The sequence below is a fragment of the Enterobacter sp. WPR_3_1 genome (assembly GCF_003635055.1).
GTDB lineage: Bacteria > Pseudomonadota > Gammaproteobacteria > Enterobacterales > Enterobacteriaceae > Enterobacter > Enterobacter ludwigii.
The window spans coordinates 115,344-229,990 of the sequence record NZ_RBXU01000014.1; the positions used below are offsets into that span (position 1 = coordinate 115,344).

General features: G+C 55.9%; 107 protein-coding genes, 1 tRNA gene, 2 pseudogenes and 1 other annotated feature (2 of these 111 cut by a window edge). Of the genes and pseudogenes, 46 read left to right on the top strand and 64 right to left on the bottom strand.

The genetic code is table 11. The annotated features are described in order from the left end of the window. The 5 genes in view from gmk to recG are tightly spaced (at most 54 nt apart) and all read left to right on the top strand, a layout consistent with a single transcriptional unit that may run on beyond the window. On the top strand, positions 1–280 hold the end of the coding sequence (gene gmk, locus BJ887_RS20180; RefSeq protein ID WP_014168044.1) for a guanylate kinase. 344 nt of this gene lie to the left of the window's left edge; only the last 280 of its 624 coding nucleotides appear in the window; its start codon lies off the left edge, out of view; it ends in the stop codon at positions 278–280. Positions 281–334: 54 nt separating this feature from the next. Continuing rightward, positions 335–610 (top strand): DNA-directed RNA polymerase subunit omega, encoded by a 276-nt coding sequence (gene rpoZ / locus BJ887_RS20185; protein WP_000135058.1) that lies wholly within the window; start codon positions 335–337, stop codon positions 608–610. Positions 611–629: 19 nt separating this feature from the next. Beyond that, the gene (gene spoT, locus BJ887_RS20190; protein ID WP_014168043.1) at positions 630–2,744 is read left to right on the top strand and encodes a bifunctional GTP diphosphokinase/guanosine-3',5'-bis pyrophosphate 3'-pyrophosphohydrolase; all 2,115 of its coding nucleotides are present in this window, start codon (positions 630–632) and stop codon (positions 2,742–2,744) included. 4 nt (positions 2,745–2,748) lie between these two features. Next, positions 2,749–3,438, top strand: coding sequence for a tRNA (guanosine(18)-2'-O)-methyltransferase TrmH (gene trmH / locus BJ887_RS20195; RefSeq protein ID WP_014168042.1), 690 nt, complete (start codon positions 2,749–2,751; stop codon positions 3,436–3,438). A 3-nt stretch (positions 3,439–3,441) separates the two neighbouring features. Beyond that, on the top strand, positions 3,442–5,523 hold the full coding sequence (gene recG / locus BJ887_RS20200) for an ATP-dependent DNA helicase RecG (protein ID WP_020882696.1): 2,082 nt from the start codon (positions 3,442–3,444) through the stop codon (positions 5,521–5,523). A 2-nt stretch (positions 5,524–5,525) separates the two neighbouring features. Here the strand turns inward: recG and gltS are convergent, their stop codons facing one another. Next, on the bottom strand, positions 5,526–6,728 hold the full coding sequence (gene gltS, locus BJ887_RS20205) for a sodium/glutamate symporter (RefSeq protein WP_014168040.1): 1,203 nt from the start codon (positions 6,726–6,728) through the stop codon (positions 5,526–5,528). A gap of 225 nt (positions 6,729–6,953) precedes the next feature. Here gltS and xanP point away from each other — a divergent pair, with 225 nt between their 5' ends. Next, positions 6,954–8,345, top strand: a complete 1,392-nt coding sequence (gene xanP / locus BJ887_RS20210; protein ID WP_032679316.1) for a xanthine/proton symporter XanP — start codon at positions 6,954–6,956, stop codon at positions 8,343–8,345. A gap of 119 nt (positions 8,346–8,464) precedes the next feature. Further along, positions 8,465–10,168: an AsmA family protein gene (locus tag BJ887_RS20215; protein WP_121340340.1), complete on the top strand. Its 1,704-nt coding sequence runs from the start codon at positions 8,465–8,467 to the stop codon at positions 10,166–10,168. Between the two features lie 60 nt (positions 10,169–10,228). On the opposite strand, the gene yicI is transcribed toward BJ887_RS20215, so the two are convergent. After that, positions 10,229–12,547 carry an alpha-xylosidase gene (gene yicI, locus BJ887_RS20220; RefSeq protein ID WP_121340341.1) on the bottom strand — a complete coding sequence of 773 codons (2,319 nt, stop codon included), beginning with the start codon at positions 12,545–12,547 and terminating at the stop codon, positions 10,229–10,231. A 12-nt stretch (positions 12,548–12,559) separates the two neighbouring features. Continuing rightward, entirely contained in the window at positions 12,560–13,951 is a 1,392-nt protein-coding gene (locus BJ887_RS20225) for a glycoside-pentoside-hexuronide family transporter (protein WP_020882700.1), read from the bottom strand. Positions 13,952–14,238: 287 nt separating this feature from the next. Between BJ887_RS20225 and BJ887_RS20230 the strand changes: the two genes are divergently transcribed. Further along, positions 14,239–14,333, top strand: a tRNA-Sec gene (locus tag BJ887_RS20230). 321 nt (positions 14,334–14,654) lie between these two features. Here the strand turns inward: BJ887_RS20230 and BJ887_RS20235 are convergent. Further along, positions 14,655–15,092, bottom strand: a complete 438-nt coding sequence (locus tag BJ887_RS20235) for a GNAT family N-acetyltransferase (protein ID WP_078775083.1) — start codon at positions 15,090–15,092, stop codon at positions 14,655–14,657. A 62-nt stretch (positions 15,093–15,154) separates the two neighbouring features. On the opposite strand from BJ887_RS20235, the gene BJ887_RS23205 reads away from it, so the two are divergent. Further along, positions 15,155–15,310 (top strand): hypothetical protein, encoded by a 156-nt coding sequence (locus BJ887_RS23205; RefSeq protein ID WP_153852750.1) that lies wholly within the window; start codon positions 15,155–15,157, stop codon positions 15,308–15,310. Between the two features lie 76 nt (positions 15,311–15,386). Here BJ887_RS23205 and BJ887_RS20240 read toward each other — a convergent pair whose 3' ends face one another. After that, positions 15,387–16,433 (bottom strand): class I SAM-dependent methyltransferase, encoded by a 1,047-nt coding sequence (locus BJ887_RS20240; RefSeq protein ID WP_040018368.1) that lies wholly within the window; start codon positions 16,431–16,433, stop codon positions 15,387–15,389. 77 nt (positions 16,434–16,510) lie between these two features. Beyond that, positions 16,511–17,035, bottom strand: coding sequence for a lipocalin family protein (locus BJ887_RS20245; RefSeq protein ID WP_020882704.1), 525 nt, complete (start codon positions 17,033–17,035; stop codon positions 16,511–16,513). 117 nt (positions 17,036–17,152) lie between these two features. On the opposite strand from BJ887_RS20245, the gene BJ887_RS20250 reads away from it, so the two are divergent. The 4 genes from BJ887_RS20250 to BJ887_RS20265 all read left to right on the top strand — a co-directional run bounded on the left by BJ887_RS20250 (position 17,153) and on the right by BJ887_RS20265 (position 20,690). Then, positions 17,153–17,878, top strand: a complete 726-nt coding sequence (locus tag BJ887_RS20250; RefSeq protein WP_014168030.1) for a MerR family transcriptional regulator — start codon at positions 17,153–17,155, stop codon at positions 17,876–17,878. Between the two features lie 99 nt (positions 17,879–17,977). Then, complete coding sequence (uraH, locus tag BJ887_RS20255) at positions 17,978–18,391, top strand: hydroxyisourate hydrolase (protein ID WP_121340342.1); 414 nt, start codon at positions 17,978–17,980, stop codon at positions 18,389–18,391. Positions 18,392–18,493: 102 nt separating this feature from the next. Next, the gene (locus BJ887_RS20260; RefSeq protein ID WP_020882705.1) at positions 18,494–19,453 is read left to right on the top strand and encodes a DUF523 and DUF1722 domain-containing protein; all 960 of its coding nucleotides are present in this window, start codon (positions 18,494–18,496) and stop codon (positions 19,451–19,453) included. 148 nt (positions 19,454–19,601) lie between these two features. Then, on the top strand, positions 19,602–20,690 hold the full coding sequence (locus BJ887_RS20265) for an AAA family ATPase (protein ID WP_025206503.1): 1,089 nt from the start codon (positions 19,602–19,604) through the stop codon (positions 20,688–20,690). Between the two features lie 528 nt (positions 20,691–21,218). Here the strand turns inward: BJ887_RS20265 and BJ887_RS23375 are convergent. From BJ887_RS23375 to BJ887_RS20295, 5 genes and pseudogenes are all read right to left on the bottom strand, one after another. Beyond that, positions 21,219–22,089 (bottom strand): annotated as a pseudogene (locus BJ887_RS23375) (VENN motif pre-toxin domain-containing protein); the annotation flags it as partial. After that, a pseudogene (locus tag BJ887_RS20280) lies at positions 22,079–22,435 on the bottom strand (hypothetical protein); the annotation flags it as partial. The pseudogenes BJ887_RS20280 and BJ887_RS23375, both read right to left, overlap by 11 nt. 5 nt (positions 22,436–22,440) lie before the next feature. After that, positions 22,441–23,394: a GlxA family transcriptional regulator gene (locus tag BJ887_RS20285; RefSeq protein ID WP_121340343.1), complete on the bottom strand. Its 954-nt coding sequence runs from the start codon at positions 23,392–23,394 to the stop codon at positions 22,441–22,443. A gap of 26 nt (positions 23,395–23,420) precedes the next feature. Next, a complete protein-coding gene (locus tag BJ887_RS20290) occupies positions 23,421–24,200 on the bottom strand; it encodes an MBL fold metallo-hydrolase (protein WP_121340344.1) in 780 nt (259 codons plus the stop codon). A 94-nt stretch (positions 24,201–24,294) separates the two neighbouring features. Beyond that, entirely contained in the window at positions 24,295–25,182 is an 888-nt protein-coding gene (locus BJ887_RS20295) for a LysR family transcriptional regulator (RefSeq protein ID WP_020882709.1), read from the bottom strand. A 198-nt stretch (positions 25,183–25,380) separates the two neighbouring features. On the opposite strand from BJ887_RS20295, the gene BJ887_RS20300 reads away from it, so the two are divergent. Together BJ887_RS20300 and BJ887_RS20305 are read left to right on the top strand one after the other, a co-directional pair. Then, positions 25,381–26,577, top strand: coding sequence for an MFS transporter (locus BJ887_RS20300; protein ID WP_032679307.1), 1,197 nt, complete (start codon positions 25,381–25,383; stop codon positions 26,575–26,577). 2 nt (positions 26,578–26,579) lie between these two features. After that, a complete protein-coding gene (locus BJ887_RS20305) occupies positions 26,580–27,608 on the top strand; it encodes an alpha/beta hydrolase (RefSeq protein ID WP_025206508.1) in 1,029 nt (342 codons plus the stop codon). Positions 27,609–27,651: 43 nt separating this feature from the next. Here BJ887_RS20305 and nlpA read toward each other — a convergent pair whose 3' ends face one another. Together nlpA and BJ887_RS20315 are read right to left on the bottom strand one after the other, a co-directional pair. Then, entirely contained in the window at positions 27,652–28,452 is an 801-nt protein-coding gene (gene nlpA / locus BJ887_RS20310; protein WP_121340345.1) for a lipoprotein NlpA, read from the bottom strand. Positions 28,453–28,560: 108 nt separating this feature from the next. Next, the gene (locus BJ887_RS20315) at positions 28,561–30,078 is read right to left on the bottom strand and encodes an MDR family MFS transporter (RefSeq protein ID WP_121340346.1); all 1,518 of its coding nucleotides are present in this window, start codon (positions 30,076–30,078) and stop codon (positions 28,561–28,563) included. A gap of 78 nt (positions 30,079–30,156) precedes the next feature. Here BJ887_RS20315 and BJ887_RS20320 point away from each other — a divergent pair, with 78 nt between their 5' ends. Further along, positions 30,157–30,804, top strand: a complete 648-nt coding sequence (locus BJ887_RS20320) for a TetR/AcrR family transcriptional regulator (RefSeq protein WP_025206509.1) — start codon at positions 30,157–30,159, stop codon at positions 30,802–30,804. Here the strand turns inward: BJ887_RS20320 and BJ887_RS20325 are convergent. After that, complete coding sequence (locus BJ887_RS20325; RefSeq protein ID WP_014168016.1) at positions 30,801–31,220, bottom strand: GNAT family N-acetyltransferase; 420 nt, start codon at positions 31,218–31,220, stop codon at positions 30,801–30,803. The genes BJ887_RS20320 and BJ887_RS20325 overlap by 4 nt on opposite strands. Positions 31,221–31,406: 186 nt before the next feature. Here BJ887_RS20325 and BJ887_RS20330 point away from each other — a divergent pair, with 186 nt between their 5' ends. The 5 genes from BJ887_RS20330 (at position 31,407) to BJ887_RS20350 (ending at position 38,164) form a co-directional block, all read left to right on the top strand. Further along, the gene (locus tag BJ887_RS20330) at positions 31,407–31,976 is read left to right on the top strand and encodes a TetR/AcrR family transcriptional regulator (protein ID WP_014168015.1); all 570 of its coding nucleotides are present in this window, start codon (positions 31,407–31,409) and stop codon (positions 31,974–31,976) included. A gap of 146 nt (positions 31,977–32,122) precedes the next feature. Then, entirely contained in the window at positions 32,123–33,244 is a 1,122-nt protein-coding gene (locus tag BJ887_RS20335) for an efflux RND transporter periplasmic adaptor subunit (protein ID WP_032679304.1), read from the top strand. Next, entirely contained in the window at positions 33,244–36,354 is a 3,111-nt protein-coding gene (locus BJ887_RS20340) for an efflux RND transporter permease subunit (protein WP_121340347.1), read from the top strand. Before BJ887_RS20335 ends, BJ887_RS20340 begins: the two co-directional genes overlap by 1 nt. Next, entirely contained in the window at positions 36,354–37,718 is a 1,365-nt protein-coding gene (locus BJ887_RS20345) for an efflux transporter outer membrane subunit (protein WP_121340348.1), read from the top strand. The genes BJ887_RS20340 and BJ887_RS20345 overlap by 1 nt, the downstream gene beginning before the upstream one ends. Before the next feature lie 149 nt (positions 37,719–37,867). Continuing rightward, positions 37,868–38,164 carry a YicS family protein gene (locus BJ887_RS20350; protein WP_020882719.1) on the top strand — a complete coding sequence of 99 codons (297 nt, stop codon included), beginning with the start codon at positions 37,868–37,870 and terminating at the stop codon, positions 38,162–38,164. 27 nt (positions 38,165–38,191) lie between these two features. On the opposite strand, the gene BJ887_RS20355 is transcribed toward BJ887_RS20350, so the two are convergent. Further along, positions 38,192–39,142, bottom strand: coding sequence for a LacI family DNA-binding transcriptional regulator (locus tag BJ887_RS20355; protein WP_014168010.1), 951 nt, complete (start codon positions 39,140–39,142; stop codon positions 38,192–38,194). A 293-nt stretch (positions 39,143–39,435) separates the two neighbouring features. Between BJ887_RS20355 and BJ887_RS20360 the strand changes: the two genes are divergently transcribed. The 6 genes from BJ887_RS20360 (at position 39,436) to BJ887_RS20385 (ending at position 45,364) form a co-directional block, all read left to right on the top strand. After that, positions 39,436–39,750 (top strand): PTS sugar transporter subunit IIB, encoded by a 315-nt coding sequence (locus BJ887_RS20360; protein WP_014830072.1) that lies wholly within the window; start codon positions 39,436–39,438, stop codon positions 39,748–39,750. Between the two features lie 11 nt (positions 39,751–39,761). Next, a complete protein-coding gene (locus BJ887_RS20365) occupies positions 39,762–41,087 on the top strand; it encodes a PTS cellobiose transporter subunit IIC (RefSeq protein WP_014168008.1) in 1,326 nt (441 codons plus the stop codon). A 17-nt stretch (positions 41,088–41,104) separates the two neighbouring features. Further along, positions 41,105–42,487, top strand: a complete 1,383-nt coding sequence (locus BJ887_RS20370) for a glycoside hydrolase family 1 protein (RefSeq protein WP_121340349.1) — start codon at positions 41,105–41,107, stop codon at positions 42,485–42,487. Continuing rightward, positions 42,487–42,789 (top strand): PTS lactose/cellobiose transporter subunit IIA, encoded by a 303-nt coding sequence (locus tag BJ887_RS20375; RefSeq protein ID WP_014168006.1) that lies wholly within the window; start codon positions 42,487–42,489, stop codon positions 42,787–42,789. Before BJ887_RS20370 ends, BJ887_RS20375 begins: the two co-directional genes overlap by 1 nt. Positions 42,790–42,927: 138 nt before the next feature. Beyond that, positions 42,928–44,307 (top strand): carbohydrate porin, encoded by a 1,380-nt coding sequence (locus BJ887_RS20380; protein WP_121340350.1) that lies wholly within the window; start codon positions 42,928–42,930, stop codon positions 44,305–44,307. 151 nt (positions 44,308–44,458) lie between these two features. After that, positions 44,459–45,364 (top strand): DMT family transporter, encoded by a 906-nt coding sequence (locus BJ887_RS20385; RefSeq protein ID WP_020882723.1) that lies wholly within the window; start codon positions 44,459–44,461, stop codon positions 45,362–45,364. A 39-nt stretch (positions 45,365–45,403) separates the two neighbouring features. On the opposite strand, the gene nepI is transcribed toward BJ887_RS20385, so the two are convergent. The 10 genes from nepI to ivbL form a co-directional block, all read right to left on the bottom strand. Beyond that, entirely contained in the window at positions 45,404–46,594 is a 1,191-nt protein-coding gene (gene nepI / locus BJ887_RS20390; RefSeq protein WP_121340351.1) for a purine ribonucleoside efflux pump NepI, read from the bottom strand. Positions 46,595–46,761: 167 nt separating this feature from the next. Beyond that, positions 46,762–47,214 carry a DUF1198 domain-containing protein gene (locus BJ887_RS20395; RefSeq protein WP_014167992.1) on the bottom strand — a complete coding sequence of 151 codons (453 nt, stop codon included), beginning with the start codon at positions 47,212–47,214 and terminating at the stop codon, positions 46,762–46,764. Positions 47,215–47,400: 186 nt separating this feature from the next. Continuing rightward, the gene (locus tag BJ887_RS20400; RefSeq protein WP_121340352.1) at positions 47,401–48,405 is read right to left on the bottom strand and encodes an alpha/beta fold hydrolase; all 1,005 of its coding nucleotides are present in this window, start codon (positions 48,403–48,405) and stop codon (positions 47,401–47,403) included. Between the two features lie 153 nt (positions 48,406–48,558). After that, positions 48,559–49,950: a hexose-6-phosphate:phosphate antiporter gene (gene uhpT / locus BJ887_RS20405; RefSeq protein WP_020882733.1), complete on the bottom strand. Its 1,392-nt coding sequence runs from the start codon at positions 49,948–49,950 to the stop codon at positions 48,559–48,561. Positions 49,951–50,082: 132 nt separating this feature from the next. After that, entirely contained in the window at positions 50,083–51,402 is a 1,320-nt protein-coding gene (locus BJ887_RS20410; RefSeq protein ID WP_014167989.1) for an MFS transporter, read from the bottom strand. Beyond that, positions 51,395–52,900 carry a signal transduction histidine-protein kinase/phosphatase UhpB gene (gene uhpB / locus BJ887_RS20415; RefSeq protein ID WP_025206526.1) on the bottom strand — a complete coding sequence of 502 codons (1,506 nt, stop codon included), beginning with the start codon at positions 52,898–52,900 and terminating at the stop codon, positions 51,395–51,397. The genes BJ887_RS20410 and uhpB overlap by 8 nt, the downstream gene beginning before the upstream one ends. Continuing rightward, complete coding sequence (gene uhpA, locus BJ887_RS20420) at positions 52,897–53,490, bottom strand: transcriptional regulator UhpA (protein WP_014167987.1); 594 nt, start codon at positions 53,488–53,490, stop codon at positions 52,897–52,899. The genes uhpB and uhpA overlap by 4 nt, the downstream gene beginning before the upstream one ends. A gap of 73 nt (positions 53,491–53,563) precedes the next feature. Beyond that, the gene (gene ilvN / locus BJ887_RS20425) at positions 53,564–53,851 is read right to left on the bottom strand and encodes an acetolactate synthase small subunit (RefSeq protein WP_014167986.1); all 288 of its coding nucleotides are present in this window, start codon (positions 53,849–53,851) and stop codon (positions 53,564–53,566) included. A gap of 3 nt (positions 53,852–53,854) precedes the next feature. Beyond that, positions 53,855–55,543 carry an acetolactate synthase large subunit gene (gene ilvB, locus BJ887_RS20430; RefSeq protein WP_020882735.1) on the bottom strand — a complete coding sequence of 563 codons (1,689 nt, stop codon included), beginning with the start codon at positions 55,541–55,543 and terminating at the stop codon, positions 53,855–53,857. A 107-nt stretch (positions 55,544–55,650) separates the two neighbouring features. Further along, positions 55,651–55,749, bottom strand: a complete 99-nt coding sequence (ivbL, locus tag BJ887_RS20435) for an ilvB operon leader peptide IvbL (RefSeq protein WP_071605430.1) — start codon at positions 55,747–55,749, stop codon at positions 55,651–55,653. A gap of 524 nt (positions 55,750–56,273) precedes the next feature. On the opposite strand from ivbL, the gene tisB reads away from it, so the two are divergent. From tisB to emrD, 4 genes are all read left to right on the top strand, one after another. Continuing rightward, positions 56,274–56,363: a type I toxin-antitoxin system toxin TisB gene (gene tisB / locus BJ887_RS20440; protein ID WP_020684667.1), complete on the top strand. Its 90-nt coding sequence runs from the start codon at positions 56,274–56,276 to the stop codon at positions 56,361–56,363. A 64-nt stretch (positions 56,364–56,427) separates the two neighbouring features. Beyond that, complete coding sequence (locus BJ887_RS20445) at positions 56,428–56,874, top strand: GNAT family N-acetyltransferase (protein WP_014167984.1); 447 nt, start codon at positions 56,428–56,430, stop codon at positions 56,872–56,874. Positions 56,875–56,936: 62 nt separating this feature from the next. After that, positions 56,937–57,770: an EamA family transporter gene (locus BJ887_RS20450; RefSeq protein ID WP_025206528.1), complete on the top strand. Its 834-nt coding sequence runs from the start codon at positions 56,937–56,939 to the stop codon at positions 57,768–57,770. 175 nt (positions 57,771–57,945) lie between these two features. After that, a complete protein-coding gene (gene emrD / locus BJ887_RS20455) occupies positions 57,946–59,130 on the top strand; it encodes a multidrug efflux MFS transporter EmrD (RefSeq protein ID WP_020882737.1) in 1,185 nt (394 codons plus the stop codon). On the opposite strand, the gene BJ887_RS20460 is transcribed toward emrD, so the two are convergent. Both BJ887_RS20460 and dsdC read right to left on the bottom strand, forming a co-directional pair. Further along, positions 59,033–60,121 carry a cellulase family glycosylhydrolase gene (locus BJ887_RS20460; RefSeq protein WP_121340353.1) on the bottom strand — a complete coding sequence of 363 codons (1,089 nt, stop codon included), beginning with the start codon at positions 60,119–60,121 and terminating at the stop codon, positions 59,033–59,035. The two genes, emrD and BJ887_RS20460, sit on opposite strands and share 98 nt — an antisense overlap. 85 nt (positions 60,122–60,206) lie before the next feature. Continuing rightward, positions 60,207–61,133 (bottom strand): DNA-binding transcriptional regulator DsdC, encoded by a 927-nt coding sequence (gene dsdC / locus BJ887_RS20465; RefSeq protein ID WP_025206531.1) that lies wholly within the window; start codon positions 61,131–61,133, stop codon positions 60,207–60,209. A gap of 203 nt (positions 61,134–61,336) precedes the next feature. Between dsdC and dsdX the strand changes: the two genes are divergently transcribed. Continuing rightward, positions 61,337–62,674: a D-serine transporter DsdX gene (dsdX, locus tag BJ887_RS20470; protein WP_014167979.1), complete on the top strand. Its 1,338-nt coding sequence runs from the start codon at positions 61,337–61,339 to the stop codon at positions 62,672–62,674. Positions 62,675–62,691: 17 nt separating this feature from the next. Beyond that, positions 62,692–63,984: a D-serine ammonia-lyase gene (dsdA, locus tag BJ887_RS20475; RefSeq protein WP_032680040.1), complete on the top strand. Its 1,293-nt coding sequence runs from the start codon at positions 62,692–62,694 to the stop codon at positions 63,982–63,984. Here dsdA and BJ887_RS20480 read toward each other — a convergent pair. The 4 genes from BJ887_RS20480 to BJ887_RS20495 form a co-directional block, all read right to left on the bottom strand. Beyond that, a complete protein-coding gene (locus BJ887_RS20480; protein ID WP_014167977.1) occupies positions 63,968–64,315 on the bottom strand; it encodes a DUF202 domain-containing protein in 348 nt (115 codons plus the stop codon). The genes dsdA and BJ887_RS20480 overlap by 17 nt on opposite strands. Then, positions 64,305–64,652: a YidH family protein gene (locus BJ887_RS20485; protein WP_020882741.1), complete on the bottom strand. Its 348-nt coding sequence runs from the start codon at positions 64,650–64,652 to the stop codon at positions 64,305–64,307. The genes BJ887_RS20480 and BJ887_RS20485 overlap by 11 nt, the downstream gene beginning before the upstream one ends. A 91-nt stretch (positions 64,653–64,743) precedes the next feature. Continuing rightward, on the bottom strand, positions 64,744–66,066 hold the full coding sequence (locus BJ887_RS20490) for a 6-phospho-alpha-glucosidase (protein ID WP_014167975.1): 1,323 nt from the start codon (positions 66,064–66,066) through the stop codon (positions 64,744–64,746). Next, positions 66,063–67,685, bottom strand: a complete 1,623-nt coding sequence (locus tag BJ887_RS20495) for an alpha-glucoside-specific PTS transporter subunit IIBC (protein WP_020882743.1) — start codon at positions 67,683–67,685, stop codon at positions 66,063–66,065. Before BJ887_RS20495 ends, BJ887_RS20490 begins: the two co-directional genes overlap by 4 nt. 223 nt (positions 67,686–67,908) lie before the next feature. On the opposite strand from BJ887_RS20495, the gene BJ887_RS20500 reads away from it, so the two are divergent. After that, a complete protein-coding gene (locus tag BJ887_RS20500; RefSeq protein ID WP_014167973.1) occupies positions 67,909–68,655 on the top strand; it encodes a GntR family transcriptional regulator in 747 nt (248 codons plus the stop codon). Here the strand turns inward: BJ887_RS20500 and BJ887_RS20505 are convergent. The 3 genes from BJ887_RS20505 to ibpA all read right to left on the bottom strand — a co-directional run bounded on the left by BJ887_RS20505 (position 68,623) and on the right by ibpA (position 71,412). Further along, positions 68,623–70,284, bottom strand: a complete 1,662-nt coding sequence (locus tag BJ887_RS20505; protein WP_020882744.1) for a putative transporter — start codon at positions 70,282–70,284, stop codon at positions 68,623–68,625. The genes BJ887_RS20500 and BJ887_RS20505 overlap by 33 nt on opposite strands. A gap of 152 nt (positions 70,285–70,436) precedes the next feature. Beyond that, positions 70,437–70,865, bottom strand: coding sequence for a small heat shock chaperone IbpB (ibpB, locus tag BJ887_RS20510; protein WP_121340354.1), 429 nt, complete (start codon positions 70,863–70,865; stop codon positions 70,437–70,439). A 136-nt stretch (positions 70,866–71,001) separates the two neighbouring features. After that, positions 71,002–71,412, bottom strand: a complete 411-nt coding sequence (gene ibpA, locus BJ887_RS20515; protein ID WP_008500162.1) for a small heat shock chaperone IbpA — start codon at positions 71,410–71,412, stop codon at positions 71,002–71,004. Beyond that, positions 71,406–71,478 (bottom strand) — a sequence feature (ROSE (Repression Of Heat Shock gene Expression) occurs in the 5'-region of heat shock genes and acts as an RNA thermometer to modulate expression.). It overlaps the preceding gene by 7 nt. Before the next feature lie 248 nt (positions 71,479–71,726). Here ibpA and BJ887_RS20520 point away from each other — a divergent pair. Further along, the gene (locus tag BJ887_RS20520; RefSeq protein ID WP_025202651.1) at positions 71,727–72,044 is read left to right on the top strand and encodes a YceK/YidQ family lipoprotein; all 318 of its coding nucleotides are present in this window, start codon (positions 71,727–71,729) and stop codon (positions 72,042–72,044) included. Between the two features lie 10 nt (positions 72,045–72,054). Here the strand turns inward: BJ887_RS20520 and BJ887_RS20525 are convergent, their stop codons facing one another. The 8 genes from BJ887_RS20525 to BJ887_RS20560 form a co-directional block, all read right to left on the bottom strand. Continuing rightward, the gene (locus BJ887_RS20525; RefSeq protein WP_229216861.1) at positions 72,055–73,284 is read right to left on the bottom strand and encodes a DUF3748 domain-containing protein; all 1,230 of its coding nucleotides are present in this window, start codon (positions 73,282–73,284) and stop codon (positions 72,055–72,057) included. 51 nt (positions 73,285–73,335) lie between these two features. Continuing rightward, positions 73,336–74,673 carry an MFS transporter gene (locus tag BJ887_RS20530; protein ID WP_078775102.1) on the bottom strand — a complete coding sequence of 446 codons (1,338 nt, stop codon included), beginning with the start codon at positions 74,671–74,673 and terminating at the stop codon, positions 73,336–73,338. A 72-nt stretch (positions 74,674–74,745) separates the two neighbouring features. Further along, the gene (gene dgoD, locus BJ887_RS20535) at positions 74,746–75,894 is read right to left on the bottom strand and encodes a galactonate dehydratase (RefSeq protein WP_014167964.1); all 1,149 of its coding nucleotides are present in this window, start codon (positions 75,892–75,894) and stop codon (positions 74,746–74,748) included. Then, positions 75,891–76,508, bottom strand: a complete 618-nt coding sequence (locus BJ887_RS20540) for a 2-dehydro-3-deoxy-6-phosphogalactonate aldolase (RefSeq protein WP_014167963.1) — start codon at positions 76,506–76,508, stop codon at positions 75,891–75,893. Before BJ887_RS20540 ends, dgoD begins: the two co-directional genes overlap by 4 nt. After that, positions 76,492–77,370: a 2-dehydro-3-deoxygalactonokinase gene (locus tag BJ887_RS20545; RefSeq protein WP_025202647.1), complete on the bottom strand. Its 879-nt coding sequence runs from the start codon at positions 77,368–77,370 to the stop codon at positions 76,492–76,494. The genes BJ887_RS20540 and BJ887_RS20545 overlap by 17 nt, the downstream gene beginning before the upstream one ends. After that, a complete protein-coding gene (dgoR, locus tag BJ887_RS20550; RefSeq protein ID WP_006177594.1) occupies positions 77,367–78,056 on the bottom strand; it encodes a D-galactonate utilization transcriptional regulator DgoR in 690 nt (229 codons plus the stop codon). Before dgoR ends, BJ887_RS20545 begins: the two co-directional genes overlap by 4 nt. Before the next feature lie 226 nt (positions 78,057–78,282). Further along, positions 78,283–79,095 (bottom strand): sugar-phosphatase, encoded by an 813-nt coding sequence (gene yidA, locus BJ887_RS20555; RefSeq protein WP_032679289.1) that lies wholly within the window; start codon positions 79,093–79,095, stop codon positions 78,283–78,285. Between the two features lie 113 nt (positions 79,096–79,208). Next, a complete protein-coding gene (locus BJ887_RS20560) occupies positions 79,209–80,234 on the bottom strand; it encodes an NAD(P)-dependent alcohol dehydrogenase (protein ID WP_044865921.1) in 1,026 nt (341 codons plus the stop codon). Between the two features lie 109 nt (positions 80,235–80,343). Between BJ887_RS20560 and BJ887_RS20565 the strand changes: the two genes are divergently transcribed. After that, on the top strand, positions 80,344–81,291 hold the full coding sequence (locus BJ887_RS20565; RefSeq protein WP_121340356.1) for a LysR family transcriptional regulator: 948 nt from the start codon (positions 80,344–80,346) through the stop codon (positions 81,289–81,291). A gap of 34 nt (positions 81,292–81,325) precedes the next feature. On the opposite strand, the gene gyrB is transcribed toward BJ887_RS20565, so the two are convergent. From gyrB to dnaA, 4 genes are all read right to left on the bottom strand, one after another. Next, positions 81,326–83,737 (bottom strand): DNA topoisomerase (ATP-hydrolyzing) subunit B, encoded by a 2,412-nt coding sequence (gene gyrB / locus BJ887_RS20570; RefSeq protein ID WP_020882753.1) that lies wholly within the window; start codon positions 83,735–83,737, stop codon positions 81,326–81,328. A 28-nt stretch (positions 83,738–83,765) separates the two neighbouring features. After that, entirely contained in the window at positions 83,766–84,839 is a 1,074-nt protein-coding gene (gene recF / locus BJ887_RS20575; protein WP_025202644.1) for a DNA replication/repair protein RecF, read from the bottom strand. A gap of 147 nt (positions 84,840–84,986) precedes the next feature. Then, positions 84,987–86,087 carry a DNA polymerase III subunit beta gene (gene dnaN, locus BJ887_RS20580; protein WP_014167956.1) on the bottom strand — a complete coding sequence of 367 codons (1,101 nt, stop codon included), beginning with the start codon at positions 86,085–86,087 and terminating at the stop codon, positions 84,987–84,989. A 4-nt stretch (positions 86,088–86,091) separates the two neighbouring features. Then, positions 86,092–87,489 (bottom strand): chromosomal replication initiator protein DnaA, encoded by a 1,398-nt coding sequence (gene dnaA / locus BJ887_RS20585; protein ID WP_020882755.1) that lies wholly within the window; start codon positions 87,487–87,489, stop codon positions 86,092–86,094. 600 nt (positions 87,490–88,089) lie between these two features. Between dnaA and rpmH the strand changes: the two genes are divergently transcribed. The 9 genes from rpmH to BJ887_RS20635 all read left to right on the top strand — a co-directional run bounded on the left by rpmH (position 88,090) and on the right by BJ887_RS20635 (position 95,609). Then, a complete protein-coding gene (rpmH, locus tag BJ887_RS20595) occupies positions 88,090–88,230 on the top strand; it encodes a 50S ribosomal protein L34 (protein ID WP_000831330.1) in 141 nt (46 codons plus the stop codon). 16 nt (positions 88,231–88,246) lie between these two features. Further along, positions 88,247–88,606, top strand: a complete 360-nt coding sequence (gene rnpA, locus BJ887_RS20600; RefSeq protein WP_014172301.1) for a ribonuclease P protein component — start codon at positions 88,247–88,249, stop codon at positions 88,604–88,606. Then, positions 88,570–88,827, top strand: coding sequence for a membrane protein insertion efficiency factor YidD (gene yidD / locus BJ887_RS20605; protein ID WP_001307474.1), 258 nt, complete (start codon positions 88,570–88,572; stop codon positions 88,825–88,827). Before rnpA ends, yidD begins: the two co-directional genes overlap by 37 nt. A 2-nt stretch (positions 88,828–88,829) precedes the next feature. Beyond that, positions 88,830–90,473 carry a membrane protein insertase YidC gene (yidC, locus tag BJ887_RS20610; protein ID WP_014172300.1) on the top strand — a complete coding sequence of 548 codons (1,644 nt, stop codon included), beginning with the start codon at positions 88,830–88,832 and terminating at the stop codon, positions 90,471–90,473. A 72-nt stretch (positions 90,474–90,545) separates the two neighbouring features. Continuing rightward, the gene (mnmE, locus tag BJ887_RS20615) at positions 90,546–91,910 is read left to right on the top strand and encodes a tRNA uridine-5-carboxymethylaminomethyl(34) synthesis GTPase MnmE (protein WP_014172299.1); all 1,365 of its coding nucleotides are present in this window, start codon (positions 90,546–90,548) and stop codon (positions 91,908–91,910) included. 111 nt (positions 91,911–92,021) lie between these two features. Continuing rightward, positions 92,022–93,197: an MFS transporter gene (locus BJ887_RS20620; protein WP_020882757.1), complete on the top strand. Its 1,176-nt coding sequence runs from the start codon at positions 92,022–92,024 to the stop codon at positions 93,195–93,197. Continuing rightward, a complete protein-coding gene (yidZ, locus tag BJ887_RS20625) occupies positions 93,166–94,137 on the top strand; it encodes an HTH-type transcriptional regulator YidZ (RefSeq protein WP_020882758.1) in 972 nt (323 codons plus the stop codon). The genes BJ887_RS20620 and yidZ overlap by 32 nt, the downstream gene beginning before the upstream one ends. Before the next feature lie 122 nt (positions 94,138–94,259). Next, the gene (locus tag BJ887_RS20630) at positions 94,260–95,006 is read left to right on the top strand and encodes a 4'-phosphopantetheinyl transferase superfamily protein (RefSeq protein WP_014172296.1); all 747 of its coding nucleotides are present in this window, start codon (positions 94,260–94,262) and stop codon (positions 95,004–95,006) included. Positions 95,007–95,042: 36 nt separating this feature from the next. Beyond that, on the top strand, positions 95,043–95,609 hold the full coding sequence (locus BJ887_RS20635; protein ID WP_020882759.1) for an NADPH-dependent FMN reductase: 567 nt from the start codon (positions 95,043–95,045) through the stop codon (positions 95,607–95,609). Between the two features lie 87 nt (positions 95,610–95,696). On the opposite strand, the gene adeP is transcribed toward BJ887_RS20635, so the two are convergent. Beyond that, positions 95,697–97,034: an adenine permease AdeP gene (gene adeP, locus BJ887_RS20640; RefSeq protein ID WP_025202716.1), complete on the bottom strand. Its 1,338-nt coding sequence runs from the start codon at positions 97,032–97,034 to the stop codon at positions 95,697–95,699. A 166-nt stretch (positions 97,035–97,200) separates the two neighbouring features. Between adeP and yieH the strand changes: the two genes are divergently transcribed. Then, positions 97,201–97,866: a 6-phosphogluconate phosphatase gene (yieH, locus tag BJ887_RS20645; protein WP_014172293.1), complete on the top strand. Its 666-nt coding sequence runs from the start codon at positions 97,201–97,203 to the stop codon at positions 97,864–97,866. A gap of 85 nt (positions 97,867–97,951) precedes the next feature. Here the strand turns inward: yieH and phoU are convergent, their stop codons facing one another. The 17 genes from phoU to rsmG form a co-directional block, all read right to left on the bottom strand. Continuing rightward, entirely contained in the window at positions 97,952–98,677 is a 726-nt protein-coding gene (gene phoU / locus BJ887_RS20650; protein ID WP_008500182.1) for a phosphate signaling complex protein PhoU, read from the bottom strand. A 14-nt stretch (positions 98,678–98,691) separates the two neighbouring features. Continuing rightward, entirely contained in the window at positions 98,692–99,465 is a 774-nt protein-coding gene (pstB, locus tag BJ887_RS20655; RefSeq protein ID WP_014172291.1) for a phosphate ABC transporter ATP-binding protein PstB, read from the bottom strand. Positions 99,466–99,512: 47 nt separating this feature from the next. Continuing rightward, positions 99,513–100,403: a phosphate ABC transporter permease PstA gene (gene pstA / locus BJ887_RS20660; RefSeq protein ID WP_014172289.1), complete on the bottom strand. Its 891-nt coding sequence runs from the start codon at positions 100,401–100,403 to the stop codon at positions 99,513–99,515. Beyond that, entirely contained in the window at positions 100,403–101,362 is a 960-nt protein-coding gene (pstC, locus tag BJ887_RS20665; protein WP_014172288.1) for a phosphate ABC transporter permease PstC, read from the bottom strand. The genes pstA and pstC overlap by 1 nt, the downstream gene beginning before the upstream one ends. A gap of 80 nt (positions 101,363–101,442) precedes the next feature. Beyond that, positions 101,443–102,483 (bottom strand): phosphate ABC transporter substrate-binding protein PstS, encoded by a 1,041-nt coding sequence (gene pstS / locus BJ887_RS20670; RefSeq protein ID WP_014172287.1) that lies wholly within the window; start codon positions 102,481–102,483, stop codon positions 101,443–101,445. Positions 102,484–102,804: 321 nt separating this feature from the next. Continuing rightward, positions 102,805–104,634, bottom strand: a complete 1,830-nt coding sequence (glmS, locus tag BJ887_RS20675; protein WP_121340357.1) for a glutamine--fructose-6-phosphate transaminase (isomerizing) — start codon at positions 104,632–104,634, stop codon at positions 102,805–102,807. A gap of 228 nt (positions 104,635–104,862) precedes the next feature. Then, positions 104,863–106,233, bottom strand: coding sequence for a bifunctional UDP-N-acetylglucosamine diphosphorylase/glucosamine-1-phosphate N-acetyltransferase GlmU (glmU, locus tag BJ887_RS20680; protein WP_032679280.1), 1,371 nt, complete (start codon positions 106,231–106,233; stop codon positions 104,863–104,865). A gap of 305 nt (positions 106,234–106,538) precedes the next feature. Continuing rightward, positions 106,539–106,958: a F0F1 ATP synthase subunit epsilon gene (locus tag BJ887_RS20685; RefSeq protein WP_006177560.1), complete on the bottom strand. Its 420-nt coding sequence runs from the start codon at positions 106,956–106,958 to the stop codon at positions 106,539–106,541. A 20-nt stretch (positions 106,959–106,978) separates the two neighbouring features. Next, positions 106,979–108,361 carry a F0F1 ATP synthase subunit beta gene (gene atpD, locus BJ887_RS20690; RefSeq protein WP_006177559.1) on the bottom strand — a complete coding sequence of 461 codons (1,383 nt, stop codon included), beginning with the start codon at positions 108,359–108,361 and terminating at the stop codon, positions 106,979–106,981. Between the two features lie 31 nt (positions 108,362–108,392). Further along, entirely contained in the window at positions 108,393–109,256 is an 864-nt protein-coding gene (gene atpG, locus BJ887_RS20695; RefSeq protein WP_020882764.1) for a F0F1 ATP synthase subunit gamma, read from the bottom strand. A 51-nt stretch (positions 109,257–109,307) separates the two neighbouring features. After that, positions 109,308–110,849, bottom strand: a complete 1,542-nt coding sequence (atpA, locus tag BJ887_RS20700; RefSeq protein WP_006808751.1) for a F0F1 ATP synthase subunit alpha — start codon at positions 110,847–110,849, stop codon at positions 109,308–109,310. Between the two features lie 12 nt (positions 110,850–110,861). Further along, positions 110,862–111,395 carry a F0F1 ATP synthase subunit delta gene (atpH, locus tag BJ887_RS20705; RefSeq protein WP_014172281.1) on the bottom strand — a complete coding sequence of 178 codons (534 nt, stop codon included), beginning with the start codon at positions 111,393–111,395 and terminating at the stop codon, positions 110,862–110,864. A 14-nt stretch (positions 111,396–111,409) separates the two neighbouring features. After that, the gene (gene atpF, locus BJ887_RS20710; RefSeq protein WP_003862370.1) at positions 111,410–111,880 is read right to left on the bottom strand and encodes a F0F1 ATP synthase subunit B; all 471 of its coding nucleotides are present in this window, start codon (positions 111,878–111,880) and stop codon (positions 111,410–111,412) included. Positions 111,881–111,928: 48 nt separating this feature from the next. Further along, on the bottom strand, positions 111,929–112,168 hold the full coding sequence (gene atpE / locus BJ887_RS20715; RefSeq protein ID WP_000429386.1) for a F0F1 ATP synthase subunit C: 240 nt from the start codon (positions 112,166–112,168) through the stop codon (positions 111,929–111,931). Positions 112,169–112,217: 49 nt separating this feature from the next. Continuing rightward, positions 112,218–113,033: a F0F1 ATP synthase subunit A gene (gene atpB, locus BJ887_RS20720; RefSeq protein WP_121340358.1), complete on the bottom strand. Its 816-nt coding sequence runs from the start codon at positions 113,031–113,033 to the stop codon at positions 112,218–112,220. 8 nt (positions 113,034–113,041) lie between these two features. After that, complete coding sequence (gene atpI / locus BJ887_RS20725; RefSeq protein WP_008500194.1) at positions 113,042–113,422, bottom strand: F0F1 ATP synthase subunit I; 381 nt, start codon at positions 113,420–113,422, stop codon at positions 113,042–113,044. 616 nt (positions 113,423–114,038) lie between these two features. Then, positions 114,039–114,647, bottom strand: partial view of a 16S rRNA (guanine(527)-N(7))-methyltransferase RsmG gene (gene rsmG / locus BJ887_RS20730; protein ID WP_121340359.1) — the 3' portion only. The gene runs 15 nt beyond the window's last position; only the last 609 of its 624 coding nucleotides appear in the window; its start codon lies beyond the right edge, outside the window; the stop codon is at positions 114,039–114,041.

The following is a 114,647-nucleotide window of genomic DNA, read 5'->3' on the forward strand; positions in this document are numbered from 1 at the left end:
GCCTGATTCACGCAGTATCTTTATTTTACCGCCATCGAAAGATGAGCTGGATCGCCGACTGCGTGGCCGCGGTCAGGACAGCGAGGAAGTGATCGCCCGGCGTATGGAGCAGGCAGTTGCAGAAATGAGCCATTACGCGGAATATGATTACCTTATTGTGAATGATGATTTTGATGCCGCGCTGAGCGATCTCAAAACCATTCTTCGCGCAGAACGCTTGCGTATGAGCCGCCAGAAGCAGCGACATGACGCATTAATCACCAAACTGTTGGCAGACTGAACCCACTTTCAGTATCATGCCCAGTCATTTCTTCACCTGTGGAGCATTTTAAGTATGGCACGCGTAACTGTTCAGGACGCTGTAGAGAAAATTGGTAACCGTTTTGACCTGGTGCTGGTCGCCGCGCGTCGCGCTCGTCAGATGCAGGTAGGCGGTAAAGATCCGCTGGTACCGGAAGAAAACGATAAAACTACCGTTATTGCACTTCGCGAAATCGAAGAAGGTCTGATCAACAATCAGATCCTCGACGTACGTGAGCGCCAGGAGCAGCAAGAGCAGGAAGCCGCAGAACTGCAGGCCGTAACCGCCATTGCTGAAGGTCGTCGTTAATTAAACCTGCGGGTCGCCCTTGTATCTGTTTGAAAGCCTGAATCAACTGATTCAAACTTACCTGCCTGAAGACCAGATTAAGCGTCTTCAGCAGGCGTATCTCGTTGCACGTGACGCTCACGAGGGCCAGGCACGTTCAAGCGGTGAACCCTATATCACGCACCCGGTAGCGGTGGCCTGTATTCTGGCCGAGATGAAACTCGACTACGAAACGCTGATGGCTGCCCTGCTGCATGATGTGATCGAAGATACCCCTGCCACCTACCAGGATATGGAACAGCTGTTTGGCAAAAGCGTTGCCGAGCTGGTGGAAGGGGTCTCTAAGCTTGATAAGCTGAAATTCCGCGACAAGAAAGAGGCGCAAGCCGAAAACTTTCGCAAGATGATTATGGCGATGGTGCAGGATATCCGCGTCATTCTTATCAAACTTGCTGACCGTACCCACAATATGCGCACGCTGGGCTCACTTCGCCCGGACAAACGTCGCCGCATTGCCCGTGAAACCCTCGAAATCTACAGTCCGCTGGCGCACCGTTTAGGTATCCACCACATTAAAACCGAGCTGGAAGAGCTGGGTTTTGAAGCGTTATACCCGAACCGCTATCGCGTGATTAAAGAGGTGGTGAAAGCCGCACGCGGCAACCGTAAAGAGATGATTCAAAAGATCCTCTCTGAAATTGAAGGACGTTTACAGGAAGCGGGAATTCCGTGCCGCGTCAGCGGTCGCGAAAAACATCTGTACTCCATCTACTGCAAAATGGTGCTCAAAGAGCAGCGTTTTCATTCGATCATGGATATCTACGCGTTCCGCGTGATCGTCCACGACTCTGATACCTGCTACCGCGTGCTGGGCCAGATGCACAGCCTGTACAAACCGCGTCCAGGGCGCATGAAAGATTACATCGCCATTCCAAAAGCGAACGGCTATCAATCTTTGCACACCTCGATGATCGGTCCACACGGCGTGCCTGTTGAAGTGCAGATCCGCACCGAAGACATGGACCAGATGGCGGAGATGGGTGTGGCTGCACACTGGGCTTATAAAGAGCACGGTGGTGAAAGCAGTACAACCGCACAAATCCGCGCCCAGCGCTGGATGCAAAGCCTGCTGGAGCTGCAGCAGAGTGCAGGTAGCTCGTTTGAATTTATCGAGAGCGTTAAATCCGATCTCTTCCCGGATGAGATTTACGTTTTCACCCCAGAAGGCCGCATTGTCGAACTGCCTGCAGGCGCTACGCCGGTCGACTTTGCTTACGCCGTGCATACCGATATCGGCCACGCCTGCGTGGGCGCGCGCGTCGACAGGCAGCCTTATCCGCTCTCTCAGCCGCTTTCCAGCGGCCAGACGGTGGAAATTATTACCGCACCGGGCGCACGTCCGAACGCGGCCTGGCTGAACTTTGTCGTGAGTTCCAAAGCACGCGCCAAAATCCGCCAGTTGCTTAAAAACCTCAAGCGCGATGATTCTGTCAGCCTGGGGCGTCGTCTGCTCAACCATGCGTTGGGTGGTAGCCGTAAGCTGGCTGAGATCCCGAAAGAGAACATTCAGCGTGAGCTGGAGCGCATGAAGCTCGCCTCGCTTGATGACCTGCTGGCAGAAATCGGCCTCGGCAACGCCATGAGCGTGGTCGTGGCGAAGAACCTGCAGCAGGGTGATACCACGGCGATCCCGACGACGACGCAAAGCCACGGTCATCTGCCGATCAAAGGCGCGGACGGCGTACTTATCACCTTCGCGAAATGTTGCCGTCCTATCCCGGGTGACCCGATTATTGCGCACGTCAGTCCGGGTAAAGGGCTGGTTATCCACCACGAATCCTGTCGTAACATCCGCGGCTATCAAAAAGAGGCGGAGAAGTTCATGGCAGTCGAGTGGGATAAAGAGACGGCACAGGAATTTATCACCGAAATTAAGGTGGATATGTTCAACCACCAGGGCGCCCTGGCGAACCTGACGGCAGCAATCAATACGGCCTCTTCCAACATTCAGAGCCTGAATACGGAAGAGAAAGATGGCCGCGTCTACAGCGCCTTTATTCGTCTGACCGCCCGTGACCGCGTGCATCTGGCGAACATTATGCGCAAGATCCGCGTGATGCCGGACGTGATTAAAGTCACCCGTAACCGAAACTAGACTTATGAATTCAAAACGTTACGAGCGTATCTGCGAAATGCTCGCCAGGCGTCAGCCTGACCTGACGGTCTGCATGGAGCAGGTCCACAAACCTCATAACGTCTCTGCAATTGTCCGTACCGCAGACGCCGTAGGCGTGCATGAAGTACACGCCGTCTGGCCGGGTGCCCGCATGCGAACCATGGCTTCAACTGCCGCAGGCAGCAACAGCTGGGTGTCCGTCAAAACCCACCAGACTATTGGCGAAGCCGTATCGCACCTGAAAGGTCGCGGTATGCAGGTCCTGGCCACTAACCTGTCCGCAAAAGCCGTCGATTTTCGTGAGATCGACTACACCCGCCCGACCTGTATTTTGATGGGTCAGGAGAAAACCGGGATCACCCAGGAAGCGCTGGATCTGGCGGATCAGGATATCATCATCCCCATGATCGGCATGGTGCAGTCTCTCAATGTCTCCGTGGCCTCTGCGCTCATTCTCTATGAAGCGCAGCGCCAGCGTCAGAACGCGGGCATGTACAAGCGCAGCAACAGCATGCTGCCGGAAGAGGAGCAGCAGCGCCTGCTGTTCGAAGGTGGTTACCCGGTGCTGGCTCGCGTCGCGAAACAGAAAAAACTGCCTTACCCCCACGTCAACGCGCAGGGCGAAATTGAAGCCGATGCCGAGTGGTGGGCCACCATGCAGTACGCAGGATAACCGATGAAAGGCCGTCTGCTGGATGCCATACCGCTCAATAGCCTGACGGGCGTAGGTGCGGCGCAAAGCAGTAAACTGGCAAAAATTGGCCTGCACACCGTGCAGGATCTCCTGCTCCATCTCCCCCTGCGTTATGAAGACCGCACCCAACTCTATAAGATTGGCGATCTGCTGCCTGCCATTTACGCCACCGTTGAAGGCGAAGTACTGAACTGCAATATCACCTTTGGCGGACGCCGGATGATGACCTGTCAGATCAGCGACGGCACCGGCATTCTCACTATGCGCTTTTTCAACTTCAATGCGGCCATGAAAAACAGCCTTGCGACCGGTCGCAGGGTGCTGGCCTATGGTGAAGCCAAACGCGGGAAATATGGCGCAGAGATGATCCACCCGGAGTATCGCGTTCAGGGAGATCTGAGCACGCCGGAGCTGCAGGAGACCCTAACCCCGGTTTATCCGACGACCGAAGGCATCAAGCAGGCAACGCTGCGTAAACTCACTGACCAGGCGCTGGAACTGCTGGATACCTGCGCCATTACCGAGCTACTGCCGCCTGAGCTGGCTCAGGGCATGATGAGTCTGCCCGAGGCGCTGCGCACCCTGCACCGCCCGCCGCCAACCCTGCAGCTTAGCGACCTGGAAAGCGGCAAACACCCCGCTCAACGGCGTCTTATCCTTGAGGAATTACTGGCCCATAACCTGAGCATGCTGGCGGTACGGGCGGGCGCGCAGCGTTTTCATGCCCAGCCCTTAAGCCCGCGAGATGAACTCAAAGATAAGCTGCTGGCCTCCCTGCCGTTTAAACCTACCGGTGCACAGGCACGCGTCACGGCCGAGATTGAACGCGATATGGCGCTTGATGTGCCCATGATGCGCCTGGTTCAGGGGGATGTGGGGTCCGGTAAAACGCTGGTTGCAGCCCTGGCTGCCCTGCGCGCGATTGCCCACGGAAGGCAGGTGGCGTTAATGGCCCCCACCGAACTGCTGGCTGAACAGCACGCTAATAACTTCCGCGCGTGGTTTGCCCCGCTTGGGATTGAAGTGGGCTGGCTTGCCGGGAAGCAAAAAGGTAAAGCGCGTCAGGCACAACAGGACGCCATTGCCAGCGGTCAGGTACAGATGATTGTCGGCACGCACGCGATTTTCCAGGAGCAGGTGCAGTTTAATGGTCTTGCCCTGGTGATTATCGACGAACAACACCGCTTCGGTGTACACCAGCGTCTGGCGCTGTGGGAGAAAGGGCTGCAGCAGGGCTTCCACCCGCATCAGCTGATCATGACTGCCACACCTATCCCGCGCACCCTGGCAATGACCGCCTACGCCGATCTCGATACATCGACCATCGACGAACTGCCGCCGGGCCGTACACCGGTCACCACGGTCGCCATTCCGGACACACGCCGCAGCGATATCATCGACCGCGTGCGCAACGCCTGCACTCACGAAGGCCGTCAGGCCTACTGGGTCTGCACGTTAATTGAAGAGTCTGAACTGCTTGAAGCGCAGGCCGCGGAAGCGACGTGGGAAGAGCTGAAGCTGGCGCTGCCCGAGCTGAACGTGGGTCTGGTTCACGGGCGGATGAAGCCTACTGAGAAACAGGCGGTGATGCAGTCGTTCAAACAGGGTGAACTGCATTTGCTGGTTGCCACAACGGTGATTGAAGTGGGCGTAGACGTGCCCAATTCCAGCCTGATGATCATCGAAAATCCGGAGCGTCTTGGCCTTGCGCAACTCCATCAGCTGCGCGGCCGCGTTGGCCGCGGTGCTGTCGCCTCTCACTGCGTGCTGCTCTACAAAGCACCGCTCTCGAAAACCGCACAGATGCGTTTGCAGGTGCTGCGCGACAGTAACGACGGTTTTGTGATTGCACAAAAAGACCTGGAGATCCGCGGCCCAGGCGAACTGCTGGGCACGCGTCAAACGGGTAATGCCGAATTCAAAGTGGCGGATTTATTGCGCGATCAGGCCATGATCCCCGAAGTTCAGCGCCTCGCACGCCATATTCATGAGCGCTACCCCGAACAGGCGGCAGCGTTAATTGAGCGCTGGATGCCGGAAACCGAACGCTATTCCAACGCCTGATCTCAGGCAAACATCGGCAGCATCAGGTAAAGCTTGATCACCAGCGCGTTGACGATATCAATGAAGAACGCCCCGACCATCGGGACCACCAGAAACGCCATATGCGAAGGCCCAAAACGTTCGGTGATCGCCTGCATGTTGGCGATAGCCGTCGGCGTTGCCCCCAGACCAAACCCACAATGCCCCGCCGCCAGCACTGCTGCATCGTAGTTTTTGCCCATCATGCGCCAGGTCACAAACATGGCGTAGAACGCCATAAACAGCGCCTGAACGGCCAGAATAGCCACCATCGGCAGCGCCAGCGAGGCCAGCTCCCAGAGCTTGAGGCTCATCAGGGCCATCGCCAGGAACAGCGACAGGCAGACGTTGCCAAGCACCGATACGGCACGTTCAAATACGCGGTAGAAGCCCATCAGCGCCAGACCGTTACTCAGCAGCACCCCAACAAACAGCACGCACACAAACGTCGGGAGCTCGAACGCTGAACCTGCCAGCCATTGCGCAACCACTTTGCCCACCGTCAGGCAAATGGCAATCATCGCGATAGTTTCAATCAACACCAGCGAAGTGATGGTGCGTCCGACGTCGGGTTTTTCAAAGGCAGTGGGCACCAGCTCATCGTCCGGTCTTCCGTCTGGCGTACCAGAGTGCTTCACCAGATACCGCGCCACCGGCCCGCCGATCAGGCCGCCCAGCACCAGACCGAAGGTGGCGCAGGCCATCGCCACTTCGGTGGCGTTTTCAAAGCCGTAGCGCTCAGTAAACAGCTTGCTCCACGCCGCCCCGGTACCGTGGCCACCAGAGAGGGTGATTGATCCGGCCAGCAGCCCCATCAGCGGATCCAGCCCCAGCAGCGTAGCCATCCCGATACCAATGGCGTTTTGCATCACTAGCAGCCCTACCACCACGATCAGAAATACGCCGAGCACTTTGCCACCCGTCCGCAGGCTCGCCAGGTTGGCATTCAGGCCAATGGTGGCAAAGAAGGCCAGCATCAGCGGATCTTTCAGGGACATATCAAAATCAATTTCCCAGCCCATGCTTTTCTTCAGCACCAGCAGGGCCAGCGCCACCAGCAGTCCGCCGGCAACAGGTTCAGGAATGGTGTATTTCTTCAGAAGGGAAACGCTGTGTACGAGCTTACGGCCAAGCAGTAAGACCAGCGTTGCGGCAACAAGGGTCGACAACGTATCGAGATGAATCATAAAAGGCTCCTGTTATGCGCGTGTTCCATACACACGCGGCGTTATCCTGGGCCGGCTTGCGCTCGTCATGAGCCGCCGGCGCAAAAAGTGTAATTTTTTTTCCCCATGGGTTGTAGAAAACCTGCTCACAGCGGCAGATTTTCTTGTCTTTTTTTGTTGGCAATCGTTTGCTTTTACCAGGTGGTCAGATAAAATGCCCGCTTTTCCACCGTGGGATTGCCGCCGATGTCCGTTAACACCCTTGAGTCTCCCGATGCGCAACCGATTGCGCAGAAGCAAAATAGCGAACTGATTTACCGCCTTGAAGACCGTCCGCCTCTTCCTCAGACGCTCTTTGCCGCCTGCCAACACCTGCTGGCTATGTTCGTTGCGGTGATCACCCCGGCGCTGCTCATCTGCCAGGCGCTTGGTTTACCGGCTCAGGATACACAGCACATCATCAGTATGTCCCTCTTTGCCTCCGGCGTGGCGTCCATTATTCAAATTAAAGCGTGGGGCCCGGTGGGGTCTGGATTGTTGTCGATCCAGGGCACCAGTTTTAACTTTGTCGCACCGCTGATCATGGGCGGTACAGCCCTCAAAACCGGCGGCGCGGATGTTCCGACCATGATGGCGGCGCTGTTTGGCACGCTGATGCTGGCCAGCTGCACCGAGATGGTGATCTCCCGGGTACTGCACCTGGCGCGTCGCGTGATCACACCGCTGGTATCTGGCGTGGTGGTGATGATCATTGGCCTGTCGCTGATTCAGGTTGGCCTGACCTCCATCGGTGGTGGTTATGCGGCAATGAGCGACCACACTTTTGGTGCACCGAAAAACCTGCTGCTGGCCGGCGTGGTGCTGGCAATCATTATTCTGCTAAACCGTCAGCGTAACCCGTATCTGCGCGTGGCATCGCTGGTGATCGCCATGGCGGCCGGTTATCTGCTGGCCTGGGCGCTGGGTATGCTACCGGAGAACACCCCGCAGACCAACAGTGCGCTGATCACCATTCCAACGCCGCTGTACTACGGCCTGGGCATTGACTGGGGTCTGCTGCTGCCGCTGATGCTGGTCTTTATGATCACCTCGCTGGAGACGATTGGCGATATCACCGCCACGTCTGATGTCTCCGAGCAGCCGGTCTCCGGCCCGCTGTATATGAAACGCCTGAAAGGCGGCGTGCTGGCGAACGGCCTGAACTCGTTTGTCTCTGCGGTCTTCAACACCTTCCCGAACTCCTGCTTCGGCCAGAACAACGGCGTGATCCAGCTGACTGGCGTTGCCAGCCGCTACGTCGGTTTTGTGGTGGCACTGATGCTGATCGTCCTCGGCCTGTTCCCTGCGGTAAGCGGTTTTGTGCAGCATATACCTGAACCGGTGCTGGGCGGCGCAACGCTGGTGATGTTCGGGACCATCGCGGCTTCCGGTGTACGTATCGTCTCCCGCGAACCGCTGAACCGCCGCGCCATCATGATCATTGCCCTGTCGCTGGCCGTGGGTCTGGGTGTTTCACAGCAACCGCTAATCCTGCAGTTTGCCCCGGACTGGGTGAAAAACCTGCTCTCTTCCGGCATTGCGGCAGGCGGTATCACCGCGATTGTTCTGAACCTCGTTTTCCCGCCTGAGAAAAATTGATCGCCCTTACGGCAGGCTGTCAACGCCTGCCGTGACATCTCTTTACACCATTCCCGCCTTGAGCATTGCGCATAAATCGTGCATAACTCCCTTATGTGCGTTTCGCGGGATGGAAGACCATGAAATTTATTGGAAAGGTACTCGTCTATCTTCTGGTGGCCCTGCTCATTGTGGTGCTGGCGCTCTATATTCTGCTCCAGACCCACTGGGGAGCATCTCAGGCCAGCAACTGGATAACGGTGAATACCGATTACGAACTCAATTTCGACCTGATGGATCACCGCTTTTCGTCACCTTCCCACATCATTCTGGAAAACGTCACGTTTGGCCGCGACGGTAAACCCGCCACGCTGGTGGCCAGGAAAGTCGATATTGGTCTGAGTAGCCGACAGGTCACCGATCCGCTGCACATGGACACCATTACCCTGTTCGATGGCACGCTTAATCTTTCTCCTCAGACGGCACCGCTCCCGTTCCAGGCGGACCGTTTGCAGTTGAACAACATGGCCTTTAACAGCCCCAATACGGAATGGGATCTCAGCGCACAGAAAGTGACGGGCGGCGTCAGCCCGTGGCAGCCAGAAGCAGGCAATGTGCTGGGTAAAAACGCACAGATCCAGGTGAGCGCAGGCTCGCTTACCCTGAACGGCGTGCCGGCCACCAACGTGCTGATCCAGGGACAACTCAACGGCAAAGAGGTGGTGCTGAACACCATTGGTGCCGATATGGCGCGCGGTTCGCTCACCGGGTCCGCCCTGCGCAACGCTGACGGCAGCTGGATTATCGACACCATGCGTCTGAATGAGATCCGCCTGCAAAGCGATAAGTCACTGGTGGATTTCTTCGCGCCTCTGACCACCATTCCCTCGCTGCAGATTGGCCGTCTGGAAGTGACTGACGCACGCCTGCAGGGGCCGGACTGGGCGGTGACCGATCTCGATTTAAGCCTGCGCAACCTGACACTCAGCAAAGGCGACTGGCAAAGTCAGGAGGGGCGTTTGTCCATGAACGCCAGCGAGTTTATTTATGGCTCTCTGCATCTGTTCGACCCGATCATGAATGCGGAGTTCTCCCCGCAAGGCGTGGCGCTGCGCCAGTTTACCTCCCGCTGGGAGGGCGGCATGGTTCGCGCTTCCGGCAACTGGCTGCGCGAAGGTAACGCGCTGGTGCTGGACGATGTCGCTATCGCCGGGCTGGAATACACCCTGCCGCAGAACTGGAAAACGCTGTGGATGGAGCCGTTACCGGAATGGCTGAACAGCCTGACGCTGAAAAAATTCGGCCTGAGCCGCAACCTGGTTATCGATATCGACCCGGCCTTCCCGTGGCAAATCACCTCTCTTGATGGCTATGGTGCGAACCTGCAGCTGGCGAAAGATCGCCAGTGGGGCGTATGGGGTGGCAGCGCAACGCTGAACGGCGCGGCGGCGACCTTTAACCGCGTGGACGTGCGTCGTCCGTCGCTGGCGCTGAACGCTAACGCCTCAACGGTAAACATTACCGACCTGAGCGCTTTCACCGAAAAAGGCATTCTGGAAGCCACGGCGACGGTATCACAGCTTCCGCCACGGCAGACCACAATCAGCCTGAACGGACGCGGCGTGCCGCTCAACGTGCTGCAGGCGTGGGGCTGGCCGGCGCTGCCCATTGGCGGTGATGGCAATATCCAGCTAACCGCCAGCGGCAGCGTGCAGGCCAACGCACCGCTGAAGCCGACGGTTAACGGGAAACTGAACGCGGTAAATATGGATAAACAGCAGGTGCAACAGACGATGACGGGGGGAGAGGTGTCGACACTATCCTCGCCCCTGCCCTCTCCCTGAAAGGAAGAAGAAGCAAACCCTTCCCTCCCCCCGTTGGGGAGAGGGTCAGGGTGAGGAAAATTAAAGGTGTACCACCACCTCATTACCCTCCGCTTTCACCACCACGCCCCACTCACTCCCGGCCTCTGAGCCGCCTTTTACGCCACTCAGTTTCTGCACGTTGCGCAAGCAGACCGACCAGGTTCGCGCGTCACCTGTGCCGGTAATGGTCACGGTGTCGCCACTGCGTGTGGCTTTCAGCGTAAATGCCACAGAACCGTCCGCCGCGGGCACTTCGCTCACCGCCATCGCGCCATCGCCCAGGTTAAACAGCTGGAAAGCTGTTCCCTCGTTCCAGGCGTAGTCCGGTTTCTGTTGATTGTTGCCCAACGCCAGCAGGGTGTTATCGCGCACATAGACCGGCAGGCTGCGGAAATCATGCTGCTGTTTATGCCAGCGGCTACCCTTGATTTCATCGTTATGCCAGAGATGGGTCCAGCGCCCTTCCGGCAGATAAAACTGCACGTCACCGGCCTCAGAAAACACCGGGGCTACCATCACCGACTCCCCCAACATGTACTGACGGTCGAGGTAATCGCATGCCGGATCGTCCGGGAACTCCAGCATCATCGCCCGCAGCATCGGTGTGCCATACTCGCGAGCCAGGGCAGCCTGGCGATAGAGATACGGCATCATCTGACATTTCAGCTGAGTGAAGTGACGCACCACGTCACAGGACTCATCATCGTACGCCCACGGTACGCGGTAAGATTTGCTGCCATGCAGGCGGCTGTGGCTGGATAACAGCCCAAACGCGCACCAGCGTTTGTAGACGTGTGCCGGCGCGGTGTTCTCAAATCCACCGATGTCATGGCTCCAGAAGCCAAAGCCGGACAGACCAATCGACAGCCCGCCGCGCAGGCTTTCCGCCATCGACTCGTAGTTGGCGTAACAGTCTCCACCCCAGTGCACCGGGAACTGTTGCGCACCTACCGACGCCGAGCGGGCAAACAGCACCGCCTCATCCGCGCCCACCGTTTCTTTCAGTACGTTCCACACCAGTTCGTTATAAAGGTATGCGTAGTGGTTGTGCATCTTCTGCGGATCGGAACCGTCAAACCACTGGACGTCCGTCGGGATGCGCTCGCCAAAGTCGGTCTTAAAGCAGTCGACGCCAATATCCACCAGGCCTTTCAGCTTGTCGGCATACCACCGACACGCGTCCGGGTTAGTGAAGTCATAAATCGCCAGGCCCGGCTGCCATTTGTCCCACTGCCACAGGGAGCCGTCCGGGCGCTTGAGCAGGTAGCCCTTCTCTTTCAGTTTGCGAAATACCGGCGACTTCTGGCCGATGTACGGGTTAATCCACACGCAAACCTTCAGCCCTTTCTCCTTCAGGCGGCGGATCATCCCTTCCGGATCCGGGAAGGTCACCGGGTCCCACTCAAAATCACACCACTGGAAGGCCTTCATCCAGAAGCAGTCGAAGTGGAAGACGTGCAGCGGCAGATCGCGCTCGGCCATGCCGTCGATAAAGCTGTTCACCGTGGCTTCATCGTAGTTGGTGGTGAACGACGTGGTCAGCCACAGGCCGAATGACCACGCGGGCGGCAGCGCCGGGCGTCCGGTGAATCGCGTATAACGGTTGAGCACCTCTTTTGGCGTCGGGCCGTCGATCATGAAGTACTCGAGATATTCACCTTCCACGCTGAACTGCACTTTGGAGACCTTCTCGGAGCCAATTTCAAACGACACGTTTTCCGGGTGGTTCACCAGTACCCCGTAGCCGCGGTTGGTCAGATAGAACGGGATATTTTTGTATGACTGCTCGGTACTGGTGCCGCCGTCGCGGTTCCAGGTCTCGACCGTCTGGCCGTTACGCACCAGCGCGGTAAAGCGCTCACCGAGGCCGTAGACCGTTTCACCTACGCCCAGATCCAGACGCTCAAAAACATAATGACGATCGGTACGGGTATCCTGCACGTAACCGTTGTTTTTCAGCTGACTGCCGGTAATACGCTGTCCGTTGCGCAGAAAATCTAGCGCCCAGCACTCGCCTTTGGTGACGCGCACGCTGAGGTGACCGCTTTTCAGCTCAGCAAATTCGGCATTGTTTTCAATCTCAACGTTCACCTCTTTGATGACATTCAAAGGATAGTGCGGACCGTTGTTCAGCGCGCCCTGGAAGTGCTCGATGCGCACGCCAACAATCCCTTCCTGCGGGGAGAAAAGACGGACGGTGAACATCAGGGTATCAAGCTGCCAGGTACGTTCTCGTACATCACGCGGCGCCACGTACACCACAAGGTCATTGCCCTGCTGCTCTACATCGAACACCTGAACCGGGCAGGTGACGTTCAGGCCCGGTTGAATGAGCCAGTTTCCATCACTGATTTTCATACTCTCGTCCTCTTAGTTCTGTAATTCTTTACTCACCGGCAGGTTGTCAAACTCCTGCTGATTGCGGCGCGCGCCGTGTGCCAGCTCGCTCATGATTTTGGTCAGGAAAGGCGTTTTCAGGGTGTAGTAGCGTTTGGCGATGATGGCGCTCAGCACGTAGCAGACCGCCGGGGCCAGGGTGAACAGGCCGATAATGATGCTGATGGTCGCGCTGTTCTGGGTTTTAGCTGCGGCGTCATAACCCCCCCCTGCCAGCATCCAGCCGATCATTGCCCCGCCCAGCGCCAGGCCGAGTTTCAGCACAAACAGCGTGCCCGCGAAGCTGATGCCGGTAAGACGTTTGCCGTTGGTCCATTCGCCGTAGTCGACGGTATCGGACATCATGACCCACTGGATCGGCGTCACCAGCTGATGCAACACCCCAATCACAAAGATGAAGGTGAACATCACCACCGTGGCATGCATGGGAACGAAGAACATCGCCACGCTGACCACTGCCAGGGCGGCGTTGGTCCACCAGAAGATGCTGACCTTGCATTTCCAGTCGGTGAGCGGTTTCGCCAGCGCAGAGCCAATCAGGTTGCCGACACAGTAGGTGGTGAGGAACGCGACAAAGATTTCCGGCGAGCCCATGATCCAGGTGCAGTAGTACATCATCGCGCCGCCACGCACGCAGACGGCGAGGATATTAAGAATGGTCAGCACACCAACAATACGCCACTGGTCGTTGTGCCAGATATCTCGCAGGTCTTCGCGCATGGAAGTGGTGCTGGGCGGCACCTGGATGCGCTCTTTGGTGGTGAAGAAGCAGAACGCCAGCATCAGGAACGCGACCACCGACAGCACGGCGATCCCGCCCTGGAAACCGAACGCTTTGTCATCGCCACCAATCAGGTTAACCAGCGGCATCATCAGTACCGTCGAGAGCATGCCGCCCGCGGTCGCCAGCACAAAGCGCCAGGACTGCAGGGAGATACGCTGCGTCGGGTCGTTGGTGATCACACCGCCCAGGGCGCAATAAGGGATGTTAACCACGGTATAGAGCAGCGTCAGCAGCGTGTAGGTAATGGCGGCATAGATCATTTTGCCGTTGAGGCTGAGGTCCGGCGTGGTGTAGGCCAGCACGCAGACAATGCCGAACGGGATAGCACCGAACAGTATCCACGGCCGGAATTTACCCCAGCGGCTGCGGGTGCGGTCAGCGATCAGGCCCATGCACGGGTCCGAAATCGCATCCAGCGCACGTGCCAGCAGGAACATCGTGCCGACAAACCCGGCAGGAATGCCGAAGATATCGGTATAGAAAAACATCATGTACAACATAACGTTATCGAAGATGATGTGGCTGGCGGCGTCACCCATGCCGTAGCCAATCTTCTCTTTTACTGACAATACGTCGCTCATTTTTTTATCCTTCACGCTGTAGGGGGCGCTGAGACCGGTTACAGATTTTTAAACCATTGTTTCAGGAGCGGGTATTGCGTTTTCTGGTTAGCTGGTTACGTTTCTTGTTTTTTGTGATCGCGGTAAATATTGACGAGCACGAAATGCTAACCTGAGGATTTTCTTAGGAATTAACTGAAACAGGGGTGTTAAGGTCAAAAGAGAGGTGAAAAAAGTGTGCCGGGGTATGTGGTAAATGCCTGAAAGTAGCTATAATGCGCCCCGCCTCCATGTAGCAATGCAGGCGCGGAAGATCGTCATCTCCGGTGAGGTGGCTGGACTTCAAATCCAGTTGGGGACGCCAGCGTTCCCGGGCAGGTTCGACTCCTGTGATCTTCCGCCAAAATTTTTGAATGGATTATTCTCATATTTGTTCCACCATTAAGCCCCAATAATAATTAAATCTATTCACTAAAATTTTTCATGTGACTCTTCTGCTTTTCAGTAATTTTTAAGTCATCCTTTTTCGTTTTTTCACCCACAAATATTCAGGCATTAAACTTTACCCATGTGTTTCAACTAATTAATTACGTTGATATTTATCTGTTCGATTCTATTACGGATATCATAATAGCCAAACTTTAATCGTAAGGTATAATTCCTGAACGGCAAAACGCGTTTCATTTCATATCTAACGAGTAGGATATCTGCGTTAAGTTAGCATTCACTCACCCAACCGCATATGCAACAACGGGAATGCATTCCCCTGTCCGTCCCGTTCTGAGCGCCCGACCTCCACAAACCCCATATGCTGATAAAACGCAACGCCCTGCGGGTTTTGCTCGTTTACATCCACTTCATTCGCACCAAAATGCGCAATGGCATAGTTCAGCAGCAATTTCCCTACGCCTTTTCCCCGGCTCGCATCATCCACAAACAGCATTTCAATGCGGTTTTCATCGACGCCTAAAAAGCCATGAATAACACCCGCTTCATCACGGGCAATCATAACCTTGAGATTGGGCAGATAGGCATTGAGCAATAACGGGCGCAGCGCCGCAATATCACTTTCCTGTAAAAAGTGATGGGTGGCACGAACGGAAGACTCCCAGACTGTGACGAGACGTTCGAAGTGTGAGGGGTGTGCAGATTCGATTTTCATGAGGGGGATCATTATAGAGCGCAGCGATTAAATCAAGTATCCAGAAGCATGGAGGCAATAAAATGAAGACCTTAAATGAAGTAATAAACTCTCGAACCTGTGAAAGTCGAGAGCGTATCAAGGAAATGGCCCGGAAGTTGGTGCAGGAAACTGGTCAGCAGATAGAGCATGAAAAGCAAGAATCCCCAACAGACATTGAGAATAAAGAAACCAGCTAATCCTTCATGGTAGTTGTTCGGGTAAACCGAACAACTGAGGAACGGTAAATATTGTAGCGCCCTGTCCCCCCTCACCCTAGCCCTCTCCCTCAGGGAGAGGGAACTGACCGTGCGGTTTGTCATCCCCCACCTTAATCTCCATCACCGCATACACCCCGTCTTTCGGGACCACCACGGTGACATTTTCCACCGGCACGCCTGCCGCGATATGAATATCCTGCAGCTGCCGGAGCGTCCGCGGATAAATATCCTCCCAGCCGATACAGCGCAAAATAAAATCGATTTGTGGGCTGCTGGCCAGCATATTCGAGACAATCACCGCCCCGCCGGGCTTTATCAGCCGCAGCGCACGCTGGAGAAAAATCACCGCATCGGCATCGTTGAAATAGTCGAAAATTCCCAGCGCATCCACCAGTTCGGCCTGATGCTCGCCCAGCTCATGCAATAAATCTTCGTTACGCACCAGCGTATGGAGCAAGTTGCGCCTGAGCAGGGTCAGCTGTTCACCCACGATAATACCTTCCTGCGCCGCCATGGTTTCGGCCCAACTGAGCGCCACAGGGTCTTTATCCACCAGCGTCAGATACACCTGCTGGCCGTCGAGCTTCGCCTCGCGCAGCGCCTCCAGCACGGGAATTGCAGCCCCGCTCGCCAGGCTCACCCAATTGTTATCGTTCCCGTTGCGGATGTATTTATCCACCATCGCAGCCAGTACTTTTGCACGGGAGCGCACACCAATGGCATCGTTCGCATGGATAAACCACTGGCGGCTGTCGCTGTCCATTCGGGTTCCGTCTGGCAGGCGCTCCTCCAGCGGGTTTTGCACCACAAAAAGCGCCAGCGCAGAGGGAACCAGCCGGGTACGCCACGCGGTGAGCGCCGGACGATTGCGGTAGGCTTGCCCGGAATAACGGTTCTGTGGGACAAGCACGGCCTGTCCCCCCTCTTCGTATTCAATCAACGGAGGACGAAGCGCCGGGTCGGCTTTCAACGCCCGATTAATCGAATTGATCTCACGGGCAGTGTCGTCCTTCATCGGCCACTGGTCGCTAATATCCGGAAATGACGCACTGAAAATGGTCATATTTTCCGGTGCGTCGCCGCGAAAAGGCTGCCAGTTCATGTCGTCGTCTCCCGTTGAGCTTTTAACGGAAGTCTATCCAGGCGAGCCAGTAAAACCCTACGAAGAAAGCACGATCTTCACTGCTTAACCCACACCAGCTGATCAACCTTGAAGCCCAGACTGCGTGCGGTATTCAGGTAGTCCTGTTTCACGGCATCCGGAATCGTCGGCGTGCGAGACAGGATCCACAGATAGTCGCGGTTCGGGCCGCTCACCAGCGCATACTGGTACTTATCGTCCAGCTTGATCACGTTATAGCCGCCGTAGAAGGGGCCGAAGAACGACACCTTCAGCGCTGCCGTCGTCGGTTCGCCGGTAAAGTACGCTTTGCCTTCACTCTCATTCCACTTGTTTTTGACCGGGTCGAAACCCCGGTTAAGCACGCTGATGCCACCGTCGCTGCGCTCGCCATAGGTGGCGGTCACCTGCTCCAGACCTCGTTCGAAGCGGTTTTCCAGGCGGGCGACTTCATACCACTTGCCGAGATAGCGGCTGGCTTCAAAATTTGAAATGGGCTTTACGCCTTTCGGTGGCGTAGGGGATTTGCAGGCCACCAGAGTCAGGGCAATGGCGACACCCGTCACAACAGGCCATAGTTTCATGAGAATTCCTTTCATTTGCACGGTTGGAAGTAAAGTGTAGTGCACCGTTACGGCGCTTCATCCCGTGAGGGAAAATTCGTAGTATATTGAGAGTATTCCTCCACTCTGGACACGGACATGGCTTACTCCATCGGCGAATTCGCCAGACTCAGCGGGATCACCGCCACGACGCTGCGGGCATGGCAACGTCGCTATGGTTTACTCAAGCCACAGCGCACGGAGGGCGGCCATCGCCAGTACAGTGATGAGGACGTCCAGCAGGCACTGAAAATCCTCGACTGGGTGAAAAAAGGCGTGCCCATCGGCCAGGTCAAACCGCTACTGGAACGCCCCGTCCCGCGCCGGACCAACAACTGGCAAACGTTGCTTGAGACCATGCTGCAACGCCTGCAGGACGGGAAAATTGAGTCCCTGCGCCAGATGATTTACGACGCTGGCCGCGAATACCCCAGGCCAGAGCTGGTTGCAAATGTGCTGCGTCCGTTGCGCAGCCAGATGTCAGCCAACATCCCTGCCGCCATGACCCTGCGCGAGATCCTCGACGGTATTATCATCGCCTACGCCTCGTTCTGCCTTGAAGGCGACAAAAAAGCGCCGGGTGATAACATCCTGCTTAGTGGCTGGTACCTGAATGACCCATGTGAAATCTGGCTCGAGGCCCTGACGCGTACCGGACAAGGACACCGTATCGATATTTTGCCTACCCCCTCCACGTCACTGGCGCCTGAGATTTTCCCCGAGCGCAAATGGCTTCTGGTGACCAGCGGTAAACTGACCGCCGCACGGAAAAAGCAGGTGGCACAGTGGCAGCAGCAGGTATCCCTTGAAGTGATTATCCTCTGATTATTTTCTCCTGCGGTAAACTTCACGAAAAGTTGAATATTTTTCCGTCCCGCAAATGCTAACGTTTTCCTGTGACTGACAACCCCACAGGAAAACACAATGAAAAAAACAACCCCTCTGCTGATGCTGGCCGCCATGGCCTTTACTCCTGCCGCGTTTAGCGCCCCTGCCGGCACCCTGAGCGTACATATTCTCGACCAGCAAACCGGGATGCCGCCATCTGACGTTACCGTCACGCTGGAGAAGCAGCAGCAGCAGAACACATGGACCCAGATTGCCAGCGGCAAAACCGACCACGACGGACGTATCAAATCACTCTATCCGCAGGATCAGGACATGCAGCCAGGCGTGTATAAAGTGACCTTTAAAACCGCTGATTACTTCCACGGCAAAAAGCTGGACACCTTCTTCCCGGAGATCCCAGTGCTATTTACCGTGACCCGAACCAACGAGAAACTTCACATCCCGCTTCTGCTGAGCCAGTACGGCTACTCGACCTACAAGGGCAGTTAAGCCGCATTGATTTTAAAGGATAATAAAAAATAACTCCGCCAATACTTGGACAAATTACTAATGTTGTGTAAGTTTTAGATATACGAACTGGAGACACACACCATGACAATGAAACCTGTAATCGGTATTAGCGGATGTTTGACCGGTTCCGCCGTTCGCTTCGACGGCGGACATAAGCGTATGGGCTTTGTCATGGACGAACTGGCCCAGTGGGTGAATTTCAGGCCCGTCTGCCCTGAGATGGCCATCGGCTTGCCGACGCCACGCCCTGCACTGCGTCTTATCGTGACGGACAGCGGTGAAACCCAGATGCGTTTTAGCCACGCCCCGCACGAAGACGTTACGCAAAAGATGGCTGACTTTACGGCAGATTATCTGCCTAAAATCGGCGATCTGGCGGGATTTATCGTCTGTGCAAAATCCCCCAGCTGCGGCATGGAACGCGTGCGGCTGTATGATGAAAACGGCAACCGGGGCCGCAAGGAGGGTGTCGGGCTGTTCACTGCCACCCTCCTTGAAACCCTGCCGTGGTTACCCGTGGAAGAAGATGGCCGCCTGCACGATCCGGTGTTGCGGGAAAACTTTGTTGAGCGTGTTTTCGCGCTTCATGAACTGAACACACTGCGCGCCCAGGGTCTGACGCGCCGTGCGCTATTAGATTTCCACAGCCGCTACAAACTTCAGCTGCTGGCGCACCATCAGGCGGGTTATCGTGAAATCGGCCCGTTCGTTGCCACGCTGCACGAGTGGGAAGATCTGGACGCCTTCTTTGTGGCGTACCGCGAAAAGCTGATGACCATCCTGAAAAAACCTGCCTCGCGGAAAAATCACACCAACGTGTTGATGCATATTCAGGGGTATTTCCGTAACCAGCTCAACAGCCGCCAGCGCGGCGAACTTCGCGACGTGATCCTGCACTACCGTAACGGGCAGTTGCCCATCCTCGCGCCGATCACGCTGCTGAAGCACTACCTGGCCGAATACCCTGACCGGTATCTGATGACGCAAAACTACTTTGATCCCTATCCTGATGATTTGGGTCTGCGTCTGGCAGTCAAGTGATCATAAAAATGCGAAGGCCCCATTGACCCTCAGAGGCCCAAAGCAGTACCCCGTTTAGACGACACCCTCACTGTCGTCTCTTTTTTTGCATTTAACCTTAAAGACTGTAATTATATACAGGCCTACAGTGCAAAAAAGGAGCCTGCCTGTGATCAAAAGCCTGCATATCCAAAACTACCGCTCGATTCGCGACATGTCGCTGGAACTGGAAGCGCTCAATATCGTCTTCGGCCCCAACGGTACCGGGAAATCGAATATCTACAAGGCGATATACCTGATGCACAGCGCGGCGCAGGGGCAGTTCTCCCAGGCGCTGGCAAATGAAGGCGGTATTCTGAAGGTGTTCTGGGCAGGTAAGACCCGTAGCGACCAGCTCCGGCGGATGAACCTCGCGGTGGAAACGGACACTTACGAGTACGAGCTGCAGGTGGGCTTTGTCGAGCAACTGCCCTATCCCTCCCAGTTTCAGCTCGATCCAGTCATTAAAGAAGAGTCCATCTGGCTTACCGGTCAGCGCCGTCGCCCTTCATCACAGCTGATGAAGCGCAGGAATCAGGCGGTGTTTCTCAACAACGTGCACCACGAAAAAGTGACTCACAGCGGCACGCTGTATGAAAACGAATCGGTGTTCGGGCAGCTCGGTGAACCGCATCTCTACCCGGAAGTGTCGCAGATGCGCGAGTCCCTGCGTAACTGGCGCTTTTATCATGAATTTTCCGTCTCATCCGGCTCGGCGATGCGTGCCCCGCAGGTCGGTTTCCGCTCCCCGGTACTGGCCAGCGACGGCGCCAACCTGGCGGCCGCATTTCAGACCATTGTCGAGATTGGCGATGAAATGTTGCTGATGCGCATTCTCGACCAGGCCTTCCCCGGCTGCGAGTTTTACAGCGACAACACCGGCGGACGTTTTCGCATGATGATGCAGCGCGAGGGGCTGAGCAGGCCGCTGGAACCGGCGGAGTTTTCCGACGGGACGCTGCGCTTCCTGTGCCTGGCGGTAGCGCTGTTAAGCCCACGCCCACCGGCCTTTATCGCGTTGAACGAACCGGAAAACAGCCTGCACCCGCAGATGCTGCCCGCGCTGGCGAGCTTAATCGCCGAGGCCAGCCACTACTCACAAATTTGGCTCACCAGCCACTCGCCGGAACTGGCGAATTTGATTGAGAAACAGCGGTCGTTTTCGCTGTATCAGCTGTCGATGGTGGAGGGGGAGACGAGGGTGGAGAGGCTGGGGTAGTTTTTTGTCTTCTTGCTTCATTAAATTGAGTGATTAATAAGTGACAACGCCTTCGACCAACCACCAGTGAACTGCGGGGATGCGCTGAAGGGCTGAGCGTCGTCAGTATTGACCAGCCAAAGATATGTGAATGACTAAGATCCCGGTTCAGTAAGCGAGATCTTAGTTTTACTCTTTTCTCAGATATACCATATGTATTTTTATTTTTTATGGGTAGTCAAGACACTGGAATGTTGTATCACAGTAATTATGCCTCAGATCCAGCCCATTATTTTTTGCTACAACTTGCCGATTTTTATCATTTTTTTAGCACGTTAGCGATCAATAACATTACTCCAGCAAAACTACCAATGTATATACTTATTTTACCTAAAAACAAAATAATACTCGGTGAAAAAGATATTGGTATTCCTTTATAAACTAAGAAAAAAACCTCTCCGCATGCATATAAAACGATCCCTGTCAGAAAAATTGAAACCATACTAAATACTATAAAAAAAACCAGAGGAAGAGTATATTTTAGTATTTTCATCTACCATCTCCTACTTGCTTCATTTTATACTCTGTATATTTACCTCCAACTTCTGAAGAAATACTACCACCAATGTCACCAATTGAGCTTGGCACATTGCTTGGTTTCATTTCTTTTGAAAGACCATAATCCCCTTTTACTTCAGTAAACTGTCTTAGGTGAGTGTTAAACTTGGGATCCCAACCACCTTTCCACCAGTTAGCACCAGCGTTAACTCCCCATTTAAGGCCATTGCCAATGCCATAACCCACAACGGAACCTGCACCATTTACTAACGCACCAGATATTGGATCTTTACCTTCAAGCCAGTTTCCTAATGCACCTCCGGCCGCATTCCAGCCAACTGTTCCTCCAATACCATTTCCGGCACTGATCACATTAACCCAGCCACCAATAATAGCTGTTGTTAGGTCTATAGTTCCATCAGCTAGATAGTTGATACCAGCATTAGCACCTGCGCCTAATCCCCATAAGACCTGAGCGCTACCGGGTAAGAGAGCTAAGCGCCACCCCTACGGCATAACGTTCATTCATTGCTTTCTGACATGCGGCCCCACTCGGATTATCGGAACAGGTCGTCATATCGACGCCGTGCTGGCGTATCCACGCTGCCTGAGCCTCTTCACTACCGTCGAATAAATTATTCTCAACACTATTCTTCCCTGCACTGGCCCCGGCCGCCGCACCAGCCGTATTTCCCCCGGCCAGCCCGCCAGCTATGCCCGCTGAAACAGATGCCAGCGTACTCACGGTCTGCTTCTGCCCTTCCGTCAGCGTCGACGGGTCTGTGTCCGGACAGAGCTGTCTGGCAATCGCTGTCGCAATCAGTTCGCCGGATGCCGCCCCCACAGCGCCTGCTGTTGGTGATGCTTCCCCCCTTCAGGGTGACGTTGTTGCCCGCAATCACGCTGCCGTTATTGACGGTAACGTCCTTCGGGGACAGGTAAAGCTTCGGCACCATCACCGTTTCGCCGTTGACGGCGGCCTTCTCCCACCACAGTAAGCTGTGGTCGAGCGCAGCAATCTGATCCGCAGTCAGCGAGACGCCAAACTGCAGGCCCAGCGACTGCTGCGCCGCCGCGGCGTTATCCATCAGATAGCGCATCCGATCCAGATCGGAGCCGATACCGTTCAGGTAGCGGTTATCGGTCTGGTCGAGCACTACGTTGGAAACATAGCGGGTATCGAACGCCGCATCGCCGAGGAAGCCGTAATAAATTAATGACGAAGCCGAAAAGTCTTACGCCATTCTGCCGGACTCACGCCAAAACGCGCCTTAAATTGCTGGCGCCAGGTCACCGCAGAGTTAAACCCTACCAGCTCTGCCACGCTTTCAATGGGCATATTCCCGGCTTCTAACAGTATCTGGCTGCGCCGCAGGCGCTCGGTGGTCAGCCAGTCGGCCACGCTCATTCCGGTGGCTTTTACAAAATGGCGGGTAAGCGTGCGGCGGCTCATCGATACCACCTCTGCCAGCGAGTCCAGATTATGCGGTTCGGCAATGTGCTGCTGGAGATAGTCAATCAGGGAGTTGATTCGTCCGTCACGGGTATCTTTCGGTACCGGCTGGGCAATAAACTGTGCCTGCCCCCCCTCGCGGTGTGGCGGTACGATCATACGGCGGGCAATCTGGTTAGCGACCACGCTGCCAAAGCGCTGGCGGATGATGTACAGGCAGCAGTCAAGCGCGGCAGCGGTACCCGCAGAGGTGATGATATTGCCGTCATCGACGTAGAGCGCATTGATATCCAGCTTTACGTCCGGGAAAAGCGTCTGAAACTGATGTTCAAACTCCCAGTGCGTGGCCGCGCGTTTACCGTCGAGAATGCCCGCATAACCCAGCACAAACGACCCCAGACAAAGCCCGACGATCTCCGCCCCGTTGTCTCTGGCCTGGACCAGGCTGTCGAGAAGCGTCTGGGGCGGGCGTTGCTGGACATGCTGCCAGTAAGGCACCACGACGATATCAGCCTGGCCGATGGCGGAGAAATCGTGAGTCGCGTTAAGCGCAAACCCGTCTGTGGATGTCAGTAATCCCGGTTTTTCGGCGCAGATCAACACACTAAAGCGCTTTTCGCCGGATACCGTATCACCAAACAAAATGCAGGGAACGGAGTAGTGGAACGGGCTGACCCCGTCTACCGCAACAATCGCGACGTTGATTAGCGCCATGTATCTCTCCTTTCCCCTGGTGATGCTCAGAATATAACGGTTTCACCATCCTCGGGAATGCTCACCGCATCACCAATCAGGTTCGCGTCAACGTACTCACGCAGCGCATGGCGGGTCAACAGACAGTGGTTGATGGCCTCCATATGGGTCGCCACAATTTTCGCCTGCGGCAGCAGGAAGTGGACGTTGAGCACATCTTCCTGGCCCATGATAATCGGCCCAAACCCGATGACGTGAGCATAGCCCGCGTTAAGCACCACCACATCCGGCTGATGCTTTTGCAGGTCGGCTGCCACTTCATCACGCCAGATGGTATCCCCGACAATGTAGAGCGTCTTCTCATCAGGATGACGTAAAACCACGCCACAGGCTTCACCCAGCCGTTCCGCCAGCTCCGGCACGGCGTAAGCACGATCGGTACCGTGCTGGCCGCCGCGGGTTTTCGCGATCCGGATATCGCCAAACGCCGTCTCCTCGGTCATTACCGTCAGGTGGGTAAATCCCTGGCTGCGCAGCAGCGCGGCGTCGCTGTCGTTCTGCACAAAGACAGGTTTATCTTTGCCGATCAGTTCCACTGCGGCGCGATCCCAGTGATCGTCATGGATATGGGTGACGATCACCGCATCCGCCTCCAGGAGCGTGCTGACGTCAACGGGAAGCTCGACCATCGGGTTGCGGATCTCCGCATGCGCCGTGCCGGGGAAGCCCGGATAAGCGCCCTTCGGGGCCAGCATTGGGTCGATTAAAAAGCGTTTCCCGGCGTAGGTAATCAGCTGAGTGGCATTACGAATCTGAGTGATGTTCATGGGTATTCTCCTCATAGTGTGAAGAGGAGAATAGCCCGATGCCGCGCGTAACAATGTGGGCCACAGGGCGATGATCGATGAAATCGGGTCAACGTTATCGCATTCGCAGCGCATCTACCACCAGAGAAAAGGCCGGCGACGGCTGCTTTCGGCTCGGGTAGTAGAGATAATACCCCGGGAAGGGCAGACACCAGGGTTCCAGCACGCGGATTAACCGGCCTTCAGCAATATGATCGCCAAACTCGTCTTCGGGCAGGAAAGCAATCCCGAATCCCGCCAGGGCAGCTTCGACAATATGCCAGGAAGTATTGAAGGTCAGTTGGCCATTCACGCGCACGTTCAGATCGCCACCGTCCTGATCAAAATCCCAGACGTAAATCCCGCCGGATTTAATCATCCTCTGGTTAATACACTGGTGCTGCGTCAGCTCATGCGGCGTTTGCGGAACAGGATGACGAGCGAAGTAGTCCGGCGAGGCGACCGCGGCCATACGCAACTGCGGGCCTATCGGCAACGCGATCATGTCTTTATCGATGGTATCTCCCATACGAACGCCCGCATCGAAGCGGTCGGCAACGATATCGCGAAAACCGTGATTGGCGTCGAACTCGATGTGAATGTCGGGGTATTGCCGCAAAAGTGGCGTCAACTTAGGCAACAGAGTGCGCGATAACACATCGGGTCCACAGGTGATCCTCACCGTGCCGGCAGGCTTGTCGCGAAGCTCCGTCAACATGTCCAGCTCCGCTTCGATTTCATCGAAACGGTTGCCAATGGCGTTGAGCAAGCGTTCGCCGGCTGCGGTGGGGGAAACGCTGCGGGTGGTGCGGGTCAGCAGGCGGATCTGCATCCGGTTCTCCAGCCCGGTTATGGCCTGGCTTAACGCGGGCTGGGTCACGCCCAACTGTGCCGCGGCACGGGTAAAACTGCCCTCACGCGCCACGGTGACAAAAGCAAAAAGATCGTTCAGGTTACGCTTCATCACACCCTCATTTATAAGCCACACTTATAAGCTCATTAAGCATTGATTAGCTAGTCAGAATACACCCGCCGTGTAAAATTTTCACTGTGACCTGACGTCAACCACATTCCAACCCTTCATCTGTATGCGTTATTCCCGCGAATAGCGCCCGGCCCCGGCTTGTTCGAATCTGGCCGAACGAATAACAAGGTAAACACGATGTCCGCTATGGTGAACGAAACATCAGCGCGCCAGTCCCGTGCCTGCTGGAGCGGCGTGCTGGCAATGACCCTCTGCGCTTTTACGCTGGTCGCCTCAGAATTTATGCCGGTAAGTCTGCTGACGCCCGTTTCGCGGGATCTCGCCGTCAGTGAAGGCCTGGCGGGCCTCGGGATCGCGATATCCGGCGCGCTGGCCGTATTGACCAGCCTGTTTCTCTCTTCTCTTGCGGGAGGCATTAACCGCAAATCGCTGCTGCTGGGCCTGACGGCGTTGATGGCCGTCTCCGGTCTGATTATCGCCGTGGCTGAGAGCTATCCCCTTTATATGCTGGGACGCGCACTGCTTGGCGTGGCCATTGGCGGCTTCTGGTCGCTCTCTGCGGCGACCGCAATTCGCCTTGTGCCACCGCATCAGGTTCAACGTGCGCTGGCCATTTTTAACGGTGGCAACGCCCTGGCGACCGTCGTTGCGGCTCCGCTCGGCAGCTGGCTGGGGGCGACAATCGGCTGGCGCGGTGCCTTTTACTGCCTGGTGCCCGTGAGCCTGCTCGCGTTTATCTGGCAGTGGTTCAGCCTGCCTTCCATGTCCGTGGAAAAGCGCACCGCGTCGTCCACCAGCGCCTTCGGCCTGCTGAAAAACCCTCTGGTGGCAAAAGGAATGGTCGCGTGCGGCGTCTTTTTCATGGGGCAGTTCGCGCTGTTTACCTACGTGCGTCCGTTCCTGGAAACCGTGACTTTCGCCAGCGCGACGCAGTTATCGTTAATCCTGCTGGTCATTGGCGTGGCGGGTTTTATCGGCACCCTGCTGATCGGCACGTTTCTGCGCCGCGGATTTTACACCACGCTGGTCGCCATTCCCGTGGTGATGGCGCTGATTGCCGCGGCACTGATGGCCTTCGGCCATCACCTTGCCGCCGTCACCGCCCTGCTCGGCCTCTGGGGACTGGTCGCGACGGCCGCCCCCGTCGGCTGGTGGACCTGGGTTGCCAGAACGCTTCCTGAAAATGCCGAAGCGGGTGGCGGACTGATGGTGGCAATGGTGCAGCTCTCCATTGCGCTCGGCTCCACGCTCGGTGGCCTGGCCTTTGACCACAGCGGCTGGCAAAGCACCTTTGCACTCAGCGGTGTACTGCTTATCGCCGCTGCCATGTTCACGTTTTACACCTCACACAACGACACACTTCACAGGAGTTAATCATGAGAAGATTCACCATGGCGCTCGGGCTGTTAGTCAGCGCCTTCGCCGCCAGCGCTGCCGATATGTCCCGGGGCGCAGATAATTTCTATAAAAGCGATAAGGTTACGCAGCAGAAGGTGACCTTTAAAAACCAGTATCAGATGAACGTCGTCGGCAATCTGTATCGGCCAAAAGAGGCGGATAAAAACGCCAGACTGCCGGCGATCGTGGTCGGCCATCCGATGGGCGCGGTGAAAGAGCAAAGCGCCAGTCTCTATGCGCAAAAGCTCGCGGAACAGGGCTTTGTCACCCTGGCGATTGATCTCTCATTCTGGGGGGAAAGCGAAGGTAAACCGGGGCATCTGATCTCACCAGAAATCTATTCCGATGATTTCAGCGCGGCCGTGGATTATCTGAGCACTCAGTCTTTTGTCGATCCACAGCGCATCGGTGCACTGGGCATTTGCGGCAGCGGCAGCTTCGTTATTAGCGCGGCGAAAATTGACCCGCGCATGAAAGCGATCGCCACCGTCAGCATGTATGACATGGGCTCCGCCTTCCGCAACGGCCTCAACCATTCCGTGACGGTTGAACAGCGTAAAGCGATGATTGCCTCTGCCGCTGAGCAGCGTCTGAAAGAGTATCAGGGTGCAGAGACAGCCTACATTCCCGGGACGGTAAATAAGCTGGATGATTCTACGCCGGCTATCCAGCGTGAGTTCTTCGATTTCTATCGCACCGAACGCGGCGGGTACACGCCACAGGGCGAGAAAGAGGCGCTGACGACGAAACCGATGATGAGCAGCATCGGTAAGTTTATGAACTTCTATCCGTTCAACGATATCGAAACCATTTCACCGCGTCCGATGCTGTTTATCACGGGTGATAAAGCGCATTCGAAAGAGTTTAGCGAAGACGCCTATAAACGCGCCGGTGAACCGAAAGAGCTGTATATCGTGCCGAATGCAGGCCACGTTGACCTGTATGACCGCACGGATCTGATCCCGTTTGCAAAACTGGCCTCGTTCTTTAAAGCCAACCTGAAATAACCCGGTAAGGCGTATAACACCCTGTTATACGCCTTTGTCCTGACTACCAGCCCGGCACCGCGCCACCGTTAAAGAGGGTCTCTGCGGCCTTCGCCACTTCCGGCGACTGATACGACTGGATAAATTCCTTCACGTTTTCCGCGTCTTTGTTGTCTTCCCGCGTCACCACGATGTTCACATACGGCGAGTTTTTATCTTCAATAAACACGCTGTCATGCACCGGCGACAGCCCGGTTTGCTGGAGATAGGTGGTGCTGATAATGGCAACATCCACTTTCGGATCATCCAGCACGCGCGGCAGTTGCGCCCCTTCCAGCTCCATAATGTTCAAATGCTTCGGATTGGCAGTGATATCCAGCGCCGTCGGCAGCAGGCCAACGTCCGGCTTCAGGGTAAGCAGCTTCTCTTTTTGCAACAGCAGCAGTGCGCGGCCAAGGTTGGTCGGATCGTTTGGAATGGCGATGGTCGCGCCGTCCTTCAGCTCAGACACGGATTTTATCTTGCGGGAGTAGCCGGCCATCGGGAAAACAAAGGTATTCGCCACAGCAACCAGCTTGTAGTGATGCGCCTTATTATCTTCTGCCAGGAACGGGCGATGCTGGAAGACATTGGCATCAAGATCGCCCTGATTGGTGGCATCATTGGGCAACAGCGAGCCGCTGAACCCCACCAGTTCCACATCCAGACCGTATTTCTCTTTCGCCACTTTTTTAGCGACTTCCGCCACGTCCTGCTCCGCGCCGTTAATCACGCCGACTTTGATGTGTTTGGCATCGCTGCCGCCTTGATCGCAACCTGCCAGCAGCAGGCCCGCGAGAACCAGAGCACCCAATCGAAGTTTCACGAGACATATCCTTTTGATAAACGTTTCAGTGACTATATCGACAACGGTACGGCTGGCTAAAAAACGAAAAAGCATCAATAAGACGGATAAGTTATATGTGCGGGGGCGCTATTGATCCGACCTGAGCATGTCCGCACGGCGTAACGGCGTTTCCCGTAAAAACCACGACAGTACAAACGCCAGCACCATAATGCTTGCCGCCAGCAGGAACACCGCGTGAATGGCTGAGCCAAACGCGTCCAGGTAATCGAGCCGCAGGGCTTCTGGCAGCCGGTGAATGGCCGCTGGATTGAGCTCATGCGGTAACTCCGCCCCTTGCGGTAAACGGTCCATCAGACCCGATTGCAAAACGTGGGTGAAGACCGCGCCAAACAGCGCGACGCCGATGGCCCCGCCAATGGAACGAAACAGCGTGACCCCGGAAGTCGCTACCCCGTATTGATCGGCAGAGACGCTGTTCTGCACGGCCAGCACCAGTACCTGCATGACCAGCCCCAGACCCATCCCCAGCACGCCGGTAAAAATGTACAGCTGCCAGGTCGGCGAGTGGATCGAGATACGCGTCAGCAGCACCATGCCCACCACGCCAAGCAGCGTACCGGCGATCGGAAACAGACGGTATTTTCCGGTACGGCTGATAACCCGCCCGCTGATGATCGAGGTTAGCAGCAGTCCGCCCATCAGCGGGATCAGCTGCAGACCGGCCTGAGTCGGCGTGGCGTCTTTCACAACCTGCAGATAGAGCGGCAGGAAGGTGACCGAGCCAAAGAGCGACATCCCGATAATAAAGCCAATCAGGCTGCAGAGCAGAAAGCTGCGATCGCGGAACAGCGAGAGCGGAATGATTGGCTCCCAGGCCAGACGCTCCTCATAGATAAACCCGGCGATACCCGTCAGGCCAAAGGCCAGAATGCACCACAGCTGCGGGTCGTTCCACTGGCGTATCGTCCCGCCTTCAGTGGTAAACAGGATGATACACAGCAGCGCCATGCTGAGGTAAATCGCCCCCAGATAATCAATCTCGTGCTTGTTGCGCCGTGCGCTGCCGTGGAACACCGCGCCTATCACCAGCAGGGCAAAGAGACCGAGCGGCAGATTGATATAAAAAATCCAGCGCCAGGAGGCGTGCTGCACGATAAACCCGCCGATAAGCGGCCCGATCACCGTCGCCAGACCAAACACGCCGCCAAACAGCCCCTGATAGCGGCCACGCTCCGCAGGCGGAATAACGTCCGCCACGGCGGCCATACTGATGACCATCAGACCGCCGCCGCCCAGCCCTTGCAGGCCGCGCATCAGCACCAGTTGGGTCATGTTTTGCGCCAGACCGCAGAGCACCGACCCCGCCAGAAACAGCACAATAGCGATTTGAAGGACGATTTTACGCCCAAACAGATCGCCGAATTTTCCGTACAGCGGCACCACAATGGTCGAGCTGAGGATATAGGCCGTCACCACCCAGGAGAGCTTATCCAGGCCACCCAGTTCCCCAACGATGGTGGGCAACGCCGTGGAAACAATCGTCTGGTCCAGCGCCGAAAGCAGCATCACCAGCAGCAACGCGCTGAACAACAGCTTTATCGACGGCGCGTTTTGCGCAGGTTGAGTCATTACGTCGGACTCCATAAGAGATCGCTTGAAATTAATTAACTGGATAATTAATATTTAAGTAAGTGATGAATAAGATCAAGAGATCCTGCGACTATGCCAGCACATAAGGACAATTCTGAACCGCGCCGCCCCGGTCGACCACGCGGCGGAAAGCGGGCAACCGCCAGCCGCGAACAGCTGCTGGATATTGCGTTGAGCCTCTTTTCCCGCCAGGGGATCGCTCAAACCTCGCTGAACGCTATCGCCAAAGAAGCGGGCGTAACGCCAGCGATGCTGCATTACTACTTCAATTCACGAGAACAATTGCTCGACGCGATGATTGAGGAGCGCTTCTTGCCCTTACGTAATCGGATCGGCGCAATTTTCGCCGAAAACCCCGACTCGCCGGTCAACGCATTAACGCAAATGGTGAAGGTACTGGCCGAGCTGGCGGAGCAGCACCGCTGGTTTGCCCCGCTGTGGATGCAGGAGGTCATCGGGGAGATGCCTGTACTGCGCACGCATCTGCACGCGCGGTTCGGTGACGACAAATACCAGGCAACGCTCGCCACCCTTAAACGCTGGCAGCAGGAAGGGCAACTGAACCGGGCACTCGCGCCAGAACTGCTGTTCACCACGCTGCTAAGCCTGGTGCTGGTGCCGTTCTCAAGAATGCGCAACGACGAGAGGCTACACGCCCTCTCGCCAGAGATCATTGTGCGTCATGCGCTGGCCGTGATGGGCAACGGCATCGGCGGTTAAAGGGATTTGGTCAGATAATGCCTTTGCATACCCGGGTACGGGTAATCCGGCAACGACATCTGCAGCTGATAGCCCTGCTTTTCATAGAATGGACGTGCCTGGAAGCTGACCGTATCCACCAGCGCGTGGGTGCAACCTTTGCGTCGGGCTTCGTCTTCTGCCGTTTTGATAAGCTGGCTGCCGACGCCCGATCCCCGCACGGTGTCGCTGACCCACAGAAAATCGATGTTTAGCCAGTCGCCTTTGCGCACGCCAATTAACCCGCCCAGCATCACGCCCTTATCGTCTCGCACATAAACGCCAATGTCGCCGCTAAAGTTTGAGAGATCTAAAAATTGTCCGTTGTAGGCGCGAAGCCCTGTTAATAATTCTTCTTTTTCATCGTGTGTGACGTTATCCGTCGTGCTCAGATGCATATTTTTCTCCTTATTTTCTGTGCAATCTTAATATTGCACAGCCTTTCCTTCATCAAAACTCCTTTTTTTCTCCATTCTTTAAACATTGAAATATTCATTCAATAAGTACTTAAAAAAAGTCTTTCCAATACGCACCTGAAACGTATAATGAGAACGATCATTCTCACTTTTATAGGGTAACCGACGATGAGCACAAAACTGGAAGAACGCCAAAAGCAGCGTCAGGACGACATCATCGCTGCCGCGCGTCAGTGCTTTCGCGCCAGCGGTTTTCATGCGGCCAGCATGTCGCAGATCGCCAGTGAGGCAAAGCTCAGCGTCGGGCAAATCTACCGTTATTTCAGTAACAAAGATGCGATTATTGAAGAGATGATTCGCCGTATCATCGACTCACGCATCGAAGAGATTCAGGGTAAAACGCTGGTCGAGGGGATGCCTCAGGCGCTCGCCTGGCGACAGACCCTGAATGAAGATGACGATGCGCTGATGCTTGAGATGTCGGCTGAAGCCACGCGCAATCCCCAGGTGGCGGCCATGCTGGTCGAAGCGGAAAAGCGGATGTTTGCTAATGCCTGCGCACACCTGAAAAAACAGTTTCCCCACCTGAGTGATGATCATATTCGCTGCTGCGTGGAGATTACCGCGGTAATGATTGAGGGGTCTATTTACCGTCGACTCACCCCCTTAAACGTACCCTCTGAACAATTAGAGCCTCTTTATCAAAATATTTTAAATATGCTTTTCTCTGCGAAGTAATCGCATGTGAATAATTAGCGGGAAGACGTTATTCCCTTATTAACATTTCCGGCTCTGCCGGAGATGCGGTATCGCTGTGCCTTTAAATAGCCCCCTTCCTTGTTAAGCCATTAACAGGGCAGGCATCGTTCACCCTGGAAAAAATTATGAAAGCCATAACAACCTCCATCGCAGCATTATTCCTCCTGACGGGGTGCGATAATGCACAAACATCTGCTCCTCAACATCCCCTCCCGCAAGTGGGGATTGTTACGCTCCTGAGCCAACCCGTTTCCGTGGTCAGTGAACTGACCGGACGCACCACGGCCGCCATGAGCGCGGAAGTGCGTCCTCAGGTGGGCGGCATTATTCAGAAACGGCTCTTTACCGAAGGCGATACCGTGCAAGCCGGACAGGCGCTGTATCAAATTGACCCTTCCAGCTACCGCGCCGCCTACGATGAAGCCGCCGCGGCCCTGAAACAGGCGCAGGCGCTGGTGCAGGCCGATTGCCAGAAAGCTCAACGCTATACACAACTGGTGAAAGACGACGGCGTATCGCGTCAGGATGCCGAAGATGCAAAGTCCACCTGCGCGCAGGACAAGGCCAGCGTGGAGTCGAAAAAAGCAGCCCAGGAAAGCGCGCGCATTAACCTCAACTGGACCACGGTGACCGCCCCGATTGCCGGACGTATTGGCATCTCTTCGGTCACCCCCGGCGCACTGGTCACTGCCCAGCAAGAGACCGCGCTCGCCACCATTCGCGGCCTGGACAATATGTACGTCGATTTAACCCGCTCCAGCGCCGATCTTCTGCGATTACGCAAACAAACGCTTGCCAGCAACAGCGAGACATTGAGCGTGTCGTTGATCCTTGAAGATGGCAGCACCTATCAGGAAAAAGGCCGTCTGGCCCTGACTGAAGTGGCAGTGGACGAATCCACCGGGTCGGTCACACTGCGCGCCGTCTTCCCCAACCCGCAGCATCAGCTTCTGCCCGGGATGTTTGTTCGCGCCAGAGTGGATGAAGGGGTAATGAGCGAGGCCATTCTCGCCCCGCAGCAGGGAATTACCCGTGATGCCAAAGGCAACGCCACCGCGCTGGTGGTGGGGGCCGGCAATAAGGTAGAACAACGTCAGCTGGAAACGGGTGACACCTACGGCGACAAATGGCTGGTGCTGAGTGGACTGAAGGCTGGCGATAAGCTGATTGTGGAAGGCACCGATAAAGTGACCGCCGGTCAGCAAGTTAACGCCGAAGAGATGAAAACCGCGGGAGGAAACGCCTGATGTTTTCCCGCTTCTTCGTGCGTCGCCCGGTTTTTGCCTGGGTGATTGCTATTCTGATTATGCTCGCCGGGGTGCTGGCAATCCGTACCCTGCCCGTCGCGCAGTATCCCGACGTCGCCCCGCCGTCGATAAAAATCTCTGCCACCTACACTGGCGCGTCGGCACAGACTCTGGAAAACAGCGTCACCCAGGTCATTGAGCAACAGCTGACCGGGCTGGATAACCTGCTCTATTTTACCTCCACCAGCAGCTCGGACGGCTCGGTAAGCATCACCGTCACGTTCGAACAGGGAACCGACCCGGATACCGCGCAGGTTCAGGTGCAGAATAAAGTTCAGCAGGCCGAGTCGCGCTTGCCGACCGAGGTACAGCAGGCCGGCATTACGGTGCAAAAATCGCAGAGTAACTTCCTGCTGATCATGGGCGTGTACGATAAAACCGACCATGCCAGCAGTTCGGATATCGCCGACTGGCTGGTGAGTAATATGCAGGATCCGCTGGCACGCGTAGAAGGCGTCGGCAGCCTGCAGGTGTTTGGTGCGGAATACGCCATGCGCATCTGGCTTGACCCGGCAAAGCTGGCGTCGTACTCGCTGATGCCATCCGACGTTCAGAGCGCTATTGAAGCGCAGAACGTGCAGGTTTCCGCCGGTAAAATCGGCGCGTTACCCGCGTCCGGTACCCAGCAGTTGACCGCCACCGTGCGTGCCCAGTCGCGCCTGCAGACGGTCGATCAGTTTAAAGATATCATCGTTAAGAGCCAGTCCAGCGGCGCAGTGGTGCGTATCGGCGACGTGGCGCGCGTGGAGATGGGCAGCGAGGATTACACGGCTACCGCCAGGCTGAATGGCCACCCGGCAGCCGGTATGGCGGTGATGCTCTCGCCGGGCGCGAATGCGCTCAATACCGCCACCGCGGTGAAAGATAAAATTGCCGAATTCAAACGGGCTATGCCGGAAGGCTATGACGTGGCCTATCCGAAAGACAGCACCGAGTTCATTAAGATCTCGGTGGAAGATGTGATTCAGACGCTGTTTGAGGCCATTATCCTCGTGGTGGTGGTGATGTATCTGTTTCTGCAGAACATTCGCGCCACGCTCATCCCCGCGCTGGCGGTACCGGTAGTTCTGTTGGGCACCTTTGGCGTGCTGGCGCTGTTCGGTTACTCCATCAATACCCTGACGCTGTTTGCGATGGTGCTGGCGATAGGTCTGCTGGTCGATGACGCCATCGTGGTAGTGGAAAACGTCGAGCGCATTATGCGCGATGAAGGTCTGCCCGCCCGCGAAGCCACCGAAAAATCGATGGGCGAAATTTCCGGTGCGCTGGTCGCCATTGCGCTGGTGCTTTCCGCCGTGTTTCTGCCGATGGCCTTCTTCGGCGGCTCAACCGGCGTCATCTACCGCCAGTTTTCGGTCACCATTATCTCAGCGATGATCCTCTCGGTGGTGGTGGCGCTGACCCTGACACCCGCGCTCTGCGGCTCGGTACTGCGCCATACGCCTCCTCACAAAAAAGGGTTCTTCGGCGCGTTTAACCGCTTCTACAGTAAGACCGAGCATGGCTACCAGAATAAAGTCCTGCGCGCGCTGCGCCGCTCCGCGGGCATGCTGGTGGTCTACGCCCTGCTCTGTGGCGCGATGGCCGTGGCAATGCTGAAGCTGCCCGGCAGCTTCCTGCCCACGGAGGACCAGGGTGAAATCATGGTGCAGTACACCCTGCCCGCCGGTGCGACAGCAGTACGTACCGCGGAGATCAGTCGTCAGGTTCGCGAGTGGTTCCTCACTAAAGAAAAAGCCAACACCGATGTGATTTTTACGGTCGAGGGCTTTAGCTTTAGCGGCAGCGGCCAGAATGCCGGGATGGCGTTTGTCTCCCTGAAAAACTGGTCCGAGCGTAAAGGCGATGAGAACACCGCTCAGGCGATTGCCCTGCGCGCCACTCAGGAACTCGGCTCCCTTCGCGATGCCACCGTCTTTGCCATGACGCCCCCGGCCGTAGACGGCCTCGGTCAGAGCAACGGTTTTACCTTCGAGCTCATGGCCAGCGGCAGCACCGATCGCGACACGTTGCTGAAGATGCGTAATCAGCTGATCGGCCAGGCGAATCAGGACACCTCCCTGCATGCCGTTCGCGCCAATGATTTGCCGCAGATGCCGCAGCTGCAGGTGGATATCGACAACAACAAAGCCGTATCGCTGGGGCTTTCCCTGATCGACGTCACCGATACCCTCTCCAGCGCCTGGGGCGGAACCTACGTGAATGACTTTATCGATCGGGGCCGCGTGAAAAAGGTCTACATCCAGGGAGACAGCGATTACCGCGCCGTGCCTTCCGACCTCAACAAATGGTACGTACGCGGCAGCGACAGCACCATGACACCGTTCTCCGCGTTCGCCACTACGCGCTGGGAATATGGCCCGGAGAGTCTGGTGCGCTACAACGGCTCGGCGGCCTATGAAATTCAGGGCGAGAACGCCAGTGGTGCCAGCTCCGGTACGGCGATGACCCGGATGGAACATCTGGCGAACAACCTGCCGGCCGGCACAACCTGGGCGTGGAGCGGGTTGTCGTTACAGGAGAAACTGGCGAGCGGTCAGGCAATGAGCTTGTATGCCCTCTCCATCCTGGTGGTATTCCTGTGCCTGGCCGCGCTGTATGAGAGTTGGTCGGTGCCGATTTCAGTCATTCTGGTGATCCCGCTTGGGGTGCTGGGTGCGGCGCTGGCCGCCTCGCTGCGCGGGCTGAGCAACGACGTCTATTTCCAGGTGGCGCTGCTGACCACCATCGGCCTGTCGTCGAAAAACGCCATTTTGATCGTTGAGTTTGCGGAGGCGAGAGTCGCGGAAGGTTACTCCCTGACGCGTGCCGCGCTGCGTGCGGCTCAGACGCGACTGCGTCCGATCATCATGACGTCGCTGGCGTTTATCGCCGGGGTAACACCGCTGGCCGTCGCCACCGGTGCAGGCGCCAACAGCCGCGTGGCGATTGGGACCGGCATCATCGGCGGGACGCTCGCGGCAACGCTGCTGGCCATCTTCTTTGTTCCATTATTCTTCGTACTGGTGAAACGTCTCTTCTCCGGTAAGCACGCAAACCGGAGGTCATAATGTTTCGTGTATCTGTTTTAGTGTTGGCCCTGCTGAGCGCAGGCTGTGTTTCGTTAGACCCTACCTACCAGCGTCCTGACGCGCCCGTCCCGGCCACGTTGCCGGGCACCCACGGCGAAGCCACCGCCGTGGTCAGCCAGTGGCAGCAGGTGATGAACGATCACCGCCTGAACAGGGTGGTAACAATGGCACTCACCAGCAACCGCGATGTGCAAAAAGCGATTGCTGATATCGACGCCGCCCGCGCCCAGTATGGTGAGACGCGCTCGTCTCTGTTCCCGTCGGTGGATGCCAGCCTGAGCCATACCCGCAGCCGCACGCTGGCCAGCGGCGTGAGCACCAGCGATGAGGCTAACGGCACCGTCTCCAGCTTCGAGCTGGATCTGTTTGGTCGTAACCAGAGCCTCTCGCGCGCCGCGCGTGAAACCTGGCTTGCCAGCGAGTTCACGGCGCAGAACACGCGCCTGACAATGGTCAGCGAGCTGACTACCGCCTGGATTACTCTGGCGGCAGATAACAGCAATCTGGCGCTGGCAAAATCCACTCAGGAGAGCGCAGCGAACTCGCTCAAGATTGTGCAGCGTCAGCAGGACGTCGGGGTCGCCGCCGCAACGGATGTCAGCGAAGCAATGGCGGTTTATCAGCAGGCCCGCGCCAGCGTCGCCAGCTATCAGACGCTGGTGATGCAGGACAAAAACGCCCTGAATTTGCTGGCGGGCGAGACGGTACCGGAAAACCTGCTACCCGGTACGCTGGAGAGCCTGAGCGATAACGCCATCACCCTGATCCCGGCGGGCGTTAGCTCCGCCACGCTGCTGCGTCGCCCGGATATTCAGGAGGCTGAACATAACCTGTTGAGCGCGAATGCCAACATCGGTGCTGCGCGCGCCAACTTCTTCCCGACGATTTCGCTTACCGCCAGCGCCGGGGTCGGCAGCGATTCGCTCTCGTCATTGTTCAGCCACGGCATGAAGGTCTGGTCGTTCGCGCCGTCCATCTCCCTGCCGCTGTTCAGCGGCGGCAATAACATGGCGCAACTGCGCTATGCCGAAGCGGAGAAAAAAGGGCTGATTGCCACCTATGAGAAAACCATCCAGAGCGCGTTCAAAGATGTAGCCGATGCGCTGGCGCGCCGCGAAACCCTGAGTGAAGAGCTTGATGCCCAACGTGAATACGTGGCGGCAGAGCAAAAAACGCTGGATGTGGCAACGCGCAGATATCAGGTGGGGGCGGGTGATTACCTGACCGTTCTCACCGCGCAGCGCGCCCTGTGGTCGGCACGGGCATCATTGATTACCCTGCAGCAGACCGACTTTGAAAACCGTATTACGCTGTGGCAGTCGCTGGGGGGAGGGATTCAATAACCGCCGGTCCAGGTGCAGGTGCAGGTGCAGGTGCAGGTGCAGGATTCTCATACGCAGGAAGACAAAAATTCATACTTTCGGCTGGCGTCGCTACACTGAATGTAACGATATATTTCATGGGAAGCCTGTGACGTCTAAAGGGGATTTTGATGAAAGCTGCACACCTGGTTTGCCTGCTCGTTTGTCTGCTCTTCGCCGCGTTTGTCCATGCCCAGGAAAAAGACGATCCCGTGAAAGAGGCCCAGATAAAGCAGCAGATCCTTAAAGATGTGAAGAAGGCCTGCACGCCCCAGAAAAAGCAGAGCGATAAAGCCTGGCAGGCGATGATTTTGTCGTCTGAGGCCAATCAACTGTTGATCAAAAACGCTATCACGGCCGTGAAGCGCGACAATCTGGATGCTTACTGGGACGCGGTCAGTCAGGTAGATTGTATGGAAGATTATTAAGCGTGAAGCCGGGCTTCACGCTTTTTTTTAGCGCTTTCGTACATCCGGAATAATCAAATCCCCACGCAGAACATAGGACCCCAGCATCTGCGTTTTCTCCGTCAGCCAGCCCACAATACGTGCCGCCATAGCATCCATCGAGTATTCAATGGCCGGGATCACCGGGATACCCGGCAGATGCAGCGATCCGGCAAGGCTAAAGACCATAATGTCGTCCGGCACGGATTTATTAAACGCCTGCAGCTGCGGGATCACCCGCTGAGCTTCCTGTTCGTCCGCCACCAGCAGCGCGTTAAAATTCAGCGTGCTCGCATTGTTAAGCAACTCCTGCAGCGCAACGGATGAGGAGGTGGCATCCATAAAGACGAGGTTGCGATTAAAGGGCAGGAAATTTTTCTCCAGCGCGTGTTTATAGCCCAGCAACACCTGGTCGGCGAAACCGCTGCCTTGCGGATGGATCAGGGCTATCTGGCGTCGCCCCTGGCTGGTCAGATAGTTACAGGCGGTTTCGGCGGCAAAGGCGTGATCGAACTGGATGCTGTTGGAATTATCGGACTCCATACAGTCAACGAGAATGACATTGTCCATCTCGACGTCCAGCGGGAAACGCGCGCCAATCACCAGGATGTCATCACATAACCCACAGGAAAGTTCTTCCAGGGCGTGCATCACTTCCGCTTTGGTATGCGCGAAGCGCAACAGCAGATGTTTTTGATGCTGGCTGAGGTGCTTTTCCAGCGCGTAAAGATAACCGGTGGTCTGGTTAATATTCTCCTGCGCGCAAATCACCCCAATACACCCCGTCGACTGGCTCAGCAGCGACTGCGCAATTACATTGGGCCGGTAGTTCAGTTCATCAACCGCTTTTAAAACGGCCTGGCGGCTGGCTTCCTTTACGCCACGCGACCCACTCAACACTCGCGATACCGTGGCTTTAGACACCCCGGCAAGACGTGATACATCATTGATTGTCGACATCTCTTTCCCCTGGCAGGCTTACTTCGCACCTGCAAATTCCATCACCGCTACGGCTCATATTATAGCCAGAATGGAGTATATCCTTTTCCGTTTTTCATGGAAACCGATTTTCCATTTCAACTCAAAATGATGTCAAAACGCGCAAATTATGTGACATGCATCTGGTTAATTAGCGTCATAAGTAGTGGATCTTGATGGTTGTCACACTTCTGTCTTTTATAAATGGAAACCGGTTTCCGTATAATGTCCAATCATCCTCGCAATAACTTTTTACATTTAGAGGATGGTTGTCGATGTTCAAGATTATGCTGTGTTGCTCTGCCGGGATGTCCACCAGCCTGCTGGTCAGCAAAATGGTCGATGTCGCGAAAGAGCGTGGGTTGCCAGTAAAAATAGACGCGTATGGCGTTTCCGAATTTGATACGCAGTTTCCGCAGTACCAGGTTGTCCTTCTCGGACCCCAGGTGAAGTACATGTTACAGACACTCTCAGACAAGGCGGCTACAAAGGGCATCCCGGTCCAACCCATCGACATGATGGATTACGGTATGCAACGTGGCGATAAAGTACTGGACTATGCTCTGTCGCTCATCGAAGCGGCACACTAAAAGGTGTTCACATGAGTTCGTTATATCAATCAATGGTCGCGGTTATTGAGCAGTCAATTACCCCGCTGGCCGCGAAGCTCGGCCAGCAAAAGTATGTGATTGCCATCCGCGACGGCTTTACCGCCGCGCTGCCGTTTATGATCATCGGCTCGTTTATGCTGGTGTTCATCTTCCCGCCCTTCTCCGCGGATACGACAAACAGCTTTGCCCGCGGCTGGCTGGATTTCTCCCAGACTTACCGTGAACAGCTGATGCTGCCGTTCAACCTCAGCATGGGCGTGATGACGTTTTTCATTTCGGTGGGGATTGGTGCAAGCCTGGGGCGTCAGTTTAACCTCGATCCGGTGATGTCCGGTCTGCTAGCCTTTATGGCCTTCCTGCTGGTGGCGGCTCCGTATGCCGACGGCAAGATCTCGACCCAGTACCTCTCCGGCCAGGGGATTTTCACCGCGCTGATCACCGCCATCTACTCCACCCGCGTGTATGCGTGGCTGAAGCAGAACAACGTGACCATCCGTCTGCCGAAAGAAGTGCCGACCGGTGTGGCGCGTTCGTTTGAGATCCTGATCCCGGTCATGGTGGTGATCGGTACCCTGCACCCGCTGAACCTGTTTATCGAAGCACAAACCGGGATGATTATCCCGCAGGCGATTATGCACCTGCTGGAACCGCTGGTCTCTGCGTCTGACTCCCTGCCTGCCATTCTGCTCTCCGTGCTGCTGTGCCAGATCTTCTGGTTTGCCGGTATCCACGGCTCGCTGATTGTCACCGGCATCATGAACCCGTTCTGGATGGCCAACCTGTCCGCAAACCAGGCGGCACTGGCGGCTGGCGCAGCGCTGCCACACGTTTACCTGCAGGGTTTCTGGGACCACTACCTGCTGATTGGCGGCGTCGGCTCCACGCTTCCGCTGGCCTTCCTGCTGCTGCGCAGCCGCGTCACACACCTGCGCACCATCGGCAAAATGGGCGTTGTGCCCAGCTTCTTTAACATCAACGAACCGATTCTGTTCGGCGCGCCAATCATCATGAACCCGATGCTGTTTATCCCGTTCGTGTTTGTTCCGCTGGTGAACGCCTGCCTGGCGTACGGCGCCACCAAAATGGGCTGGCTGGCACAGGTGGTGTCGTTAACCCCGTGGACGACCCCGGCCCCTATTGGCGCATCGTGGGCGGCAAACTGGGCGTTGAGCCCGGTGGTGATGTGTCTGGTGTGTATGGTGATGTCAGCGCTGATGTACCTGCCGTTCCTGCGTGCTTACGAGCGTACGTTGATGAAAAACGAAGAGCAGAAAGCCCAGGCAACCGTCGGTGCCGCTGAAACAGCAAGTCATTAAGTCAAAGAGGAAAGGTCATGAAATACGCATTTCCCGATAATTTCTGGTGGGGCAGCGCAAGCTCCGCCCTCCAGACCGAAGGGACACGAGAGGGTGAAACCACCTGGGATTACTGGTTTGCCCGCGAGCCGAACCGTTTTCATAATGGCGTGGGACCGCAGCACACCTCCACGTTTTATCAACACTGGAAAACGGACATTCAGCTGTTAAAGCAGCTGAACCACAACAGCTTTCGCACCTCGATTAGCTGGGCGCGCCTGATCCCCGACGGTGTCGGTGAAGTGAACCCGGAAGCGGTCGATTTTTATCATCAGGTCATTGATGAGCTGATTGAACAGGGTATTACCCCGTTTATCACCCTGTTCCACTTCGACATGCCGATGGCGATGCAGGAGATTGGCGGCTGGGAAAACCGCAACGTGGTGGACGCTTACGCCCGTTATGCGCAGATTTGCTTCGATCTGTTTGGCGATCGCGTGCTGCACTGGTTTACCTTCAACGAGCCGATTGTGCCGGTGGAAGGCGGCTATCTGTACGATTTCCACTATCCCAACGTGGTGGATTTTCGTCGTGCGGCCACCGTGGCGTATCACACCGTGCTGGCGCATGCGCAGGCGGTACGCGCTTACCGTGCCGGGCACTTCGCCGGGGAGATCGGTATCGTACTGAACCTGACGCCGTCCTATCCGCGCTCGCAAAACCCGGCTGACGTCAAAGCGGCACACATTGCGGACCTGATGTTTAACCGCAGCTTCCTTGACCCCGTCCTGCGCGGCGAATACCCGGCGGATCTGGTGGCGTTGCTGAAATCTTACGATCAGCTCCCCGCCTGCAAACCGGAAGACAGTTTCCTGATTGCGGAAGGAAAAATCGACCTGCTCGGCATTAACTATTATCAGCCGCGTCGCGTGAAATGCCGTGACAGTGCGGTGAACCCACAGGCCCCGTTTATGCCGGAGTGGTTCTTTGATAATTACGAAATGCCTGGCCGCAAGATGAATCCATACCGTGGCTGGGAAATTTATGAGCCGGGTATTTACGATATTCTGATTAACCTGCGCGACAATTACGGTAACCCACGCTGTTTTATTTCTGAGAACGGTATGGGTGTCGAAAATGAACAGCGCTTTATTGAGAATGGTCAGATAAACGATCAATACCGCATCGATTTTATTTCCGAACATTTGGCCTGGCTGCATAAAGGTATTAGCGAAGGGTGCCAGTGTCTTGGCTACCATATGTGGACCTTTATTGATAACTGGTCGTGGTGTAATGCGTATAAAAATCGCTACGGATTTATCCAGCTCGATTTAACTACCCAGCAGCGCACCATCAAGAAAAGCGGCGAGTGGTTTGCCGCCACCGCATTAAATAACAGTTTTGACAGAGAGTCAGTGTAATGATCGCATTAGAAGAAGCCGTAATGGAAATTATCGTCAACGCCGGTCAGTCGCGTAGCCTGTGCTTTGAAGCCCTGCACGCGGCGCGTCAGGGCAACCTTGACGAAGCCAAAAGCCTGCTGCGTGAAGCCGATGGCTACGCGCGCCAGGCGCACAAAATGCAGACCAAACTGATCGAACAGGATGCGGGCGAAGCCCGCCAGCCGATGACCTTAATAATGGTTCACGCGCAGGATCATTTAATGAATTCCCTGCTGGCACGTGAATTATCCGAAGAAATAATCCATTTATATCAGAGATAATGTATGGCGAAAAAACGTTAATGTAATCACTCTGTACCTAAAATAGAAATCCACTTGTTCTGATGATAGCGACAAACTCTGTCAGATCGGAGCGGGATGGTTATTGTCTGAATAAAATTAAACTATATTGAGATAACCATGAATTATATTAAAAAACTTCCATTAACCATGGCGGTTGTCGCCGCGCTTTGCCCAATTTCTGTACTCGCACAAGAATTTACGCAAGAGCAAATCGACGCCATCGTGGCGAAAGCGGTAGACAAAGCGCTGGCCGAACGGCAGGCCAAAATGGACGCCGCCGTCGCGAAAAAAGCGGACGTGGTCACCGAACCGCAAAGCGCGGCGCAATCACCGGACCTCGCGATTCCGTTTGGGGTTAAATTTACCGGCTATGCCCGCTACGGCGCGCACTTCCAGGCAGCCGATCAGAAATACGTGGCGGTAGACGGTTCCTATAACGGTGCATCCGCAATCGGTCGTCTGGGTAACGAAGGCAACGGCGGTGAATTCCAGCTCTCCAAAGCCTTCAAGGGCGACAACGGTGCCATCTGGGACATCAACGTGATGATCGACCACTGGGGCGACGAGGTTAACCTGAAAAAAGCCTATGCCGGTGTGACCAACATTATGGCCTCCAACCCGAACGCCTACTTCTGGGCCGGCCGTGACTTCCACCAGCGTCCACAGCAGGGTATCAACGATTACTTCTGGATGAACCACGACGGCCAGGGTGCCGGGGTGAAGAACTTCGACATCGGCGGCGTGCAGTTTGACGTTGCCGCGGTGGCCGCGGTGGAATCCTGTAGCCCGGAAGTGATGGAAGATGAGGCAAACCCGTCGCGCATTACCTGTACCGGCGGTTCCGGCACGGGCGACAAGGGTAACTACGCTGCGACCTCTAAAATCCACGGCATGAAAGTCGGCCCGCTGGATCTGGAGCTGTACGCGAACTACGGTTTTGACTCCAAAGCCATTGAGAGTGAAGAGCGTCTGAAGGCCTGGCAGGGCGGCGTGGTGCTGAGCCACACCAACGACAGCGGCGTGAATAAGGTGATTGCCCGTTATTCTGATAACGCGGATAACAGCGTATTCAACAAAACCGAAGATCTGACCACGGTCTACGCCAGCTTCGAAGGGCTGTACAAATTCACCCAGGCCACGCAGGTGGAGTACATCCTCGCCTTCCACGACTACGACAACAGCCGCGATAAAACCGATAACCGTAAGAACTACAACGCCATCGTGCGTCCGATGCACTGGTGGAACGACGTTCACTCCACCTGGCTGGAAGCGGGCTGGCAGCACGTGGATTACGACAATGGCGGTGATAACAAAGGCTGGAAGCTGACCCTGTCGCAGAACATGTCTATCGCCATGGGGCCAGAGTTCCGCCCAATGCTGCGCTTCTACGTGACCGGCGGCAAAGTGGATAACGAACGCACCGCCCGTGTGAACGGTACAAAAGATGATACGCTGGATGATTTCAACGTCGGCGCGATGTGGGAAGCGTGGTTCTAAGCAAGGTAAAAGCAAAACGGCAACGCACGTTGCCGTTTTTCGTGTTTGCACCCTCTCCCGTGGGAGAGGGCCGGGGTGAGGGCATCAGGCCACACCGCACCCGGCAAGACCCATGTTATGCTACACAAAAACCAACATAACAGGGGAGAACATGGGTTCCACACGTAAAGGAATGCTCAACGTTCTGATCGCCGCCGTTTTATGGGGCAGCTCAGGGGTTTGCGCGCAGTACATCATGGAGAAAAGCCAGATCTCGTCCCCTTACCTGACGATGATTCGCCTGCTGTTTACCGGCGTCATCTTGCTGACCCTCTCCTTCGTTCATGGCGACAAGATTTTCTCGGTCATCAAACATCGTAAAGACGCCCTCAGCCTGCTGTTTTTCTCGCTGGTTGGTGCGCTCACCGTCCAGCTCACCTTCCTGCTGACGATTGAAAAATCCAACGCGGCGACGGCCACCGTGCTGCAGTTTCTCTCGCCAACGATCATCGTCGCGTGGTTCGCGCTGGCGAGGAAAAAACGTCCAGGCGTGTTTGTTTTATCCGCCATTTTGACGTCACTTGTCGGCACCTTCCTGCTGGTCACCCACGGCGATCCAACCTCGCTCTCCATCTCCCCTGCCGCCCTGTTCTTCGGTATCGCCTCGGCCTTTGCCGCCGCGTTTTATACAACCTACCCGTCGACGCTTATCGCCCGCTACGGCACGCTGCCGATTGTTGGCTGGAGTATGTTAATCGCGGGGGTCGTGCTGACGCCGTTCTACGCCGGACGCGGGACCACCTTCGTGATTGATGGCAGCCTGCTGCTGGCGTTTTTCTATCTGGTGGTGATTGGCACGGCGCTGACGTTCAGCCTGTATCTGAAAGGCGCGCAGATGATTGGCGGGCCGAAGGCGAGCATTCTGAGCTGTGCCGAGCCGCTGAGCAGCGCCCTGCTGTCGGTGATTTTGCTTGGAGTGGCGTTTACGCTGCCGGACTGGCTGGGCACGCTGCTGATTGTGTCGTCGGTGGTGCTGATTTCGATGGATTCGAGAAGACGGGTTCAGACATCGGCGTAGCCTGATATCCCCTCTTCCCTGTGGGAAGAGGGGATTTACTTATTTTGCTTTAACCTTACTCGCCACCAGCAGCGCCGTCAGCAGCATCAGGGTTCCTGAGATCACCAGCGGTGACGTCAGCCCCAGATGGTCCAGCGCAACGCCGCCGATCGCCGCACCGCAGGTGTTCGCCAGCTGGATCACCGCGACCTGAATCGACCCGGCTTTTTCCGCCTGATCGGCGAGCGAGCGGGTGATCCACGTCGACCAGCCCACCGGCACCAGCGCAAAAGCAAAGCCCCAGATAATCGCAATCGCCGACGCAACCCACTTATCGCTGCCCCACAGCACCAGCACCGCAGCGCTAATTGCCAGCACCAGCGGCGCACCCGCCAGCGCCACTTTCAGAGAACGCTTCAGGAACGGGGACGACAGCGAGGTGCCGACAAAGCTGGCGATACCGAAGCTCAGGAGTACCAGCGTCAGGCCATCCACATCAAACCCGGCCATGTTCATGAATACCGGGCGGATATAGGTGAAGAAGGCAAACTGTCCGGCAAATGCCATAAAGATGGCGGTCATCCCCGCCAGCACGCCCGGGCGCTTCAGCAGGCTGAACATATTCTGTTTATGGTGTGCCGCTTCCCCCGGTAAGGACGGCAGCGCTTTCCAGACCCAGAGAATGCATAGCACCCCCATCACCGCGGCAGCGTTAAAGACGTTACGCCAGCCGATGATCCCGCCAAGGAAACTGCCCAACGGCGCAGCTATGACCAGCGCAATCGAAACAGCACCAAAGATCACGGAGAGGGCTTTCGGCACGGTGCGCGCGGGAACCAGACGCATGGTGAGCGAGGCCGACATTGCCCAGAAGCCACCTAATCCCAGCCCCAGGCAGGCGCGACCCAGCAGCAGCAGGGTGAAGTTATTGGCAAAAGAGACCAGCAGGCAGGAGAGCGTCAGCAGCACGCTGAACAGAATGACCACTTTGCGGCGGTCGATGGCGCCGATCACCTGGGTAATAAACAGGCTCGCGAACATCGCCACAAAGGCGGTCACGGTGACGGACTGCCCCGCCACGCCTTCGGAAATGCCCAGATCCTGCGCCATCGGCGTCAGCAGGCTCACCGGCAGAAACTCAACGGTAATCAGGCAGGCAACGCAAAATGCCACGGAGAAAACCGCCGACCAGTTGGGGCGAGTGACCTCCTGGGTCTGCGGTCTGGGCGTGGGCTGAATGTGTTCTGTCATGGCGTCACCTGAAGATAAAAACGTGCGGAAAAGTCGCGCAGTTTATCATCAAAAGTGTGAGGGATTTAACGTTTCAACAACTTTCGTCGTATTTTTATCGGGCAGCGCGCACCTGTAAGACCCGCTAAGCACAGCGCCACCGGGACCGGCGGCAGGAGCATGTACTATCAATGCAAATAAAACACGCCCTCTTCCGGCAGGAAAAGCTGGTTATAGCGTAACTGGAAGGCGTTTAGCTCCTGCGGATCGGGCTCCATTTCACGCATAAAACCCAGCGTCAGACGGACCTGCGCGTCCGTGATCGGCGCGGCCAGACGGGCTTTACGCAGCATACGGTGCCAGGCAAGCAAATTCTCTTCACTGCCGTCGACAATGCAGACCTGCCAGATCAGCAGCACCTGCGCCGCGTTTTGCAGATGCGCTTCGTCCGGGCGTTCAAGGTAGCGGATAAACTCATTGCCGGGCGTTTTACCGAACTGATCGATCATCGATTCTACAGGAACCGGGGTGATCCCCAGCCGCTCGCTCAGGCGTTTAATTGCGCGACGTGAATCTGAGGTCAGGACCCGAAATCCCACCACAAACACCACGGCAAGCGTTGCCAGCATTATCCAGACCATGCGTTCTCCTCTACGTCAGCCGCTCATCATAGCGGGAAACGCGCGGCGTCGACAGCGGGCAAGGCCATAATAGTGCAGTGAAAAAAGGTGGAAAATCGTTATGAGGGCAGCGCCAGGGATGCTGGCGAGTAGTGCGCGGGAGACAGCCCGCGCAGAACGGGCTGCGGGGCTGTTGCTTTAGACCGGTCAGCGTACCTGCAGCCCTTTCAGCAGCGCGTCATGGAAGCGCTGAGGGTCCTGCATCTGTGGCGCATGGCCCATGTCGTTAAACTCAACCAGCGTCGCATGCGGAATGCGTTTTTCCGTCTCCTTACCTAGTACTGCATAGTTGCCCAGCGTCTTGCGGATCGCCGGCGGGGCGAGGTCTTTCCCGATGGCGGTGTTGTCTTTGGTGCCGATCATCAATAATACCGGCATCTTCAGTTCACCAAATTCGTAGATCACCGGCTGGGTATAAATCATGTCGTAAAGCAGGGCTGAGTTCCAGGCGACACGCGTTTTGCCCGGCCCATTGTTCAGCCCGGCCAGCATCGTCACCCAACGCTCATACTCCGGCGTCCACTCCCCGGCATAGTAGGTATTTTTCTCGTACTGACGAATACCATCGGCGCTGGTTTTAAGTTCACGCTGATACCGCTGATCGACCGTAATATGCGGTACGCCGCGGGCTTTCCAGTCTTCTAAACCAATCGGGTTAACCATCACCAGCTGTTCCACTTCCTGTGGCCACATGAGCGCGTAGCGGGTCGCCAGCATGCCGCCGGTCGAGTGCCCAATAACCGTCACGCGATCGACGTCGAGCTGCTTAAGCAACGCGTGGGTGTTATCCGCCAGCTGCTGGAAGGTGTACTGGTAATGCTCGGGTTTGGTGGATTTACAAAAACCAATCTGGTCTGGTGCCACCACGCGGTATCCGCTGGCGGAAAGCGCGCGGATAGTCCCCTCCCACGTTCCGGCGCAGAAGTTTTTACCGTGCATCAGCACCACGGTGCGACCGTTGGGTTTTTCTGGCTTAACGTCCAGATAGGCCATATCAAGCGGCTGATGTTGCGAGGTAAAGGTGAAATGCTTAACCGGCCAGGCGTAATCAAACCCTTCCAGCTTCTCGCCGTACGTCGGCGCATCCGCCGCCAGGGCGGGGGAGGCAAGCGCCACCAATAGCGCAAGACAGGATAGTCGTCGGTTTACCATGCAAGCTCTCCATAACAAAACGGACAAAAGCCGCGGGGTGCGGCAGCAAAATTAAAATGTAGAGCATTGCAGGGAGCGGGTCTGTAAAGGGGGGTAAAGGTGGGATGTAAAAAAAGCCCGGCGGTCAACCGGGCAAAGAAGTTACCTGCACACTCAGGCTACTTTTAATTTCTGCATCCGATTTTCACGGCGGATCTTACGTTCTTCCAGCACCGCGACCATCGCCATCAGGACGATACAGCCGATGGCGGCGGCATCCAGCGCGGCAAAGGTGCCCGCCCAGCCGGTGAGGCCGAAAATCGGCGTACCGTCGGCGATCATACCCAGACCCAGCTTGGCGAAGCTGTCACCGATCAGGTAGGCGAAGGTGCCTTTAATTCCATCGGCAGCGCCGATCGCTTTTTTCGGTACGAAGCCGACTGCTGCCACGCCGATCAGCAGCTGTGGACCAAACACCAGGAAGCCGAGCGCGAACAGGGACGCCAGGTAAACGTACTGGTTGCTGGCGTGCTGGTAGACGCCGAGCGTGGCGATAATCAGCGCCAGCGCGACGCAGGCCACCAGCGCGCGGCGACCATTGGCGAGGTCCGAGAGCCAGCCCCACAGCAGCGTGCCGACCAGCGCGCCCACTTCGAACAGGGTGAAGCCCTGAATCGCAACTTCTTTGGAGAGCTTCAGCTCCTGGAAGGCATACACGGTCGACCACTGGTCGATGCCGATGCGCACCACGTACAGGAAAATGTTTGAGAAGCACAGCAGCCAGATCACTTTGTTTTTCAGCACGTACTCAACAAAGATCTGCCATTTGGACATCTCGTTTTCTTCGGTCTCTTTGTCCTCTTCGCTGATCTCCTCGCCGAACAGCTCTTCGGCTTTGCCGAGGCCGTACGATTCCGGGGAGTCGCTGCCGTAGCGCAGGCCGATAAAGCCGACAATCAGGGCGATAATCGACGGGAAGATAAACATACCGATCACGTGGCCGTCGAACAGGTAGTTTGCGCCGAACAGCGCCACGCCTGCCGCACCCGCCCCGCCGAGGTTGTGGGAGATGTTCCACATGCCGAGGTACGAACCACGCTTGCGGCGAGGGGTCCATTTGGTGATGGTGGAGTAACTGCACGACCCGCCGGTACTCTGGAAGAAACCGCTCAGGGCGTAGAAGGCGATCATCATGAACAGGCTGACGGAGCCCGCGCCCATGCTGGCGCTGAAGCCGAGCATACAGATGGCGGAGAGGATCAGCATAAACGGCAGGAACTGCTTGGTGTTTTTGCCGTCCGCGTAGTAGGAGACGACGGTTTTACCCACGCCGTAAGTGATGGAGAAGCCCAGGCCAATCATCCCCAGCTGCGTCATGCTCAGCCCGTAGGTTGAGATCATGTCGTTCTGCGCGATGTTAAAGTTTTTGCGGATCAGGTACATGGTCAGGTAGCCGATAAAGACCACCAGGTAAGACTGCATGAACGGTTTGAACCACATTTTACGCCGCACATCGAGCGGCAGATCCAGGGTCGGCTTGCGCACCTGATTTAAGAAGGCCAGCATGATTGGTTTACTCCTGAGCTGATTTTTGCAGCATTGTAAAAACCAGCCGGGAGCGACGCCTGAGACAGCGTCCAGGTGAAACCAGGAAAATTTCTTAGTTTTGCGCCATTCGGGATGAAAAGGTGAAGCACATCACGCTTCGTGTGCCTCGCGCGGCGCCTGCGCATGCAGGAACGGCAGCAACAGCAGGGCCGAAATTCCTGCCGCGATGGCGATCACGGCGAAGAAACCGCTCCAGTGCCAGACGTCGATCACCCGCGCCAGCGGCCAGCCGGAGAGCGAAGCGCCAAGGTAAGCAAACAGCCCGACAAAGCCCGTCGCTGCTCCCGCGGCGTCTTTGTGCGAACACTCCGCCGCCGCCATGCCGATCAGCATCTGCGGGCCAAAGACGAAAAAGCCGGTGGTGAAGAAACACGCCGCCTGCATCACGTAGCTGGCAAACGGCATCAACCATAGCGAACCAACGGAAAGCAAAATCCCGGCGGCGAAGATCAGGTTCATCGGCCCGCGGTTACCGTTGAAGAGCTTATCCGAGCCCCAGCCCGCCACCAGCGCGCCGATAAAGCCGCCCAGCTCGAACATCGTCACCGCCGAGTTGGCGGTCACCAGATCGACGCCCAGGGTTTCGGACATATACAGATTGCCCCAGTCGTTGATCGCCGCACGCACCACGTAGACCAGCACGTAGCAGAGGGAGAGTAACCAGATATAGGGATTTAACAGCACATATTTGGTGAGGATCTCTTTACGCGTCAGCCCTGCACCTTCCTGCTGTTGAGCGACTTCCATCTCGTCGTGCCGCCAGTCGCCTACCGCGGGCAGGCCCACGGTTTGTGGCCTGTCACGCAGTCGCCAGCAAAGAAACAGCCCGGCAACGATCGCCAGCCCGCCGGCAATCATCATTCCCGTGCGCCAGCCGTAGTGCAGCGCCGCCGCCCCGACCACCATCGGAATAAGCGCCCCCCCGACGTTATGCGCCGTGTTCCAGATAGCCCACCAGCCGCCACGCTCGTTGCGCGAGTACCAGGCGGTAAGCAGACGGGCACACACCGGCGCGCCCCATCCCTGGAAAAAGGCGTTCAACGCCCACAGCAGCGCGAAGGCCCATAGCGAGGTGGAGAAGCCAAACAGAATGTTCACCACCCCGGTGGCAATGAGTCCTGAGCCCATAAAATAACGGGCATTCGAGCGGTCGCTGACGATACCGGAGAAGAACTTCGACAGGCCGTAGGTGATGTAAAACAGCGTCGCCAGCAGGCCAATATCGGTGCGTGTCATCACCCCGCTGGCGAGGATTTCCGGCGCGGCGGCGTTGAAACTTTTGCGGGTAAAGTAAAAAAGCGCATACCCCAGCCAGATGGTGATCAGGATATGGCGACGCCAGTAACGATAGCGGGCGTCAATTTCACGTTTATCGTTTAGCGGGGCGGCATTCGCCGGGGTTTTAAACATGCTGACTCCTCAGCGGTAAACTGACGCTGACGCGCGTGCCGTGGGTGCAGGAGATCGTCAGGGTGCCACCCAACGCCTTGACGCGCTCACGCATGCCCGCCAGGCCAAAACCCAGCTGGCCGGAGCCCGGCGGCAGACCGCAGCCATCATCTTCAATCACCAGCATCAGGCGTTCATCCTGTTGCCATCCCTGCAGCGTTACCGCGCTGGCGCTGGCGTGCTTAACAATATTATTCAGCCCTTCCTGACAGACGCGGAACAGCGTGACGCGCTGGCCCTCGCTCAGCAAAGATTCATTGATGCGCCAGTCAAGATGACTGACGATCCCGCGGCTTTCCAGCTCCATCTCGCGCATCAGAGACCGTACCGCCTGCTCAAGCGTAAGATCGTCCAGCTGGCGCGGTCGCAGCCTGCCAAGCAGTCGCCGCACCGAGTCATACACACCAAGAGAGAGCTGTTCGATATGTGCCCCGCCCTGCTTTACGCCAGCGTTTTCGGCCGCCAGACGCTGAACGATGCCTGCCTGAGTGCGAATGGCGGTAATGGTCTGGCCGATGTCATCGTGCAACTCGCGGGCCACCTCCTGCCGGACGCTCTCTTCCGTTTCCAGCAGGCGTTCTGCCAGACGGCGATTACGCGCCAGCTCGGTTTGTAATGAGTGGTTAAGTTCACGCAGGCGCTGAATCCCGGCCCCCAGCAGCAGCCCGGTCAGGCTCTGGGCCAGCAGGGAGAGCAGTAAATCGACGGGGTGATCGTGCCAGGTCTGGCTGGCAATCAGCGCGATAGCGTTCATCAGGGTGGCAATCAGCGCGCCCTGCCAGCCGTAGTGCCACGCGAGGGCGATAATCGGCAACGCCAGGCAAAACGGGGTAAAGCGCGACAGCTCATCGGGCAGGCCAAGCTGCAGCCACAGGCTGATCGCAAACAGCAGCAGATACCAGATAAGATGCCGGGCGCGCCAGTTTACCGGCTGAGAGACCAGCGCCGGTCCGAGCGGCTGCCAGACGGTACTGGTGAGGTAGTGCCAGATAACCAGACAGGTGGGAGCCAGCGTCAGACCGCCGGTCAGCGTCAGCAGAAGGGCGTTAAGCATCTCCTCCTCGCCGGTCCAGGGCAGGGACTGCAACAGCGCGGCGGCAATCAGCGCAGCCCCCTGACGCAGCAGCGTGCGCCAGTCGCGCTGGTGACGATAACGGGAGATCAGCGCCACCGGGATCAGCGTGAGTACGCTGCCCGTCACCAGTAAAGGCAAGTGCGCCAGCGCCACCTCCTGCGCCAGCCAGACCAGCATCAGCCATTCGGCGCCCAGCAGTACCGGCCAGAAACCGCGCGGGCATTGCAGCATCAGCCCCAGACGCAGGCCAAACGGGAAAAGCAGCACCGCCAGCTCCGGGCGTTCAACCAGATGCAGGCTGATGCTCCACAGGCAGAACCAGGCGGCGGAGAAAATGGAAAAACTGGCAGCAACGGCGATCAGCCGTGAAAACAGCGGGTTCATTGCCAGCTGTCGAACATGCGGCGCGCCAGTTCAACGTCATTACTGACGCCGAGTTTTTCCATCAGGTTAGCGCGGTGAACGTGAACGGTTTTTGGCGACAGCCCCAGGTCCACGGCAATCTCTTTCACCGACATCCCCTGTGCCAGTTTTTCTGCCACCTGACGTTCGCGTCGGGTGAGTGGGTCTTGTCGCCCTGCCGCCAGCTTGATGGCGATATCCGGCGTCAGGTAGCACCCGCCGGTGGAGACCGTGCGCACGGCAGCGATCAGTTCGTCCGGGCTGCAGCGCTTGGAAAGAAATCCCCGTGCGCCTGCGTTCAGTGCCTGCTCCACCAGCGCCGGGCTGTCATGGACCGAGAGCATCACGATCGCCATCCCTTTCGGCAACTGGCTCAGCAGCTCGAGTCCGGAGAGATCCGGCATCGAGATATCGCAGATACAGACCTGGACACCGCGCCCGGGCAAACCTGCCAGCGCCTCACGACCGGAGCCGAACTCCGCCACCACCTGAAAATCAGGCTCAAGGTTCAGCAGCTGGGCAAATCCGGAGCGGACGATGAGGTGGTCGTCGATAAGGGCGATGGTGGTCATGGCGCGTTCCTGGCGGGTTAAAAAACGCGCTTACCTTAACGATAAGCGCGTGGGGGTTCAAGCTTTGCGCTATTTACTCGAAGAACACCGCAATTTTGTTAAACATGGTGGGATCGGACTGGTTGCGCACCACTTTCTCGACATCTTCCAGCTTGTCGATCTGCGCAATCATCTGCTCCAGACGCTGATCGTCATTCACCAGTAGCCAGATGCGGCTGTGCTCGCTGCCCTGAATGGGCAGACAGAGGATACCTTCCACGTTAAACGCGCGGCGGGCAAAAAGCCCACAGACGTGCGTCATCACGCCAGGGTGGTTGCGGACGGTGAGTTCCAGAATGACGTTATCATGTTGTTTCTGCATGGCTTATTCCCCCACCATCTCAGTATTTGCCGCACCTGGCGGCACCATCGGGTACACTTTTTGTTCAGGATCGATACGCACGTGGATCAGCGCCGGACCAGGACGAGAAATCGCCGCCTGCAGCGCCGCATGAGGGTCCGCTTCGGCGTTCAAATCGCAGGTATGCAGGCCAAAACCGGCGGCAATCTGCATAAAGTTAATCGTTCCTGGATAGGTCGCGGCAAACACGCCCTGCGTATAGAACAGACTCTGCTGCTGGTGCACCAGCCCCAGCGCCTGGTTGTTCATCAGGATGATTTTCACGTCTAACTGGTTTTCGGCTGCCGTCGCCATTTCCTGAATGTTCATCATCAGGCTACCGTCACCGGAGAAGCAGATCACCTTGCGATCGGGATTGGCCAGCGCCGCGCCCACTGCCGCCGGCAGGCCAAAGCCCATGGTCCCCAGCCCACCCGAGGTCAGCCACTGACGCGGACGGTTCAGCGGGTAGGCCTGGGCGGTCCACATCTGGTGCTGGCCCACGTCGGTGGTGATAATCGCGCTGTCATCAACGCAGGCGGCCACGGCGTTAATCAGCCCGTAATGGCTCAGCGGGTCCCCCTCGGTTGGAATAGCGCCCGGGAACTCTTTTTGCAGATCGGCAACCAGCTGACGCCAGTCGGCGCGATCGGAAGCGTCCGTTTGCGGAATCAATTGCGCCAGCACCTCGGCAACATCACCCTGAATCGCCACGTGCGGCTGCTTGATTTTACCCAGCTCGGCACGGTCGATATCCACATGAATGATTTTGGCGTTCGGGCAGAACTGCTCGGTCTTGCCAATCGCCCGGTCATCAAAACGTGCACCCAGAACAATCAGCAAATCCGCTTCTTGCAGAATGTAGTTCGTGCTGCGCGCGCCGTGCATCCCCAGCATACCCAGCGACAGCGGGTGCGCTTTTGGCAACATACCCAGCGCCATCAGGGTCATGGTGGTGGGCAGGCTGGCTTTCTCTGCGAGCTGGCGTACCGCGTCGGAGGCATTAATCGCCCCGCCACCCAGATAAAGCACCGGGCGTCTGGCGGCGTTAATCATCGCCGCTGCAGCCTGCACGCTCTCTGCGCTGAACTGCGGCGCTGGCGCACGTTCACCCGGCTCCGGCAGCACGTCAATCTCGATCTCTGCGGTCTGAACATCCTTAGGAATGTCTATCCACACCGGGCCGGGACGGCCGGATTGCGCAATACGAAACGCATCGCTGATAACCTGAGGAAGCTCGGCGATATCGCGAACTAAATAGTTATGTTTAGTGATGGGGATAGAGATGCCGTAGGTATCCACTTCCTGAAACGCATCGGTACCGATCATGGAGGACGGCACCTGGCCGGTGATGCAGATCAGTGGAATTGAGTCCAGGCGCGCGTCGGCGATAGCGGTGACCAGGTTAGTCGCACCCGGGCCACTGCAGGCCATACAGACCGCGGGTTTGCCCTGCGTACGCGCCATGCCCTGAGCGATGAAACCCGCGCCCTGCTCGTGACGCGCCAGAACGTGACGAATCTGCGTGCTTTGGCTTAACGCATCATACAGCGGCAGCACCGTGCCGCCCGGGATCCCCGCAACCGTGGTGATGCCCTGTCGTTCCAGCAAATGAACGATTAACTGCGCGCCCGTGAAACGCGTTTTGGTGGATGTTGTGCCCGAACTTGCCATGCTCCAGTCCTTTTCTTCTGAGCCGACTTTCCGGGGAGGGTCCTTAAACGAAAAACCCCGCCCGGTTTGCGCCGGCGGGGTTTTGGATTCGTGTGTTGATCCAGTCCCTACGGCGCATTGCCGACGACCACCACCACACGCACGACGACCACTGCGGCTGGTTGCGCAGTTGCTAGTAGGGTCGAGGTGAACATGGATGCTGTCATTGGGGACCTGTGTTTGGAATCTATTGATAGAATTTATACAAACACAGCTTTTCGGGCATGACAATGGAAATATTTTCATCTGCGCAAAAATGCGTCGAAGATCACGTTTCGTTTGTTGCGTGCGGAAAACAAAAAACCTCGCCTGAGCGAGGTTTTTTTTCAGAGGTTTTGCGGTTGGTCGCCGCAGAACACACTGTGTTACGTCAACGCAAAAAGTATACGCGATCGAAGACGAACGCGCAATTCGGGCACGGATTTTGACGTTTTTGAGTATGGACCGCCTTCTGAATTTTGTCCAAAAAATACTGTTCATGCATACAGTATTTATCTATACTGAGGGTGTTCGCAGTGAGCGAGGGGCCGCAGTTCTACCGGCGCAACGAAGTCCTGGCTGAAACGGGTGGTGCCGTCAGTGCCTTAACCCCCTGAAGTGAGCACACTGTGTTACGTCAATCCAGGTGCTGGTCACAGGCGGCGGAAAGGTACGCCAGCATCGTGCTCCTTTTAACCAAAAGGAGACGCGTATGAGCGTAGTGGATATGGTGATACTTATCCTCAAACTCATTGTTGCTGTACTGCAACTACTTGATGCTGTCCTGAAATACCTTCGGTGATTCAGGTTCAAGTCGCACCTGAGAGGGGCGGGCAACCGCCCCTCTTTAATAACGAGGGAATGCTATGTCGCGTCTGTTAATTGAGCCTGTCACGCCAGAAGAACCTGGCTATATCGCCTTAAAGGCCGAAAGTATTGCATCGAATTTCAACATGCTGCGCCGGCTGGAAGAGAACTGGCAGCGCGGTGAAAACCGTTTTAACGCACCGGGCGAAAAGCTGCTGGGCGCCTTTTTGAACGGCAAGCTGGTGGGCGTATGCGGTCTTAACCGCGATCCCTTTAGCCAGCAGCCGCGCGCCGGCCGCATTCGTCATCTCTACGTCAGCGAGAAGTGCCGCGGGCTGGGCATTGGTAAGCAGCTTCTGACTGTGGTAATGGCCGATGCCAGCATCTGGTTTGATTTTCTCAATACCCACGCGCCGGACGCTGCATACGGGTTTTATCATCAGGCGGGCTTTACGCTGGTCTCGGATGAACCACGGGTCACACACCGTCTGTTTTGCGCGGTGTGACCGGCTGGCAGCATCAGGTGGTGAATGTTACATTTGAGTGACAATTCACCGCCAGATACGCCATGACCATTACCGTCTTCTGCATTTTACTGTTCGCCGCGCTGCTGCATGCCAGCTGGAACGCTATTGTTAAAGCCGGTACAGACAAGCTCTATTCAGCAATCAGCGTTAGCGGTTCCGCCGCGTTTATCGCCCTGGTATTATTGCCCTTCTCCCCACAGCCGTCTGCTGCCAGCTGGCCGTTTTTAGGGGTCTCCTGCGCGCTGCAGGTGGTGTACACGGTGCTGGTTGCAAAGACCTACCAGGTCTCCGATATGAGCCAGACCTATCCGCTGATGCGCGGTACGGCACCGCTGCTGGTGGCATTGATAAGCGTGCTAGTGCTGGGAGATAGCCTGTCATGGCTCGCGTGGTCCGGCATCGCCGTGATCTGCCTGTCGATTCTGGCTATGGCCATGAACGGCCGCATGACGTCGCGTAAGGGGGTCTGGCTTGCACTGCTCAACGCCTGCTTTATCGCCGGGTATACGCTGGTCGATGGCACCGGCGTGCGGTTATCAGACACCGCGCTGGGCTATACGCTGTGGACCTTCTTTATGAATGGCTTCTGCCTGCTCTTGTGGGCGATGATAGCGCGCCGACGGGAAGCCTCCAGATACCTGCGTACGCACTGGAAAAAAGGGCTGCTCGGGGGGATCGGCACCATGGGCTCTTACGGGCTGGCGCTCTGGGCGATGACCCAGGCTCCGCTGGCCGTGGTCGCCGCCCTGCGTGAAACATCCATCCTCTTCGGGGCGCTGATCGCATTTGTGCTGTTAAAAGAGAAGGTTGCGGGCCTGCGTATCGCGGCCGCAGTGGGAATTGCGGGCGGGGCGATCCTGCTGCGCCTGGCATAAATCACTGGCAACATTAGTTGCCGATCTTGTTTACAAATCCTGCCTTTACCCCTTCTGACATTCATCACAGGAATGCTTAATTTGTCATCTCTCTGTGGTAGATTCCTCGCGCATTTATGGGAATGCGTAGTCACTTATTCTTTATTTCTCTCTTTTGGCAAAAGTATTCAGCGACATGAAAAAACACAGGAACGTTAACTTATTGTTGATGCTGGTGTTACTGGTGGCCGTCGGTCAGATGGCGCAAACCATCTACATTCCGGCGATCGCCGATATGGCAAAGGAACTTAACGTCCGCGAGGGCGCAGTACAGAGCGTAATGGCAGCTTATCTGCTGACCTATGGCGTTTCGCAGCTGTTCTATGGACCGCTGTCTGACCGCGTCGGGCGTCGCCCGGTGATTCTGGTTGGTATGTCCATTTTCATGGTGGCGACGGTGATTGCCATTACCACCCATAACCTGACCATATTGATTGCCGCCAGCGCCCTGCAGGGTGTCGGCACCGGCGTCGGAGGGGTGATGGCGCGAACCCTGCCACGCGATCTCTATCAGGGCACCCAGCTCCGCCATGCCAACAGTTTGTTAAATATGGGGATTCTGGTGAGCCCTCTGCTGGCGCCGCTGATTGGTGGCCTGCTCGATACGATGTGGTCCTGGCGTGCCTGCTACGCTTTCCTGCTGGTGCTGTGCGTAATTGTGACCTTCAGCATGGCGCGGTGGATGCCGGAAACCCGGCCAACGGACGCGCCACGCACCCGCCTTATCACCAGCTATAAAACGCTGTTCGGCAACGGCGCGTTTACCTGTTACCTGCTGATGCTGGTTGGTGGCCTGGCGGGTATTGCCGTGTTTGAAGCCTGCTCCGGCGTGCTGCTGGGTGCCGGGCTTGGCCTGAGCAGCATGGTGGTCAGTATCCTGTTTATTCTGCCCATCCCGGCCGCGTTCTTTGGTGCCTGGTTTGCCGGCCGTCAGAACAAGCGTTTCTCAACGCTGATGTGGCAGTCGGTGATCAGCTGCCTGCTGGCAGGTCTGATGATGTGGATCCCGGGACTGTTTGGCGTGATGACCGTCTGGACGCTGCTGATCCCGGCGGCGCTGTTCTTCTTCGGCGCGGGGATGCTGTTCCCGCTCGCCACCAGCGGCGCAATGGAGCCGTTCCCGTTCCTCGCAGGCACGGCGGGCGCACTGGTGGGGGGACTGCAGAACATCGGTTCCGGCGCGCTGGCCTGGCTCTCGGCGATGATGCCGCAAACTGGCCAGGCTAGTCTGGGGTTGCTGATGACGCTGATGGGGCTGCTGATTTTACTGTGCTGGCTGCCGCTGGCGTCGCGTGTTCCCCATCACGAGCAGCCGGTTTAACCGCATGATGGCCCGGCTTCTCGCCGGGCTTTTCACAAACAGGCGCGATCATGGCCTGCAGCAACGGCTCTGGCGCAGGACGCCAGGCGCCCTCTTCCCCGTCGTAAAACTGAATATCCGCGTTGATAGCGTAGGGAATGTTGGCCTTTTGCAGTTCGCAGGCCATAAACGAGGCAAACGCCATTTGCGATGGGGTTGGGGTGAAGTGATCTGATTCACCCACGCCCCAGCCGCCCACCCAGCTGACGTGACCGGTTTTTTGCTGCCAGTGCAGCGCGGTCGCAATGCGATTATGGATAGCCGCTTTCTCCGCCACCGTCCCGGACGTCCACGGATATTTACCGTTACTCTTTAGCGGGCCCCACGGGAAAATGTGCCACTCCGCCAGCAGATAATTTTGGCTGTGCGCCGGGAGTTTCAGGCTGGAGAGGTCCTCTGGCGCAGCCCGCAGACGTGGCGCGATGAAGATCATGCGATTAGCATCAATTGCATGAATGTCTTTGACGGTTTTCTCGTAAACCCGGTTAAGCGATGCGGCGTTATGGTTGAGCTTGTCCGCCGGTTCATAAATCAGGTCAAAACCCAGCAGGGGATAGCTTTGGCCGAAGTAGTGCGCCACGGCAATCCACCAGTTAATCACCTCTTTTTCCGTCTCGGCTTTCGGGTCGTTTTTATATTCATCGGCCTGATAAGCGATAATCGGGATCACCCCGTATTGCTCGCAGGCTTCCACCAGCTTACGCAGATGAATCAGCCGCGCTTCCGTCGGTTCATCGGCCACGCGGATACGCACATGGCTGATACCCTTCGCACGAAAATCGCGAACCACCAGCGGATCGAACTCCCGAATGCCGCGCTCGGTGCGCGCCCAGTCCACGTCCATCCCCACGCCCAGCTTTTGCGCATAAAGCGCAGCCGTCAGCGGTGGCTCAGCGGCAATCACCCAGCCGGAAGAGAACAGTAACGCAGTGGCAATCAAAGGCTTTAACACGGTGTACCTTGCGAGAAATCAAAAGCATTACCTGTATTTAGCACGCTTTTTCACATTTGGTGTAGCGCCAAAGCGTAATAATTCTTCAGCCAGCCAGTTCTCTCAGCCAGCTAATAAAGGCATCAATTTTCGGCCACTGTCGTCCTGGCAGGGTCGACATGTAGTAATGCTGATGGCATTTAAGCGTTTTCTCCCCAAACGGTGCAATCAACTCACCGCGTTCGAGCCGCTTTTGTACCAGCCGTTTTCGCCCCATCGCGACCCCGACATGGTTCATTGCCGCGACAATCGCTAAATCAGAACGATCGAAGCCAATGCCCGATGATGATGGCATGTTCACTGCAAAATGTGCCGCCCAGCTGAGCCATTCGTCGGTACCGGAATCGTTGCTCCAGGCCTGGCGATCGTGCAGGAGCGTACAGTGGCTGAGGTGGGCGGGGTTTTTCAGCAGGTCATGTTCCCGGGCATACGCCGGCGAGCAGACGGGTAAAATCGCCTCGTCCATCAGGAAGTGATGCGTCAAATTGGCTGGCGGCGTATCGTCGAAATAGAGCGCCAGATCGATACCGGTTCGCTGCATATTGACGTTTTCATTGCCGGTCAGGATGGTCAGCGAGATCGCGGGATAACGCCGGGTGAAATCTCCGAGCATAGGCACCAGCCAGCATTGGGCAATCGACGGGCGAGAGTAAACCGTCAACGTGCCGGACAGCGCCTGATTCTTGATATCCAGGATCTCCTGGTTCAACGTATCCAGCGACGATTTCAGCGTCCAGTAGACGCGTTTCCCCTCCTGCGTCAGCTCCACTTTACGGTGGGAGCGGACAAACAGCGCTATCCCTAACTCCTCTTCCAGCAGGTTGATACGGTGACTCACCGCACTGGGGCTGAGCGACAGCTCCTCCGCCGCCAGCGCGAAGGACTCGTGGCGGGCGGCCACTTCAAACGTATACATTTTTGACAGTTGCCAGCCGTTTAACAGCCGGTTTCGACCTTCATTTGCGTCATTCATCGCACTTCTCACACGGACTTTGCTGCTCAGAATACCGCTCAAAGTTGAATTTATGTGAACCAAATACGCATTAAGTGCGCTTTTTTGAGTCCAGTCACGCGTTTGATCCAATCTGGCTCACCTGAAAGGCAATTTATATCGTTTGTCAGCACCCGCTGATTTTTCGTCCAATACCCGTAAATAACATAAGGGTGAGGTGAGATATGGGTGCTCAGGTCTGGGTTGTGGCGACGCTGCTCATCAGCATCGCGTTAATCGTATTAACTATCGTAAAACTGAAGTTTCACCCGTTCCTGGCGCTGCTGCTGGCGAGCTTTTTTGTCGGTGCCATGATGGGAATGCGCCCGCTGGACATGGTGAATGCCATTGAAAGCGGTATTGGCGGCACGCTCGGCTTCCTGGCGGCGGTGATTGGGCTTGGCACCATCCTCGGCAAAATGATGGAGGTGTCCGGTGCGGCAGAACGCATTGGGATAGCGCTTCAGCGTTGCCGCTGGCTGTCAGCCGATGTCATCATGGTACTGGTGGGGCTTATCTGCGGCATTACGCTGTTTGTTGAAGTCGGCGTCGTCCTGCTGATCCCGCTGGCCTTCTCCATCGCCAAAAAGACCCATACCTCGCTGCTGAAGCTGGCCATTCCCCTCTGTACCGCGCTGATGGCGGTGCACTGCGTGGTTCCGCCGCACCCGGCTGCCCTGTTTGTCACGAATAAGCTGGGGGCGGACGTGGGGACGGTTATTGTCTACGGTCTGATGGTTGGCCTGCTGGCCTCACTGGTTGGCGGCCCGCTGTTCCTGAAATTGCTGGGCGATCGCCTGCCCTTCAAAGCCGTTCCGGCTGAATTTTCTGACCTCAACGTTCGTGAAGAACATACGCTGCCCTCGCTGGGAGCCACGCTGTTTACCGTGCTGCTGCCCATCGGCCTGATGCTGGTGAAGACCCTCGCCGAGCTGAATATGGCAAGAGAAGGCACGCTGTATACGCTGCTGGAATTTATCGGTAACCCGATCACCGCCATGTTCATCGCCGTGTTCGTCGCCTATTACCTGCTGGGGCTGCGCCAGCATATGGGGATGGGTACGATGCTGACCCATACCGAGCATGGCTTTGGCGCCATCGCCAACATTCTGTTGATAATCGGCGCGGGCGGCGCGTTTAACGCCATCCTTAAAACCAGCGGCCTGGCCGATACCCTGGCGCACATTCTGTCGAACCTGAATATGCACCCGATCCTGCTCGCGTGGCTGGTGGCGCTGGTTCTGCACGCGGCGGTGGGGTCGGCCACGGTGGCGATGATGGGCGCAACTGCCATCGTCGCACCCATGCTGCCGCTCTATCCCAACGTCAGTCCGGAGATCATCACCATTGCCATCGGTTCCGGTGCCATTGGCTGCACGATCGTGACCGATTCCCTCTTCTGGCTGGTGAAGCAGTACTGCGGTGCCAGCCTGAATGAGACCCTGAAGTACTATACGACGGCGACGTTTATCGCCTCGGTACTTGCACTTGGCAGCACATTCCTGCTTTCTTTCATTATCTGAGCGCGAAGAGACGTACTATGGAAAACGCAACTATCAGCACCTTAACCGCACAGTTCCCTCTGATTGAGGATCTGATTGCCCTGAAAGAGACCACCTGGCTAAACCCGCGCACCACCTCGCTTGCTGAAGGGTTGCCGTATGTCGGGCTGAGCAAAGCCGATGTGGACGACGCGCATGCACGCCTTAACCGCTTTGCGCCGTATCTGGCAAAAGCGTTCCCCGAAACGGCGGCCACGCAGGGGATTATCGAGTCCGAGCTGGTGGCTATCCCGGCGATGCAGAAAAGGCTGGAGAACGAATCGGGGGTGGCCATTCCCGGCACGCTGCTGCTGAAAAAAGACAGTCATCTGCCTATCTCTGGCTCCATCAAAGCGCGCGGGGGCATCTATGAAGTGCTGACTCACGCCGAAAAACTGGCGCTGGAAGCAGGGTTGCTGAGCGTCGAAGACGATTACAGCATCCTGCTGGAACCGCGTTTTAAAGCGTTCTTCAGCCAGTACAGTATCGCGGTGGGATCCACCGGCAACCTCGGGATGTCCATTGGCATCATGAGCGCGCGCATCGGCTTTCAGGTTACGGTGCACATGTCTGCCGATGCCCGTGAGTGGAAAAAAGCCAAACTGCGTAGCCACGGTGTGATCGTCGTTGAATATGAGCAGGATTACGGCGTGGCGGTGGAGCAAGGACGTAAGGCCGCGGAGAGCGATCCGAACTGTTTCTTTATCGACGATGAGAACTCCCGCACGCTGTTCCTCGGCTATGCGGTGGCAGGCGAGCGGCTAAAAGCGCAGTTTGCCGCGCAGGGCCGCGTGGTGGATGCGGAACATCCGCTGTACGTCTATTTACCCTGTGGCGTCGGTGGCGGCCCTGGCGGCGTGGCGTTTGGCCTGAAGCTGGCCTTTGGCGATAACGTACACTGTTTCTTCGCCGAGCCGACGCACTCCCCGTGCATGCTGCTGGGGGTCTACACCGGACTGCATGATGCCATCGCCGTGCAGGATCTGGGTATCGACAACGTGACGGCCGCCGACGGGCTGGCGGTTGGACGTGCGTCTGGCTTTGTGGGCCGGGCGATGGAGCGGCTGCTTGACGGGTTCTATACCCTTTCCGATCAAAGCATGTACGACATGCTCGGCTGGCTGGCGCAGGAAGAAGGCATTCGCCTTGAGCCGTCGGCGCTGGCGGGCATGGCCGGGCCGCTGCGTGTTCCTGTCGCATCCGCGAACGCGACCCATCTGGTCTGGGCAACCGGCGGCGGAATGGTGCCGGAAGACGAGATGGCGAAGTACCTGGCTAAAGGGAAAAAATAAACTGCAGATGGGTGACCGCAAACAGCAGTGACAACGACAGCACCGCGAGGGCGATCAGGAACTTATCGCGCACCGCCTTCGGCTGTACAAAATCGTCCTGCGTCACATCCATTACGTTGCGACTGCGGGTATAGCGCCACAAAACGATCGCCACAAGCGCCAGCACGACCAGTGAGATCCAGAATGGCACGCCTGTGCGATGCCAGTTGTGCTTGATGGCGAGGGCAATCAGCGCGCCATACCCCAGTAACGTACGCAGCCAGGCCAGCGACGTCCGCTCCGGCTGCAGGCCGGGGTCGGCTTCGCGTCGCGCTTTGCGGTTATCCACCATACAACACCAGCACCATCACCACACCCGCTACCGCCAGCAAAATCATGCTGATGATGAGTAACCCACGCGTATACGGGAGATCCTGCTTGAGCCGCATCGCCTTTTCGTTACGCAGCCAACGCAGGTAGCCGTAAATGGCCAGCACACCGGCAAACAGGCACAGCAGCAACGCCAGCACTTCGCGGATCAGCGGCGTGGCAAAATCAGGCGCGAGCTGGTCAAGCCCCACACCCGCGGCGAGAAAGCCCAACGCGGTGCGGATCCATGCGAGGAACGTACGCTCATTAGCCAGCGAGAAGCGGTAGTCAGGGGCTTCACCGAGGCGAGAAATTTTCATGAAGATTCCTTGTCTGCTACAGGCAGGTTCCAGCATAGCGTAAATCGACAAGGACAAGGAGACCGGCATCGGGCGATGCCGGTCAGGACGATTAATGCAGCGCTGGCCAGTACGCTTTGTTGGCCTCGATCAGGTCATCCAGAATCGCTTTCGCAACGGAGGCGCTCGGCACCGTTTTCGACAGCGTAATCGCCTGCCACAATTTCTGGTACGAGCGCTGCTCCCAGGCATCCACTACCAGTTTTTCCACCGCTACCTGTTGGCTCATCAACCCTTTCTGGAAGTGTGGAATATCGCCCACCGTTAACGGCTCCGGCCCGTTATGACCGACCAGGCACGGAATTTCTACCATCGCGTCGGCATCAAAGTTATGAATGGCACCGTTGTTGGGCACAATCAGCAGCATGCGCTCCTGAGTGTTGAAGGCAATCGCAGTCGCCAGATCGACGATGTACGACGCATGTTCGTCGATTTCCAGCTCCCCGGCGGACGATACACCGGCTTCGATAATCGCCCGGCAGGCGCTGAACACATGCTTCTCACGGTGATCCATCACCTCGTTAGCGCGCGTGCGTTCCGGATTGGAGTGCGCGACCACGTAGTCCGGGAACAGGTAATATTTCAGATAGGTGTTTGGCATGGTGTCCGGATCCAGCGCCTGCACATCTTTTGCCTTCGCGAACGTGTCGTTCCAGCTGGCTTCGGTATGGGCATTGTCAGAGGGCGGCACATAGCCGTTTTTCGCGACATATTCGCGCAGTTTCGGCATTAAATCATTGCCGTTTGCATCTTCAATGGATGTCCACCATCCGAAGTGGTTCAGCCCGTAGTAACGCACGCGCATCTCTTTACGGTCTTTAAGGCCAACTATCTGCGCCATACGCCCTTCAATGCCGATGGGCATATCGCAGATGTTGAGGATTTTGGCGTTGGGTCGCAGGCGACGGGTCGCTTCAGCCACGATGGCCGCCGGGTTCGAGTAGTTCAGCATCCACGCATTCGGGGAGTATTGCGTCATGTAATCGACCAGCTCCAGCACGCCGCCAATAGAGCGCATGCCGTAGGCGATCCCGCCGGGTCCGCAGGTCTCCTGACCCAGCACACCGTGACGCAGGGGGATTTTCTCGTCTTTTTCACGCATCGGGTATTTCCCCACGCGGATATGTGCCATCACAAAATCGACGTCGGTAAAGGCCGCTTCAGGATCGGTGGTGTAGCTAAACTCAATCTCCGGAGCCTGCTCTTTAAGGATGATCTTGCACGCCTCGGCGATGGTCTCCTGACGTGCGCCGTCGTTGTCATAGAATTTCAGCGCGCGCAGCGGAAAACGGTCGCGGTTGGCTAACAGCATCAGGACGATACCCGGCGTGAAGGTACTGCCGCCGCCTGCAATGACAACTGAGAATTTTTTCATGATATAGCCTCTGTCAGGGTAGTTTGTTCGTTTGTTGAAGGGGTTTTCATCAGCGATTCAAGCTGGTCTCGTACCTGAGGGACGTGCAGTCCAACAATCACCTGAATGCCGTTGCCGCGTCGCACCACACCGTGTGCGCCCAGGGCCTTAAAGACGTCATCGCTTTGGGTTTGCGCCATGTCGACCAGCGCGATACGTAAGCGAGTGGCGCAGTTATTAATGCTTTCGATATTGGCCGCGCCGCCCAGCGCCTGCAGGAATCCGGCGGCTTGCCCAACCTGCTGGCTGGCGGCAGCCGGTGCGGTGGTTTGCCCGCGTGCCGCTTTATAATCCGCCTTGCTGTAAAGTTTGACTTCGCTCTCTTCACGGCCCGGGGTTTTAAGGTTCAGCCGTTCAATCAGCGTTTTGAAGACCACGAAATAGAGGCCGGTGAAGCAAAGACCGATACCCATCTGGGTGAATACCGTCGAGGCGTGGTTGTGGAACATGGGGATCCAGTTTTGCGGCAGAAACTGGTCCAGCAGTCCGCCGCCCATGTTGCCCACGACGCCGAAGATGTACATCACCGTCGCCATCGTGGCGGCCAGAACGGCGTGGACGGCAAACAGCAGCGGCGAAATGAACAGGAAGGTGAATTCCAGCGGCTCGGTAATGCCCACCAGCACGGCGGTCAGCGTGGCCGGGATCAGCAGGCCTGCCACTTTGACGCGGTTTTCCGGTGATGCGGTGTACCAGAGCGCCAGCGCAATCCCGACAGAGCCAAACACTTTGGCGTTGCCGTGAAGCGCAAAACCGCCTTCCGGGAACAGGGTTTTCAGCGGCAGCGTGCTTTGGCTAAATTCCTGAAGATGCTGCGCCCAATAAACCTGGATGCCGCCCTCGACCGCTGCCGGGCCAAAGATAAACGGACCGTAGACAAAGTGGTGTAATCCGGTAGGGATCAGAATGCGTTCCAGGAAGGTATAAACCCACACCCCCAGCGCACCGGCAGAGCGTAAAAAGGCCTGCAGGGACTCAATGCCCAGCTGCACTTTCGGCCAGCCCATCAGCGTCAGCCAGGCGCAGGGGATCATCACAAAGAACGCGAGGATAACGACAAACGAGGTGCCCTGAAAAATCCCCAGGAAAACAGGCAGCTGCTTGTCGAAATAGCGGTTGTGAATAGCGGTGACAATCCCCGAAATCACAATCGCCCCAATGATGCTGGTATCGAGCGTTTTGATACCGGCAATCATGGCCAGTCCGCTGCCGGCAGTGGGCTCAGCGGCGAAGTCGACGCCAAAGAAATGACCCCATGTCATCCCCATCGCATTGATAAAGTAGTTCCAGGTCAGAAAACTGATCAGCACCGCCAGACAGGCGCGGCCCTGCGCCTGCTTCGCCAGACCAATCGGTAAACCCACGGCAAAAATCAGCGGCATATTGCGAAACACCGCCCAGCCGCCCTCTTCAATGATGTGAACAATTTGCGCGAACAGATTATCGGGGGCGGTTAAGGCCTCGCCCACAAACAGCGGGTTGCGAAGCATGATGGCGATTCCGACCACGATCCCGGCAAAGGGAAATAACAACACCGGGGTAAACATGGCGCCGCCAAATCGTTGTATTTGACTGAGCATTTTTAAATCCTCACGTAACAACCTGTAGGGGGTAGAGGCCTTTATGATTTTTTGCTGGGCCTGAAGTGAGCATAAGAATTTACCCATGGGCGAACATGACGTGCCGCTGCGATTCGTGATCGCATTCATGGTTTTATTTTGACCAGTCAGGTCTACTTTTCGTTGTTAATATGGACATGTCAGGATGCAAGCCACGCGTTAATACAGGCAGAGAGGTCTACTGGTGATCTACAAATCTATCGCTGACAGGTTGCGGCTGCGGCTGAATTCGTCGGACTACAATATCGGGAGTCCGCTGCCGGGTGAGAAAGCGCTGGCGCAGGAGTTTGGCGTGGCGCGGATGACCATTCGAAAGGCGCTGGATCTGCTGGTGAACTGGGGGCTGGTTGAACGCCGACACGGTAGCGGGACATTCGTGGCGCGTAAAGATGTCCACCACGAAACCACCAATCTGACCGGGCTGGTGGAGGTGCTGCGCCAGCAGGGAAAAGAGGTGCAGAGCAAGGTGCTACAGTTCGAAGTGATGCCCGCCCCGCCCGCTATCGCCAGCCAGCTCCGCATTCAGGTGGATGAGCGCATCTACTTCTCGCGCCGGGTGCGTTATGTCGACGGAAAACCCCTGATGCTGGAGGACAGCTTTATGCCCGTGAAGCTGTTCCGCACGCTTTCACTGGCACATCTGGAAGGGTCGAAGTTTGATTACATCGAGAAGGAGTGCGGAATAACCATCAGCGGCAACTACGAGAGCCTGACGCCGGTGCTGGCAGATAAACAGCTCGCCGGTTACCTGAACCTGCCGGAACAGACGCCGCTGCTGCGGATAACGTCTCTCTCCTACAGCGACAGCGGCGAATTTCTCAATTATTCCGTGATGTTCCGTAATACCCGTGATTACCAGGTGGACTACCATCTGCGGCGCATCCACCCGGACGATCTGCTAACTCATCCCCCAGAACAGCACCGCCAGTAGCTGCGGGGTAATAATGCGCAGGAACATCACCAGCGGGTAGACCGTGGCGTATGACAGCGCCGCCGCGCCGCTGGTGGCGTGCAGGTTGTTGGCAAAGGCCAGTGCGGGTGGGTCAGTCATTGATCCGGCGAGCATGCCGCAGAGCGTCAGATAGTTCATTTTGGCGAACATCCGCGCCAGAATCCCCATCGTCAGGAGCGGAATCGCCGTGATAAATATCCCGTAGCCGACCCAGCTCATTCCCTCGCCCTTCACCAGGGTATCGATAAAATCGCCCCCGGATTTCAGGCCGACCACCGCCAGAAACAGCACAATCCCCAGCTCGCGCAGCGCCAGGTTGGCGCTCGGCGGCATAAACCAGTAGAGCTTACCGATACAGCCGATACGCCCGAGGATCAGCGCCATAATCAGCGGTCCCCCCGCCAGGCCCAGCTTGAGCGCAACCGGAAAACCCGGGACATACAGCGGAATGGAGCCAAGCAGCACCCCCAGCCCGATACCGATAAAGACCGGCAACATCTGCACCTGCTGCAGTTTTTGCTGGGCGTTACCCACCATGTCCGCTACTGCATCAATGGATGACGGGCGCCCAACCAGGTTCAGGATATCGCCGAACTGCAGGCTGGCTTCCGGGCTGGCGACCAGTTCCACCCCAGCACGGTTAAGACGGGAGATCACGACGTCATAGCGCTCTTTAACCTGCAAATCGCGTATTTTCTTGCCAAGCACGTGCTCGTTGGTCACCACGACGCGCTCTACACGCATATCGGTGCCGCGCGTGGAAAGCGAGGTCTCCACCTCCTGACCAATCACCAGCCGCGCGTTGTTTAAATCCCCGGGCTGTCCGACCAGGTGCAGCAGGTCACCCTGCTGAATAATGGTCCCGGGCGCGGGTACCATCAGCATATCGTCACGTTTAAGGCGTGAGCAGATAATATTGGCGCTGTTCAGGATCGGCACATCCTGAATCGCCATATTGTTGAGGTTGGGGTTATCGACGCGAATGTTGATGGTTTTGATCGGCATATGGCCGTTGGTGAGCGTAGTTTCGTGGTCTTTTGCCTCGTTTTCGACGTTAATGCGAAAGAGTACCCGCACCAGCCACATGGAGAGCAGAATGCCGCAAATCCCAAACGGATAGGCCATGGCGTAGCTCATCCCCATCTGGTCGACAATACCGGGAGAGATGCCAAGGTCGCGCAAAATTTGCTGCCCTGCACCCAGTGCAGGCGTATTGGTGACCGCCCCGGAGAAAATACCCAGCACCACCGGCAGCGGAATATCGAAGAGCTTATGCAGAATGGCGGTGACCAGCCCTCCCATCACCACAATGCCGAAGGCAAACAGGTTCAGCCGTAATCCGGAGACCCGAAGGGAAGCGAAAAAGCCAGGCCCCACCTGAATACCGATGGTGTAGACGAAGAGGATCAGACCGAATTCCTGGATGAAATGGAGCATTTCGGCGCTGAGCACCAGCCCAAGCTGGTCGGCGAAATGGCCGACAAAAATCCCGCCGAACAGCACCCCGCCTATCCCAAATCCGACGCCGCGGATTTTAACATTGCCAATCCACAGACCCACCACTGCGACCAGGGCCAACACGCTAACGGTTAACGCGATATCACTCATGATCCACTTCCTGTGCATAACCTTAGTTATGCTACGGATTCTCTCAGAGCCGCACGCGGTTGTATGGGCGATGGCGCACAAAAAAGCCCTGCCGGGGCAGGGCGTTATCTTTTCATCCTCTCCCTGTGGGAGAGGCAACAACCCGCAGAGGGTTAACTGTTCAGCGCAGGACGCTCGCTAATGGCGATACGCTGCGGTGCAATGGCTTCCGGCACGTTGCGGGTCAGGTCGATATGCAGCAGCCCGTTGGTAAATGTCGCGCCGGACACTTCCATATGGTCAGCCAGAGTAAAGCTCAGGCTAAACGGCTGATTAACCAGGCCCTGGTGCAGCCATTTGGTCTCGGTTTCTTGTTTTTCCGGCGTACCTTTCACGGTCAGGAGCGTGCCTTCGAGCTGAATATCCAGATCGTCCTGGCGGAACCCGGCCAGCGCAAGGGTGATGCGATAGTGGTTGTCATCGCTTTTTTCGATGTTGTACGGCGGAAACGTCTGTTGCTCGGTGGTGCTTTGCAGGGCATTAGCCAGTTTGTCAAAACCAATCCACTGACGCAGCAGGGGGGATAAATCGTAGTTACGCATACTAAATCTCCTTCTGAGAAGCGAGTTCGGCACAGTTTATTTTTGTGCGCAGTTGTTCCTGCAAATCCTCATGGATTCACATATGCTCCCATTACGGCAAGCAATTCTGGGTGGGCCGCTCGCGCGACCCGCATAATCAGTTGATCTCGATACGGCGCGGTTTTTTCTCTTCCGGAATCACACGTTCCAGTTCGATAAACAGCAGGCCGTTGACCAGGTTCGCGCCTTTCACGTGAATGTTCTCGGCTAACTGGAACTTGCGTTCAAAGTTGCGCTCGGCGATACCCTGATAAAGGTAGGTGCGTTCTTTCTGCTCGGCCGTATGTGAACCTTTCACCACCAGCAGGTTGTCCTGCGCGGTGATCTCCAGTTCGTTCTCTGCAAAACCGGCGACGGCAATGGCGATGCGGTAGTGGTTTTCATCAACCAGTTCAACATTGTATGGAGGGTAGCCGTTGCTCTGGCTTTGGTTATTTTCTAAATGGTTAAACAGGCGGTCAAAACCAATTGCAGAACGGTATAGCGGGGAAAGATCGAAGTTACGCATAAATAAAAGCTCCTGAAATCAGCGAGAAATTGTAGCCTTCCACCATGGACAGGCCAGTGTGCCCCTGAACACCCCTCAGGCGTGTTCGTTATCGGGTTACATTCTTAAAATGGGTCTGGAACCGGTCTTTTCAAGCGCAGCAGGCGCACTTTTTTTTGCACTTTCGTGCATCTCGCTTAGACTGGGACAACAGCACAAAGGGTTAAATTGCGATGGCTGCCACAGTGCGGGGTTATCGGGCTATCCATTTTGAACGAGGCTCGCTATAACCCTGAGTTGCAGGTTTATGCAGTGCCATTAACGATGACTGAGTGATGATGAAAAATGTTCTGATAAAGCTGACGACGTTCAGCGGGGTTGTTTTACTTTGCGGGTGTTCGAGCGTGATGTCTCACACCGGCGGTAAAGAAGGAACATATCCGGGGACGCGTGCCAGCGCTGAGATGATCTCCGATGACGATACCAACTGGGGCACAAAATCCCTGGTCATCCTGGATATGCCGTTTACGGCTGTGGCCGATACGCTTTTGCTGCCGTGGGATATGTTCCGTAAGGACAGCTCCGTGCGCTCGCGGGTAGAGAAAAGCGAGCAGCAAAATCTGGCCACCAATTCCGTCATTCCACCCGCTTAACGCCAACGCGTTAACGCTGCCCGGTTTCCGTTAGCCAAAGCTGACGGAAACCTTCTGTCTCTTCCATCCATGCAATAAAACGCCCGTCCGGGGAAAACACGACCGCATCACCAGACGGTGGATTGCCGTGATCGGACGTCAAAAACGTCACCTCTCCGGTTTGCACATCACAGCAGGCAATCCGCTCTTCCAGCACAAATCCCAGACAGTGACCGGCTGGGTGCCAGGTAAATGCCGACTGAATGTCACTTTCGTTATGCGTCAACTGGCGTGGTTCGCCGCCTTCTGGAGCGATAAGCCACAGCTGCACAATGCCCTTATCATCACGCATCAGAAACGCAATCTGCGTCCCCTGCGGGTTACAGCGCACCCAGTGACGCGGCACGTTTACCAGCCCCGGGAATGCCCGCTGGTGGGTAAAGGTCAGCCGGCGCTGCATGACACCCGCCGGGGGCGCAGGCAGCGTCTCAGGAGTCCCCTGCAGCGGCGCATCGCCCGCGCGTTTCCATCCCTGCTCGTCGTTGGGCAGATCCACAATAAACAGTTCTGGCACTTTCTCGCCTGTCGCAGACACGGTATCGCCGATAAATGCCAGCCTGTCATTGCCCACCCAGCCCTCTTCATAGGCTCGGTTGATCTCATCGCTGCCGGGCTGAGGCGCGGGCGTCGTGCGGCTCACCAGCACGCTCCAGAAGGTGCCGGAATATTCACGTGGATGCGTCCCTTGCGGCGTCACCGGGCCAAAAGGCGCTGCGACGCCGACGTTGCGTAAATCGAGCTTCGGGTCACGCTCATGCAATACATGGTCGTTGTAGGTAAAGCTCACGAACTGTCCGTCAGGGCTAAAAACGTGCACGTGGCTGCCGCCACGCAGCGCGCCTGCGGTATAAGGCGACGTGATATCCATGGCGTCCAGGTTACTCACCTGACCGTTGCGTACAACCACGCCCTGACGATGATGAAAATCGTAGTGCCAGTCTGCATCCGGGTTTTCCGGGCCGTGGATAAAGACATATTTGTCCTGCTGCGGATGAACGGTCACCACGCCAACATGCGCACCGTGACTGGCGCGATAGATCACCTCGACGTCACCCGTAATAACATTGACCCGCTCAATGGTTTCACCGGTAAACGATGCGCCGGACGGACGCACATCGTAGGCCAGCCACTGGCTGTCCGGCGTCCAGGTATTGATATTGGTAAGCTGGTGATGACGGGAGGCGAAGGTGATTTGTTTCATGGCGTTACCCTGATGCGCAGTTATCGCATCAGGGTAAAACATTGCGGGGAATTAGCCTACACGTTTGACGTCACCCACCAGCAGGATGTAGGAGAGCGCACCGAGCAAGGCCACCGCGGAGATATAGATCAGTGCCGGGCCAAAGCCATAGTCCTGAGCCAGATAACCGATGACCAGCGGAACCGTGATCCCCCCCAGTCCACCGACAAAGTTGAACACGCCACCGGTCAGACCAATCAGGCGCATCGGGGCCAGCGAGGAGACCAGCGACCAGGTGATGGAGGCAAAACCGTTACCGAAGAACGCAATCGCCATCAGCGTCATAATCCAGACCGGATCGTTGGTGTAGTTTGCGCCCATGATGCAGGTGGAGATCAGCAGCCCGCAGATAATAGGCGTTTTACGCGCGACACCCAGCGAGAACCCTTTTTTCACCAGCCTGTCCGCCAGCCAGCCAGAAAGCAGTACACCAAAGAAGGCCGCCAGGAACGGTACGGTGGTCATAAAGCCTGCCTTCAGCGCGGTGATGCCTTTTTCCTGGGTCAGATAGTTCGGGAACCAGGTCAGGAAGAACCACAGCGTGGAGGTCACCGCGAACTGCCCCAGATAAACCCCCACCAACTTGCGGTGGAAAACCAGCTTCCAGTCGGCTTTGGTCAGCGGCTGACGCGCCTCTTTTTTCACCGGCGCATCGCCATCCACCAGGCCGCCACCGTCGCGGATATAGTCCAGTTCAGCGTTGCTGATACTTTTGGTGAGACGCGGCGGTTGATAGACCTTGAACCAGATCAACGACCAGATAATGCCGATCCCCCCGGTCACAATAAAGACCCAGTGCCAGCTCAGCAGTTCCTGGATCCAGATCAGCAGCGGCGTCAGGAACGCCAGGCCGACAAACTGCCCGGAGGTGTAGAACCCAACGGCCGAGGCGCGTTCATGCTCCGGGAACCAGCTGGTCACCATGCGGTTATTGGTCGGAAACGCCGGGGCTTCGAAAATCCCGGTGATCGCACGCAGGCCAATCAGCGACATCAGCCCGGTGGCAAAGCCCTGGAACAGGGTCGCCACCGACCAGCCGAAGATGGCAATGAAATAGGTCAGGCGCGAGCCGACGCGGTCAAGGAACCAGCCGCCGGGGATCTGGCACAGCGTATACAGCCAGGCAAACGCCGAAAAGACGTAGCCCATTTCCGCTTTGCTGATCCCAAACTCCTCCTGAATATGGGCTGAAGCCACGGCAAGGTTGGCGCGGTCAACGTAACAGATGACCACAGTAATAAAGATCATGACCAGCGTCAGGTAGCGCCGACGCCCGGTTTTTGCAGCAGTAACAGGAATATCCATCGCAATCTGTCTCCAGATTTTGGGCATAGCGAAGCCGCTCACCATGCCCTGTAATTTACAGAGGGTGTGTTTGTTATTGTTGAAATTACTTTTTAGTGGCGATGTGCTTAGGCTGAATTACCACTCAGCGACAGAGCCATCTTCATGACGCCATAACGGGTTGCGCCAGTCAGGCGCGTTTTTACTCAGCTCAATGACTTTGGCTTCGTCGATATCCACGCCAAGGCCCGGCTTCGTTAACGGTTTAAAGAAACCGCCTTCCATGCTGAAATCATCTTTGTTTTTCACAAAGTCGAGCAGTTCCGCGCCCTTGTTATAGTGAATGCCCATGCTCTGTTCCTGGAACACCGCGTTACGCGAGACAAAGTCGACGTGCAGACAGGCTGCCAGTGCGATCGGCCCCAGCGGACAATGCGGTGCCAGCGCCACGTCGTAGGCTTCCGCCATCCCGGCGATTTTGTAGCATTCCGTGATGCCGCCGGCATGCGACAGATCCGGCTGCAATATCGCCAGGCCGCCAGCTTCCAGCACGCGTTTGAACTCGAAGCGCGAGAACATGCGCTCACCGGCGGCAATCGGGATATGCGTCTGTGCGGCCAGTTTCGGGTAGTACTCCGCCTGCTCGGCCAACACCGGCTCTTCGATAAACAGCGGACGGTACGGCTCCAGCTCTTTAATCAGCACTTTGGCCATCGGCGCGCTGACGCGACCGTGGAAGTCCAGGCCAAACTCAATCTCGTTGCCGAACGCTTCACGGATCTGCGCCACGGTATTTACCGCGCGGTCTACCGCCCGTGCGTTGTCGATGACGCCCATCTCTTCGCAGCCATTCAGTTTAAAGGTGTCAAAACCAATATTGCGCAGCTGCCTGATACCGTCGATCACTTCCGCGGGACGGTCGCCGCCCACCCAGCTGTAGGCTTTGATTTTGTCGCGCACCAGGCCGCCCATCAGCTGCCAGACCGGGGCATTCAGCACTTTGCCTTTGATATCCCATAATGCCTGGTCGATACCGGCGATGGCGCTCATCAGAACCGGTCCACCCCGGTAGAAACCTGCGCGGTACATCACCTGCCACAGGTCGTTGATGCGGGCAGGATCTTGTCCTGTCAGGTACTCGCCCAGCTCATGCACCGCCGCTTCCACGGTACGCGCACGCCCTTCAATGACCGGTTCGCCCCAGCCGACCACGCCTTCATCGGTTTCGATTTTCAGGAACAGCCAACGCGGCGGTAAACGGTACGTGGTGAGTTTGGTTATTTTCATTTCACTGCCTCTCGATACGCTTTCACAAATGCGGCCGCCTGCTGTGCGGTACGTTCGACGGATTGCCCGGCGCGATAGAGATCGCTGCCCAGACCCGCCCCGACACAACCTGCGTTGATCCACTGCGCCAGGTTTTCTGGCGTCACGCCCCCCACCGCAAAGACCGGTACGCTGGCGGGCAATACCGCTTTCAGCGCGCTGATATAGGCCGGACCAAAAGCCGATGACGGGAAAATTTTGAGCGACTGCGCGCCCGCATCGAGAGCCGCGAACGCTTCTGTTGCCGTTGCGCATCCCGGGCAGACGGTCATGCCGTAGCCCACTGCGCGACGGATCACCTCAGGGTGAATATTCGGCGTCACAATCAGCCTGCAGCCCATCTGCGCAAGCTGGTCCACCTGCTCCGGTTGCAGAACGGTGCCAGCGCCAATCAGCGCCTTATCACCAAACGCGTCCACAACCGCCGGGATGCTCTTTTCCCACTCAGGGGAATTAAGCGGTATTTCCACGGCGTCAAAACCGGCGTCGATCGCCGCACCTACGTGCGCTAATACCTCGTCGGGCGTGACGCCGCGCAGGATAGCGATGAGGGGAAGATTAGTTTGCCACTGCATGAGCGATGCTCCTTATTCCTGCCTGAAATGCCGTGTCGCCTTCTACCGCAGCCACGTCCCGCCCGATGGCATTGAACGCCTGGCGGTAGCGAGAGGTCAGCGATGAACCCGCGACGAGGGTGATGGTCTGTTGCCCGGCGTACTGCTCGCTCAGGCTGGCGACTTCCGCGCCAATCAACAGGCCCGATAAAAATTCGCTGACCTGCGTACGGGGAAGCGTGCCCAGTACATGCGAAGCGCGAACTTCAAAAAGTTGCGGCAAAACGGCAGGGCTGCCGATACCCCGCTCCAGCCCGGCGGCAAAGGCCTCGGGCGAAGCGTCCTGTTCCGGCAACCCCGCGCCCACCAGCGAGTGCGTCAGCAGCAAGTGGTGCAGCTCACCGGTCATCACGGTGCGAAAATCGTGGATGTGCTCAGCGTCGGCCTGCACCCATTTACAGTGCGTGCCGGGCATGACGTAGACAGAAGAAGGAGAGAGCGTGCGCGCGCCAAGGAGCTGGGTCTCTTCGCCGCGCATCACATTGTGGTTATCGTTCCGGGAAACGCACAATCCTGGAATAATCCAGATATTGTCGCCAACGGACGTTAACTGCTCGCCAATGGCAGCGAACGCGGCAGGTACGGGCAGATAAGGCGCGACCTTCCAGCCCACGTTACTGCCCACCATGCCCGCCATGACCACCGGCGTGGCGCCCTCGCGCCAGTTGTGTGTCACCTCTGCTAACACCGCCTCGGGGGATTTACCGTTCAGGCGCGTCACGCCTGCTTCTGATTGCCTGCTTTCCAGGCACTGCTCGCCCTGATACAGCCAGGCGCGCAGATTGGTCGATCCCCAGTCAATAGCGATGTAGCGAGATGTCATGTGATTTCCTTCAACCTTCGTGTCGAGCTGGCGATCATCGTAAGTGCCGCCTGCTCTGCCGCGTCGCCGTCCTGATGCCGGATAGCATCGAACAGCGCTTTATGTTCCTGGAGCGTTTTTGGCATGTTGGCCTCATCGCCCATCCAGGTTCGTTCAAATACCGCGCGCTGTAGCGAGCTGATGGCAACGCTAAGCTGCTGTAATACCGGGTTATGGACTGACTGCAGCACCGCTTCGTGATAGCGGATGTCCGCTTCGTTGAACGCATCCCGGTTCTGGTTATTGGCAATCATGTCGTTCAGGGCGGACTCAATCTGAGCCAGGTCTCCTGACGTTGCACGTTCCGCAGCCCAACGGGCGATGGCCGGCTCTACCAGGTTTCGTACCTCACTCATCGCGCCAATCAGCCTTGGGTCGTAGTCGTTTTCCAGCACCCACTGCAGGACATCGGTGTCGAGGTAGTTCCACTGATTACGCGGGGCGACAAAGGCACCGCGGTAGCGCTTCATTTCAATCAGCCGCTTTGCCATGAGCGAGCGAAACACTTCCCGAATGATGTTGCGCGAGGTTTCAAACTCCTCACACAGCTCTGCCTCAGCAGGCAGCGGTGAACCGGGAACGTACTTTCCACCCACGATCTGGGTGCCCAGCGTGATGACGATGCGATCGGTTTTATTGAGAGTCATGGAGAGTCCTTATGCTCTGTATGTTCAGGACTACTTTACCTCGACCGCTGAATTTCGCCTCACTTTTGCAGTACAAACGTGACGCCTTTCGTCATTACCGTGGCTGTAATGTAGTACAATCAATTAATGTTGTACTACAATCAAGATCACAAAAAGAACAATTCGATAAATTCAGCGCAAAAAAAAGCCCCGGTTGATAACCGAGGCTGATGAGCGTGAAACGCTGTTACTGCAGAACAAATTTCTCGATCGCGTAGGCAACGCCGTCTTCGAGGTTAGATTTGGTCACGAAATTGGCCACGTCTTTCACCGACGGGATCGCATTGTCCATTGCCACCCCCATGCCCGCATATTCAATCATCGCAATGTCGTTTTCCTGATCGCCCAGCGCCATGATCTCGTCCGGTTTGATGCCCAGCGTATCTGCCAGCGATTTCACACCGGTGCCTTTATTGACGCGTTTATCCAGGATTTCGAGGAAGTACGGCGCACTTTTCAGCACGGTGTATTTCTCTTTTACCTCAGCCGGAATGCGCGCAATCGCTTTATCCAGGATGTCAGGCTCATCAATCATCATCACTTTCAGGAACTGGGTGCTCGGATCCATTTTCTCAGCTTCGCAGAACACCAGTGGGATCGTCGCGACATAGGATTCATGTACGGTGTAATAGCTGATATCACGGTTAGCGGTATAGAGCGTATTGCGATCGAGCGCGTGGAAATGGGAACCGACCTCGCGGGACAGTTTTTCCAGGAACAGGTAATCGTCATAGTTCAGCGCGGTTTGCGCCACCGTGCTGCCATCCGCCGCCTTCTGTACCAGCGCACCGTTATAGGTAATGCAGTAATCGCCCGGCTGATTCATGTGCAGCTCTTTCAGGTAGCTGTGCACGCCCGCATACGGACGACCGGTGGTCAGTACCACATTCACGCCTTTTGCGCGCGCAGCGGCAATCGCGTTTTTAACGGCTGGAGAAATAGTGTGGTCTGGCAGCAACAGCGTGCCGTCCATGTCGATAGCAATAAGTTTGATAGCCATAGGGTCCCCGGGATAAATGAGTGCTGCCTCATGCTAACGCGATTAAGCCCACAAAAATAGAGCTACATTGCGCAACAAAAGCCCCCTTTTACGCCTGTCCCGGGGATAACGGCTTACTCGCGGGTGAGGACTATTTTGCCAAAAGCACCGCGGTCGAGGTGTACAAGCGCCTCTTCAAGCTGGTTAAAACGGTAGCGGTGTTCAATCACCGGTTTCAGCCCCGTGACATCGACTGCGCGGACAAAATCTTCCAGCGCACGGCGGTGCCCGACACCAATCCCCTGAATCACAGGTGATTTCAGCAAGAGTTCGCTGGCAGGCAGCGAGATTTCACTCCCGGCCAACACGCCAATGACGGATATGCGCCCGTGAACGGCAACGGCCCGCAGGGAATGTCTCAGGTTCTCCCCGCCAACGGTTTCAATAATATGGTCAATACCGCGATCCTGCGTCAGCGCGTAAATCTCGTCAGCCCAGTTCCCTTTAAGCCGGTTGATGCCCCGATCGGCACCGAGCGTTTTAGCCAGCGCCAGTTTTTCATCACTGCCCGACGTCACAAAAACTTCTGCACCGTGTGCTTTGGCGATTTGCAACGCGAAGATTGCGACACCGCCTGTGCCTTGCACCAGCACCGACTGTCCGGCACGTAATTGTCCGCGCTCCACCAGTGCAAACCATGCGGTAAGCCCCGCGCAGGGTAAGGTGCTGGCCTCTGCGTCATCCAGCGTTTCCGGGGCGGCCACCAGCCAGTTTTCACGCATGATCACGTATTCAGACAGCATCCCCTGGAAGTAACCGCCCAGCGTCTGGTAGGGCAAATTGCGGGCGTCGCCTTTCGGTTTACCGTCTACCCACTCCGGAGAGAAGGTGGAGATGACGCGAGCACCGGGTTTAAAGCGGGTAACGCCTTCACCCGTACTGTCCACCACGCCAGCCATGTCAGATGCCGGAGTAAACGGGAAGGAGAGCGCGATCGGCATGTTGCCTTCGATGACCATTTTATCGCGATAGTTGAGCGCAACAGCGTTCACCCGCACGCGCACTTCACCCGGGCCCGGCTGGGGAACAGGCGCCTGAGTGAGTCTGAGGTTTTCACGCCCAAGGGCGTCCATTGACCAGCGTTGCATCATCTCTGTCATCTTTTTCTCCTGTTATCAAATGCACTTCAGTACTGACAGTCTAACGTTGACTCATGGTCGCCAGTGGCGATACATTTTCCCACTATTGATTCCTGAAGAACGACAATCCATGACCGATACGCTGAAGGATATTCCCGTTTTTGTCGCCGCCGTAGAGGCAGGCAGTTTTGCTCAGGCCGCGGTGCGTTTGCATTTGTCGCGCTCGGCGGTAGGGAAAAGCATTGCTCGCCTTGAAGCGCGGCTGGGAGTGCGCCTGTTTCAGCGCACAACGCGTAGCCAAAGCCTGACCGATAACGGTGCCCTTTTTTATGAACGTTGCCTGCGAGCACTCCAGGAAATCCGTGGCGCGGAGTCGCTGCTGGAAACAGGGAAACATCAGGTGAGTGGCCGCCTGCGTGTTGCCATGCCGGTGCTGTTTGGTCGCCAGTGCATCGCCCCGCAGCTGATAGCCTTGACGCAGGAGCATCCTGCCCTTGAGCTGGAAATGTCATTCAGCGATCGCGTAGTGGATATCGTCGAGGAAGGGTTTGATATGGCGGTGCGAAACGGCGCACTGCCGGACAGCACCATGCTGGTCGCCAGACGCCTGGGGGAACACCGAATGGTGCTGTGCGCCGCGCCGGAATACCTGAGAAATAACGGCCAGCCTGAAACCGTTGCCGATTTACGCCAGCATAAGGCCATTAACTACCTGCGTGCCGGCAGGGTGTTACCGTGGGAACTGGCGGACCACGAAGGAACATCGCACACCCTAATTCCCCGTTCATCCCTCAATATGGACGATCTGCAGGCTATCTGCGACGCAGCGCTGGCCGGGCATGGTATTGCATGGTTACCCTGCTGGATGGTGCGCAAAGAGCTGCAGAATGGAAGGCTCATCCCACTCTTAAAACAGGCACCGGATGTGCGTTTCGACGTTCACGCGGTCTGGCAGCAGACGCCGCATCTGCCCCTGCGAGTCAGGATTGCGGTCGACATGCTGGTCAGCCGGTTACCGTCAGTCCTGTCGCTGGAGCTGGATGCTGATAATTCTGCGCCCACAAAAAAGCCGCGCTAAATTGCGCGGCCTCTGACTTGCGGTGTAACAACCCTTAGATATCGATATTCGCCGCTTTCAGGGCGTTCTCTTCGATAAAGGCACGACGTGGTTCAACCGCATCGCCCATCAGGGTTGTGAACAGCTGATCGGCTGCAATCGCATCTTTAACGGTCACGCGCAGCATACGACGGCTTTCAGGATCCATGGTGGTTTCCCACAGCTGATCCGGGTTCATTTCACCCAGACCTTTATAACGCTGAATAGACAGACCACGACGGGACTCTTTCACCAGCCATTCCAGCGCCTGCTCGAAGCTTGCTACCGGCTGACGACGTTCACCACGTTCGATAAATGCATCGTCTTCGATAAGACCACGGAGCTTCTCACCCAGCGTACAGATACGGCGATATTCCGGACCGGTCACAAACTCGTGCTCCAGGGGGTAATCGGTATCTACGCCGTGAGTACGCACGCGCACAATCGGTTCGAACTGCTGCTGAGCGTTCTGCTGGACATCAAACTTCCACTGGCTGCCGTGCTGCTCTTTCTCGTTCAGCTCGGTTACCAGGGTGTTCACCCAGCGGGTAACAACCTGTTCATCGCTCAGATCGGCTTCCGTCAGGGTTGGCTGATAAATCAGCGCCTTCAGCAGCGATTTAGGATAACGACGCTCCATACGACCAATCATTTTCTGTGCCGCGTTAAACTCGGACACCAGACGCTCCAGCGGCTCACCGGCCAGTGCAGGGGCGTGAGAGTTCGCATGCAGGGTCGCACCATCAAGCGCGATCGCGATTTGGTACTGATCCATCGCTTCGTCGTCTTTGATGTACTGTTCCTGTTTGCCTTTCTTCACTTTGTACAGCGGTGGCTGTGCAATGTAAACGTGGCCACGTTCAACAATTTCTGGCATCTGACGATAGAAGAAGGTCAACAGCAGCGTACGGATGTGCGAGCCGTCGACGTCCGCATCGGTCATGATGATGATGCTGTGGTAGCGCAGTTTGTCCGGGTTGTACTCGTCACGGCCGATGCCGCAACCGAGCGCGGTGATCAGCGTTGCCACTTCCTGAGAAGAGAGCATCTTGTCGAAACGGGCCTTCTCTACGTTGAGGATTTTACCCTTCAGCGGCAGGATAGCCTGATTCTTACGGTTACGGCCCTGCTTCGCAGAACCGCCCGCGGAGTCCCCTTCCACAAGGTACAGTTCGGACAGTGCCGGGTCGCGTTCCTGGCAGTCAGCCAGTTTGCCTGGCAGGCCAGCTAAATCCAGCGCGCCTTTACGACGGGTCATTTCACGGGCTTTACGCGCCGCTTCACGGGCACGTGCCGCATCGATAATTTTGCCAACCACGATTTTCGCGTCTGACGGGTTTTCCAGCAGGTATTCGCTCAGCAGTTCGTTCATCTGCTGTTCAACCGCCGATTTCACCTCAGAAGAGACCAGCTTGTCTTTAGTCTGAGAGGAGAACTTCGGATCCGGTACCTTCACGGAGACAACCGCAATCAGGCCTTCACGGGCATCATCACCGGTGGCGCTGACTTTCGCTTTCTTGCTGTAGCCTTCTTTGTCCATGTAGGCATTCAGGGTACGGGTCATTGCCGCACGGAAGCCCGCAAGGTGAGTACCGCCGTCACGCTGTGGAATGTTGTTGGTGAAGCAGTAGATGTTTTCCTGGAAACCATCGTTCCACTGCAGCGCCACTTCCACGCCAATACCGTCTTTTTCGGTAGAGAAGTAGAAGATATTCGGGTGAATGGGCGTTTTGTTCTTGTTCAGATACTCAACGAACGCCCGGATACCGCCTTCGTAGTGGAAGTGGTCTTCTCTGTTGTCGCGTTTGTCACGCAGACGAATCGAGACACCGGAGTTCAGGAACGACAGTTCACGCAGGCGTTTCGCCAGAATCTCATATTCGAACTCGGTAACGTTGGTGAACGTTTCAAGGCTCGGCCAGAAACGCACCATGGTACCGGTTTTGTCGGTGTCACCCGTAACAGCCAGCGGTGCCTGCGGCACGCCGTGCGTATACAGCTGACGGTGAATTTTGCCTTCGCGCTGGATAACCAGCTCCAGTTTCTGCGACAGGGCGTTAACCACGGACACACCTACACCGTGCAGACCGCCGGAAACTTTATAGGAGTTATCATCGAACTTACCGCCTGCGTGCAGAACGGTCATGATAACTTCCGCAGCCGATACGCCCTCTTCCGGGTGAATACCGGTTGGGATGCCACGACCGTCATCGGTGACGGAGACGGAGTTGTCCGCATGGATCGTGACCACGATGTCTTTACAGTGACCCGCGAGCGCTTCGTCGATAGCGTTATCTACCACCTCGAATACCATGTGGTGCAGACCGGTGCCGTCATCCGTGTCGCCGATATACATACCCGGGCGCTTACGCACCGCATCCAGCCCTTTCAGGACTTTGATACTGGAGGAGTCATAAGAATTCGACATCAACGTTTCTCGCTCATTTCAACTTGGGTTAATCCGTTATTTTACCCTTTTCCACGGTAAACATCTTCGAATTTTCGTCCGACATGTCTATAACGTGTTCAGCGCTAATCGCACTGACGAAAACCTGTGACTGCGTGGCTTTTAAGCGGCTGGCAAGCAGCCCGCGCCGCGCGTCGTCAAGTTCCGAGGCAAAATCATCTATCAGGTACAGGCAGCGTCGCCCGCTCTCGCGGGTCAAAAACTCTCCCTGCGCCAGGCGCAGCGCGCACATCAAAAGCTTGAGCTGCCCACGCGACAGCGTGTCTTCCACCGGCGCACCGTCGGCACGAATGCGGAAATCCGCCTTGTGCGGGCCATGTGCGGTGTAGGTCAGCATGCGGTCGCGCTCGAAATTTCTCTCTAACACTTCGGCATAATCTGTCTCTTTCTCCCAGCCGCGCTGGAAGGAGAAGGTGAGAGAGAATTCAGGTAAAAACTGTTTGCAGGTGTCGGCCATATCGTCGGCGATACCCGCGCTGTATTCGGCACGCCAGCAGCTGATTTGTTCCGCAAGGGGAATTAATTCCTTGTCCCACGGGCGCAGCTGGGCGTAGCGTGTCACCTGGCGCAGTGCAGCGTTACGCTGCTTAAGCAGGCGCTTCAGGTTGCTCCAGGCGTTAAAGAAACCGGCTTCGTTGTGAAAGCATCCCCAGTCAAGGAAGGCTCTTCTGTATTTGGGGCCGCCATTGAGTAAAGTAAACCCCTCCGGCGTAATCAGCTGCATTGGCATCAGCAGCGCGAGCTCAGCCACTTTGTGGCCGTCAGTACCGTCGATACGAACCTTGCTGTCGCCCTGCTTGTCTTTGGTCAGACCGATGGCCGTTTCACGCTCCTCGCCCTGCAAACGCCCGTGCAGAACAAAGGCTTCCTGTTCGTGGCGAATGACGCGGCCAATTTGCAGACTGCGAAACGCCCGTCCGTGGCCGAGCGTGTAGATGGCCTCAAGCACGCTGGTTTTGCCGCTGCCGTTCGCGCCAACCAGGAAATTAAAGCCAGGGGATAAAGCGAGATCCGCGTTTTCGATATTGCGGAAATCTTTAATTAAAAGGCGCGTCAGTGACATATCTGGATTTCTTCGGGCCAGGGCGTAATCGGCTCAGCCCGTTTCAACGCGGACTGCACGCAGACCCTGGCGCGTACACAAAGTACGAGACAGGGACGAGCACAGCCCGGGTTGAAAAAGGCAAGTAAGATAGCCCGATAGCGTTCACTACAGCCTCATCGGCATGACAACGTAAGCCGCACTTTGGCTGGCCGCATCTTCAATCTGTACACTCGAAACGGAGTCGGTCAGCAGAATGCGAACGTTTTCGCATTTAAGCGCGTTCAGCACATCCAGCACATAACTGACGTTAAAGCCGATTTCCATCTCAGTCCCGGCATAGGTGACGTCCAGAATCTCTTCTGCCTCTTCCTGCTCCGGGTTGTTGGCGGTGATTTTGATCTGATTTTCGCTCACATACAGACGCACCCCGCGGAATTTCTCATTAGAGAGAATCGCGGCGCGGGCAAAAGCCTGCTTGAGGCTGTCGCAACCTGCTTCCAGCGTTTTGTCCGGGTTCTTCGGCAATACGCGGCGATAATCCGGGAAACGACCGTCAACCAGCTTCGATGTGAAGACAAAATCACCCACATGAGCACGGATGTTATTGCTGCCGATCTGCACGCGCAGTGGCGTATCACCACCGTCGAGCATACGCATCAGCTCAATCACGCCTTTACGCGGTACGATCACCGAATGGTTTGGCAGCGAGTCGCCAATGGGCATGGAACAGACTGCCAGTCGGTGACCGTCGGTAGCCACGGTACGCAGCTCTTCACCTTCGGTTTCGAACAGCATGCCGTTTAAGTAGTAACGAACGTCCTGATGCGCCATTGAGAACTGCGTGGCTTCAATCAGACGCTTCATCGTTGCCTGCGGTAGGGTGAATTCAACTTCACTCTGCCAGTCGTCCAGGTTCGGGAAGTCCGCGGCAGGCAGCGTCGAGAGCGAGAAACGGCTACGGCCAGAGCGCACCAGCATACGGTCGCCTTCCAGCTGCACGGCAATTTCAGCGCCTTCCGGCAGCCCGCGGCAGATATCAAAGAATTTACGTGCCGGAACAGTGGTCGCGCCCGCTTCATGCGGCTGAGACAGCGTAACGCGCGCGATCATTTCCATTTCCAGATCTGTGCCGGTCAGCGACAGCGTACCGTCCGCGACCTGAAGCAGCAGGTTTCCGAGAATTGGCAGCGTTGGGCGGCCACCTAATGGGCCACTCACCTGTTGCAGCGGTTTTAATAAATGTTCACGTTCAACGGTAAATTTCATAGCGTCACGATGATAATGTTCTGATTAAATTGGAAAAATCTTCTTTTATGTCGTGGCTTTCTTCGCGTAACTGCTCAATCTTACGACAAGCGTGCAGCACGGTCGTATGGTCACGGCCACCAAACGCATCGCCGATCTCCGGCAGACTGTGGTTGGTTAACTCCTTTGCCAGCGCCATCGCCATCTGACGCGGACGCGCCACCGAGCGGGAACGACGTTTAGACAGCAAATCTGCCACTTTGATTTTGTAGTACTCGGCCACCGTCTTTTGAATATTGTCGATAGTGACCAATTTTTCCTGCAGTGCCAGCAAATCGCGCAGCGCTTCACGCACAAAATCGATGGTGATCGCACGGCCGGTGAAGTTGGCATTGGCAATCACGCGGTTCAGTGCCCCTTCAAGTTCACGGACGTTGGAGCGCAGACGCTTGGCAATAAAGAACGCCACTTCACCCGGCAGGCGAATGTCGTTTTCATCGGCTTTCTTCATCAGGATCGCGACGCGGGTTTCCAGTTCCGGTGGCTCGATCGCCACGGTCAGGCCCCAGCCAAAACGGGATTTCAGACGATCTTCAACGCCGTTGATCTCTTTTGGATAACGATCCGACGTCAAAATGATCTGCTGATTACCTTCCAGCAGCGCATTAAAGGTGTGGAAAAACTCTTCCTGGGATCGTTCTTTGTTGGCAAAGAACTGGATGTCATCGATAAGCAGTGCGTCAACAGAACGGTAGTAGCGTTTAAACTCTTCGATCGCATTGTTTTGCAGGGCTTTTACCATGTCCTGAACGAAGCGCTCGGAGTGCATATACACCACTTTCGCATTTGGCTTACGCGCCATAATGCCGTTGCCTACCGCATGCAGAAGGTGCGTTTTACCCAACCCCGTGCCGCCATAAAGGAACAGCGGGTTGTAGGCACCACCGGGGTTATCTGCAACCTGGCGTGCCGCCGCGCGCGCCAGCTGGTTCGATTTACCTTCAACGAAGTTATCGAACGTGTGTTTAACATTGACGTTAGAACGGTAGGTTTGCTCTGCCGGAGCAGGCACGTTGTCCCAGCCCGAACGGGTCGCCGGAAGGGCGCGCGGTGCCGGAGCGGGGGCTGCCTGAGCAGGTATTGCCACATTTACCGTTTCACGCACGGTCTGCGTGACCGGTTTTGTTCCCACTTCAAAGCGTAGCTGTGGCGCATCGGATCCGCAGAAATCATTCAGCAGTCCATTGATGTTATTAAGGTACTTGTCCCTTACCCAATCGAGCACAAAACGGTTTGGCGCATACAAAGCCAGCGTGTTATCGCTCAGTTCCGCCTGCAAGGGGCGGATCCACATACTGAATTCTGTGGCTGGTAACTCATCCTGCAATCGGGCAAGACACTGCTGCCAAAGCGAAAGTGACACGGCGGACTCCACTCGAACAATAAAAGAAAACTATTGAATATTCATGATTGTTGGCGCACATCGACATGACCCTGTGCAAAAGGGTGATGTGCGAACCGCTATCTGCGGTTATACCCGGCCAGGATCGCTGGATCCCGATCGGGACCGCGGATCATAGCCTAAACTGAGCCAGAGATCTTCTGTTTCTCACAGATTCTTCCCGATTTATCCACAGGAAGATCGGAAACCGGGTAAGTGTAAACGATCCTGAGGCGAGTACCCTACGATTTAGCCCGCATATTGGAAAAATTAATGAGCACAGACAATTTCTTGCTTAAATGATCTAACGAAGATCCGGGACGATCCTTGCGCTTTGTTTGGGAGGCCGTATAATCCTCGACCCGGCGCGTGGTGCTCATCTTCCTGCGTCGTCCGTTGCTCATTTTCCACGCGAAAACGTGCGGAAATACGCGGGAAATAAGGAAAGAGAATTGACTCCGGAGTGTACAATTATTACAATCCGGCCTCTTTAATCACCCACGCTGAGGCGTTAGTCGTTCGAAACTCGTTCGGGTATACGCAAAAGTCAGTGAATTTTTTCAAGTTTAGGTAGAAATCGCCATGAAACGCACTTTTCAACCGTCTGTACTGAAGCGCAACCGTTCTCACGGCTTCCGTGCTCGTATGGCTACTAAAAATGGTCGTCAGGTTCTGGCACGTCGTCGTGCTAAAGGCCGCGCTCGTCTGACCGTTTCCAAGTAATAAAGCTAACCCCTGAGTGGTTAAGCTAGCATTTCCCAGGGAGTTACGTTTGTTAACTCCCACTCATTTCACTTTCGTCTTCCAGCAGCCACAACGGGCTGGCACGCCGCAAATCACCATCCTCGGCCGCCTGAATTCGCTGGGGCATCCCCGCATCGGTCTTACTGTCGCCAAGAAAAACGTTAAGCGTGCGCATGAACGTAATCGGATTAAACGTCTGACGCGTGAAAGCTTCCGTTTACGTCAGCACGAACTGCCTTCAATGGATTTCGTGGTGGTGGCTAAAAAAGGGGTTGCCGACCTCGATAACCGTGCTCTCTCGGAAGCGTTGGAAAAATTATGGCGCCGCCATTGTCGCCTGGCTCGCGGGTCCTGATAGCCCTCATTCGGGTCTATCAACGCCTGATTAGTCCGCTACTCGGGCCGCACTGCCGTTTCACGCCAACATGCTCAAGCTACGGAATTGAGGCATTGCGCAGGTTTGGAGTGATAAAAGGCAGTTGGTTGACGGTGAAACGCGTATTAAAATGCCACCCTTTACACCCAGGTGGAGACGATCCCGTCCCGCCAGGACCCTTTGATACCAGAGAACACTAACGATGGATTCGCAACGCAATCTTCTTATCATCGCTTTGTTGTTCGTGTCTTTCATGATCTGGCAGGCATGGGAGCAGGATAAAAATCCTCAACCCCAGCAGCAGACCACGCAGACTACGACCACCGCAGCGGGTAGCGCCGCCGACCAGGGCGTACCGGCCAGTGGCCAGGGGAAACAGATTACGGTTAAGACCGATGTGCTTGAGCTGACTATCAACACCCGTGGTGGTGATGTTGAGCAGGCGCTGCTGTTGACCTACCCAAAAGAGCTGAAGTCTAACGAACCGTTCCAGTTACTGGAAACCACGCCTGAGTTTATCTACCAGGCTCAGAGCGGCCTGACCGGTCGTGATGGCCCGGATAACCCGGCTAACGGTGCGCGTCCACTGTACAACGTCGAGAAAGAGACCTTCGTACTGGCTGATGGTCAGAATGAAATCGCTATCCCGATGACCTACACCGACGCCGCGGGCAACACCTTCACCAAAACCTTCACCCTGAAACGCGGTGAATATGCGGTGAACGTGGGCTACAGCGTTCAGAACACCGGTGCGAAACCGCTGGAACTGTCGACCTTTGGTCAGCTGAAGCAGTCCATCAATCTGCCGTCTCACCGTGACACCGGAAGCAGCAACTTTGCGCTGCATACCTTCCGTGGCGCGGCGTACTCTACGCCTGATGCGAAGTACGAGAAATACAAATTCGACACCATTGCCGATAACGAAAACCTGAACGTCAGCGCTAAAGGCGGTTGGGTGGCAATGCTGCAGCAGTATTTCGCCACTGCGTGGGTGCCAACGAACGACGGTACTAACAACTTCTATACCGCGAACCTGGGTAACGGTCTTGCAGCCATTGGCTACAAATCTCAGCCGGTTCTGGTACAGCCGGGTCAAACCGGTAAGCTGGCAAGCACCCTGTGGGTCGGTCCGGAAATCCAGGACAAAATGGCTGCCGTTGCGCCGCACCTGGATCTGACCGTGGACTACGGCTGGTTGTGGTTCATCTCTCAGCCGCTGTTTAAGCTGCTGAAGTTCATCCACAGCTTCCTGGGTAACTGGGGCTTCTCCATCATCGTTATCACCTTCATCGTACGTGGCATCATGTACCCGCTGACTAAAGCGCAGTACACCTCCATGGCGAAGATGCGTATGCTGCAGCCGAAGATTCAGGCAATGCGTGAGCGTCTGGGCGATGACAAACAGCGTCAGAGCCAGGAGATGATGGCCCTGTATAAAGCAGAGAAAGTGAACCCACTGGGTGGTTGCTTCCCACTGCTGATTCAGATGCCAATCTTCCTTGCGCTGTACTACATGCTGATGGGTTCCGTTGAGCTGCGCCACGCGCCGTTCGCCCTGTGGATCCATGACCTGTCTGCACAGGACCCATACTACATCCTGCCGATCCTGATGGGCGTAACGATGTTCTTCATCCAGAAGATGTCGCCGACCACCGTGACCGACCCGATGCAGCAGAAGATCATGACCTTTATGCCGGTCATCTTCACCGTGTTCTTCCTGTGGTTCCCGTCAGGTCTGGTGCTGTACTATATCGTCAGCAACCTGGTGACCATTATCCAGCAGCAGCTGATTTACCGTGGTCTGGAAAAACGTGGCCTGCATAGCCGCGAAAAGAAAAAGTCCTGATTCGGTAAGTTAACGCTAAAATAAGGGCGGTCGATTGACCGCCTTTTTTATTTGTATTGAACGAGACCAACCATGAGCCATAACGACACTATCGTCGCCCAGGCAACCCCACCGGGACGCGGTGGTGTAGGCATTCTGCGTATCTCCGGCCTGAAGGCCCGCGAGGTCGCCGAAGCGGTGCTGGGTAAACTGCCAAAGCCGCGCTACGCTGATTATCTGCCGTTTAAAGACACTGACGGCACGCCGCTGGACCAGGGCATTGCGCTGTGGTTCCCGGGCCCGAACTCCTTTACCGGAGAAGACGTGCTGGAGCTGCAGGGCCACGGTGGCCCGGTCATCCTCGACCTGCTGTTAAAACGCATTCTGACGCTGCCGGGCCTGCGCATTGCAAAGCCAGGTGAGTTCTCCGAGCGTGCCTTCCTGAACGATAAGCTTGACCTCGCACAGGCAGAAGCAATTGCTGACCTGATCGACGCCAGCTCCGAGCAGGCAGCCCGCTCCGCACTGAACTCGCTTCAGGGCGCGTTCTCGGCGCGCGTGAATCATCTTGTGGAAGCACTTACTCACCTGCGTATCTATGTCGAAGCGGCTATCGATTTCCCGGATGAGGAGATCGACTTCCTCTCTGACGGTAAAATTGAAGCTCAGCTCAATAGCGTGATGGCCGATCTCGACGCGGTGCGTGCCGAAGCACGTCAGGGTAGCCTGCTGCGCGAGGGGATGAAGGTCGTGATTGCGGGCCGCCCTAACGCCGGTAAATCGAGCCTGCTCAACGCCCTGGCGGGCCGTGAAGCGGCGATCGTCACCGACATCGCCGGTACCACCCGTGACGTGCTGCGTGAGCATATTCATATCGACGGTATGCCACTGCACATCATCGACACGGCAGGTCTTCGCGACGCCAGTGACGAAGTAGAGCGCATCGGTATCGAACGTGCCTGGCAAGAGATTGAGCAGGCTGACCGCGTGCTGTTTATGGTGGACGGTACCACGACCGATGCCGTTGATCCGGCGGACATCTGGCCAGACTTTATTGCCCGCCTGCCGGCAAAACTGCCGATCACCGTGGTGCGTAACAAAGCGGATGTGACCGGCGAAACGCTGGGTATCAGTGAAGTGAATGGCCACTCACTTATTCGCCTGTCGGCCCGTACCGGTGAAGGCGTTGACGACCTGCGCAACCATCTCAAACAGAGCATGGGCTTTGATACCAGTATGGAAGGCGGCTTCCTTGCGCGCCGTCGTCACCTTCAGGCGCTGGAAGACGCGGCACGCCACCTCGATCAGGGGAAAGCGCAGCTGCTTGGCGCATGGGCGGGTGAACTGCTGGCGGAAGAGCTGCGTCTGGCGCAGCAAAATCTGAGTGAGATAACCGGCGAATTTACCTCGGACGATCTGCTGGGACGGATTTTCTCGAGCTTCTGTATCGGCAAGTAATTACCGCTGATTAAGGGTGATTTCCTCCCGGGAAATCACCTTTGTCCAAATGGCAACTCGCCTAATCCCTTTTATCCCCCTATTCTGCTTGCCTGCATCTATGGGGGGTTTATGGCTCGTTTTCTGTTTTGTAGTTTTGCGCTGGTTCTGCTCTATCCATCGGGTATTGATATGTATCTGGTGGGGCTGCCGCACATTGCCCGCGATCTGGGTGCCAGCGAGGCGCAGCTGCATATTGCGTTTTCGGCCTATCTCGCCGGGATGGCATCATCGATGGTATTTGCCGGGAAAATCGCGGATAAAGCGGGTCGTCAGCCCGTGGCCATTACCTGTGCCATCATCTTCGCGCTGGCGTCAATGCTCTGCTCCCTGGCCCAGGACAGCACCCTGTTCCTGACAGGACGCTTTATCCAGGGGATAGGTGCCGGTGGCTGTTATGTGGTGGCCTTCGCCATCCTGCGCGATACCTTAAGCGCCCAGCGCCGTGCCAAAGTGCTTTCCATGCTCAACGGTATTACCTGCATCATTCCGGTGATGGCGCCGGTGGTGGGCTATCTGATCATGCTGAAATTCCCGTGGCAGAGCCTGTTCTGGACGATGGCGGCCATGGGCGCGCTGGTCTTTATCCTCTCGATCACGGTGCTGAAAGAGACCCATCCAGGCTCGCAAAACGCAGGCCATACGGCAACCCTTCATCCGGCCGAGACGCTGCTAAACCGCTTTTTCCTGAGTCGCCTGGCCATTACCACACTGAGCGTGGCGGTGATCCTGACGTATGTAAACGTTTCCCCGGTGTTGCTGATGGAGACCATGGGATTTGATCGCGGTGAGTATTCCACCGTGATGGCACTCACCGCGATGGTCAGTATGGCCGTCTCGTTCTCGACGCCGTTCGCACTGAATATCTTCCGTCAGCGCACGCTCATGCTAACCTCTCAGGTGCTGTTCCTCGCTGCGGGGGGGATTCTGGCGACCACCAGCACACACGCGCTGATGCTGGTAGGGATTACGCTGATTTGCGCCGGCTTCTCTGTCGGCTTTGGCGTGGCGATGAGTCAGGCGCTTGGCCCGTTCTCGCTGCGCGCGGGTGTGGCAAGCTCGGTGCTGGGTATTGCGCAGGTCTGCGGTTCGTCGCTGTGGATATGGCTGGCGGCGGTCATCGGCCTTAATGCGCTCAATATGCTGATCGGGATTCTGATTGGTTGTAGCATGCTCTGCATCACCTTACTTATGGTCATCCAGCCCGCGGCCCATTATGAAGAAGCCAATCAGCAGTCTCGATCTTAACCTGTTGTTGTGTCTGCAGCTTTTGCTGCAGGAGCGCAGCGTAACCAAAGCCGCGAAACGGATGAACGTAACCCCGTCCGCGGTAAGTAAATCGCTGGCGAAACTGCGCGACTGGTTTGACGATCCGCTGTTTGTGAAAACACCGTTAGGCCTGCTGCCGACACCGCTGACGATGAGCCTGGAGCAGGATCTGGCCGACTGGATGCAGATTGGCAATCAGATCCTCGATAAATTCCATCATGACTCCCCGGGCGGGCTGACGTTCGTGCTGGCCGCGGAAACGCCTCTGATGTTGATCCGTTTTAATGCCCTGCTCGAGCAGGTCAATCAGCGCTATCCACAGGCCACGGTAAAGATGCGCCACTGGGATTACGACTCGGTGGATGCCATTACGCGCGGAGAAGTCGATCTTGGCTTCACGGGCCGTGAAACGCATCCGCGCTCCCGCGAGCTGTTGAAGCTCATGCCGTGGTTTATCGACTACGAAATTCTGTTCAGCGACCGTCCCTGCGTCTATTTGCGCGAAGATCATCCGGCTCTTCAGGAGGAGTGGAACCTGGAGACTTTCCTGCGCTATCCGCATATCAGCATCTTCTGGGAGCGCAGCGACACCTGGGCGCTTGATGAGGTGCTCAGAGAGATGGGACGTGAGCGCAATATCGCCATGAGCCTGCCCGGTTTCGAACAGTCGATGTTTATGGCGGCGCAGCCCGGCCATAACTACATCGCCACGGCGCCACACTACTGCCATCACTATAATCAACTCCACCAGCGTAAGCTGATCGCCCTGCCCATTCCCATTGATGAAGCCCTGGCTGAAAAACTGACCGTTCCTTTCACGCTGATCTGGCATAAACGAAACAGCCATAATCCGAAAATCCTCTGGCTCCGTGAGACAATCAAAGCGCTATATGCCGCTCCAGCGCTTATTTTTGCCTAAGAAAATGTAAAGTTGGGTCCTCAGGCTTCTCTTACTCCCATTTACTGATTAAAACAGAAGGCAAGTTAAGCGATAATCATGTAACCGTTTAACCGAATACGACCATTATCAAGGAGCGAAAAATGGCAACGCACTTTGCAAGAGGGATACTGACAGAGGGACATCTCGTATCGGCCAGAATTTCATCCGCGTGTCACCAGGAAGCACGTAAACTGCCGGAGCATCGCCGGACGCGGTTTTTGGCATCCCGCGCGCTTCTCGCTGAGCTGATGTTCATGCTGTACGGCACCAGTGAACTGCCGGATATCCTCACCCAACCTGAAGGGCGCCCGGTCTTTGCCGACCCGGAGCTGCCGCGTTTCTCCATTGCCTATACGGGCAATATCATTGGCGTCGCGCTCACTACTGAAGGGGATTGCGGCCTGGACATGGAGCTTCAGCACGCAACCCGCGGCTTCCACGGCGCGAACCCGCACGATGACTACCCGCTTTCCAGTAATGAAAAGCTGTGGGTGCGTAACCAGAACGATCCCATCGAGGCCAGAGCTCAGCTCATTACCTTACGCCAGAGCATTCGAAAGCTCTGTGGCTGTGCATCAGACGACGCCAGCCTGCTGCAATTGCTTCCAGGCTCCGGACGTCTGCGTTCCGCTAAAGCCACGCTGGTAGAGGCGCTCAGCGATGCCGAAGACGTACTGATTTGGTCCATCGCGGTGACCCCCGCCATCGAACGATTGAAAATCTGGGAATTTGACAGTCAACACGGATGGAGTAGCCTTCCGGATGTGCCCGAGCGAGCCAACGAACCCGCCGCGCGCCTGATGAGATTAACCAGTTTACCGGCAGAAAAAGCATATACCCTTAGCTGATCCATTCAGGGTCATCATGATGAAACAGGAGTAATCATGTCTGATACGTTGAAAGTTGTTACGTTACTGGGAAGCCTGCGCAAAGGTTCATTTAACGGGATGGTTGCCCGCACGCTGCCTCAGCTGGCACCGGCAGGTATGGACATTAGCGCCCTGCCATCGATTGGCGACATTCCGCTTTACGACGCGGATGTGCAGCAGGAAGAAGGGTTTCCACAGAGCGTAGAAGCGCTTGCAGAGCAGATCCGCCAGGCCGACGGCGTGGTGATTGTTACGCCTGAATATAACTACTCCGTCCCGGGTGGCCTGAAGAACGCCATTGACTGGTTATCCCGTCTCCCGGAGCAACCGCTGTCGGGTAAACCGGTGCTGATCCAGACCAGCTCTATGGGCGCGATTGGCGGGGCACGCTGCCAGTACCATCTGCGTCAGATCCTGGTCTTCCTGGATGCGATGGTAATGAACAAACCGGAATTTATGGGGGGCGTGATTCAGAACAAGGTCGACCCGCAGACGGGTGAGGTGGTGGATCAAAGTACGCGTGACCATCTTTCTGGCCAGCTGACCGCGTTTGGTGATTATATTAAGCGAGTGAAAGCTTAAACGTAGCCTGATGCCCTCACTCTGGCCCTCTCCCACAGGGAGAGGGCGAAAACACAAAAGCCCTTTTCGTCGAAAAGGGCTTTCTGTTTATTTGGCATCAATAAAAACAATCTTCAGCACAAACAGCAGCGCCACAATGATGACGCACGGGCTGAGGTCGCGGAAGCGACCGGTACCAATCTTCATGACGCAGTAGGAGATAAAGCCCAGCGCGATACCTTCGGTGATCGAGAAGCTAAACGGCATCATCACCGCGGTAATAAACGCAGGCACCGCTTCGGTTAAATCATCCCACTTCACACGCGACAGGCTGGAGGTCATTAACACCCCCACGTAGATCAGCGCGCCGGCTGCTGCATACGGAGGCACCATGCCCGCCAGCGGCGACAGGAAGATCACCAGCAGGAACAGGATACCCACCACAACCGCCGTCAGACCGGTACGGCCACCCACAGAGACACCTGAAGAGGATTCAATGTAAGCGGTAACAGACGATGTACCGATAAACGCGCCGGTGACAGAGGAGACACTGTCAACGAACAGCGCCTGCTTCATGCGCGGGAATTTCCCATTCTCATCCGCCAGGCCGGCTTTGTCGGTCACGCCAATCAGCGTACCGGAGGAGTCAAACAGGTTAACCAGCATGAAGGAGAAAATCACGCCCGCCAGACCCAGGTTCAGGGAGCCAGCCAGATCGACGTGCCCAATGACGGTAGACACGCTCGGTGGCGCGGAGACAATCCCTTTGTACTGCACATCGCCCAGCATCCAGCCCAGCAGCGTGGTGACCACGATGGAAACCAGCACGGCCGCATGAATATTGCGCGAAGCCAGGATAGCGATGATAAAGAAGCCCAGCACGCCCAGCAGCACGTTGTGCGAGGTCAGGTGACCGATGCTCACCAGCGTGTCCGGGTTAGCCACGATAACGCCTGCGTTTTTCAGACCCATCATGCCGATAAACAGACCAATACCGCTGGTAATGCCCACGCGCAGGCTCACCGGAATATTGGCTATCATCCAGTAACGTACGCGGAAAATGGTCAGCAACAGCAGGCCAACCGCGCCCCAGAAGATAGCGCCCATGCCGACCTGCCATGGCAGACCCATCGCCTGGACGACCACGAACGCGAAGAAAGCGTTCAGACCCATTGCCGGGGCCAGCGCCACGGGCAGGTTAGCGAACAGACCCATCAGGATACTGCCCAGCGCAGCGATCAGACAGGTGGTCACGAAGACGGCGCTGGTGTCCATGCCAGCAACGCCCAAAATTTGTGGGTTAACAAAAACGATATAGACCATCGTCAGGAAGGTGGTGAAACCGGCGATCACTTCGGTGCGTGCCGTTGTGCCGTGCTCACGCAGTTTAAACACGCGCTCAAGCAGACCCTGACCAGATGTCTGGGTAGTGTGTTGTTGACTCATCATCAATTTCCGAACAAGGAGGGAAAATTCGTCGCTATCCTATACCAAAATGCGACAATAGTGGCGGTTACGAGAGACATTTTTTCATTGATTTTGCTTATACGGCAACGATTGCGTCTCATTAAACTGCCGTACGTAAACGTTAAACTTGTAAAAAGGGAAAGGCATGTCCGGAATTGAAGCGGTATTTTTCGACTGCGACGGTACGCTGGTCGACAGTGAGGTCATTTGTTCCCGCGCGTATGTGACCATGTTCAGGGAATTTGGCATTACGCTGGATCTCGAAGAGGTGTTTAAACGCTTTAAAGGCGTGAAGCTCTACGAGATCATCGACATCATTAACGAAGAGCACGGTGTGGATCTGGCGAAAGCAGATCTGGAGCCGGTCTACCGCGCCGAGGTCGCACGCCTCTTCGACTCCGAGCTGGAGGTCATTGCCGGGGCGAATGCGCTTCTGGATGCGATGACGGTGCCCATCTGCGTGGTCTCGAACGGTCCGGTCAGCAAAATGCAGCACTCGCTGGGTAAGCTTGAAATGTTGCACCACTTCCCGGAAAAACTGTTCAGCGGCTACGATATCCAGCGCTGGAAGCCAGACCCGGCGTTGATGTTCCACGCAGCAAAAGCGATGAACGTTAACGTGGCGAACTGCATTCTGGTGGATGACTCTTCTGCGGGAGCGCAGTCGGGAATTGATGCGGGTATGGAGGTGTTTTACTTCTGCGCCGATCCGCACAACAAACCGATCGATCACCCAAAAGTGACGACCTTCACCGATCTGGCGCAGCTGCCAGAATTGTGGAAGGCTCGCGGGTGGAATATTACTCGCTGAAAAAAAGCCGGATAGCGCTGACGCTTATCCGGCCTATAAGGTTCGCAGGCCCGGTAAGCGCAGCAGCACCGGGCATGTTAGCGCATCACTCTTTCGGATCTTTACCCGCCAGCAGCTTGTCCAGCTCATCGCCGCCAACGTGACGGAAATCCTGTCCTTTCACGAAGTAGAAGATGTATTCGCAAATGTTCTGGCAACGGTCACCGATACGCTCGATTGAGCGCGCGCAGAACAGCGCGGTCAGGACGCTTGGGATCGTACGGGAGTCTTCCATCATGTAGGTCATCAGCTGACGCACGATGCCTTCATACTCCTGGTCGACCTTTTTGTCTTCACGGTAGATACGTACCGCTTCGTCCAGATCCATACGCGCAAAGGCATCCAGTACGTCATGCAGCATCTGCACGGTATGACGACCCAGCGACTCGAGGCTCACCAGCAGTGGCTGGTGCTGCTGAGAGAATTTCTCCAGCGCGGTGCGGCAGATTTTATCTGCAACGTCACCAATACGCTCCAGCTCGGCGATGGTTTTGATGATCGCCATAACCAGACGCAGGTCGCTCGCCGTTGGCTGACGCTTGGCGATAATACGCACGCAGGCTTCATCAATGGCGACTTCCATCATATTGACGTTTTTATCACCTTCGATAACGCGCTTTGCCAGCTCGCTGTCCTGGTTGTGCATCGCGGTAATGGCATCGGAAAGCTGCTGCTCAACCATGCCACCCATGGTCATCACCTGAGTGCGAATACTTTCCAGCTCTGCGTTGAACTGGCCTGAAATGTGTTTGTTAAGATTGAGATTGTCCATAGCGCGCTCCTGAATCAACCGTAACGACCGGTGATATAGTCTTCTGTTTGCTTTTTAGCGGGCTTGGTGAACAGATCGTCCGTATTACTGAACTCAATCAACTCGCCCAGGTACATAAACGCCGTGTAATCGGAACAACGCGCAGCCTGCTGCATGTTGTGGGTCACGATAACCACGGTGTAATCCTGCTTCAGCTCGGTGATCAACTCTTCAATACGGCCGGTTGAGATCGGGTCCAGAGCTGAACACGGCTCATCCAGCAACAACACTTCCGGGCGAATGGCGATACCACGCGCAATGCACAGACGCTGCTGCTGACCACCGGAGAGAGAGTAACCGCTCTGGTGCAACTTATCTTTGGTTTCGTTCCATAATGCGGCCTTGGTCAAAGCCCACTGAACGCGCTCATCCATATCCGTACGGGAGAGCTTTTCAAACAGACGTACGCCAAAGGCGATGTTGTCATAGATGGACATCGGGAACGGCGTCGGTTTCTGGAACACCATCCCGACTTTTGCACGCAGCAGGGCGATATCCTGGCTGTTGGTCAGAATGTTATCGCCGTCCAGGATGATTTCACCTTCGGCACGCTGCTCCGGATAGAGCGAATACATTTTGTTAAAGGTACGCAGTAGCGTGGATTTACCACAGCCAGACGGACCGATAAATGCCGTGACCTGGTTCCTGGCGATATCCAGGTTGATGTTCTTCAGGGCATGGAATTTGCCGTAGTAGAAGTTCAAATCACGAACCTGAATCTTACCCGGGGCAGTATCAACCATACTCATTGACTCATTTCCTCATTCGGCGCCGCGATCTGCCGCGCCGTAAAAATTTAACCGTGTTTCTGCTTCGCGAAAATGACGCGCGCCAGAATGTTCAGCAACAGTACGCAAAGGGTAATGATCAGCACCCCGGCCCAGGCCAGCTGCTGCCATTCCGCGAATGGGCTCATCGCAAATTTAAAAATCGTCACCGGCAGGTTGGCGATCGGCTGCATCATGTCCGTACTCCAGAACTGGTTGGAGAGGGCAGTAAACAGCAGCGGCGCCGTTTCGCCTGCAATACGGGCAATGGCCAGCAGGATACCGGTCATGATCCCCGATACGGAGGCTTTCAGCGTAATCGCGGAGATCATTTTCCACTTCGGCGTGCCCAGCGCGTAAGCCGCTTCACGCAGGCTATCCGGCACCAGTTTCAGCATGTTCTCGGTGGTACGAATGACGATAGGTACCTGCAGCAGCGCCAGCGCAATCACACCTGCCCAGCCGGAGAAGTGTTCCATTTGCGCCACCACAATGGTGTAAACAAACAGACCGACCACGATAGACGGCGCAGACAGCAGGATGTCGTTAATGAAACGAATCACCTCTGCCAGCCAGGATTTACGCCCGTACTCCGCCAGATAAATCCCCGCCATAATGCCAAGCGGTGTACCAACTACCGTCGCCCAGAGGATCAGCAAACCGCTGCCCGCCAGGGCATTCGCCAGGCCGCCGCCCGCCGTATTTGGCGGCGGCGTCATCTCGGTGAACAGTGACAGCGACATCCCGTCGATGCCGCGCACAACGGTCGAGAACAGGATCCAGACCAGCCAGAACAGACCGAACGCCATCGTTGCCATTGAGAGCGTCAACGCAACGCGGTTTTTGAAACGACGCTTCGCCTGCATTTTGCGACGGGATTCCGCCAGCGCAGTGGTGCTTTGCATTTCGAGAGTTGCCATTAGCGTGCCCCCTCATTTTTTGCGAGACGCAGGATCATCAGCTTGGAGATCGCCAGCACAATGAAGGTAATCACAAACAGGATCAGGCCCAGTTCCATCAGCGCCGCGACGTGCAGCCCGGATTCCGCTTCGGCAAATTCATTCGCCAGTGCGGAAGTAATACTGTTACCCGGCATGTAGAGGGAGGCGCTGTCGAGCTGGTAGGTGTTACCGATAATAAAGGTCACCGCCATGGTTTCACCCAAAGCACGGCCTAACCCCAGCATGACGCCGCCAATCACCCCATTTTTGGTGAACGGAAGGACGATGCGCCAGATAACTTCCCAGGTGGTGCAGCCGATGCCGTAGGCCGACTCTTTCATCATCACCGGGGTTTGTTCGAAGACATCGCGCATTACCGCCGCAATGTACGGAATAATCATAATGGCGAGGATCACCCCCGCAGCCAGAATACCGATACCGAAAGCCGGGCCAGAGAACAGGGTGCCGACAAACGGAATGGCGGAGAGAACATTACCCACCGGTTCCTGGAAGTACGTTGCGAACAGGGGAGCAAAGATAAACAGGCCCCACATGCCGTACACGATACTTGGAATAGCGGCCAGCAGTTCAATGGCGATACCCAGTGGACGTCGCAGCCAGCCCGGCGCCAGTTCCGTCAGGAACAGGGCAATACCAAAGCTCACCGGCACCGCAATCAGCAGGGCGATAAACGACGTCACCAGCGTGCCGTAAATCGGCACCAGCGCACCGTAGATATCGTTCGGCGCATCCCACTCTTTGGTCCACAGGAAGGAGAAACCGAATTTCTGGATGCTCGGCCAGGAGGAGAAAATCAGGGACACGATAATGCCGCCCAGCAGCAATAGCACAATCAGCGCAGCCAGTTTGACCAGCGCGCTGAAAATCATGTCACCTTTTTTACCCGGAGGGTTAAATGCAGGCTTTGTTGCAGCCATAAATCACTCTTCTGTTAAACGCGTTTACGAAATCGGCGGATAGCGCGAGCGCCACCCGCCATTTTCGTCAGAATACTAAATTAATACAATGCTTTACCGCTACTGTCTTTCACGTTGGTTTTCCATGCAGCGCGAATCTGCTCAACCACGTTGTCCGGCAGGGTGGCGTAATCCAGAGCGTTAGCCTGTTTGCCGCCGTTTTTGTACGCCCAGTCGAAGAACTTCAACACTTCAGCGCCCTGCTCAGGTTTCTTCTGCTCTTTGTGAACCAGAATGAAGGTGGTAGAGGTGATTGGCCACGCACCATCGCCTTTCTGGTTAGTCAGATCCTGAGCGAAGGATTTGCTCCAGTCAGCGCCTTTTGCAGCGTTAGCAAAGTTCTCTTCAGTCGGGCTGACTGGCTTGCCATCGGCAGAAACCAGTTTGGTGTAGGACAGGTTGTTCTGCTTAGCGTACGCATACTCTACATAGCCGATAGAACCAGGCAGACGCTGTACGAACGCGGCGATACCGTCGTTGCCTTTACCACCCAGACCGGTTGGCCAGTTAACGGTAGAGCCGGAACCGACTTTAGATTTCCACTCTTCGTTCACTTTCGCCAGGTAGCTGGTGAAAACGAAAGAGGTACCGGAACCATCTGCACGACGAACCACTGCGATGTTCTGCGAAGGCAGTTTGACACCCGGGTTCAGTTTGGTGATGGCTTCGTCATCCCATTTTTTGATTTTACCGAGGTAGATGTCACCCAGGGTTTTGCCGTCCAGGACCAGCTCGCCTGATTTCAGGCCTGGAATGTTAACGGCCAGCACAACACCACCGATAACGGTCGGGAACTGGAACAGGCCTTCCTGCGCCAGTTTGTCATCAGACAGTGGAGCGTCTGATGCGCCGAAATCAACGGTATTCGCGGTAATTTGTTTTACGCCACCGGAGGAGCCGATACCCTGATAGTTAACCTTGTTACCGGTTTCTTTCTGGTAGGTATCCGCCCATTTGGCATACACCGGCGCAGGGAAGGTTGCACCAGCGCCAGTCAGGCTTGCTTCTGCAAATACAGAGAACGCGCTCAGAGATAAGGTCGCGGCGACAACAGTTGCGACAGTGGTACGCATAACTTTCATAATGTCTCCTGCAAGATTTTCGTAAATCGTTGTTTAGTGGCTACGATGAGCAAAATAGGACAAACAGGTGACAGATAAATGTACGAATTATGACAGTTTTATGACAATGAAAATTTAACTTAAATATCAGTAAAAATTCATTTAATTATCATCTAGTTAACCACTTACATGACAGCAAGTTTTCAGAAATATTTTCTTTATGTGACACTGAAAAAAGTAGCTGAAGATGACAGATTGTCATAAATAAAAATGCGGATGGGTTGATTAAAAACAAACCAGGAAGGGTAAAAAAGCTCCACCCGAAGGTGGAGCCTGAGGGGATTATTCTACGGTGACCGATTTCGCCAGGTTACGTGGCTGGTCAACGTCAGTGCCTTTGATCAGCGCGACGTGGTAGGCCAGCAACTGCAGCGGAACGGTGTAGAAGATAGGGGCAATCACCTCTTCCACATGCGGCATCTCGATGATGTGCATATTGTCGCTGCTTGCAAAGCCGGCGTCTTTATCGGCGAAGACGTACAGTACACCACCGCGGGCGCGGACTTCTTCGATATTGGACTTCAATTTTTCCAGCAGTTCGTTGTTAGGTGCTACAACGATGACCGGCATGTCTGCGTCAATCAGCGCCAGCGGGCCGTGTTTCAGCTCGCCTGCTGCGTAAGCTTCCGCGTGGATGTAGGAGATCTCTTTCAGCTTCAACGCGCCTTCCAGCGCAATTGGATACTGATCGCCACGGCCGAGGAACAGGGCGTGATGTTTGTCAGAGAAATCTTCCGCCAGCGCTTCAATGCGTTTGTCCTGAGACAGCATCTGCTCAATACGGCTTGGCAGCGCCTGCAGGCCATGAACGATGTCATGCTCAACAGCCGCATCCTGCCCTTTCAGGCGCGCCAGTTTCGCCACCAGCATCAGCAGAACGGTCAGCTGAGTGGTAAATGCTTTGGTGGAGGCCACGCCGATTTCCGTGCCTGCGTTGGTCATCAGCGCCAGATCGGATTCACGAACCAGCGAAGAACCCGGCACGTTACAGATGGCCAGAGAGCCCAGATAACCCAGCTCTTTAGAGAGACGCAACGCCGCCAGGGTGTCCGCCGTTTCGCCAGACTGGGAAAGGGTGATCATCAGGCTATTACGACGCACCGCGGATTTGCGGTAGCGGAATTCTGAAGCGATTTCCACGTCACACGGAACACCGGCCAGGGATTCAAACCAGTAGCGGGAGACCATACCGGAGTTGTAGGAGGTACCGCAGGCCACGATCTGAATATGCTCAACCTTACCGAGCAGCTCATTGGCGTTGGCACCCAGTTCGCTCAGGTCCACCTCGCCGTGGCTGATGCGCCCGGTCAGGGTATTTTTGATGGCGTTCGGCTGCTCGTAAATTTCTTTCTGCATGTAGTGACGGTAAGCGCCTTTGTCGCCTGCGTCGTACTGCAGATTGGATTCGATCTCCGGGCGTTTCACCGGCTCGCCTTTGGTATCGAATACCGTCACGCTGCGACGCGTCACTTCCGCGATATCACCCTCTTCCAGGAAGATAAAGCGACGGGTAACCGGCAGAAGTGCCAGCTGGTCAGAGGCGATAAAGTTCTCGCCCATGCCCAGACCGATAACCATTGGGCTACCGGAACGTGCGGCCAGCAGCGTGGACGGATCGCGTGAATCCATGATTACCGTACCGTACGCACCGCGCAGCTGAGGGATCGCGCGCAGCACCGCTTCACGCAGTGTACCGCCCTGCTCCAGCTCCCAGTGAACCAGGTGAGCAATAACTTCGGTGTCGGTTTCAGAGACGAAGGTATAGCCGCGCGCTTTAAGTTCTTCGCGCAGCGGTTCGTGGTTTTCGATAATGCCGTTATGCACGACCACGATGTGTTCGGACACATGCGGGTGCGCATTGCCTTCAGACGGTTCGCCGTGGGTCGCCCAGCGGGTGTGCGCAATACCCGTGCCACCGTGCAGCGGATGATCTTCCGCAGCCTGGGCCAGCATCTGCACTTTACCGAGACGACGCAGACGGGTCATATGCCCTTCTGCATCCACAACTGCCAGACCGGCAGAGTCGTAACCACGGTATTCCAGACGACGTAAACCTTCGAGAAGGATTTCAGCAATATCACGCTGCGCAACTGCGCCAACAATTCCACACATAGTTTAATTTCCTGATTATGGCGTTATGCCATGCGTTGTCGCTGACCTGTATTTGCCCTTTCCGGGCACCCCGAGCCTTGTAGAGAGTGGGGTTATTGTTATAAGTACTGCCTTTGGGGGGAGGATTATGTTATCCCCTCACCCCATCCCTCTCCCCAGAGGGGTGAGGGCAAAAAACACCGCACCGAACGAGCTCTCTCCTCGCGGGAGAGAGCAGGGTGCAGGTCGTTACTTTTTCTTCACTGGGCGTTTCCAGCCCTGCTTGTGAACCTGCGGCACGCGGCTCAGCACCAGCTCATTGTCGGCAACATCGCGCGTCACGGTCGTCCCGGCGGCAATGGTTACCCCGTTCCCGACCGTCACCGGTGCCACCAGCTGGGTATCAGAACCGACAAACACATCATCACCGATGATGGTTTTAAACTTGTTGGCACCGTCATAGTTGCAGGTGATTGTTCCTGCACCAATGTTCACGTTATCGCCAATTTCTGCATCGCCCAGGTAGGTTAAATGGCCGGCTTTGGAACCTTTGCCCAGACGCGCTTTTTTCATCTCAACGAAGTTGCCAACATGGGCGCCTTCGAGCAATTCAGCGCCAGGGCGCAGGCGTGCGAACGGTCCAATGGTGCATGCCGCGTCCAGATGTGCATCTTCAACCACACTGTACGGGCTAATGTCGCAGTCGTCACCGATGACGCTGTTTTTGATAACACAACCGGCACCAATTTTGACGCGGTGGCCAAGCGTGACGTTGCCTTCAAGGATAACGTTAGTATCGATTTCAACGTCGCGCCCGTGAGATAAGGTCCCGCGCAGATCGAAACGCGCCGGGTCGCGCAGCATAACGCCTGCCAGGAGCAGTTTTTCAGCCTGTTCGGACTGATAAACGCGTTCCAGGCGAGAAAGCTGAAGGCGGTTATTCACCCCTTCGGTTTCGCTAATGCGTGCCGGATGAACCGCCGCAATCTCACGCCCTTCCTGATAGGCCATCGCGATGATGTCGGTGATGTAGTACTCACCCTGCGCATTATTGTTGTTGAGCTTCGACAGCCAGCGCTTCAGGTCCGCACCATTGGCAATCAGGATACCGGTGTTGATCTCCTGAATCTGACGCTGTGCGTCGCTGGCATCTTTATGCTCAACGATACCCGTTACGTTACCGTTTTCGCGGGTAATGCGGCCATAGCCGGTCGGATCGTCAAGCACGACGGTTAACAACCCGATGCCACCCTGCGGTTTAGCTTCACGCAGGCGGGCAAGGGTGTCGACAGAGATCAGCGGGACGTCGCCGTAAAGCATCAGAATATCTTCGTCATCCGCAAAGAACGGGGCGGCCTGCTGCATGGCGTGTCCGGTCCCCAACTGTTCTGCCTGAAGCACCCAGTTGAGTTTGTCATCGTTCAGCGTCTTTTTAAGCAGATCGCCGCCGTGACCATAGACCAGATGGACCTGACGGGCACCCAGTTCATTAGCGGCATCAATGACATGCTGCACCATCGGCTTTCCTGCCAGCGTGTGCAGTACCTTTGGAAGATCGGAATACATGCGGGTACCTTTACCGGCGGCAAGGATGACCACGCTCATTGTATTGTTCAACATACGCGTCCTGACTGTAATTTGAGTAAGAAGTTAAACCCGTTGACGTTGAAAATTCTACATATTTTGCGTCATAAAATGGAATGGCGTTAAAACGTTCAACATCAGTCAATAATGGCTATTTGAGGCGATTTTTAGGGGCAGAGTAAACCCATTTTTCTCTGGAAAATAGCCTTCTCGCGATAAGTCGCTAGCACACACAATAGCTTAGCTATTCTTTTGGATCATGAATAAAGATCGGTGTGATACGAAACCATAAAAAAAGCCAGCCTGGAAACCAGACTGGCTTTGTGCTTTTCAAGCCGGTGTTACATCGCTTTTTTGGTCAACTCGATAACGCGCAGTTTCGCGATCGCTTTGGCCAGCTCCGCAGACGCCTGAGCGTAATCCACGTCACCATGAGAGCTGCTAATGTGCTCTTCAGCCTTACGCTTCGATTCCAGGGCTCGTGCTTCGTCGAGATCCTGGCCACGAATAGCGGTATCGGCCAGAACGGTCACGCTGCCAGGCTGCACTTCAAGAATGCCGCCGGACAGATAGATAAACTCTTCATGACCGAACTGTTTAACGATGCGGATCATACCAGGCTTAATGGCGGTGAGCAGCGGTGCGTGACCCGGGAAAATACCCAGTTCACCTTCACTACCCGTTACCTGGATTTTCTCGACCAGACCAGAGAACATTTGTTGCTCTGCGCTGACGACGTCCAGGTGGTAAGTCATTGCCATATCACCCTCCGATTAAGGCGTTAAAGTTTTTTGGCTTTTTCCACGGCTTCGTCGATGGAACCAACCATGTAGAACGCCTGCTCCGGCAGGTGATCGTATTCGCCTTCCATGATGCCTTTAAAGCCACGGATGGTGTCTTTCAGGGAAACGTATTTACCCGGAGAACCGGTGAATACTTCCGCAACGAAGAACGGCTGGGACAGGAAGCGCTGGATCTTACGCGCACGTGCTACCACCAGTTTGTCTTCTTCAGACAGCTCATCCATACCCAGGATGGCGATGATGTCTTTCAGTTCCTGGTAACGCTGCAGCAGGGACTGTACGCCACGCGCGGTGTCGTAGTGTTCCTGACCCACAACCAGTGGATCCAGCTGACGGCTGGTGGAGTCCAGCGGGTCAACGGCCGGGTAGATACCCAGAGACGCGATCTGACGGCTCAGTACCACGGTTGCGTCAAGGTGCGCAAAGGTGGTGGCTGGGGATGGGTCAGTCAAGTCATCCGCAGGTACGTATACCGCCTGAACGGAGGTGATAGAACCGGTTTTGGTTGAGGTGATACGTTCCTGAAGAACACCCATCTCTTCCGCCAGCGTCGGCTGATAACCTACCGCTGAAGGCATACGACCCAGCAGTGCAGATACTTCAGTGCCGGCCAGGGTGTAACGATAGATGTTATCAACGAACAGCAGAACGTCACGGCCTTCGTCACGGAACTTCTCAGCCATAGTCAGGCCAGTCAGCGCAACGCGCAGACGGTTTCCTGGTGGCTCGTTCATCTGGCCGTAAACCAGGGATACTTTGTCCAGAACGTTGGAGTCGGTCATTTCGTGGTAGAAGTCGTTACCCTCACGAGTACGTTCACCTACGCCCGCAAATACGGAGTAACCAGAGTGCTCGATCGCGATGTTACGGATCAGCTCCATCATGTTTACGGTTTTACCTACACCCGCACCACCGAACAGACCAACTTTACCGCCCTTCGCAAACGGACACATCAGGTCGATAACTTTGATGCCGGTTTCCAGCAGTTCCTGAGAGCTGGACAGCTCTTCGTAGGAAGGTGCTGCGCGGTGGATAGCCCAACGCTCTTCTTCACCGATGTCGCCTTTCATGTCGATTGGTTGACCCAATACGTTCATGATACGACCCAGTGTTGCTTTACCTACCGGGACTTCGATCGGGTGCTCAAGGTCTTTAACTTCCAGACCACGACGCAGACCGTCGGAAGAACCCATCGCGATGGTACGCACGATACCGCCGCCGAGCTGCTGCTGAACTTCCAGCACCAGGCTCTCGTTACCATTCTGTACCTCAAGCGCGTCGTACACGCGTGGTACGGCGTCCTGAGGGAACTCGACGTCCACCACGGCGCCGATTACCTGGACAATCTTTCCAGTAGCCATCTTGAATCCTCTACGTAATTCGTAAACCTGGTTAAACCGCGGCGGCCCCCGAGACGATCTCGGTGAGTTCCTGAGTAATGCTGGCCTGACGAGCTTTGTTGTAAACCAACTGCAGCTCTTTAATCAGGCTGCCGCCATTATCGGTCGCGGCTTTCATCGCCACCATTCGTGCGGCCTGCTCGCTGGCCAGGTTTTCTACAACGCCCTGATAAACCTGAGATTCAACGTAACGACGCAGCAGGGTATCCAACAGCGGTTTCGGATCGGGTTCATACAGGTAATCCCAGGATTTTTGCTTCAGCTCGTCATCTTCTGATGCCGGTAAAGGCAGCATCTGAGTGAGCGTTGGAACCTGAGACATGGTGTTAATAAATTTGTTGCTGACAACGTACAGTCTGTCCAGACGGCCTTCATCATAAGCCTGCAACATCACTTTAACCGGGCCGATCAACTCGGACAGGGAAGGGTTATCACCCATACCCGTCACCTGAGCGACAATGTTGCCACCAACGGAGTTAAAGAAAGAGACGCCTTTAGAGCCGATCATTGCGATATCGCACTGAACGCCTTTTTCAGACCATGCTTTCATATCCGCCAGCAGTTTTTTGAACAGGTTAATGTTCAAGCCGCCACACAGACCACGGTCGGTCGACACCACCAGGTAGCCCACGCGCTTAACGTCGCGTTCTTCCAGGTAAGGGTGCTTATATTCCAGATTACCGTTTGCAAGGTGACCAATCACTTTGCGCATGGTTTCTGCATAAGGACGGCTGGCCGCCATGCGATCCTGCGATTTACGCATTTTGGAAGCGGCGACCATCTCCATCGCTTTAGTGATCTTTTGCGTGTTCTGGACGCTTGCGATCTTACTACGTATCTCTTTTGCGCCGGCCATGAGCTTCTCCTCAATGCCAGGCGGCTTGTCCTGAGACAAGCCGCCGGACGATTACCAGGATTGGGTTGCTTTGAAGGAATCGAGGATAGCTTTCAGCTTGCCTTCGATTTCGTCGTTATAGCCACCGGTCTGGTTGATCTCTTGCATCAGCGGAGCGTGATCACGGTCGACGTAAGCCAGCAGAGCGGCTTCGAAGCTACCGATTTTCGCCAGTTCCACATCTTCGAGGTAACCGCGTTCAGCCGCGAACAGAACCAGGCCCTGCTGAGCAACAGACATTGGTGCGTACTGTTTTTGCTTCAGCAGCTCGGTCACTTTCTGACCGTGGCTCAGCTGTTTACGGGTTGCTTCGTCCAGATCGGATGCGAACTGAGAGAACGCAGCCAGTTCACGATACTGTGCCAGCGCGGTACGAATACCACCGGACAGTTTCTTGATGATCTTGGTCTGAGCAGCACCACCCACACGGGATACGGAGATACCCGGGTTAACTGCCGGACGAATACCGGAGTTAAACAGGTTGGTTTCCAGGAAGATCTGACCATCGGTAATGGAGATTACGTTGGTCGGAACGAACGCGGAAACGTCACCCGCCTGGGTTTCAATGATTGGCAGCGCGGTCAGAGAGCCGGTTTTACCCTTCACTTCACCTTTGGTGAAGTTCTCGACGTATTCCGCGTTAACGCGGGAAGCACGCTCCAGCAGACGAGAGTGGAGGTAGAATACGTCGCCAGGGAACGCTTCACGTCCAGGTGGACGACGGAGCAGCAGGGAAACCTGACGATATGCAACGGCCTGTTTAGACAGGTCATCGTATACGATCAGCGCATCTTCACCACGGTCACGGAAGTATTCGCCCATTGCGCAACCGGCGTATGGTGCCAGGTATTGCAGTGCAGCAGATTCAGAAGCGGTCGCCACAACAACGATGGTGTTAGACAGCGCGCCGTGCTCTTCCAGTTTACGAACCACGTTAGAAATGGTGGACGCTTTCTGGCCGATAGCCACGTACACACATTTGATGCCGGAGTCACGCTGGTTGATGATGGCGTCGATAGCCATCGCGGTTTTACCGGTCTGACGGTCACCGATGATCAGTTCACGCTGGCCACGACCGATTGGAATCATGGCATCAACGGACTTATAACCAGTCTGCACTGGCTGATCAACGGACTGACGGTCGATAACGCCTGGTGCGATAACTTCGATTGGGGAGAAGCCATCGTGCTCAACCGGACCTTTACCGTCGATTGGCGCACCCAGGGTGTTAACAACGCGACCCAGCAGGCCACGGCCAACCGGCACTTCCAGAATACGGCCAGTACACTTAACCTTCATGCCTTCGGCGAGGTCAGCGTATGGACCCATCACAACTGCACCTACGGAGTCGCGCTCCAGGTTCAGTGCGATAGCGTAACGGTTACCCGGCAGGGAAATCATCTCACCCTGCATACAATCGGCCAGGCCGTGGATGCGGATAACACCGTCACTTACAGAAACAATAGTACCTTCGTTGTGAGCTTCGCTCACAACACTGAACTGAGCAATGCGCTGCTTGATCAGTTCGCTGATTTCGGTGGAATTCAGTTGCATGCTCCAGTCCCCTTAAGACTGCAAGACGTCTGCAAGGCGTTCAAGACGGCCGCGTACGCTGCCATCAATGACCATATCACCCGAACGGATGATTACGCCTGCCATTACAGACTTATCGATTTTGCAATTCAGCTTAACTTTGCGTGACAGACGTTTTTCCATCGCGGCGGTGATTTTCGCAAGCTGTTCATCACTCAGTTCAGTCGCAGAAGTCACTTCGACTTCAGCGGTAGCTTCACTAAGGGCACGTAAGTGCTCAAACTGCTCGAGAACATCCGGGAGCACACGGAGACGACCATTTTCTGCCATTACCTTAATCAGGTTCTGACCATTGGCATCCAGTTGCTCTCCGCACACGGCGATAAACGACGCGGCGAGAGTTTCAGGCGCTAACGCACCAGAAAGCAACTCGGCCATTTGTTCGTTTTTCGTCACCTCAGCGGCAAACGCCAGCATATCCTGCCAGCGATCGACATTTTGGTGTTCGACAGCAAAGTCAAAAGCTGCTTTGGCGTAGGGGCGAGCTACCGTAACAAATTCAGACATCAGCCCCTCCCTCCTTACAGTTCAGCGACAAGTTTGTCCACGATGTCGCTGTTAGCAGCTTCATCCACGGAACGTTCGATGATCTTCTCGGCGCCAGCAACAGCCAGAATCGCAACCTGCTTACGCAGTTCTTCGCGAGCACGTTTACGCTCAGCTTCAATTTCAGCCTGAGCTTGTGTCACGATCTTAGTACGTTCCTGTTCTGCTTCAGCTTTGGCTTCGTCCAGGATCTGCGAACGGCGTTTGTTAGCCTGTTCGATGATAACCTGAGCTTCCGCTTTCGCTTTTTTCAGCTGGTCTGTCGCGTTGGCCTGTGCAAGGTCCAAATCTTTCTTAGCGCGTTCTGCAGAAGCCAGACCGTCAGCAATTTCTTTCTGACGTTTTTCGATGGCAGCCATTAAAGGCGGCCATACATACTTCATGCAGAACCAGACAAAGAGAATAAACGCGATGGCCTGGCCGAGGATTGTTGCGTTCATATTCACAGCACAATACCTCTTTAATATCTGTGGCTTAGGGTTTTAAAACTACTACTACGCGACAGCAAACATCACGTACAGACCCAGACCTACAGCGATCATTGGGATAGCATCCACCAGACCCATAACGATAAAGAACTGAGTACGCAGCAGAGGAATCAGATCAGGTTGACGCGCTGCGCCTTCCAGGAATTTGCCCCCGAGGATGCCGATACCGATCGCAGCACCGATAGCCGCCAGACCCATCATCACAGCGGCAGCCATGTACAGCAGATCCATATTCAGGTTTTCCATGACAGTCTCCAGTTTGTTTCAATTAAAACGTAGTAGTGTTGGTAAAAAATCAGTGCTCTTCAGACGCCATCGACAGATAGACGATCGTCAGAACCATGAAGATAAAGGCTTGCAGCGTAATGATCAGGATGTGGAAAATGGCCCAAGGCACATTCAGAATCCACTGTGACCACCACGGCAGAAGACCCGCGATCAGAATGAAAATCAGCTCACCCGCATACATGTTGCCGAACAGTCGCAGACCCAGTGAAACAGGTTTGGACAGCAGGCTAACGCCTTCCAGGATCAGGTTGACCGGAATAAACGCCCAGTGGTTGAACGGCTGCAAGGTAAGCTCTTTCACGAAGCCGCTTACGCCTTTCATTTTGATGCTGTAGAAAAGAATCAGGATAAACACGCCCAGCGCCATCGACAGGGTGATGTTCACGTCAGCGGACGGCACCACGCGCAGTGCTGGCAGACCGAGGACATGTTCGCCAATCCACGGCAGGAAATCGATTGGCAGCAGGTCCATCAGGTTCATCAGGAACACCCAAACGAACACGGTCAGGGCCAGCGGAGCAATCAGCTTGCTCTTACCATGGTACATGTCTTTGACGCTGCCATGGACGAAGCCGATGATCATTTCGATGAACGTCTGGAATTTCCCTGGAACACCGCTGGTCGCTCTTTTCGCAACACCGCGGAACATGGCCAGGAACAGAAGACCCAAAACGACCGAGAAGAACATGGAGTCGATGTTGATCGTCCAGAAGGTGGCCGGGGGGTTATGCGGATCCACCAGCGAGAATGTACGCAGGTCCATCTGAAGGTTATTCAGATGGTGACCTATGTAATCCTGCGGCGTCATATTTTCTGAAGCCATGATGCCTTTTACCCTTTGTTGTTGATTACAGCTGGAGCCAGAACTTGTACCACCAGCACCAAAACCCACGTTGCTATCAGCGGCATGAATACCACTTTCAAAACCGCCAGCGCCATCACCAGTAGAGCAAAGGTCAGCAACACCTTACACACTTCACCGAGAGCGAAGGACCAGGCCACACGGCCTTTGGCGGGTGTATGCGCCTGATGACGCCAGGCAAAAATCATAAACAATACGTTTGGCAGAACAACCGCCAAACCCCCGCACACGGCGGAGATGCCCCAGAAGGGGTCTTTGAGGCTAAACAGCAGTCCACTTGCTATCACAGCCAGAAACTGAATGAACAGAAGCTTACGAGCAACGTTTCTACTCAAGAGCGACACAGACATCACGTTTTTACTCCTGCTCCCTTCGAGGTATGCCGCGTGTCGTATAAAACGTCCTTTAAGGCTCAGAGTCAAGCATCAAAAAGCGGTCAAATTATACGGTGCGCACCCGTGATTTCAAACATTAAGTAGCGAAAAGGTGAATAAATGTTTAAATATTTTTCCCCGCCGCTATTTTTTAACTTTTCCTGAAAGCCACGACCTTCGACCAAAACTGCAAACAGCGCGAAAACGTTGGCTACAAAGCGTGCACGAGATCACAAAATACACATTTGCGATAAGGGTGTATTTATCAAAGACGCAAATCGGTTTATTTCATCTTAATGAAATTAAAGACAAATTATCGTAACTATTTTCAAAACAGCCCGGTATACAATAAAAACCTTTTATTGACATTCTTAATAAATATTTAACATTCGATTCTGGTTGCCGTATTCCACTTTTAGCAGGCTGATATTTTCGATGTTGACTATCTTCATGCTGAACAATGGCTGTTACGTTAACCGTTAGAAAAACCTTAGTAACACAGAGGTTAAACTCTCTTCGGTAAAACCCGAGAATAAGTGCTGTTATTTAACATGGTCAGAACAGCACGAATTCCACAATTTTTATTAAATATTTAAAAATTGTTTGGCTTAATTATCACCAGATGGCGTTCACCCTCAAGCTGAGGAATGTTTAATTTCTCAACGGATTCGACAGCAAAACCCTCCGGAAGCTGTTCAATTTCATCGCCCGGCAACTGCCCTTTCAGGGCATAAAAGCGGCCATCTTGTGCAGGCAAGTGCTTACACCAGCTCACCATATCATTGAGCGACGCAAACGCGCGGCTGATAACACCTTCAAACGGTGGCTCCGCGGGGAACGCCTCTACCCTGCTCTGTACAGGGGCGATATTCTCCAGCTTCAGCTCATGCTGTACCTGACGTAAAAAACGGACGCGTTTGCCAAGGCTGTCCAGCAGCGTGAAATGGCTCTCAGGGCGGACAATCGACAGCGGGATCCCCGGCAGGCCAGGACCTGTGCCCACATCGATAAAGCGCTCCCCTTTAAGATACGGCGCAACCACGATGCTATCGAGGATATGACGAACCAGCATCTCGTTGGGGTCGCGAACAGACGTCAGGTTGTACGCTTTATTCCATTTGTTCAGCATATCGACATAGGCCACCAGCTGAGTTTTCTGGTGATCGGTGAGCGAAATACCTGCCTGTTCCAGCAGACGAGA

Bases quoted from the DNA above. Each gene is read 5' to 3' on its own strand.
- rpoZ (WP_000135058.1), top strand. From the start codon at position 335: ATGGCACGCGTAACTGTTCAGGACGCTGTAGAGAAAATTGGTAACCGT.
- trmH (WP_014168042.1), top strand. From the start codon at position 2,749: ATGAATTCAAAACGTTACGAGCGTATCTGCGAAATGCTCGCCAGGCGT.
- recG (WP_020882696.1), top strand. From the start codon at position 3,442: ATGAAAGGCCGTCTGCTGGATGCCATACCGCTCAATAGCCTGACGGGC.
- gltS (WP_014168040.1), bottom strand. From the start codon at position 6,728: ATGATTCATCTCGATACGTTGTCGACCCTTGTTGCCGCAACGCTGGTC.
- xanP (WP_032679316.1), top strand. From the start codon at position 6,954: ATGTCCGTTAACACCCTTGAGTCTCCCGATGCGCAACCGATTGCGCAG.
- BJ887_RS20215 (WP_121340340.1), top strand. From the start codon at position 8,465: ATGAAATTTATTGGAAAGGTACTCGTCTATCTTCTGGTGGCCCTGCTC.
- yicI (WP_121340341.1), bottom strand. From the start codon at position 12,547: ATGAAAATCAGTGATGGAAACTGGCTCATTCAACCGGGCCTGAACGTC.
- BJ887_RS20225 (WP_020882700.1), bottom strand. From the start codon at position 13,951: ATGAGCGACGTATTGTCAGTAAAAGAGAAGATTGGCTACGGCATGGGT.
- BJ887_RS20235 (WP_078775083.1), bottom strand. From the start codon at position 15,092: ATGAAAATCGAATCTGCACACCCCTCACACTTCGAACGTCTCGTCACA.
- BJ887_RS23205 (WP_153852750.1), top strand. From the start codon at position 15,155: ATGAAGACCTTAAATGAAGTAATAAACTCTCGAACCTGTGAAAGTCGA.
- BJ887_RS20240 (WP_040018368.1), bottom strand. From the start codon at position 16,433: ATGAACTGGCAGCCTTTTCGCGGCGACGCACCGGAAAATATGACCATT.
- BJ887_RS20245 (WP_020882704.1), bottom strand. From the start codon at position 17,035: ATGAAACTATGGCCTGTTGTGACGGGTGTCGCCATTGCCCTGACTCTG.
- BJ887_RS20250 (WP_014168030.1), top strand. From the start codon at position 17,153: ATGGCTTACTCCATCGGCGAATTCGCCAGACTCAGCGGGATCACCGCC.
- uraH (WP_121340342.1), top strand. From the start codon at position 17,978: ATGAAAAAAACAACCCCTCTGCTGATGCTGGCCGCCATGGCCTTTACT.
- BJ887_RS20260 (WP_020882705.1), top strand. From the start codon at position 18,494: ATGACAATGAAACCTGTAATCGGTATTAGCGGATGTTTGACCGGTTCC.
- BJ887_RS20285 (WP_121340343.1), bottom strand. From the start codon at position 23,394: ATGGCGCTAATCAACGTCGCGATTGTTGCGGTAGACGGGGTCAGCCCG.
- BJ887_RS20290 (WP_121340344.1), bottom strand. From the start codon at position 24,200: ATGAACATCACTCAGATTCGTAATGCCACTCAGCTGATTACCTACGCC.
- BJ887_RS20295 (WP_020882709.1), bottom strand. From the start codon at position 25,182: ATGAAGCGTAACCTGAACGATCTTTTTGCTTTTGTCACCGTGGCGCGT.
- BJ887_RS20300 (WP_032679307.1), top strand. From the start codon at position 25,381: ATGTCCGCTATGGTGAACGAAACATCAGCGCGCCAGTCCCGTGCCTGC.
- BJ887_RS20305 (WP_025206508.1), top strand. From the start codon at position 26,580: ATGAGAAGATTCACCATGGCGCTCGGGCTGTTAGTCAGCGCCTTCGCC.
- BJ887_RS20315 (WP_121340346.1), bottom strand. From the start codon at position 30,078: ATGGAGTCCGACGTAATGACTCAACCTGCGCAAAACGCGCCGTCGATA.
- BJ887_RS20320 (WP_025206509.1), top strand. From the start codon at position 30,157: ATGCCAGCACATAAGGACAATTCTGAACCGCGCCGCCCCGGTCGACCA.
- BJ887_RS20325 (WP_014168016.1), bottom strand. From the start codon at position 31,220: ATGCATCTGAGCACGACGGATAACGTCACACACGATGAAAAAGAAGAA.
- BJ887_RS20330 (WP_014168015.1), top strand. From the start codon at position 31,407: ATGAGCACAAAACTGGAAGAACGCCAAAAGCAGCGTCAGGACGACATC.
- BJ887_RS20335 (WP_032679304.1), top strand. From the start codon at position 32,123: ATGAAAGCCATAACAACCTCCATCGCAGCATTATTCCTCCTGACGGGG.
- BJ887_RS20340 (WP_121340347.1), top strand. From the start codon at position 33,244: ATGTTTTCCCGCTTCTTCGTGCGTCGCCCGGTTTTTGCCTGGGTGATT.
- BJ887_RS20345 (WP_121340348.1), top strand. From the start codon at position 36,354: ATGTTTCGTGTATCTGTTTTAGTGTTGGCCCTGCTGAGCGCAGGCTGT.
- BJ887_RS20350 (WP_020882719.1), top strand. From the start codon at position 37,868: ATGAAAGCTGCACACCTGGTTTGCCTGCTCGTTTGTCTGCTCTTCGCC.
- BJ887_RS20355 (WP_014168010.1), bottom strand. From the start codon at position 39,142: ATGTCGACAATCAATGATGTATCACGTCTTGCCGGGGTGTCTAAAGCC.
- BJ887_RS20360 (WP_014830072.1), top strand. From the start codon at position 39,436: ATGTTCAAGATTATGCTGTGTTGCTCTGCCGGGATGTCCACCAGCCTG.
- BJ887_RS20365 (WP_014168008.1), top strand. From the start codon at position 39,762: ATGAGTTCGTTATATCAATCAATGGTCGCGGTTATTGAGCAGTCAATT.
- BJ887_RS20370 (WP_121340349.1), top strand. From the start codon at position 41,105: ATGAAATACGCATTTCCCGATAATTTCTGGTGGGGCAGCGCAAGCTCC.
- BJ887_RS20375 (WP_014168006.1), top strand. From the start codon at position 42,487: ATGATCGCATTAGAAGAAGCCGTAATGGAAATTATCGTCAACGCCGGT.
- BJ887_RS20380 (WP_121340350.1), top strand. From the start codon at position 42,928: ATGAATTATATTAAAAAACTTCCATTAACCATGGCGGTTGTCGCCGCG.
- BJ887_RS20385 (WP_020882723.1), top strand. From the start codon at position 44,459: ATGGGTTCCACACGTAAAGGAATGCTCAACGTTCTGATCGCCGCCGTT.
- nepI (WP_121340351.1), bottom strand. From the start codon at position 46,594: ATGACAGAACACATTCAGCCCACGCCCAGACCGCAGACCCAGGAGGTC.
- BJ887_RS20395 (WP_014167992.1), bottom strand. From the start codon at position 47,214: ATGGTCTGGATAATGCTGGCAACGCTTGCCGTGGTGTTTGTGGTGGGA.
- BJ887_RS20400 (WP_121340352.1), bottom strand. From the start codon at position 48,405: ATGGTAAACCGACGACTATCCTGTCTTGCGCTATTGGTGGCGCTTGCC.
- uhpT (WP_020882733.1), bottom strand. From the start codon at position 49,950: ATGCTGGCCTTCTTAAATCAGGTGCGCAAGCCGACCCTGGATCTGCCG.
- BJ887_RS20410 (WP_014167989.1), bottom strand. From the start codon at position 51,402: ATGTTTAAAACCCCGGCGAATGCCGCCCCGCTAAACGATAAACGTGAA.
- uhpB (WP_025206526.1), bottom strand. From the start codon at position 52,900: ATGAACCCGCTGTTTTCACGGCTGATCGCCGTTGCTGCCAGTTTTTCC.
- uhpA (WP_014167987.1), bottom strand. From the start codon at position 53,490: ATGACCACCATCGCCCTTATCGACGACCACCTCATCGTCCGCTCCGGA.
- ilvN (WP_014167986.1), bottom strand. From the start codon at position 53,851: ATGCAGAAACAACATGATAACGTCATTCTGGAACTCACCGTCCGCAAC.
- ilvB (WP_020882735.1), bottom strand. From the start codon at position 55,543: ATGGCAAGTTCGGGCACAACATCCACCAAAACGCGTTTCACGGGCGCG.
- ivbL (WP_071605430.1), bottom strand. From the start codon at position 55,749: ATGACAGCATCCATGTTCACCTCGACCCTACTAGCAACTGCGCAACCA.
- tisB (WP_020684667.1), top strand. From the start codon at position 56,274: ATGAGCGTAGTGGATATGGTGATACTTATCCTCAAACTCATTGTTGCT.
- BJ887_RS20445 (WP_014167984.1), top strand. From the start codon at position 56,428: ATGTCGCGTCTGTTAATTGAGCCTGTCACGCCAGAAGAACCTGGCTAT.
- BJ887_RS20450 (WP_025206528.1), top strand. From the start codon at position 56,937: ATGACCATTACCGTCTTCTGCATTTTACTGTTCGCCGCGCTGCTGCAT.
- emrD (WP_020882737.1), top strand. From the start codon at position 57,946: ATGAAAAAACACAGGAACGTTAACTTATTGTTGATGCTGGTGTTACTG.
- dsdC (WP_025206531.1), bottom strand. From the start codon at position 61,133: ATGAATGACGCAAATGAAGGTCGAAACCGGCTGTTAAACGGCTGGCAA.
- dsdX (WP_014167979.1), top strand. From the start codon at position 61,337: ATGGGTGCTCAGGTCTGGGTTGTGGCGACGCTGCTCATCAGCATCGCG.
- dsdA (WP_032680040.1), top strand. From the start codon at position 62,692: ATGGAAAACGCAACTATCAGCACCTTAACCGCACAGTTCCCTCTGATT.
- BJ887_RS20480 (WP_014167977.1), bottom strand. From the start codon at position 64,315: ATGGTGGATAACCGCAAAGCGCGACGCGAAGCCGACCCCGGCCTGCAG.
- BJ887_RS20485 (WP_020882741.1), bottom strand. From the start codon at position 64,652: ATGAAAATTTCTCGCCTCGGTGAAGCCCCTGACTACCGCTTCTCGCTG.
- BJ887_RS20490 (WP_014167975.1), bottom strand. From the start codon at position 66,066: ATGAAAAAATTCTCAGTTGTCATTGCAGGCGGCGGCAGTACCTTCACG.
- BJ887_RS20495 (WP_020882743.1), bottom strand. From the start codon at position 67,685: ATGCTCAGTCAAATACAACGATTTGGCGGCGCCATGTTTACCCCGGTG.
- BJ887_RS20505 (WP_020882744.1), bottom strand. From the start codon at position 70,284: ATGAGTGATATCGCGTTAACCGTTAGCGTGTTGGCCCTGGTCGCAGTG.
- ibpB (WP_121340354.1), bottom strand. From the start codon at position 70,865: ATGCGTAACTACGATTTATCCCCCCTGCTGCGTCAGTGGATTGGTTTT.
- ibpA (WP_008500162.1), bottom strand. From the start codon at position 71,412: ATGCGTAACTTCGATCTTTCCCCGCTATACCGTTCTGCAATTGGTTTT.
- BJ887_RS20520 (WP_025202651.1), top strand. From the start codon at position 71,727: ATGATGAAAAATGTTCTGATAAAGCTGACGACGTTCAGCGGGGTTGTT.
- BJ887_RS20525 (WP_229216861.1), bottom strand. From the start codon at position 73,284: ATGAAACAAATCACCTTCGCCTCCCGTCATCACCAGCTTACCAATATC.
- BJ887_RS20530 (WP_078775102.1), bottom strand. From the start codon at position 74,673: ATGGTGAGCGGCTTCGCTATGCCCAAAATCTGGAGACAGATTGCGATG.
- dgoD (WP_014167964.1), bottom strand. From the start codon at position 75,894: ATGAAAATAACCAAACTCACCACGTACCGTTTACCGCCGCGTTGGCTG.
- BJ887_RS20540 (WP_014167963.1), bottom strand. From the start codon at position 76,508: ATGCAGTGGCAAACTAATCTTCCCCTCATCGCTATCCTGCGCGGCGTC.
- BJ887_RS20545 (WP_025202647.1), bottom strand. From the start codon at position 77,370: ATGACATCTCGCTACATCGCTATTGACTGGGGATCGACCAATCTGCGC.
- dgoR (WP_006177594.1), bottom strand. From the start codon at position 78,056: ATGACTCTCAATAAAACCGATCGCATCGTCATCACGCTGGGCACCCAG.
- yidA (WP_032679289.1), bottom strand. From the start codon at position 79,095: ATGGCTATCAAACTTATTGCTATCGACATGGACGGCACGCTGTTGCTG.
- BJ887_RS20560 (WP_044865921.1), bottom strand. From the start codon at position 80,234: ATGACAGAGATGATGCAACGCTGGTCAATGGACGCCCTTGGGCGTGAA.
- BJ887_RS20565 (WP_121340356.1), top strand. From the start codon at position 80,344: ATGACCGATACGCTGAAGGATATTCCCGTTTTTGTCGCCGCCGTAGAG.
- gyrB (WP_020882753.1), bottom strand. From the start codon at position 83,737: ATGTCGAATTCTTATGACTCCTCCAGTATCAAAGTCCTGAAAGGGCTG.
- recF (WP_025202644.1), bottom strand. From the start codon at position 84,839: ATGTCACTGACGCGCCTTTTAATTAAAGATTTCCGCAATATCGAAAAC.
- dnaN (WP_014167956.1), bottom strand. From the start codon at position 86,087: ATGAAATTTACCGTTGAACGTGAACATTTATTAAAACCGCTGCAACAG.
- rpmH (WP_000831330.1), top strand. From the start codon at position 88,090: ATGAAACGCACTTTTCAACCGTCTGTACTGAAGCGCAACCGTTCTCAC.
- yidD (WP_001307474.1), top strand. From the start codon at position 88,570: ATGGCGCCGCCATTGTCGCCTGGCTCGCGGGTCCTGATAGCCCTCATT.
- yidC (WP_014172300.1), top strand. From the start codon at position 88,830: ATGGATTCGCAACGCAATCTTCTTATCATCGCTTTGTTGTTCGTGTCT.
- mnmE (WP_014172299.1), top strand. From the start codon at position 90,546: ATGAGCCATAACGACACTATCGTCGCCCAGGCAACCCCACCGGGACGC.
- BJ887_RS20620 (WP_020882757.1), top strand. From the start codon at position 92,022: ATGGCTCGTTTTCTGTTTTGTAGTTTTGCGCTGGTTCTGCTCTATCCA.
- yidZ (WP_020882758.1), top strand. From the start codon at position 93,166: ATGAAGAAGCCAATCAGCAGTCTCGATCTTAACCTGTTGTTGTGTCTG.
- BJ887_RS20630 (WP_014172296.1), top strand. From the start codon at position 94,260: ATGGCAACGCACTTTGCAAGAGGGATACTGACAGAGGGACATCTCGTA.
- BJ887_RS20635 (WP_020882759.1), top strand. From the start codon at position 95,043: ATGTCTGATACGTTGAAAGTTGTTACGTTACTGGGAAGCCTGCGCAAA.
- adeP (WP_025202716.1), bottom strand. From the start codon at position 97,034: ATGAGTCAACAACACACTACCCAGACATCTGGTCAGGGTCTGCTTGAG.
- yieH (WP_014172293.1), top strand. From the start codon at position 97,201: ATGTCCGGAATTGAAGCGGTATTTTTCGACTGCGACGGTACGCTGGTC.
- phoU (WP_008500182.1), bottom strand. From the start codon at position 98,677: ATGGACAATCTCAATCTTAACAAACACATTTCAGGCCAGTTCAACGCA.
- pstB (WP_014172291.1), bottom strand. From the start codon at position 99,465: ATGAGTATGGTTGATACTGCCCCGGGTAAGATTCAGGTTCGTGATTTG.
- pstA (WP_014172289.1), bottom strand. From the start codon at position 100,403: ATGGCAACTCTCGAAATGCAAAGCACCACTGCGCTGGCGGAATCCCGT.
- pstC (WP_014172288.1), bottom strand. From the start codon at position 101,362: ATGGCTGCAACAAAGCCTGCATTTAACCCTCCGGGTAAAAAAGGTGAC.
- pstS (WP_014172287.1), bottom strand. From the start codon at position 102,483: ATGAAAGTTATGCGTACCACTGTCGCAACTGTTGTCGCCGCGACCTTA.
- glmS (WP_121340357.1), bottom strand. From the start codon at position 104,634: ATGTGTGGAATTGTTGGCGCAGTTGCGCAGCGTGATATTGCTGAAATC.
- glmU (WP_032679280.1), bottom strand. From the start codon at position 106,233: ATGTTGAACAATACAATGAGCGTGGTCATCCTTGCCGCCGGTAAAGGT.
- BJ887_RS20685 (WP_006177560.1), bottom strand. From the start codon at position 106,958: ATGGCAATGACTTACCACCTGGACGTCGTCAGCGCAGAGCAACAAATG.
- atpD (WP_006177559.1), bottom strand. From the start codon at position 108,361: ATGGCTACTGGAAAGATTGTCCAGGTAATCGGCGCCGTGGTGGACGTC.
- atpG (WP_020882764.1), bottom strand. From the start codon at position 109,256: ATGGCCGGCGCAAAAGAGATACGTAGTAAGATCGCAAGCGTCCAGAAC.
- atpA (WP_006808751.1), bottom strand. From the start codon at position 110,849: ATGCAACTGAATTCCACCGAAATCAGCGAACTGATCAAGCAGCGCATT.
- atpH (WP_014172281.1), bottom strand. From the start codon at position 111,395: ATGTCTGAATTTGTTACGGTAGCTCGCCCCTACGCCAAAGCAGCTTTT.
- atpE (WP_000429386.1), bottom strand. From the start codon at position 112,168: ATGGAAAACCTGAATATGGATCTGCTGTACATGGCTGCCGCTGTGATG.
- atpB (WP_121340358.1), bottom strand. From the start codon at position 113,033: ATGGCTTCAGAAAATATGACGCCGCAGGATTACATAGGTCACCATCTG.
- atpI (WP_008500194.1), bottom strand. From the start codon at position 113,422: ATGTCTGTGTCGCTCTTGAGTAGAAACGTTGCTCGTAAGCTTCTGTTC.